This is a genomic window from Heterorhizobium halophytocola (assembly GCF_017873095.1).
In the GTDB taxonomy this organism is placed as follows: domain Bacteria; phylum Pseudomonadota; class Alphaproteobacteria; order Rhizobiales; family Rhizobiaceae; genus Allorhizobium; species Allorhizobium halophytocola.
Map to the genome: position 1 here is coordinate 57,672 of NZ_JAGGJU010000003.1, position 111,900 is coordinate 169,571.

The window sequence follows — 111,900 nt, forward strand, 5'->3', positions numbered from 1 at the left end:
GCAGGGGCAGCACGTGTTGGGCGCCGGCTCCGAGATCAGGTTGACCTTCGATGCCAGGGACCTGCACCTCTTCGGCCAAGACGGTTCGCGCATCCGCAACACCTGAAACCATGGCCCGACAGCCCGTGACCGGCGCCGCCCTGGCGATCTTGCCGGCCTCTTGCCGGGCATGAACCTCCTGTCCGGATTTCCGCGTTACGATCCTCGTCGCGTGGTGCTAGAGACTTTCCAGGAAAAGTGTGGTCGCGGTTTTCCGTGCGGGCGTGTTCCAGTGATCCTTCCGGGACAAGGCTGCCTCGCGCCACCATACGGAGAGACACAAGTGGATACGCTGGCATTTCAAATCGGGCTGATCGGCGTCATGGGCATCGGTGCCCAATGGCTCGCCTGGAAGGTGCAGATCCCGGCGATCGTCGTGCTGGTGGTCGCCGGCCTGATCGCCGGGCCATGTACCGGACTGATCGCCCCGGACCAGATCTTCGGCGACCTGCTGCGCCCGATGATCGGGCTGGCGGTTGCCATCATCCTGTTCGAAGGCGGGCTGACGCTGGAATTCGCCCAGATTCGGGAGACTTCCGCCGCCGTGCGCCGGCTGGTCCTGTTCGGATCGCCGCTGACCTGGGGGCTGACTTTTCTGGCCGCCCATTATGTCGCCGGCCTGCAGGCGCCGACCGCGGCGGTGTTTTCCGGCATTCTGGTCGTCACCGGTCCGACCGTGATCATGCCGATGCTGCGCCAGGCGCGACTGCCGTCGCGTCCCGCGTCACTGCTGCGCTGGGAAGCGATCCTCGCCGATCCGCTGGGTGCGCTGTTTGCCGTCTTCGCCTTTGAGATCGTCCAGATCCTGCATGGCGACCATGGCAGTTCCGCTGCCTTCGCCCTGCGGGTTGGCCTGGCTGTCTGCCTGGCCTTCGCTCTCGGCATCGGCCTCGGCCGCCTGCTGATCTGGTCCTTCATCCGCGGTCACGTGCCGGAATATCTGAAGGCGGCGGTGCTGCTGATCACCGTGCTCGTCTCCTTCGAACTCACCAATCTGGTGCTGGAGGAAGCCGGGTTGCTGACGGTGACCCTCCTCGGCGTCGTCATCGCCAACAGCAATATCGCATCGTTCAACGAGATCCGCCGCTTCAAGGAAATCATGACGGTGCTGCTCGTCTCCGGCGTTTTCGTCATCCTGACGGCCACGATCACGATTGCCGACCTGCTGACCATCGGGTGGCGCGATATCGCCTTCGTCGCCCTGATGCTGTTCGTCATCCGGCCGATCATCGTCCTGCTGATGACGGTGGGCACGGCCATGCCGCTCAACGAGCGGCTGCTCTGCGCCTGGATCGCACCGCGCGGCGTGGTGGCGATCGCGGTCTCCGGCCTGTTTGCCGCAGCCTTGATGGATATCGGCTTTGCCGATGGCGGGCGCCTGGTGGCGCTGGCCTTCCTGGTGGTCGCCGTCACCGTGGTGCTGCACGGCTTTTCCATCCGGCCGGTGGCGCGACTGTTGAAGATCACCCGCAAGGAACCCGACGGCATCCTGATTGTCGGCTGCTCGCCCTTTGCCATTGCGCTGGCCAGGCGGGCCCGCGAGCTGGAGATCCCGAGCCTGATCGCCGACCGCAACTGGCATGCCCTGAAGCCCGCCCGCGATGCCGGGATCGGGGTCTATTTCGGCGAAATCCTCGGCGAAACCGCGGAACACAAGATCGATTTCAGCCGCTTTACCTATCTGATCGCTGCGACCGACAACGACGACTACAACAGCCTGCTGTGCACCGATTTCGGGCCGGAACTCGGCCGCTCCAACGTCTTCCAGATCGGTCGCCATACCAGCACCGCGCATGACCGCTATGCCATGCCCTCGACCATCGGTGGACGCGCGCTGTTTCGCGACAATGACAGCTTCGACGGCCTGCAGGCGCGCATCCAGTCCGGCTGGGCCTTCCACAAGACCCGCATCAGTGCGGAATATCCCTACGAGATGTTCGAGGCGGAGCGCAGCGAGCGGCTGGACATCCTGTTCGTACTGAAGAAATCCGGACGGCTGGCCTTCGCCTCTGGAAAGTCGCAACTGAGGCCGGAGGCCGGGGATGTGATCATCGCCTTCGGCCAGGCCGTGAGAAAGGCGCAGGAGACCGAGGCCGCCCCGACGCCCTGATCGCCGATTTCAGGTCGTCGCGAAGGTGGGTTTGATCCGCAGGACCCGCAGCGCATTGAGGATGACGGCAATATCGATCGCCTCCTGCAGCAGCGCCCCCTCGACCGGCGCCAGCAGACCGGCGGCTGCCGCCAGCATGCCGGCGATCGAAAGGCCGATGCCGGCGAACACGCATTGCAGGGCGATCCGCCGACAGCCGACAGCGATCTCGATCCCGGCCAGCACACGGTCCAGGCGCTCCACCAGAAGCACGGCATCGGCCGCCTCGATGGCAGCGGCGGAACCATGCGCCCCCATCGCAAGGCCGATATCGGCGGCGGCAAGCGCTGGTGCATCATTGATGCCGTCGCCGATCATCAGCACCGGCGCCTTAGCCTTCTCGGCCCTGACGATCTCGATCTTCTGTCCCGGCGACAGTTCTGATCGCACCGCGTCGAAGGGCAGGCCGCGGCTGATATGGTCGGCGACATCGCGCCGGTCGCCGGTGGCCAGGATGATCCTGTCGACGCCGAGCCGGCCGAAGCCCGCCAGGATGCGGTCGGTCCCGTCCCGCAAGCGGTCGGCGAACAACAGCATGCCGGCATAGACCCCGTCGATCGCGACAGCCGCGGCGATCGCGCCGGCGGGCAGAGGCGTTCCGGCGGGCATGCCGTATTTGGCGCGGATATAGTCGGTGCCGCCGATGGCGACATGTCTGCCCGCCACCTCGCCGGACACGCCTTCGCCCGGCATTTCCGAGACATGAGTCGGGGCAATGAGATCCAGATGTCTGGCGCGCGCAGCCGCAACCAGCGCCGTCGCGGCCACATGGCTGGACGCCTGGTCGAGCGACGCCACCAGCTGCAGCAAGGCGTCCTCGGGCATCGCCGATCGGACGGCCACCAGCGTCGGCCGGCCGTCGGTCAGGGTTCCCGTCTTGTCGATCACCAGGCAACGGACCCTGCTCAGGTCTTCCAGCGCTCTCGCCCCCTTGATCAGCAGGCCGAACTGGGCACATCGCGACACACCGGCCACCCAGGCGATGGGCACGGCAAGGATCAGCGGGCAGGGGGTGGCAACGACGAGCACGGCGACCGCGCGCACCGGATCACCCGACACCAGCCAGGCCGCCGCTGCCATCGCAAGCGTGATCGCCAGAAAGCCAAGGGCATAGCGGTCGGCAAGCCGCGCCATCGGCGCCTTGCTGCGCTGCGCTTCGTCCACCAGTTTCAAAATGCCGGCATAGGTGCTTTCGGCGGCCGGCTTGATTGCCAGCATCCTGAACAGATCACCGGCATTGCCGGCCCCGCTCATCACGGGCTGGCCGCGGGTCCTGCGCACCGGGAGCGGTTCGCCGGTCAACGCCGCCTCGTCGAGCACCGCCGTGTCGTCGTCGAGGATCCCATCGACCGGGACCAGTTCGCCCCGCCGCACCGCAAGCCTGTCGCCGATGCCGACCATCGCGACCGGGATCTCTTCCAGCCGTCCGTCGTCGGTGAGCCGCGTGGCGATGCGTGGCGCGCGGGACAGAAGCGCGCTCATTTCGCGCCGCGCCCGGCCCTCGGCGACGGTCTCCAGATATTGGCCCCCGGCATACATCAGGGCGACCACGGCCGCGGCCAGATATTCGCCGAAGGCGAGGGCAGCGCCCATGGAAAGAAGCGCAATCACGTCGAGACCGATTTCGCCCTTGCCGAGCCGTGCCAGAATTTGCCCGGCAAGAGCCAGCATCACCAGGGCCGTGGAGAGAACCAGCGCAGGAGCGTAGGCTGCCGGAAATCCGATCTGGACGCCGGCAATCGCGCTAATCAGCCCCAGGATCGGTGCCGCAACGAGTAGCGGGCGCAATCTGGACAGCCATGGATCAAGGATCACCGATGCATTCCTTCCGTGTGAAGCCGGGCCTCAAGAATGCAGCCGTCGGCCCCTCACGCCTTGATCTTTGTCATGCGCCGGCCGCTATTCCTCTGAAAGGCATGCGATCGCCAACGCTCGGCCCCGGATGCCGCGTTTTTTGATCTTTAGGAAATATAAAATTAGCCATGCAATTATTCGCGGCGGAGACGTTCGTGGTGGACGGCCCGGCTGCTGGAGGCTTCAGGCGATCCTTGCGAAAAATCTTGGGAATCGCGATGTGGCTCGCTCTTACGCTCTGGCTTGCGTCCTGCATGCAGAACCTTAATGGCCGCTACGGCAATTCGCTCGATCATGTCGTCTTTGGCCAGTGGTACTGAAGTGATGACGCCCGCAGGCGGGAGCCTGCACTGCCGATCCCGCCTGTCCTGGCCCTGTGATCCTAAGCTCTAAGCTCTAAGCCTCTTCCGCGTCTGCCCTGACCGCTTGCTGGATCGCGTCCAGCACATCCGGCAGGGCGCTGTTGACCCGGCTCCAGCTCGGCATGAACGGCGTGGCGTTCGGGCTTTCCAGATAGACATTGCCGGCATCGATCAGATTGGCGGCAAACAGTTCGACGGCCTGCTCCTCGCGATGGCGATCGGTGGAGAGCCCGTTCATCAGCGCATCGTTGTAATAGGTCTCGACCAGATCGAGGGCGGTGCGGAAATAGGTGGCCTTCAGCGTGCGGAACGTATCCTGGCTGAACACCACGCCATCGGTCGCAAGCTTGCGGAACAGCGCCTTGGTGATGTCGACCGACATCCGGGACAGCCCCTTTGCCGCATCTTCGGGCGACAGTGGCTGATGCTTGTGGTCATAGGTGTCGGCAATGTCGACCTGGCAGATCGCATTGCTGGAATAATGGCGATAGACCTCCGACAGCACGCCGATTTCCAGCCCCCAGTCGGAGGGAATGCGCAGGTCCGACAGCACATGGGCGCGCATGGCGAACTCGCCGGCCAGCGGATAGCGGAAGGCCTTCAGGTAGTCGATATAGGGATGGTGGCCGACGACCTTTTCCAAGCTGAGCAGCAGCGGTGTGACCAGAAGCCGGGTGACGCGGCCATTCAGCGAATTGTCGGCGACGCGCGGATAATAGCCCTTGGAAAACACGTAAGGGAAACGTGCATTGGCGACCGGATAGACAAGCCGGGCCAGCATTTCGCGTTTGTAGGTGACGATGTCGCAGTCGTGCAGGGCGACGACCCCGGCCGTGCGGGCGCCGAGCACATATCCCATGCAGAACCAGACATTGCGGCCCTTGCCGGGCTGATCGGGCGCCAGCGATTCGTCTTCCAGCTGCCGGTCGATCTCGCGCAGCCGCGGACCATCGTTCCACAGGATCACGTGTTTTTGCGGCAGGCGGGAGAAATATTCCTTGGCGTGCAGAAACTGGTCGCGGTCGGCCTGGTCGAGACCGATGACGATCTCCGAGATATAGGGGACCTCGGAGAGTTCCGAGACGATATGCTCCAGCGCCGGCTGCTCGAGTTCGGAATAGAGCGACGGCAGGATCAGGGTGATCGGCCGGCTCTGGGAAAACGAAGCCAGTTCGCGCTCCATGCGCTCCAGCGAGCGTTCGCGCAGATTGTGCAGCGTGGCGACGACGCCGTTCTGATGGAAGTCAGCCAAGTCTTTCCCCTTGTGATTGATGCAGGCGCTTGCGCTTCAGGAATTGTTGCGTGTCAGGTGGTCGAGGATCGTCCGGTTCCAGCCTTCGGGCCCTTCGGCCTTCGAACGCAGGATATGGCCATCCCGTTCCCGCTGTGTGACGGGAAGCGGAGAATGGGCGTTGTTGGCTATGATAAACCCGTGATCGGCAGCCTCAAGCATGGCGAGATCGTTTTCGGCGTCTCCGAGCGCGATGGTGGTGACGGGGGCGTTGGAGAGCGCGCGGAAATGCGCGGCGACGGTCGCCATCGCGTCCGCCTTGGAGGTCTTCGGCATCAGGGTGAAGAAGCGTCCGCCCTGGGCTGCGCGAAAGCCGGCCGCATCGAGCCGCTCCAGAAGCGCCTGCCTTTGCGCATCGCTGCCGGAAAACAGGCCCGGTTCGGAAAACTGTCTTTGCCGCGCAAGCCTTGCCGCTTCGAGCGGCAGGCCGGTGCGCTGGGCGACTTCCGTATCGCTCCAATCGCCGAAGCCTGAAAAACACGCCCGCAGCGGCTGCGGAAGATCGGCGAGAAAGCGCCGCAGGTCGCCGTAGCACTGACGGATCTCGGTGTCGCCCGAAAGACCGACCACACCGGCACCGTTCTCCACGATCATCGGCCATGCGATACCGATCGCCTGGGCGATCGGCCGCATCTCGGCTTCCGTCTTGCTGCTGGCAAGGACCAACGGAATGCCGTCACGCTTCAGGCGGTCGAGGGCAGGGCGGGCGGCGTCGAAACTGTAGGTCTCGTGGTCGAGAAGGGTTCCGTCGAGATCGGAAAAGACGACATTCATGCCTTGGATTTATGCAGATAGTGGCGCGTGGCGTAAAGCGCGATGGCTGCGGCATTGGAGACATTCAGCGATTTGATCGCGCCCGGCATGTCGAGACGGGCAAGGGCGCCAACGGTTTCGCGGGTCTTCTGGCGCAGTCCCTTGCCTTCCGATCCGAGCACCAGCGCCACCCGATCACCGGCAAACGCACCCTCGATTGCCTCAGGTCCTTCCGAATCGAGGCCGACCGACTGGAAACCGAGCTTGTGCAGCTCGCCGAGCGCGTCGGCCAGATTGGTGACCTGGATATAGGGGATCATCTCCAGCGCGCCGGAGGCCGACTTGGCCAGCACGCCCGATTCGGTCGGCGAATGGCGCTGCGTGGTGATCACCGCGCCGGCCCCGAAGGCGACGGCGGTGCGCATGATCGCGCCGACATTGTGCGGGTCGGTCACCTGGTCGAGCACCAGCAGCATGGGGCTGTCCTTCAGCGCCTCCAGCCGGCGCACGGGCAGCGGCCGCGTTTCCAGCATCACGCCCTGGTGGATCGCGTCGGGCCCGAGCGCCTTGTCGATGTCCTGCGGCGAGACGATCTCGACCGGAAAGGCCGGCGCCTTTTCCGATCCGAGCTCCAGCCGGTCGAGCGCGTTCTTCGTCACCGACAGCTTGATGATCTTGCGGGCGGGGTTGTCGAGGGCCGCGCGCACCGTATGCAGGCCGTAGAGAAACACCTGGTCGGGCGCGATCTTCGGCGGCGTCCACTTGTCGGCGCCGTCGCGGCGCTTCCTGTTCTGGGGCGGTGTCGGGATCTCGCCGCGCTCGCGCTTCTTGTCGCGCACGGCGCGTCTCAGGGTGGCGTAGTGGCTGTCCTTGCCGGACGGGTCGTTGTCTTTGCTCATGGCGCCTTATAGCTTTTGCCGGGGAAGCCGCCTAGTCCCGCAGCGTCAATGGACTTCCTCCACAGCCCGAATTTTTTTGCAGTTTTTTTGTCCGCCCTCGTGTTGACATCTCACAGATGGCCCGGCATATACCCGCCGCAGATCGAAGGGCCAAACGCCTCGACGATCTGACGACTGATTAGCTTGGTCGCACGATCCAGACGAATACTGGAGGGATGCCCGAGTGGTTAAAGGGGACGGACTGTAAATCCGTTGGCTACGCCTACGTTGGTTCAAATCCAACTCCCTCCACCATTCGTCCTTGGATCGAACACCGCGGGTATAGCTCAATGGTAGAGCAGCAGCCTTCCAAGCTGAATACGCGGGTTCGATTCCCGCTACCCGCTCCAGTTCCTTACCGCCTGACATCTCTCGCCGACCATCCAGTCTTCTTGCCTGCCGCGACAGGGGAGGTGCGGACATAGTTTGGCCTGTTGCCTGCGGGGGTGGCGGGTCTCGGCAAGGAAGCAAGCCCATGATCCTGTCTGTCCCCGCCATTGCGGCCATCTCGCTCGGCCTGTCGGGCCTCAATGCCTTTTTCGGCAAGAATCGGCTGAAGCTGATCACCCGCAAGCTGCTTTATCTGGTGGTCGGTTTCTTTCTTCTCTTCGTTGTGCTGATGGCGGTCGATCTTGCCGGTTACGAGTTCATCCGCTGAACTGTCGGCCGAGGGGGCAGGGCGCGGTGCTGCGACGTGCACGGCCTTCGCCTGTATCGTCGGGCACGGCGTCAGGGCAGGAGAGGGGCAAAAACCGCGGCAAGGCCGGTCTTTCTGGCCCAATTGTCGCTCCGCCACGACACGCTTGATCGCCGCAGGGTTCCGGCATCCGGCGCCGCCGGCGCATGACTGCGTCCGCCACGGCGAAACCTGTTGATCTGGAAGGGCGATCGTCGCGGCGCGGTCTGTCGAGCGCCGATCAATTAAGTCTTGCGCATTCCAGACAGAAGCCTTAAACGGCGACACCAAACCGGTTCGCCGGGGCCAACCTAATTTCGATTAGTAGGAAACATACAGATGGCAAAGAGCAAATTCGAGCGTAACAAGCCGCACGTAAACATCGGTACGATCGGCCACGTTGACCACGGCAAGACGTCGCTGACGGCAGCGATCACGAAGTATTTCGGCGACTACCGCGCCTACGACCAGATCGATGCGGCGCCGGAAGAAAAGGCCCGCGGGATCACCATCTCGACGGCGCACGTGGAATACGAGACGGAAGCGCGTCACTACGCCCACGTCGACTGCCCCGGCCACGCCGACTACGTCAAGAACATGATCACCGGTGCTGCCCAGATGGACGGCGCGATCCTGGTCTGCTCGGCTGCCGACGGCCCGATGCCGCAGACCCGCGAGCACATCCTGCTTGCCCGTCAGGTTGGCGTTCCGGCGATCGTCGTGTTCCTGAACAAGGTCGACCAGGTCGACGACGAAGAGCTGCTGGAGCTCGTCGAGCTGGAAGTGCGCGAACTTCTGTCGTCCTACGACTTCCCGGGCGACGACATTCCGGTGGTCAAGGGTTCGGCGCTTGCCGCTCTTGAAGATTCCAACAAGAAGATCGGCGAAGATGCCGTTCGCGAACTGATGGCGGCTGTCGACGCCTACATCCCGACGCCTGAGCGTCCGATCGACCAGCCGTTCCTGATGCCGATCGAAGACGTGTTCTCGATCTCGGGTCGTGGTACGGTCGTGACCGGTCGCGTCGAGCGCGGCATCGTCAAGGTTGGTGAAGAAGTCGAGATCGTCGGCATCAAGGACACCTCCAAGACGACGGTTACCGGCGTTGAAATGTTCCGCAAGCTGCTCGATCAGGGCCAGGCCGGCGACAACATCGGCGCGCTGGTTCGCGGTGTGGACCGTAACGGCGTCGAGCGTGGCCAGATCCTGTGCAAGCCGGGTTCGGTCAAGCCGCACAAGAAGTTCATGGCAGAAGCCTACATCCTGACGAAGGAAGAGGGTGGCCGTCACACGCCGTTCTTCACCAACTATCGTCCGCAGTTCTACTTCCGCACGACGGACGTGACCGGTATCGTGTCGCTTCCGGAAGGCACGGAAATGGTGATGCCGGGCGACAACGTCACGGTTCAGGTCGAGCTGATCGTTCCGATCGCGATGGAAGAAAAGCTGCGCTTCGCGATCCGCGAAGGCGGCCGCACCGTCGGCGCCGGCATCGTCGCCTCGATCATCGAGTAATCCTTCTCCCTTCGGGGATGATGAGGAGCCCCGCCGGAAACGGCGGGGCTCTTTTCATTTGCGGCCGGGCGCGGTGTGCGGCAAGGGGTATCCGCTGCCAGCAGGTCGTTCAGTTGTTGTCGCCCCTGAAGCCCCCGCATGGGCTTCGCGGTCGCTTGGTCCCGGCCTCTCGCCCGCCCAGCAGTTCGTTCGGTTATGGCCAGTTGCTTTCCCGTCGGCCTCCACCGCCAGCGCAAGGCCGGATCACCCGACGCAAATATCGTTACGAGACGAAAATCTATAACGATACCGCGGTCTCATGAATGTCGTGTGATGGCCTGAGGACCTGGTTGCCGCCTGTCCGTGTCGCGTCTCCCCGTGCCGGACCTGTTGTCCTCCGGCACCAGGTCGCGCACGAATTGTCATCCGGCACGATTTTTGCTTGGTCTCTTTCGCGTTGCAGCGTATATCTGTGCCTCGAGATTGGTGGTTCCGGGCGTCCTCCGGTTCCGTCGAGGCGGACTGAAAAAACGACGGTTCTTATGATGAAGTCAAAGGCCTGTGCGGCGGTAGCGGCGCTTGTGACTCTTTCTGTAGGCATTGCCAGCTATGGCGTGCACGCGGCATTCGCGGACGATGTGCCCCTGGTGTGGAGCGCGTCTAAGGTCGGCGATACGGCGGCGGGCTTTACCGCCGGCCTGCGGCTGGGCGTCCTGCCCGTGCCGACAACGGTGACCGCAAGCACCACGGTCACCGGCACCGGCGCCGGGCGTGTCCGGCTTGCCGACACGCCGCTGATCCTCACCGGCACCATGCATCTGACGCCGGACCGGGCGGTCGACTGGGGGCGTTCGGCAACGGTTGCCGCCACCTATGATGCCCAGGCCGAGCAGGGCGTGCTCAGCCTCAGCGAGACCCGCGAATGGCTGTCGAACGATGATCTGTCCCTGCGCTCCAGCCGCACGGTCCGCGCGGTCGCAAGCGCCGGAGACGGCATGGGGGTCTCGGCTAGCCAAAGTCTTTCGATCGATCTGCAGCGCTTCTCCACCCAGATCTCGACCTCGGCAGTCTATGATTCCTTTTCGCGCGAAATGACCGGCAATGTCGGTATCCGCCGCCAGGTCGGCAGCGAATTCTCGGTCAACCTGTCGATCGCCAATCCCTGGTCGGCGGCCACACCCTCTGTGGCTGCGCGCTTCGACCGCAAATGGTGACGGCATTCGCTGTGCGGATTGCGAAAACTTGCAAAAATGGTCTTGCCAATCTTTCCGTCGCACCGTAAAGGGAGCGCCGTGATGACGGATCCAGCGGCTTCGGTTTGCAGGTGTCCATTTTCGCTAGGGGTATAGCTCAGTTGGTAGAGCGGCGGTCTCCAAAACCGCAGGTCGTAGGTTCGAGCCCTGCTGCCCCTGCCAGTCTTCACGTCGTTGGCGCTGCAACTGGCTGCCGCGGAGTGGGGAAGGGCTGAGCCGACTGATTTGGGTCTGCCACTTGCGCAATCTTGAATCGGTCGTTATGTAGGCACAAAACGGACACGCGGTGCGTGGAGCTGAATAGTTCGGCTTTACGCGCCGTAGTCGTATGAGCAGAAGTCAATGGCATCGAAGACGAATCCCTTCACGTTTCTGCAGCAGGTGCGTGCTGAAACGGCGAAAGTAACGTGGCCCTCCCGTCGCGAGACGATGATCTCGACGGCGATGGTGCTTGTCATGGTCATCTTTGCGGCGCTGTTTTTCTTTGCGGCTGACCAGCTTATCGGCTGGGCAATCAGCTTCGTGCTGAACGTCAGCAATTAAATCAGGCGGAGGCTTCCATGGCGGTGCGTTGGTACATTGTTCACGCATATTCGAATTTCGAGAAGAAGGTTGCCGAGTCTATCGAGGAAAAGGCGCGCCAGAAGGGCCTGTCCCATCTCTTCGACAAGATCCTCGTGCCGACCGAAAAGGTGGTGGAAGTGCGCCGTGGCCGCAAGGTCGATAGCGAGCGCAAGTTCTTCCCCGGCTATGTGATGGTCCGCGCCGAGCTGACCGACGAAGCCTATCATCTGATCAAGAATACCCCGAAGGTCACGGGCTTTCTCGGTTCCGACAGCAAGCCGGTTCCGATCCCGGACTTCGAGGCCGAGCGCATCCTGGGCCAGGTCCAGGAAGGTGTCGAGCGTCCGAAGTCTTCCGTCTCCTTCGAGATCGGCGAACAGGTTCGCGTCTCCGACGGTCCCTTCGCCTCGTTCAACGGCGTCGTTCAGGATGTCGACGAGGAGCGTTCGCGCCTCAAGGTCGAAGTGTCGATCTTCGGTCGTGCGACCCCGGTCGAACTGGAATACGCTCAGGTCGAAAAGGTCTGAGCGACTTGGGAGTGGAAACACTCCGACCCCGCGTGGAAGCTCGGGCGATCTTTTAAGCCGGATCGTCGAACAGCGCACCACGCAACCGCAGCCGCCGGCATGTCCGGCATGAAGGGGCCGGGCAACCGGTCCGATGAGAAAGGCAGAGAGATATGGCTAAGAAAGTTGCAGGCCAGCTCAAGCTTCAGGTCAAGGCAGGATCGGCAAACCCGTCCCCGCCGATCGGCCCGGCGCTTGGTCAGCGCGGCATCAACATTATGGAATTCTGCAAGGCGTTCAATGCCGCCACGCAGGAAATGGAAAAGGGCATGCCGATCCCGGTCGTCATCACCTATTACCAGGACAAGTCCTTCAACTTCATCATGAAGCAGCCGCCGGTCAGCTACTTCCTGAAGAAGGAAGCAAAGCTGACGTCCGGCTCGAAGACTCCGGGCAAGGGCGCCGCTGCCGGCAAGATCACCAAGGATCAGGTCCGCACGATCGCCGAAGCCAAGATGAAGGATCTCAACGCCGCTGATATCGACGGCGCAATGGCCATGATCGAGGGCTCCGCCCGCGCCATGGGCCTGGAAGTGGTAGGTTGATGATGGTTAAGGTCGCAAAGCGCATCCAGAAGATCCGTGAAGGCATCGATCCGACCAAGCTGGTCGCCCTCACCGATGCCATCGCTCTCGTCAAGGAACGGGCTATCGCCAAGTTCGACGAAACCATCGAAGTCTCGATGAACCTCGGCGTCGATCCGCGTCATGCAGACCAGATGGTCCGCGGCGTGGTCAACCTGCCGAACGGGACCGGCCGTGACGTTCGCGTTGCCGTTTTCGCCCGTGGCGCCAAGGCTGATGAAGCCACGGCCGCCGGTGCGGACGTCGTCGGCGCCGAAGACCTGGTCGAAATCGTCCAGTCCGGCAAGATCGACTTCGATCGTTGCATCGCAACGCCCGACATGATGCCGCTCGTCGGCCGTCTCGGCAAGGTACTCGGCCCGCGTGGCATGATGCCGAACCCGAAGGTCGGCACCGTGACCATGGACGTCACCGGTGCGGTCAAGGCTTCCAAGGGCGGCGCCGTCGAGTTCCGCGTCGAGAAGGCCGGCATCGTGCATGCCGGTATCGGCAAGGCTTCCTTCGACGCCAAGGCGATCGAAGAGAACATCCGTGCTTTCGCCGACGCCGTGATCAAGGCGAAGCCGACCGGTGCGAAGGGCAACTACGTCAAGCGCGTAGCGATCTCCTCGACCATGGGTCCGGGCGTCAAGGTTGATCCGTCGTCGGTTTCGGCCTAACCAGTTTTCAGGCGCCGCCGGTCACTCCGGCGGCGTCGATCAGAATTCCCGACCCTTCGGGGCCGGGAATGTCCGGTGTCAAAGCCGGACACTCCTGTCCGAGATTGCAGGCGGCCTTCGGGCCTTAATCGTAAAGTCTGCATGAGACGGGTAAGACCCGAGATTTTTAAAACGTCTGATGACGTGTTGATGTCCGGTTCGAGCCTTGTGTGCCTTGTGCACTGGAGTTTTCTCCGGTGTGAAGGGGACAGGATCCTCACGCGTCGCGCGGGATCCTCTTTTAGAAGAGTTCCCTCGGGGCGAAAGGCAACCCGGCAGGTCCAGTCATTGGTCCTGCCTACTGGAGACAGACAGTGGAAAGAGCGGAAAAACGCGAATTCGTCACGGAGCTGACCGAGGTCTTCAAGACTTCCGGCTCGGTTGTTGTGGCCCACTATGCTGGTGTTACGGTTGCGCAGATGAACGATTTTCGTTCGAGAATGCGCGCAGCTGGCGGCACCGTCAAAGTCGCGAAGAACCGTCTGGCCAAGATCGCTCTTCAGGGCACGGAGTCGGAAGGGATCGTTGATCTCTTCCAGGGTCAGACGCTGATTGCATACAGCGAAGACCCGATCACGGCTCCGAAAGTCGTCATGGATTTCGCCAAGACCAACGAGAAGATCGTTGTCCTGGGCGGCGCCATGGGTTCAACCATGCTCGATGCGGATGCTGTGAAGTCGCTTGCGACCTTGCCGTCTCTCGACGAGCTGCGTGCGAAGCTGCTGGGCATGATCCAGACACCGGCTACCCGCATCGCAGGGGTTGTTCAGGCACCCGCAAGCCAGCTTGCGCGCGTGTTTTCGGCCTACGCCAAGAAGGACGAAGCCGCTTGAGGCGGTTTTTCGCTGTAATTTCAAACCCAGTTCGAACCGAACACCAAAGGAACTATCAAAATGGCTGATCTCGCTAAGATCGTAGAAGACCTCTCCGCCCTGACCGTCATGGAAGCTGCTGAGCTTTCCAAGATGCTCGAAGAAAAGTGGGGCGTTTCGGCTGCTGCTCCCGTAGCTGCCGCTGCTGCTGCCGGCGGTGCTGCTGCTGCAGTTGAAGAAGAAAAGACCGAGTTCGACGTTATCCTGACCGAAGCAGGCGCTAACAAGATCAACGTCATCAAGGAAGTCCGCGCTATCACGGGTCTCGGCCTCAAGGAAGCCAAGGACCTCGTCGAAGGCGCTCCGAAGGCTGTCAAGGAAGCTGTTTCCAAGGCTGAAGCTGCCGACCTCAAGAAGAAGCTTGAAGACGCCGGCGCCAAGGTCGACGTTAAGTAATTCGAGATTTCGGTCGGGAGAGGGCGGTTTCGCCCTCTCCCGACCGGCATTTCCTCTGATGCCATTACCCAAAAGCCGATAAAACGGCTTTTGGGTAATGGGGTCTTCATAAGGATGGTCTTGGCCCGCGCTCCCGGCAATCCGGCCGGCGGTTCGGCAGCCAAGACGAGATTGATGATCCCAAGTAGACGGAGCCGCCTGGCCAGTGTGTTCCGTCCGTTGCAGGCCCGGGTGCAAGATTGACAAGGAGCGACGATGGCTCAGACCCTTACCTTTAATGGTCGCAGGCGCGTACGCAAGTTTTTCGGAAAAATTCCTGAAGTCGCGGAGATGCCGAACCTGATCGAGGTTCAAAAGGCATCCTATGATCAGTTCCTCATGGTCGACGAGCCGGAAGGCGGTCGCCCCGACGAGGGACTTAATGCTGTTTTCAAGTCGGTTTTCCCGATCACCGACTTCTCCGGCGCGTCGATGCTGGAATTCGTCTCGTACGAATTCGAGCATCCGAAGTTCGACGTCGACGAATGCCGTCAGCGCGACCTCACCTATGCAGCGCCGCTCAAGGTGACGCTGCGCCTGATCGTGTTCGATATTGATGAGGATACGGGCGCCCGCTCGATCAAGGACATCAAGGAACAGTCGGTCTACATGGGCGACATGCCGCTCATGACCAACAACGGCACCTTTGTCGTCAACGGCACCGAGCGCGTCATCGTTTCGCAGATGCACCGTTCGCCGGGCGTGTTCTTCGACCACGACAAGGGCAAGAGCCATTCGTCGGGCAAGCTGCTGTTTGCGGCCCGCGTGATCCCCTATCGCGGTTCCTGGCTCGACATCGAGTTCGACGCCAAGGACATCGTCTTTGCCCGTATCGACCGCCGCCGCAAGATTCCGGCGACATCGCTGCTGATGGCACTCGGCATGGATGCCGAGGAGATCCTGTCGACCTTCTACACGCAGGCCGCCTATGTGCGTGACGGCGACGGCTGGCGCATTCCCTTCAACCCTGATTCGCTGAAGGGTTCCAAGGCAATCTCCAACATGATCGACGCCGACACCGGCGAAGTCGTGGTGGAGAGCGGCAAGAAGCTGACCCCGCGTCTTCTGCGCCAGTTGACCGAGAAGGGCCTGAAGGCTCTGAAGGCGACCGAAGAAGACCTCTATGGCTGCTATGTCGCCGAAGACGTCGTCAACATGGAAACCGGCGAGATCTTCCTCGAGGCGGGCGACGAGCTCGACGAGAAGAACATTCCGGGCCTGCTCGACGCCGGCATCGACGAACTGCCGATCCTGGGCATCGACCACATCAATGTCGGCGCCTATATCCGCAACACGCTGGCAGCCGACAAGAACGAAAGCCGTCAGGACGCGCTGTTCGACATCTACCGTGTCATGCGTCCGGGTGAGCCGCCGACCATGGATTCGGCCGAAGCGATGTTCAATTCGCTGTTCTTCGACGCCGAGCGCTACGACCTGTCGGCCGTCGGTCGCGTCAAGATGAACATGCGTCTCGACCTCGATGCCGAAGACACCGTCCGCGTCCTGCGCAAGGACGACATCCTGGCCGTGGTCCGGATGCTGGTCGACCTGCGCGACGGCAAGGGCGAGATCGACGACATCGACAACCTCGGCAACCGCCGTGTGCGTTCGGTCGGCGAACTGATGGAGAACCAGTACCGTCTGGGCCTCCTGCGCATGGAACGTGCGATCAAGGAACGCATGTCCTCGATCGAGATCGACACCGTGATGCCGCAGGACCTGATCAACGCGAAGCCGGCAGCCGCCGCGGTTCGCGAGTTCTTCGGTTCCTCGCAGCTGTCGCAGTTCATGGACCAGGTGAACCCGCTTTCGGAGATCACCCACAAGCGTCGTCTCTCGGCGCTTGGCCCGGGTGGTCTGACCCGCGAGCGCGCCGGCTTCGAAGTCCGCGACGTTCACCCGACCCATTACGGCCGTATCTGCCCGATCGAAACGCCTGAAGGCCCGAACATCGGTCTGATCAACTCGCTTGCCACCTTTGCCCGCGTCAACAAGTACGGCTTCATCGAAAGCCCGTACCGCAAGATCGACGACGGCAAGGTCAGCAAGGAAGTGCTGTATCTCTCCGCCATGGAAGAGGCCAAGTACTACATCGCGCAGGCCAATGCCCAGCTCGATGAGGAAGGTCGTTTCGTCGAGGAATTCGTGGTCTCGCGTCATGCCGGCGAAGTGATGCTGGCCCCGCGTGACACCGTCAACCTGATGGACGTTTCGCCCAAGCAGGTGGTCTCGGTTGCGGCCGCGCTCATTCCGTTCCTGGAAAACGACGACGCCAACCGCGCCCTCATGGGCTCGAACATGCAGCGTCAGGCCGTGCCGCTGGTGCGTGCCGAAGCGCCGTTCGTCGGAACCGGCATGGAACCGGTGGTGGCCCGCGACTCCGGTGCTGCGATCGCGGCCCGTCGTGGCGGTGTCGTCGACCAGGTCGATGCGACGCGTATCGTTATCCGTGCGACCGAAGACCTCGATCCGTCGAAGTCGGGTGTCGACATCTACCGTCTGATGAAGTTCCAGCGTTCGAACCAGAACACCTGCATCAACCAGCGCCCGCTGGTCGCCGTCGGTGACATTCTGAACAAGGGTGACATCATCGCCGACGGTCCGTCGACCGATCTCGGTGACCTGGCGCTCGGCCGCAACGCGCTCGTCGCGTTCATGCCGTGGAACGGGTACAACTACGAAGACTCGATCCTGCTGTCCGAGCGTATCGTCTCCGACGACGTCTTCACTTCGATCCATATCGAGGAATTCGAAGTGATGGCCCGCGACACCAAGCTGGGTCCGGAAGAAATCACGCGCGATATTCCGAACGTCTCGGAAGAAGCGCTGAAGAACCTGGACGAAGCCGGTATCGTCTATATCGGTGCCGAAGTGGCACCGGGCGACATCCTGGTCGGCAAGATCACCCCGAAGGGCGAAAGCCCGATGACGCCGGAAGAAAAGCTTCTGCGCGCCATCTTCGGTGAAAAGGCCTCCGACGTGCGCGACACGTCCATGCGCATGCCGCCGGGTACCTTCGGCACGATCGTCGAAGTTCGCGTTTTCAATCGCCACGGCGTTGAAAAGGACGAACGTGCGATGGCGATCGAGCGCGAGGAAATCGAACGTCTCGCCAAGGACCGCGACGACGAACAGGCGATCCTCGACCGTAACGTCTACGGCCGTCTGCTCGACATGTTGCGTGGTCACGTGTCCGTTGCAGGCCCCAAGGGCTTCAAGAAGGGCGCAGAACTGTCCAACAGCGTGATCTCGGAATACCCGCGGTCGCAGTGGTGGATGTTCGCCGTCGAGGACGAGAAGGTCCAGGGCGAAGTCGAAGCGCTTCGCACCCAGTACGACGAATCCAAGTCGCGCCTTGAACAGCGCTTCATGGACAAGGTCGAAAAGGTCCAGCGCGGTGACGAAATGCCTCCGGGCGTGATGAAGATGGTCAAGGTCTTCGTCGCCGTTAAGCGCAAGATCCAGCCGGGCGACAAGATGGCCGGCCGTCACGGCAACAAGGGTGTCGTCTCCCGCATCGTGCCGGTCGAGGACATGCCGTTCCTCGAGGACGGTACGCATGTCGACGTCGTCTTGAACCCGCTCGGCGTGCCGTCGCGCATGAACGTCGGTCAGATCCTCGAAACGCACCTGGCCTGGGCTTGCGCTGGCATGGGCAAGCGGATCGGCGAGATGCTAGAGGAGTACAAGCAGTCGAACGACATCTCGACACTGCGCGGCGAGATCGAGGAGATCTATTCGACGGGGACCAACCCGGAGAATGTCGAGCAGTTCGACGACGAGTCGATCGTCCGCCTGGCCGACGAGGCAAAGCGTGGCGTCTCGATCGCCACGCCGGTCTTCGACGGTGCGCATGAAGCGGACGTGTCCGCCATGCTGCAGCGTGCCGGTCTCAACTCGTCGGGTCAGTCCGTCCTTTACGACGGCCGTACCGGTGAGCCCTTCGACCGCCAGGTGACCGTGGGTTACATGTACATGATCAAGCTCAACCACTTGGTCGATGACAAGATCCACGCCCGTTCGATCGGTCCGTACTCGCTCGTCACCCAGCAGCCGCTCGGTGGTAAGGCGCAGTTCGGTGGCCAGCGCTTCGGCGAAATGGAGGTCTGGGCTCTGGAAGCCTATGGTGCCGCCTACACGCTGCAGGAAATGCTGACCGTGAAGTCGGACGACGTTGCCGGCCGTACCAAGGTCTACGAGGCGATCGTCCGTGGCGACGACACCTTCGAGGCGGGCATTCCCGAGAGCTTCAACGTTCTCGTCAAGGAAATGCGCTCGCTGGGCCTCAGTGTCGAACTCGAGAACTCCAAGCTCGAGAACCAGGGCGACGTGGACCTGCCAGACGCGGCGGAGTGACCATTTGACAAGGCGTGCGCGGCGGCAAGCGGCGCACGCACCCCTCCCGGCCAAAGGCATTGCCTGAGGCTCGGAGAGGAGTTTTGCCGCAATTTGCGGTTAGCTGTCATTCAAGGCTTGGACGAGGCATCCCGGGAATTTGCCCCTGACCAAGCCAAGCGAGGGCGTTTCGCCCCACAAGGAGATAGGCATGAACCAAGAGGTCATGAACCTTTTCAATCCGCAGGTGCCGGCTCAGCACTTCGATTCCATTCGGATCGCGATCGCGAGCCCGGAGAAGATCCTGTCGTGGTCCTACGGCGAGATCAAGAAGCCGGAAACCATCAATTATCGTACCTTCAAGCCGGAGCGCGACGGCCTGTTCTGCGCCCGCATCTTTGGTCCGATCAAGGACTATGAGTGCCTGTGCGGCAAGTACAAGCGCATGAAGTACAAGGGCATCATCTGCGAAAAGTGCGGCGTGGAAGTCACCCTGTCGCGCGTTCGCCGTGAGCGCATGGGCCATATCGAACTCGCGGCGCCCGTTGCCCATATCTGGTTCCTGAAGTCGCTGCCTTCGCGCATCTCGACGCTGCTCGACATGACGCTGAAGGATGTCGAGCGCGTTCTCTACTTCGAGAACTACATCGTGACCGAAGCCGGCCTGACGGCCCTCAAGCAGAACCAGCTTCTGTCTGAGGAAGAGTACATGATGGCCGTCGACGAATACGGCGAGGACCAGTTCACCGCGATGATCGGTGCCGAAGCCATCTACGAGATGCTGGCATCGATGAATCTCGAGAAGATCGCCGGCGAACTGCGCGAGGATCTGGCGACGACCACGTCCGATCTGAAGCAGAAGAAGCTGATGAAGCGTCTGAAGATCGTCGAGAACTTCATGGAATCCGGCAACCGTCCGGAATGGATGATCATGAAGGTCGTGCCGGTGATCCCGCCGGATCTGCGTCCGCTGGTGCCGCTCGACGGCGGCCGTTTCGCGACGTCCGACCTCAACGACCTCTATCGTCGCGTGATCAACCGTAACAACCGTCTGAAGCGCCTGATCGAACTGCGCGCTCCCGGCATCATCATCCGCAACGAAAAGCGCATGCTGCAGGAATCTGTCGATGCGCTGTTCGACAACGGCCGCCGTGGCCGCGTCATCACCGGCGCAAACAAGCGTCCGCTGAAGTCGCTGTCCGACATGCTCAAGGGCAAGCAGGGCCGCTTCCGTCAGAACCTGCTCGGCAAGCGCGTCGACTATTCCGGTCGTTCGGTTATCGTGACGGGTCCGGAACTGAAGCTGCACCAGTGCGGCCTGCCGAAGAAGATGGCGCTCGAACTGTTCAAGCCGTTCATCTACGCCCGTCTCGACGCCAAGGGATATTCCTCGACCGTCAAGCAGGCCAAGAAGCTGGTTGAAAAGGAAAAGCCGGAAGTCTGGGATATCCTCGACGAGGTCATCCGCGAGCATCCGGTGCTGCTGAACCGCGCGCCGACACTGCACCGCCTGGGCATCCAGGCCTTCGAACCGATCCTGGTCGAAGGCAAGGCGATCCAGTTGCATCCGCTCGTCTGCACGGCCTTCAACGCCGACTTTGACGGCGACCAGATGGCCGTTCACGTGCCGCTGTCGCTCGAAGCCCAGCTCGAAGCCCGCGTGCTGATGATGTCGACCAACAACATCCTGCATCCGGCCAATGGTCAGCCGATCATCGTGCCGTCGCAGGATATGGTCCTCGGCCTCTATTACCTGTCGATCATGAACCAGAAGGAACCCGGCGAAGGCATGGTCTTCTCCGACATCGGCGAGCTGCACCACGCGCTCGAGAACAAGGTCGTGACCTTGCACTCGAAGATCCGTGGCCGCTTCAAGACGGTGGACGAAGACGGCAAGCCGGTCTCCGAGATCCATGAGACGACTCCGGGTCGCATGCTCATCGGCGAACTTCTGCCGAAGAACTTCAAGGTGCCTTACGACACCTGCAACCAGGAAATGACCAAGAAGAACATCTCCAAGATGATCGACACGGTCTATCGTCACTGCGGTCAGAAGGACACGGTGATCTTCTGCGACCGGATCATGCAGCTCGGCTTCGGCCATGCCTGCCGCGCCGGCATCTCGTTCGGCAAGGACGACATGGTCATTCCGGACGCCAAGGCGAAGATCGTCGGCGAGACGGAATCGCTGGTCAAGGAATACGAGCAGCAGTACAACGACGGCCTGATCACCCAGGGCGAGAAGTACAACAAGGTTGTCGACGCCTGGGGCAAGGCGACCGAAAAGGTCACGGAAGAAATGATGGCCCGCATTAAGGCCGTCGAATTCGACCCGGAGACCGGTCGCCAGAAGCAGATGAACTCGATCTACATGATGAGCCATTCCGGCGCGCGTGGTTCGGTGAACCAGATGCGTCAGCTGGGCGGCATGCGCGGCCTTATGGCCAAGCCGTCGGGTGAAATCATCGAGACGCCGATCATCTCGAACTTCAAGGAAGGCCTGACCGTCAACGAGTACTTCAACTCGACCCACGGTGCCCGTAAGGGTCTGGCAGACACCGCCCTGAAGACCGCGAACTCGGGTTACCTGACCCGTCGTCTGGTGGACGTTGCGCAGGATTGCATCGTCAACATGGTCGATTGCGGCACCGAGACAGGCCTCACCATGACCGCCATCGTCGATGCCGGTCAGGTGGTTGCCTCCATCGGCGTGCGCGTCCTCGGCCGTACGGCCCTGGATGACATCGATCATCCGGTCACCGGCGAGCGTATCGTCGATGCCGGCAAGATGATCCTCGAGCCCGATGTCATCGAGATCGAAAAGGCCGGTATCCAGTCGATCCGCATCCGCTCGGCGCTGACCTGCGAAGTCCAGACGGGCGTCTGCTCGGTCTGCTACGGTCGTGACCTTGCCCGCGGTACCCCTGTCAACCAGGGCGAAGCGGTCGGCGTCATCGCCGCACAGTCGATCGGCGAGCCGGGCACGCAGCTTACCATGCGTACCTTCCACCTTGGCGGTACGGCAAACGTGGTCGACAGCTCGTTCCTGGAAGCGTCCTATGAGGGCACGATCCAGATCAAGAACCGCAACATGCTGCGCAACTCCGACGGCGTTCTCGTCGCCATGGGCCGTACGCTGTCGGTGACGATCCTGGACGAACGTGGCGTGGAACGGTCCTCGCAGCGCGTCGCCTACGGCTCCAAGCTGTTTGTCGACGACGGCGACAAGGTCAAGCGCGGCCAGCGTCTCGCCGAGTGGGACCCCTATACCCGCCCTGTGATGACGGATGTGGCCGGTACGGTCGAGTTCGAAGACGTTGTCGACGGCCTCTCCGTTCTGGAAGCGACCGACGAGTCGACCGGTATCACCAAGCGTCAGGTCATCGACTGGCGTTCGACGCCGCGCGGCTCCGATCTGAAGCCGGCGATCGTCATCAAGGACGCCAATGGTGAAGTGATGAAGATGGCACGCGGTGGCGATGCCCGCTTCCTGCTCTCGGTCGACGCCATTCTGTCGGTCGAGCCTGGTCAGAAGGTTTCCCAGGCTGACGTGCTTGCACGTTCGCCGCTGGAAAGCGCCAAGACCAAGGACATCACCGGTGGTCTGCCGCGCGTGGCCGAACTGTTCGAAGCGCGTCGTCCGAAGGATCACGCCGTCATCGCTGAGATCGACGGTACGATCCGCATGGGCCGCGACTACAAGAACAAGCGTCGCGTCATCATCGAGCCGGCGGAAGACGGTGTCGAACAGGTCGAATACCTGATCCCGAAGGGCAAGCCCTTCCACCTTCAGGAAGGCGACTATATCGAAAAGGGTGACTACATCCTCGACGGTAACCCGGCACCGCACGACATCCTGGCGATCAAGGGCGTGGAAGCCCTGGCGTCCTACCTCGTCAACGAGATCCAGGAAGTCTACCGTCTGCAGGGCGTTGTGATCAACGACAAGCACATCGAGGTGATCGTTCGCCAGATGCTGCAGAAGGTCGAGATCACCGATGCGGGTGACAGCACCTACATCGTCGGCGACAATGTCGACCGGATCGAACTGGATGACCTGAACGTGGCACTGGTGGAACAGGGCAAGAAGCCGGCCGAAGGCCTGCCGGTCCTGCTCGGCATCACCAAGGCCTCGCTGCAGACGCCGTCCTTCATCTCGGCTGCTTCCTTCCAGGAAACGACCAAGGTGCTGACCGAAGCTGCGATTGCCGGCAAGACCGACACGCTGCAGGGTCTGAAGGAAAACGTCATCGTCGGCCGTCTGATCCCGGCCGGTACCGGCGGGACCATGACGCAGATCCGCCGCATCGCCACCTCGCGCGACGACCTCATCCTCGAGGAGCGCAAGAGCGGTTCGGGCTCGGAGGTTGCGACCCCGATGCTGCAGGATCTGGCCGCCAGCGAACAGTCGGTCGCAGGCGAATAATATCGGAGTGCCTGCGGGCTATCGCAGGCAGCGCCTCTGACATGCAAAAGGCGTCCGGTCACCCGGGCGCCTTTTTGCCGTTTGGTGCGCTGATGAGTGCGCGGATGCCGAGGCGCAGCCGGGACGCCGTGCTGGACGCGTCCCGGACATGCCCCGCTGCCATCCTGACGCGGTGAAGGCTACCGCGGGCAGGGGCGCGTCTGGCGCGCCGTTAAACGACAATGGCCGCCGGGGTTACCGACGGCCATGGCGCGCATGTTCGGATGGCGTGGGGCTGCCGGTGCGTCAGCCGAAGCGGATGATCGCCACTTCGCCCTCGAGTGCGCCCTGATAGGCGGAGGCGTGCGGCTCTTCATCGGGCATTTCGGTGACCATGCCGATCTGGTCCAGATCGGCCTCCAGGAAGCCTTCCTCCGACAGCGCATTCAGGGTCGCGCGCACGGCCGAGTCGTCGTCGGGTGCTGCGACCATCACATGCAGGTCGATGCCTTCGCCGCCCTCGACCTCATAGGCCTTGGCAATGACGATGAAGACCATGGGCGAATCGGTGGCGTTGTCATTGTCAGGGTTATTGATCATGGTGCCGGGAAGCCTTATTGAGGGAGAGATATCGGCCGGCGCGTTCGAAATCAGCGCCGGCAAGTGGTGTCGGGCAGGGCGTCTGCGCGATTCTAGCGCAATATAGGGACAATCCCAACCGTTGACAGGGGAGGGGTGTTCCCAGGCGGCAAAAGTCCCGGACTTTCGGGCCGCAAGGCCTCTGTCGGGGGCAATAATTTGTCATTCACCCTTGACGGCTGGTGGTGAAAACAGTAGTACGCCCGCCATCAGAGCCAATGTGAGGCACGCTATTCGGGACGCCACGTCCTGGAGTTTTCCTCAAACAAGGTTCTTTACGTCCGTTGACGACACGAAAGCTGCACGCATGACGCGCCCCGGCGCGTCCTCTGTCTTTTGTGGTCCATCCGCAACGAAAAAGCGGATCGGGCCACATTTTGCGCATGATAGTGCGGTGTTGCGTTTGTCGAAGGCGGGCATTAGGGGCCCGAAAGGGCTGAGAGCAAGACATCAAAGGGATGGTTATATGCCCACAGTAAACCAGCTTATCCGCAAGCCGCGTCAGGCACAGGTAAAGCGCAACAAGGTTCCTGCGCTGCAGGAAAATCCGCAGAAGCGTGGTGTTTGCACCCGCGTCTACACAACGACCCCGAAGAAGCCGAACTCGGCTCTGCGTAAGGTTGCCAAGATCCGTCTGACCAATGGCTTCGAAGTCATCGGCTACATTCCGGGTGAAGGCCACAACCTGCAGGAACACTCCGTGGTGATGATCCGCGGCGGCCGCGTCAAGGACTTGCCGGGCGTTCGCTACCACATCATCCGCGGTGTCCTCGATACCCAGGGTGTCAAGAACCGTAAGCAGCGCCGTTCGAAGTATGGTGCAAAGCGTCCGAAGTAAGCTTCGGTCGATCCCGACACAATCCGGGCGCTGCGCGAGGTTCTCCGCGTGATAAAGCGCCATCAACATCATTGAAGAGACGAAAAATATGTCCCGTCGCCATAAAGCAGAAAAGCGTGAGATCAACCCGGATCCGAAGTTCGGTGACCTGGTCGTGACCAAGTTCATGAATGCCATCATGTTGCATGGCAAGAAGTCGGTTGCCGAAACCATCGTTTACGGTGCGTTCGATACCGTCCAGGATAAGACCAAGCAGGAGCCGGTAACGATCTTTCACCAGGCACTGGACAATGTTGCACCGCACGTCGAGGTCCGCTCTCGCCGCGTCGGTGGTGCAACGTATCAGGTGCCGGTCGACGTCCGTCCGGAGCGCCGTCAGGCCCTCGCCATCCGCTGGCTGATCGCCGCTGCGCGCAAGCGCAACGAAACCACCATGGTCGATCGCCTGTCGGGCGAACTGATGGATGCTGCCAACAACCGTGGCTCCGCCGTCAAGAAGCGTGAAGACACGCACAAGATGGCAGACGCGAACCGCGCCTTCTCGCATTACCGCTGGTAATCCAACGATCGTCTACTGAAAGGCAGTCCGTTATGGCTCGCGAATATAAAATCGAAGACTACCGTAACTTCGGTATCATGGCGCACATCGACGCCGGCAAGACAACGACGACCGAGCGTATTCTCTATTACACCGGCAAGTCGCACAAGATCGGCGAAGTTCATGACGGCGCAGCCACCATGGACTGGATGGAGCAGGAGCAGGAGCGTGGCATCACGATCACGTCCGCTGCCACCACGACCTTCTGGAAGGGTCGCGACGGCAAGATGCGCCGCTTCAACATCATCGACACCCCCGGCCACGTCGACTTCACCATTGAAGTCGAGCGTTCGCTGCGCGTGCTCGACGGTGCGATCGCGCTTCTCGACGCAAACGCCGGTGTAGAGCCGCAGACGGAAACCGTCTGGCGTCAGGCCGAGAAGTACAACGTCCCGCGGATGATCTTCTGCAACAAGATGGACAAGACCGGTGCGGACTTCTACCGCTCGGTCGAGATGATCAAGACCCGCCTGGGTGCCACGGCTGTTGTCATGCAGCTGCCGATCGGCGCCGAGACCGAGTTCAAGGGCGTCATCGACCTGATCGAAATGAACGCCCTGATCTGGCAGGACGAGTCGCTGGGCGCTGCCTGGGACGTCGTCGAGATCCCGGCCGACATGAAGGAAAAGGCGGAAGAGTACCGCGAAAAGCTGATCGAGACGGTTGTCGAGATCGACGAAGCGGCCATGGAAGCCTATCTCGAAGGCGAAATGCCTGATAACGACAAGATCCGCGAACTCGTTCGTCGCGGCACGATCGACGTGAAGTTCCATCCGATGTTCTGCGGCACCGCCTTCAAGAACAAGGGTGTTCAGCCGCTGCTCGACGCGGTTGTCGACTTCCTGCCTTCGCCGATCGACATCGACGGCATCAAGGGCATCGACGTGAAGACCGAGGAGGACATTGTTCGTCACGCCGACGACAACGAGCCGCTCGCGATGCTTGCGTTCAAGATCATGAACGACCCCTTCGTCGGTTCGCTCACCTTCGCCCGCGTCTATTCCGGCAAGCTCGAAAAGGGTCAGTCGGTCATGAACACGGTCAAGGAAAAGCGCGAGCGCGTCGGCCGCATGCTGCAGATGCATTCCAACAGCCGTGAAGACATCGAAGAAGCCTTTGCCGGCGACATCGTTGCGCTCGCCGGCCTGAAGGAAACCACGACGGGCGACACGCTCTGCGATCCGCTGAAGCCGGTTATCCTGGAACGCATGGAATTCCCCGAGCCGGTCATCCAGATCGCCATCGAGCCGAAGACCAAGGGCGACCAGGAAAAGATGGGCCTCGCGCTCAACCGCCTGGCGGCTGAAGATCCGTCCTTCCGCGTGAAGACTGACCACGAATCCGGTCAGACGATCATCGCCGGCATGGGCGAGCTTCACCTCGACATTCTCGTCGACCGCATGAAGCGTGAGTTCAAGGTTGAAGCGACCGTCGGCGCGCCGCAGGTTGCCTACCGTGAAACCATCACGAAGCAGCACGAAGAAGACTACACGCACAAGAAGCAGTCCGGTGGTACCGGCCAGTTCGCGCGCGTCAAGATCGTCTTCGAACCGAACCCGGATGGCGAAGATTTCGTCTTCGAATCCAAGATCGTCGGCGGCTCTGTTCCGAAGGAATATATCCCGGGCGTTCAGAAGGGTATCGAAAGCGTTCTGTCTTCCGGCCCGCTGGCAGGCTTCCCGATGCTGGGCGTCAAGGCGACGCTCATCGACGGTGCCTTCCACGACGTCGACTCCTCGGTCCTGGCGTTCGAAATCGCCTCGCGTGCCTGCTTCCGTGAAGCAGCCCGTCAGGCCGGTGCCCAGCTGCTCGAGCCGATGATGAAGGTCGAAGTGGTAACGCCGGAAGATTACGTCGGTGACGTGATCGGCGACCTGAACTCGCGTCGTGGCCAGATCCAGGGCCAGGAAAGCCGCGGTGTGGCCGTTGTCATCAACGCCCATGTGCCGCTGGCCAACATGTTCAAGTACGTCGACAACCTGCGCTCCATGAGCCAGGGCCGCGCACAGTACTCGATGGTCTTCGACCATTATGCACCGGTGCCGTCGAACGTCGCACAGGAAATCCAGGCAAAGTATTCCGGTCAGAAGTGACCGGAATACCCTCGCAATCCAAATGATAAGAATTCTCCCCCAGGGAGTGAGAGAACGGAGAGCCAAGTTATGGCAAAGAGCAAATTCGAGCGTAACAAGCCGCACGTAAACATCGGTACGATCGGCCACGTTGACCACGGCAAGACGTCGCTGACGGCAGCGATCACGAAGTATTTCGGCGACTACCGCGCCTACGACCAGATCGATGCGGCGCCGGAAGAAAAGGCCCGCGGGATCACCATCTCGACGGCGCACGTGGAATACGAGACGGAAGCGCGTCACTACGCCCACGTCGACTGCCCCGGCCACGCCGACTACGTCAAGAACATGATCACCGGTGCTGCCCAGATGGACGGCGCGATCCTGGTCTGCTCGGCTGCCGACGGCCCGATGCCGCAGACCCGCGAGCACATCCTGCTCGCCCGTCAGGTTGGCGTTCCGGCGATCGTCGTGTTCCTGAACAAGGTCGACCAGGTCGACGACGAAGAGCTGCTGGAGCTCGTCGAGCTGGAAGTGCGCGAACTTCTGTCGTCCTACGACTTCCCGGGCGACGACATTCCGGTGGTCAAGGGTTCGGCGCTTGCCGCTCTTGAAGATTCCAACAAGAAGATCGGCGAAGACGCCGTTCGCGAACTGATGGCGGCTGTCGACGCCTACATCCCGACGCCTGAGCGTCCGATCGACCAGCCGTTCCTGATGCCGATCGAAGACGTGTTCTCGATCTCGGGTCGTGGTACGGTCGTGACCGGTCGCGTCGAGCGCGGCATCGTCAAGGTTGGTGAAGAAGTCGAGATCGTCGGCATCAAGGACACCTCCAAGACGACGGTTACCGGCGTTGAAATGTTCCGCAAGCTGCTCGATCAGGGCCAGGCCGGCGACAACATCGGCGCCCTGGTCCGCGGTGTGGACCGTAACGGCGTCGAGCGTGGCCAGATCCTGTGCAAGCCGGGTTCGGTCAAGCCGCACAAGAAGTTCATGGCAGAAGCCTACATCCTGACGAAGGAAGAGGGTGGCCGTCACACGCCGTTCTTCACCAACTATCGTCCGCAGTTCTACTTCCGCACGACGGACGTGACCGGTATCGTGTCGCTTCCGGAAGGCACGGAAATGGTGATGCCGGGCGACAACGTCACGGTTCAGGTCGAGCTGATCGTTCCGATCGCGATGGAAGAAAAGCTGCGCTTCGCGATCCGCGAAGGCGGCCGCACCGTCGGCGCCGGCATCGTCGCCTCGATCATCGAGTAAGGATTACGGGCGTCGGCGGCCTTTGCTGCCGACGCCTTTTCGCTGATCGGAGGGTGCCGTGGCGCCAATCGATCGCGACACGGTCTGCCTCTTGCTCCATCTGCGAGTAATCGGGTTGACGAATGGCCGGGGACAGGCTATGTCGCCGCCCATGGAAAGAGTCGGGCGGTGATTTGCCGCCCTCTCTTGTTCTGCAAATTTATCGGCCCGCGCGCCGGACAATGGCAGGCATCCTTACCTATTAAGTGACAGGGACATCTTTTCGGGTGTCCCTGTGATTTTTGAAAATTAGGGGCCGGCCGTAATTGGTAATTCACTGTCTCTGCGCATGCGGGACGCAAGAAGAACGAATAGGACAAGTCGAATGAACGGCCAGAATATCCGCATCCGCCTCAAAGCGTTTGATCACCGGGTTCTCGATGCCTCTACTCGGGAGATCGTCTCGACCGCCAAGCGCACCGGCGCTAGCGTTCGTGGACCTGTTCCGCTCCCCACCCGCATTGAAAAATTTACCGTTAACCGTTCGCCGCACGTCGACAAGAAGAGCCGCGAACAGTTCGAGATGCGCACCCATAAGCGCCTGCTCGACATTGTTGATCCGACCCCCCAGACCGTGGACGCGCTAATGAAGCTCGACCTGGCGGCTGGCGTCGACGTCGAGATCAAGCTCTAAGGAATTCCGGCGAGAGCCGAAATAACAAGGAAGGTACGTGGCAAGACCTGCCAACGGCTTCTTAAAACGGGAAACCGGATGGTTCGGAAGGGCCTGATCGGAATCCTTAAACAAAGAGGTAAAGGACGGACATATTCAGTCCTGTCCCCGACTCTCAAGAGGAATGAACCATGCGTTCAGGTGTGATTGCACAGAAAGTAGGGATGACCCGCGTCTACAACGACGCCGGTGAGCATGTCCCGGTAACGGTTCTGCGGGTCGACGGCTGCCAGGTCGTGTCGCAGCGGACTGTCGAGAAGAACGGCTACACGGCCGTACAGCTCGGCGCTGGCCAGGCCAAGGTGAAGAACACGACGAAGGGCCTTCGCGGTCACTTCGCCGCCGCAAGCGTTGAGCCCAAGGCCAAGCTCGTCGAGTTTCGTGTCACCGAAGACAACATGATCGACGTCGGCGCCCAGGTCGTGCCGAGCCATTTCGAAGCCGGCCAGCTGGTCGACGTCACTGGCACCACGGTCGGTAAGGGTTTTGCCGGTGCGATGAAGCGCCATAACTTCGGCGGCCTCCGCGCCACGCACGGCGTGTCCGTATCGCACCGTTCGCACGGTTCGACCGGTTCCAACCAGGATCCGGGCAAGGTTTGGAAGGGCAAGCGCATGGCTGGTCACATGGGCCAGACGCGCGTCACCACCCAGAACCTCGAAGTCGTATCCACCGATGATGATCGCGGTTTGATCCTGGTCAAGGGCGCAGTTCCCGGTTCCAAGGGAACCTGGATCGTCGTTCGCGATGCCATCAAGTCGGCATCGAAGTAAGGGAGCCAAACCAATGGAATTGAACGTCAAGACCCTCGAGGGCAAAGACGCCGGCAAGGTTTCCCTGTCGGATGCGATTTTCGGCCTCGATCCGCGCGAAGACATCATTGCTCGCGTCGTTCGCTGGCAGCTCGCCAAGAAGCGCGCTGGCGGCCACAAGACCAAGACCCGTTCGGAAGTTTCCCGCACCGGTGCGAAGATGTACAAGCAGAAGGGTACGGGCCGCGCTCGTCACCATTCGGCACGTGCACCGCAGTTCCGTGGCGGTGGCCGAGCCCACGGTCCCGTTGTTCGCAGCCACGAGCATGACCTTCCCAAGAAGGTTCGCGCGCTGGCTCTGCGTCACGCTTTGTCTGCCAAGCTGAAGTCGGAAGACCTGATCATCGTCGATCAGCTCGTTTCGGCCGATGCCAAGACCAAGGCGCTGGTTGGCACCTTCGCTACGCTCGGTCTCACCAATGTGCTCGTCATCGACGGCGCGGAGATCGACAGCAACTTCAAGCTCGCAGCCGCAAACATCCCGAATGTCGATGTTCTGCCGGTTCAGGGCATCAATGTTTATGACATCCTGCGCCGCGGCAAGCTCGTCCTCTCCAAGGCGGCAGTTGAAGCTCTGGAGGAGCGGTTCAAATGACTGATCTTCGCCACTACGATGTGATTGTCTCGCCGGCAATCACCGAAAAGTCGACGCTGGTCTCCGAATACAACCAGGTCGTCTTCAACGTCGCCAAAGACGCTTCCAAGCCGGAAATCAAGGCTGCCGTCGAAGCTCTCTTCGGCGTCAAGGTCAAGGCCGTGAACACGCTCGTCCGCAAGGGCAAGACCAAGCGTTTCCGCGGCTTCAGCGGCAAGCAGAAGGACGTCAAGAAGGCGGTCATCACGCTTGTTGACGGCCAGTCGATCGACGTATCGACGGGCATCTGAGCGAGGGAAGAAGAACAATGGCATTGAAAAGCTTTAACCCGATCACGCCGAGCCAGCGTCAGCTGGTCATCGTCGATCGCTCGAGCCTCTACAAGGGCAAGCCGGTCAAGACCCTGACCGAGGGCCTGAGCAAGAAGGGTGGTCGCAACAACCTGGGCCGCATCACCGTGCGTTTCGTCGGTGGTGGCCACAAGCGCACCTATCGTCTGGTGGACTTCAAGCGTCGCAAGTTCGACGTCGAAGGCACGGTCGAGCGTCTGGAATACGACCCCAACCGCACCGCCTTCATCGCCCTCATCAAGTATGATGACGGTGAGCTTGCCTACATCCTGGCGCCGCAGCGCCTGGCTGTCGGCGACAAGGTCATCGCCTCCGACAAGGCCGTCGACGTCAAGCCTGGCAACGCCATGCCGCTGCAGTCGATCCCGGTCGGTTCGATCGTCCACAACGTCGAAATGAAGCCGGGCAAGGGCGGCCAGATGGCCCGTTCCGCCGGGACTTACGTTCAGCTGGTCGGCCGCGATGCCGGCATGGCAATCCTTCGCCTGACGTCGGGCGAGCAGCGCCTCGTTCCGGGTTCCTGCCTGGCCACCATTGGCGCCGTGTCCAACTCGGACCACGGCAACACCAATGACGGCAAGGCCGGTCGTACCCGCTGGCGCGGCAAGCGTCCGCATGTTCGCGGCGTCGTCATGAACCCGGTCGACCACCCGCATGGTGGTGGTGAAGGCCGCACCTCCGGTGGTCGCCACCCGGTGACCCCATGGGGCAAGCCCACCAAGGGCAAGCGCACTCGTACGAACAAGTCGACCGACAAGTTCATCATGCGCTCGCGCCACCAGAAGAAGAAGTAAGAGAGGTAGTCAGAAATGGCTCGTTCAGTATGGAAAGGCCCCTTCGTCGACGGCTATCTTCTCAAGAAGGCTGAGAAGGTCCGCGCCGGTGGCCGCAATGAAGTCATCAAGATGTGGAGCCGCCGCTCCACCATCCTGCCGCAGTTCGTAGGTCTCACCTTTGGTGTCTACAACGGCAGCAAGCATGTTCCGGTCAATGTCAACGAAGACATGGTCGGTCACAAGTTCGGTGAATTCGCTCCGTCGCGGACCTATTACGGTCATGGCGCGGACAAGAAAGCGAAGAGGAAGTAACGATGGGTAAGGCAAAAGCCGAACGCCGGCTGAAGGATAACGAGGCGCAGGCCATTGCGCGCACGATCCGCGTCAGCCCTCAGAAGCTGAACCTGGTTGCCGCGCTGATCCGCGGCAAGAAGGTCGAGCGTGCACTGGCCGACCTGGAATTCTCGCGCAAGCGGATTGCAGGCACGGTCCGCAAGACCCTCGAATCGGCTATCGCGAACGCCGAGAACAACCATGATCTCGACGTCGACCAGCTGGTCGTCGCCGAGGCCTATGTTGGCAAGTCGATCACGATGAAGCGCTTTCATGCCCGTGGTCGCGGTCGCGCCTCGCGTGTCGAAAAGCCGTTCTCGCATCTGACGATCGTCGTGCGCGAAGTCGAGGAAAAAGGGGAGGCCGCATAATGGGTCAGAAAATCAATCCGATCGGTTTTCGCCTCGGCATCAACCGTACCTGGGACAGCCGCTGGTTCGCCGACAACGCCGAATACGGCCAGCTGCTTCATGAAGACCTGAAGATCCGCAAGTATCTTCACAAGGAACTGAAGCAGGCCGGTATCGCCAAGGTCGTCATCGAGCGCCCGCACAAGAAGTGCCGCGTCACGATCCACTCGGCTCGCCCGGGTCTGATCATCGGCAAGAAGGGTGCGGACATCGAGAAGCTGCGTCGCAAGCTTTCCGAGATGACCAATTCCGAAACGCACCTCAACATCGTTGAAGTGCGCAAGCCGGAAGTCGACGCAACGCTGGTCGCGCAGTCGATCGCCCAGCAGCTCGAGCGTCGTATTGCCTTCCGTCGTGCCATGAAGCGTTCCGTTCAGTCGGCAATGCGTCTGGGTGCAGAAGGCATTCGTATCACCTGTGCGGGTCGTCTCGGCGGTGCCGAAATTGCCCGTACCGAATGGTACCGTGAAGGCCGCGTGCCGTTGCACACGCTGCGCGCCGACATCGACTACGGTACAGCCGAAGCCGAAACCGCTTACGGCATCTGCGGCATCAAGGTCTGGATCTTCAAGGGCGAAATCCTCGAACACGATCCGATGGCCTCCGAGCGCCGTGCACTCGAAGGCGATTCGCAGGGACCGTCGAGCCGTGACCGTGGTGGCGATCGTCGCCGCGACAACGCTTGATTTACGCTGGCGAAAGATAATCGGAGAACTAGAAAATGTTGCAGCCAAAGCGTACAAAATACCGCAAGCAATTCAAGGGCCGCATCAAGGGTGTTGCCAAGGGCGGTTTTGATCTGGCGTTCGGTGAATTCGGACTGAAGTCCCAGGAGCCGAACCGCGTCAACGCACGCGAGATCGAAGCAGCCCGTCGTGCCATCACGCGTCACATGAAGCGTGCAGGCCGTGTGTGGATCCGCATCTTCCCCGACACTCCGGTCACGGCAAAGCCGACCGAAGTGCGTATGGGTAAGGGCAAGGGTTCGGTTGAATACTGGGCAGCTCGTGTGAAGCCCGGTCGTATGATGTTCGAGATCGACGGCGTTTCTGAGGAAATCGCTCGCGAGGCTCTGCGCCTCGGTGCTGCCAAGCTCTCGGTCAAGACGCGCTTCGTACAGCGCATCGCAGAGTAAGGATCAAGCCCATGAAAGCCGCAGACGTCCGCGCCATGAGCGCCGATCAGTTGAAAGAAAAGCTTGGCGACCTGAAGAAGGAGCAGTTTAACCTGCGCTTTCAGAAGGCCACCGGGCAGCTCGAAAAGTCATCGCGCATCGACGAGGTCCGCAAGGATATCGCCCGCGTGAAAACCATTGCCCGCCAGAAGGCGGCAGAAGCCAAGGCCTAAAGGAAGAATAATATGCCGAAACGCATTCTGCAGGGCGTCGTCGTCAGCGACCAGAACGAAAAGACTGTCGTGGTCCGGGTTGAGCGTCGATTCGCGCACCCGCTGCTTCAGAAGACCGTTCGCCGGTCCAAGAAGTACAAGGCTCACGACGAGACCAACCAGTACAAGGTCGGTGATGTGGTTTCCATTGAGGAATGCGCACCGATCTCCAAGGACAAGCGCTGGACGGTTGTAGCCGCCCACGCCTGATTTCAGCCTTTTTCGGCCTGGGCACTTGCATCAGGCCGAAAAAGCTGTATGAAGCGCCTCACTGGCGCATGAACGCTCCGACGAGAGCGTTCTTTTGCTTTAAGCGCAGGGAAGGTCCCTTTTCCGGGAAACCACCTTGGCAAGATCCTACCCGCGCGACGAAAATCTGAATATTGCAATGCCGGTATAGGGGGCGTTTGCCCAACCGTGCCGGTACAACAAGAAGGCGACCTGACATGATTCAGATGCAGACAAACCTCGACGTTGCCGATAATTCCGGCGCGCGTCGTGTCATGTGCATCAAGGTGCTGGGCGGCTCCAAGCGTAAATACGCTTCGATCGGCGACGTGATCGTCGTTTCGGTCAAGGAAGCTATCCCGCGCGGCCGCGTGAAGAAGGGTGACGTGATGAAGGCGGTTGTCGTGCGCACCGCCAAGGACATCCGTCGTCCCGATGGCAGCGTCATCCGCTTCGATAATAACGCAGCCGTTCTTATCGATAACAAGAAAGAGCCGATCGGCACCCGTATCTTCGGACCGGTTCCGCGCGAACTTCGCGCCAAGAACCACATGAAGATCATCTCCCTGGCTCCGGAAGTACTGTAAAGGGACGGATTAGCGATGCAAAAGATTCGTAAAGGCGACAAGGTCGTCATTCTCGCCGGCAAGGACAAGGGTCGTTCCGGTGAAGTTCTCCGGGTCATGCCGAAGGACGATCGTGCGGTAGTTGAGGGCATCAACGTGGTCAAGCGTCACCAGCGCCAGACCCAGTCCAGCGAAGCCGGTATCATCAACAAGGAAGCCCCCGTGCACCTGTCGAACCTGGCAGTTGTCGACAAGGACGGCAAGCCGACCCGCGTCGGCTTCAAGGTCGTTGACGGCAAGAAGGTGCGTGTGGCCAAGCGTTCGGGAGAAGTGATCGATGGCTGAGGCAAAGTACGAACCGCGTCTCAAGGCGGAATACGTCTCCCGCATCCGCAAGGCGATGCAGGAGAAGTTCTCCTACACCAACGAGATGCAGATCCCGCGTCTGGAAAAGATCGTGATCAACATGGGCGTCGGCGAAGCGACAGCTGACTCGAAGAAGCCCACGGTTGCTGCAAACGATCTTGCGGCGATTTCCGGTCAGAAGCCGGTCATCACCCATGCGCGCAATTCGATCGCTGGCTTCAAGGTCCGCGAAGGCATGCCGATCGGCGCGAAGGTCACCCTGCGTGGCGCCCGCATGTATGAATTCATGGACCGCCTGGTCAACATCGCGCTGCCGCGCGTTCGCGACTTCCGGGGCCTCAACCCGAAGAGCTTTGACGGCCGTGGCAACTTCGCCATGGGCATCAAGGAACACATCGTGTTCCCGGAGATCAACTACGACAAGGTTGATCAGATGTGGGGCATGGACATCATCGTTTGCACGACGGCCACCAAGGACGACGAAGCTCGGGCTCTGCTTACAGAGTTCAACTTCCCGTTCCGTCAGTAACCGTAACGACGAGCGTAGAAGAGGAACTTCGATATGGCGAAAGTAAGCGCAGTCGAAAAGAATAACCGTCGCCGCAAGATCGTCGCCAACCACGCTTCCAAGCGTGCGGCACTCAAGGCGATCATCATGAACCAGTCCCTTCCGATCGAAGAGCGGTTCAAGGCAACCCTGAAGCTGGCAGAACTGCCGCGTGATGGCTCCAAGACCCGGGTTCGCAACCGTTGCCTGGTCACCGGTCGCCCGCGTGCATTTTATCGCAAGCTCGGCATGTCGCGTATCGCGCTGCGCGAGCTTGGCAACACGGGCAAGGTTCCCGGCGTTGTTAAGTCGAGCTGGTAAGGAGACGGGCACATGACGATGACAGATCCGTTGGGCGATATGCTCACCCGTATCCGCAATGGCGTAAGCCGCCGCAAGTCGAGCGTTTCGACGCCGGCGTCCAAGCTGCGGGCGCACGTTCTCGACGTGCTCACCTCCGAGGGCTACATCCGTGGCTATTCGGAAGTGACCTTCGATAACGGCAGGTCCGAGTTGCAGATCGAACTGAAATACTACGAAGGTGATTCGGTGATCCGCAAGATCGGCCGCGTCTCCAAGCCGGGCCGCCGAGTCTATGTCTCGGTCAAGTCCATTCCGCAGGTCGCGAACGGCCTCGGCATCACCATCCTTTCGACTCCGAAGGGTGTGATGGCCGATCACCAGGCTCGCGAACAGAACGTTGGTGGTGAGGTTCTCTGCTCGGTCTTCTAAGACCCAAAGCAGACAATCTCCGAACACGAAACAGACAGGATTGAACTATGTCTCGTATCGGTAAGAAGCCCGTTCAGGTTCCAGCAGGTGTCACGGCCACGATCGATGGTCAGAAGATCACTGCCAAGGGCCCGAAGGGCGAACTGTTCTTCGTCGCGAACGACGAAGTTTCGGTCAAGCTGGAAGACAACGCTGTTGTCGTCCAGCCGGTCACCCCGTCCAAGGACGCTCGTTCTAAGTGGGGCATGTCCCGCACGATGATCGAGAACATCTTCACGGGTGTTAAGGACGGCTTCGAGCGCAAGCTCGAAATCAACGGCGTTGGTTACCGCGCATCGTTGCAGGGCAAGAACCTGCAGCTGGCGCTCGGCTTCAGCCACGACGTTGTCTATGAGCCGCCGCAGGGCATCACCATTGCCGTGCCGAAGCCGACGGAAATCGTCGTCACCGGCATCGACAAGCAGGTTGTCGGCCAGGTCGCCTCCGAGATCCGCAAATATCGCGGTCCCGAGCCTTACAAGGGCAAGGGCGTCAAGTATGCCGAAGAGCGGATCGTCCGCAAAGAAGGCAAGAAGAAGTAAGGAACGCGCGAAATGGCAAGCAGAAAAGAAGCCCTTGTTCGTCGTGCGAACCGCGTACGACGTCAGATCAAAGCGGTGGCCAATGGCCGTCCGCGTCTGTCGGTACATCGCTCGTCGAAGAACATCTACGCCCAAGTCATCGACGATGTTGCCGGCAAGACCCTTGCCGCGGCATCGACCCTCGATGGCGGCCTGAAGTCCTCGCTGAAGACCGGCGCCGACACAGCTGCAGCTGCAGCCGTCGGCAAGCTGGTCGCAGAACGGGCGACCAAGGCAGGCGTCAAGGAAGTCGTCTTCGACCGTGGCGCCTTCATCTTCCACGGCCGCATCAAGGCCCTGGCAGATGCAGCCCGCGAAGGCGGTCTGTCGTTCTGATCTGAGAATTCCCGTCCGGGGCCTTGCGTCCCGGACGGTTTTCCGGCATGAGCCGGACCCGTAAGACAGGCGTCGCCTCCTCGAACTTCTGATGGAAGGGGCAGGGGGCTTGCCTTTTTTGTAATCTGCCGATTGCACCCGGAAAAGAAAAAGGAAGAGGACAATGGCACAAGATAGACGTGGTTCGCGGGACGACCGCCAGAACCGTGACGAGCGCGACAGCGAATTCGTCGACAAGCTGGTTGCGATCAATCGCGTCGCCAAGGTGGTGAAGGGCGGCCGTCGTTTCGGCTTTGCAGCTCTCGTCGTCGTTGGTGACCAGAAGGGCAAGGTCGGTTTCGGCCATGGCAAGGCACGCGAAGTGCCGGAAGCGATCCGCAAGGCAACCGAAGCTGCCAAGCGCGACATGATCTTCGTACCGCTGCGTGACGGCCGTACGCTGCACCATGACGTCAACGGCCGCCACGGCGCCGGCAAGGTTCTGCTGCGTGCCGCCAAGGCCGGTACCGGTATCATCGCCGGTGGTCCGATGCGCGCCGTGTTCGAAACGCTCGGCGTCAACGACGTCGTTGCCAAGTCGACCGGTTCGTCCAACCCGTACAACATGGTTCGCGCCACTTTCGACGCCCTGAAGCATCAGGTGCATCCGAAGGATGTCGCCGCTCAGCGCGGTCTGAAATACGCTACGCTGCAGTCGCGTCGGGCGTCGGCCGGCGTTGCCTCTGAAGAATAAGGAGAGCATCGATGGCTAAGAAGTCCGAATCCAAGACGATCACGGTCGAGCAGACCGGTTCGCCCATTCGCCGCCCGGCAAAGCAGCGCGCGACGCTGATCGGCCTGGGCCTCAACAAGATGCACCGGAAAAGCACTCTGGAAGATACGCCTTCCGTTCGTGGCATGATCCGGGCTGTCCAGCATCTCGTTCGCGTCGTCGACGAGAAGTGAGACGGAGGAAGTGACCATGAAACTGAACGAAATCAAGGACAACGAAGGTTCGTCCAAGGATCGTATCCGCGTCGGTCGCGGTATCGGTTCCGGCAAGGGCAAGACCGGCGGTCGCGGCGTCAAGGGCCAGAAGGCGCGCTCCGGCGTTGCCGTCAACGGCTTCGAGGGCGGCCAGATGCCGATCTATCGTCGCCTGCCGAAGCGCGGCTTCAACAACATCTTCTCGTCGGAATACGTCACCGTATCGCTCGGTCGTCTTCAGGCTGCAGTCGATGCCGGCAAGCTCGATCCGAAGGCAACCGTTGACGCTGCAGCGCTTAAGGCTGCCGGTGTGATCCGTCGCCCGAAGGACGGCGTTCGCATCCTGTCGGGTGGTGAGCTGAAGGCCAAGCTTTCGCTGGAAGTTGCCGGTGCGTCGAAGACCGCCGTCGAGAAGATCGAAAAGGCTGGTGCCTCGATCAAGCTTCTCGAAGCAGCTGCAGAAAAGTCCGAGAAGGCTGAATAGTCTTTTTGCCGCATTGTCGCCCGGGGTGCTTCACACCGGGCGATTTTTCTCCCATATGTGAGCCTCACATTTCCAGTGGACGGGATGACGCCGTTTCGTCTTCCGGGGGATAGTGGAAAACTCGGGTGAGGCACGGCACAGTATTCCCGCGCCCTGTTTTCCGACATCGATTGAACACCCTTGCGGCATGCCCTGATCAGCGGCGCTGCCGGCTTCGGTTACGCGGAGAATTTTATGGCTTCTGCAGCGGAACAACTGGCCTCCAACCTCAATTTTTCAACCTTCGCCAAGGCCGAGGATCTGAAAAAGCGGTTGTGGTTCACCCTGGCTGCCCTTCTCGTCTACCGCCTCGGCACGCATATCCCGCTTCCCGGTCTGAACCCGGAAGCCTATGCGCAGGCCTTCAAGGGCCAGGCCGGCGGCATTCTCGGCCTCTTCAACATGTTTGCGGGCGGCGCCGTGCAGCGCATGGCGATCTTCGCGCTCGGCATCATGCCCTATATTTCCGCTTCGATTATCGTGCAGCTGATGACCAATGTCGTCCCGGCGCTCGAGAACCTGAAGAAGGAAGGCGAACAGGGCCGCAAGATCATCAACCAGTACACCCGCTACGGCACGGTGCTGCTGGCGACCCTTCAGGCTTACGGCATCGCTGCAAGCCTCGAGAGCGGCGCCGGCATCGTCAACGATCCGGGCTGGTTCTTCCGCATCTCCACCGTCATCACCCTGGTTGGCGGCACCATGTTCCTGATGTGGCTGGGTGAGCAGATCACCTCGCGCGGCATCGGCAACGGCATTTCGCTGATCATCTTCTCCGGCATCGCCGCCGGCCTGCCCACGGCGATCGCCGGCACGCTGGAACTCGGCCGCACCGGTGCACTGTCGACGCCGCTGATTCTCGGTGTCCTGGTGGTCGCCATCGCGGTCATCGCGCTGATCGTCTTCGTCGAGCGGGCGCAGCGCAGGCTGTTGATCCAGTACCCGAAACGACAGGTCGGCAACCGGATGTTCCAGGGCGACACCTCGCATCTGCCGCTGAAGCTGAATACCTCGGGCGTGATCCCGGCGATCTTCGCCTCCTCGCTGCTGTTGCTGCCGGCGACGGCTGCGGGCTTCACCGGCGCCTCCGGACTGCCGTCCTGGGCCCAGGGCATCGTTGCCCAGCTCAGCCACGGCCAGCCGGTCTACATGATCCTCTATGCGGCGCTGATCGGCTTCTTCGCCTTCTTCTACACGGCCATCGTCTTCAATCCGAAGGACACGGCCGACAATCTGAAGAAGCATGGCGGCTTCATTCCGGGCATCCGTCCGGGTGAGCGGACCGCGGAATATATCGACTATGTGCTGACGCGCATCACGGTCGTCGGCGCGATCTATCTGATGTTTGTTTGCGTGCTCCCCGAGATCCTGATCTCCCGCACCGGCATCCCGTTGGCCCTTGGCGGTACATCCCTTTTGATCATTGTCAGCGTCACCCTCGATACGGTAGCACAGATCCAGGGTCACCTGATCGCTCAGCAATATGAGGGGCTGATCAAGAAATCGAAATTGCGTGGAGGAAAGAGGGGACGATGAGACTGATACTTCTAGGCCCACCGGGCGCGGGGAAGGGAACCCAGGCCCAGCGGATCGTTGAAAGGCACGGTATCCCGCAGCTGTCGACGGGCGACATGCTCCGGGCAGCGGTCAGCGCCGGTACCGATGTCGGCAAGCGCGCCAAGGCCGTCATGGACGCCGGCAAGCTTGTCTCCGACGATATCGTCATCGCGATCGTCTCCGAGCGCATCGACCAGCCTGACTGTGCAAATGGTTTCATCCTCGACGGTTTTCCCCGCACGCTGGTGCAGGCGGATGCAACGGAGAAGATGCTGTCGACCAAGGATCTCGACCTGTCGGTCGTGATCGAGCTTCGGGTCGACGACAAGGAACTGATTCGCCGCGTCTCCGGCCGCTATTCCTGCGCCGCCTGCGGTTCGGTCTATCACGACACGGATCACAAGCCTTCCAAGGACGGTGTCTGCGACAAGTGCGGCGCGACCGAGTTCAAGCGTCGGCCGGACGACAATGCCGAGACCATGGCAAGCCGGCTCGAGGTATACTACAAGGAAACCTCGCCGCTGATCGGCTACTACTATGCCAAGGGCAAGCTGAAGACGGTCGACGGCATGGCCGAAATGGACGCCGTGACGGCCTCCATCGAAAGCATTCTCGCCGGTCTCTGATCCGGCGGGATTCCAAGAATCTTTGCGGTACCGGTTGCATTCAGCAGCTGATTCCGCTAAAGAGCGCGCCAACTCGCGACATCTGTGAGGTGAACGGCGCGCTCTCCCGTGAGGGGATCGGGTTCGGTCGCTTTGACCTGTCGAGAACCTCAGTCTTTGAACAAGCGACCTCGAAAAGGCCGCGTAACAAGAAGCCACTTGCCGCGAGGCAACTGGAACGCAAGGAGAAAAGGCGTGGCACGTATCGCTGGCGTCAACATCCCGACCGCGAAGCGCGTAGTCATCGCGCTGACCTACATTCACGGGATCGGCTCGAAATTCGCACAGGAAATCATGGACAAGACCGGCCTTCCGGCCGACAAGCGCGTCCATCAGCTCACCGATGCTGAAGTCCTGGCAATCCGCGAAACCATCGACCGCGATTATCGCGTCGAAGGTGACCTGCGTCGCGAAACCGCGATGAACATCAAGCGTCTCATGGACCTCGGTTGCTACCGTGGCCTGCGTCACCGTCGTGGCCTCCCGGTCCGCGGTCAGCGCACGCACACGAACGCACGTACCCGCAAGGGTCCGGCCAAGGCCATCGCAGGCAAGAAGAAGTAATTTCCGGAGAATTCCGGGATTGGGGCTGGCACGTCCGTGCCGGCCTTCTTTGGGTTTTGTCGGGGGTCTAGGTCCCGGACAGGTGTAGCCGCTGGAACTACGGCGGTGCTAAGATCAACGAAAGGGATACCATGGCCAAGGAAGCCACACGCGTCCGCCGTCGCGAACGCAAGAATATTTCGGCGGGCGTTGCCCACGTCAATTCGACATTCAACAACACGATGATCACCATCACGGACGCACAGGGCAATGCCATTGCCTGGTCGTCTGCCGGTGCCAAGGGTTTCAAGGGTTCGCGCAAGTCGACCCCGTTCGCCGCCCAGATCGCCGCTGAAGACTGCGCCAAGAAGGCCCAGGAACACGGCATGAAGTCTCTCGAAGTGGAAGTTTGCGGTCCGGGTTCGGGTCGTGAGTCCGCTCTGCGCGCCCTCCAGGCTGCCGGCTTCATGATCACCTCGATCCGCGATGTGACCCCGATCCCGCACAACGGCTGCCGCCCGCGCAAGAAGCGCCGCGTCTGATCATTATCCGTCTTGCCGGGGAGCGGATTTTCGCTCCTCTCGGTGCTTCTCATGCTCGGTCGCCACGATTGAATGGTGGTGACGAACGGAAGGTAAAAACATGATTCAGAAGAATTGGCAGGAACTGATCAAGCCGAACAAGGTGGAGTTCACCTCCTCCGGTCGCACCAAGGCTACGCTCGTTGCGGAACCTCTGGAGCGCGGTTTCGGCCTGACGCTCGGCAACTCGCTGCGCCGCGTCCTCTTGTCGTCGCTTCGTGGTGCAGCCGTCACGGCTGTCCAGATCGACGGCGTTCTGCACGAGTTCTCGTCGATCCCGGGTGTCCGCGAAGACGTGACCGACATCGTGCTGAACATCAAGGAAATCGCCATCAAGATGGATGGCGACGATGCCAAGCGCATGGTTGTCCGCAAGCAGGGCCCGGGTATCGTGACGGCTGGTGACATCCAGACGGTCGGCGATATCGAGATCCTGAACCCCGACCACGTGATCTGCACGCTCGATGAGGGCGCCGAGATCCGCATGGAGTTCACGGTCAACAACGGCAAGGGCTATGTGCCGGCCGAGCGCAACCGCGCGGAAGATGCGCCGATCGGTCTTATCCCGGTCGACAGCCTCTATTCGCCGGTGAAGAAGGTGTCCTACAAGGTGGAAAACACCCGCGAAGGACAGGTTCTCGACTACGACAAGCTGCTGATGACCATCGAAACCGATGGCTCGATCACGGGTGAGGACGCAGTTGCGTTTGCCGCCCGCATCCTTCAGGACCAGCTCGGCGTCTTCGTCAACTTCGACGAGCCGCAGAAGGAAGTCGAAGAAGAGTCCGTCACTGAACTCGCGTTCAACCCGGCACTCCTCAAGAAGGTCGACGAGCTCGAACTTTCGGTCCGCTCGGCCAACTGCCTCAAGAACGATAACATCGTCTATATCGGCGATCTTATCCAGAAGACCGAGGCAGAAATGCTGCGCACGCCGAACTTCGGCCGCAAGTCGCTGAACGAAATCAAGGAAGTTCTCGCTTCCATGGGCCTGCATCTCGGCATGGAAGTGCCGGCCTGGCCGCCAGAGAACATCGAAGATCTCGCCAAGCGTTACGAAGACCAATATTAAGAAACAAAAAAGGCAGGTCGTCTCTGCCTTTTCCAGTCAAACTGCAGGCGGATGCCTGTATGTGTCAGGAAACGGCAGCCTCTGAGAGAGAGCCTGCACTTGAAGGAGAATAGCAATGCGCCACCAGAAAGCCGGCCGCAAGCTGAACCGTACCGCAAGCCACCGCAAGGCGATGTTCGCCAACATGGCGGCTTCGCTCATCACCCATGAGCAGATCGTCACCACGGTTCCCAAGGCGAAGGAAATTCGCCCGATCGTGGAAAAGCTTGTCACCCTCGGCAAGCGCGGCGACCTGCACGCCCGTCGTCAGGCCCTGTCCCAGATCCAGGATCAGGACGCCGTCAAGAAGCTGTTCGATGCGATCGCCACCCGCTACGCCACGCGTAACGGCGGCTATCTCCGCATCATGAAGGCCGGCTACCGCCAGGGCGACAACGCACCGCTCGCCGTCATCGAATTCGTCGAGCGCGACGTCGATGCCAAGGGCAAGGCCGACAAGGCCCGCGTTGCTGCCGAAGCCGACGCTGAAGCAGAAGCCGCATAATCGAACCCTGCCGTCAGGCAGGGAACGGATCAAAAGGCCGGGTGAGCGATCACCCGGCCTTTTCACGTTTTCGCACGGTTGCAGCATGTATTGAGAAGCGCGGCGAGCGCGATGCCGGCCATGTAGGCTGCGATGTTGAAGACCGAGAAGATTCGCCCCAGCAGCAGCTGACCGGCAAGCGTCAGCCGGAACTGGTCGAGCCAGGGCGCATGATAGAGGCGCACGAACTCGACCGCGACGGCGATCGCGGTCGCCAGCGCGAGCTGAAGCCTCGGCCGGCCGGGCAGCACGGCTGCCACCAGCAGCAAGACCATGGCGCCCCAGAGCGTAGAGCCCGCGTATTTCACCAGCAGATAGGGCAGACCTGCCTGATATCCGGCAAGCCGCAATGTCACCCCGGCCGCGATGACGGCGAGGGCGGCGGCAAGATAGATGCCGCGCATGCGCCAGCGAGTGTTTGATATCCTCATCATGTCTCTGTATCGGGGAAGGCGTAAAACGCAACCGCCTGGATGGAAGAGGCCCGACCGCATGAACATGTCCCGGACAAGGGCCCGGTCCGGCCTTGCTGGCATCGATCGGCTGCTGACGGATCTGCCGCCCATGCCGGACCTGGCTGGCTTGCGCCGCTTCTGCGTCGAGTTCCTGCTGTTCGGCATCAAGGAGGCGCGGGCCTGCCTGTTTGCCGGGCTGTTCTTCGTCTCGATCTTCGCCATGCCGCGCGCCGGTCTCTACGGCATTCCGCGTTATGATCTTCTGCTGGTGGTCGCCCTTGCCATTCAGATCTGGATGGTCTGGGCCAGGCTCGAAACCCTGGACGAAATGAAGGCCATCTGCCTGTTTCACCTGATCGGCTTTGCGCTGGAAGTGTTCAAGACCTCCGGCGCCATCCAGTCCTGGGCCTATCCGGATTTTGCCTATACCAAGCTGCTCGGCGTGCCGCTGTTCTCCGGCTTCATGTATGCGGCGGTTGGAAGCTACATCATCCAGGCCTGGCGCTTGCTGGATGTGCGCATCCGCCATCACCCGCCCTATTGGATGGCGGTGCTGGTGGCCCTGGCCATTTACGGCAATTTTTTCACCCATCATTTCATTGGCGATTATCGCTGGTACATCGCGGCGCTTGCGATCGGGCTCTATGCGCGTGCCACCGTGATCTACAGGCCCTTCGACCGCGACCGCAGGATGCCGCTGATCCTGGCCTTCATCCTGATCGGCTTCTTCATCTGGCTTGCCGAGAACATCTCCACCTTCTTCGCCGTCTGGCACTATCCCAACCAGCTGGGCGCCTGGTCAACGGTGCATCTGGGCAAGTGGAGTTCGTGGACGCTGCTGGTGATCATGACCTTCACCATCGTCGCCTCCCTGAAACATGTCCGCGAGAGGATCTATATTCCGACCTGACGCTGCGGCAAACGTCAGCCGGCGCGACATTGCGCGGCACGCTGCCGCAGGAAATCGCCTTCGCTGGCATTGGTCGAGAGGCTGGCAGCCTGTCCATAGGCGAGGGCCGCCTGCGGCAGCTGGCCGGCCCTGCGCAGGCAGTCCGCCCTGGCGGCATGCAGCGGCCCATATCCCTGCAACTGCGGCACGCCTTCCAGTTCGGCCAGCAACGCCAGCCCCGCCTCGGGCCCGAACGCCATGGAATGGGCGATCGCGCGGTTGAGGGCGATCACCGGGGAGGGCGCGATCGCCAGCAGCCGGTCGTAAAGGCCGGCAATCTGCCTCCAGTCGGTATCTTCAAAGCGCGCCGCCCGGGCGTGACAGCCGGCAATCGCCGCCTGCAATGTATAGAAGCCGTCCGCCCCTGTGATCGCGCCGGCGCGCGCCAGCCCCTGCAATCCTCGCGCGATCAACAGCCGGTCCCAGCGGCTGCGATCCTGGTCCGGCAGTGTCACGGTGCGGCCCTCGGCATCGACGCGGGCGGCAAAGCGCGAGGCCTGCAACTCCATCAGCGCCAGCAGCCCATGCACCTCCGCAGCGTCCGGCATCAACGCGGCCAGGATGCGTCCGAGCCGCATCGCCTCCTGCGCAAGATCCTGACGGATCGCAGCCTTGCCGCTGCTCGCGGCATAGCCCTCGTTGTAGATCAGGTAGATTACCTCCAGCACCGAGGCGAGGCGGCCCTCGAGTGCCGTGCCGCGCGGCACCTCGTATGCGATGCCCGCCTCGGCGATCGCCTTCTTGGCGCGGGTGATCCGCTGCAGGATCGCCGCTTCGCCGGCGAGGAAGGCGCGGGCGATCTGCGCCGTCGTCAGCCCGCCGATCAGCCGCAACGTCAGCGCCGCCCGCGCATCGAGCGAGAGCAGCGGATGACAGGCGGTGAAGATCAGCGAGAGCCGCTCGTCGCCGATCGCGTCGTCCATGGCGGCTTCGATCTCCTCGATGGCCTGGCCGTGGTGGAGCGCGATCTCGTGAGCGACCGCCTCCTGCTTCCGCGCCTGCATCGCTTGCTGGCGCAGGCGATCAATCGCCCGCCGCTTGGCGGTCATCATCAGCCAGGCGCCGGGATTGCCCGGAATGCCGTCATGGGGCCAGCGATCAAGCGCGGCAACCAGTGCATCCTGCGCCAGTTCCTCGGCCAGGGTGATATCCCGTGTCACCTTGGTCAGCCCGGCGACAAGTCGGGCCCGTTCCAGGCGAAACACCGTCTCCACCGCTTTTCGTGCGCTCTGCTGGTCCATGGGCCGGACTATCGAGGTCCGGCCCTGGAGGGTCAAGTATGAGCGTCAAGTCTGGCCGCCCGGCGGCCGTCAGCCGTCAGCCGTCCACCTTGGCCTGATCCATCCAGAACAGCTCCCAGACATTGCCGTCGGGATCCTCCAGCGAGCGGCCATACATGAAGCCATGGTCCTGCACCGGATTGGGATCGGCGGTGCCGCCGGCCGCAACCGCCCTGGCGACCGTCTCGTCGACCAGGTCCCGGCTTTCGGCACTGAGGGCGATCAGCGCATGGCTGTTGGCCTTCGCATCGCCGATCGGCCGGCTGGTGAAATCGCGGTAGCGCGCATGCGTCAGGATCATCACGTAGATCGTCTCGGACAGCACCATGCATTTGGACGTCTCGTTGGAGAACTGCGGATTCACCGTGCCTCCGAGAGCGGTATAGAAGGCTTCCGCTGCGGCGAGGTCGCGCACCGGCAGATTGACGAAGATCATCTTGCTCATCGACATTGGGTTCCTTTCGAGCTCAGGCGTTCGTGCCGTCATCGGCTGCGATCGTTTCGGCATTCTTTTCGTGTATGGCGCGGGTCTGCGGCGTCATCGCGTCCTCGAAATCGGCGAGCGTATAGAAGGGCCGGATCTCGATCTCGCTCGGACCGGGCATCGGATTGGGGCAACGCTTGACCCATTCGACAGCCTCGTCCATGTCGCGCACCTCCCAGATCCAGTAGCCGGCCACCAGTTCGCGGGTTTCGGCGAAGGGCCCGTCGAGCACCCGCCGCTCGGCCCCGTCAAAGGCGATGCGCTTGCCCTGCGCCGAGGGTTTCAGCCCGTCGCCCGACAGCATGATGCCCGCCTCGATCAGGTCCGTGTTGAACCGGCCCATGGCCGCGCCAAGCTCGTCGGTCGGCATCACGCCGGCCTCGCTGTCTTCCGTTGCCTTGACCATCACCATCACACGCATTGCAATCTCTCCTCTTGGATGAACCTGCGCTCACGCGGCGCATGACCTGACGACGAATGACGGACACCGGATTCGACAGGTGTCGCCAGAAAAACGACAGGCACGGACATTTTTCTCCTCCACGACCGCAGACGGCTGTTGCCTTGTCCGGGGTCATGATCATGCTAATCGATGATTAAACGAAGGCAACAGGGAACGCGCATGGACAGCACGGATGGCAAGGATCGCGCGACGGAGGGGTTTTCGGTTGCGGCCCGCATGCTGGTCGAGGCGAGTGCTTGCGGCAGGCTGCTGGTCACCGACACGGCGCTGAGCTTCTGGGGCGGCGTCGATCCCGAGACCGGCGTGGTCATCGACCGGAGCCACCCGCTGCACGGCCAGCCGATTGCCGGGCGCATCCTTGCCATGCCGGCCGGCCGCGGATCGTGCACCGGCAGCGCCGTCCTGCTGCAGCTGATCCTGAACGGCAAGGCGCCTGCGGGGCTGGTCTTTGCCGCGGCGGAAGAAATCCTGACGCTCGGCGTCATCGTCGCCGAGGAGGTCTATGGACACGTCCTGCCGGTGGCGGTCGTTTCGCGCGAGGATTTCGCCCGCTTGCCGGATGGCCTGGAGGTCACCGTAGCGGCCGGACGGCTCGTCGCTGGCGGTGCGGCACCTGCGGACCGGTCCGTCCTGCCCGGCACGGTGAAAGCCGCCGTGACCCTGACAGAGGAAGACCGCCGGCTGCTGTCCGGCGACGTCGCGCCGGCGGTGCGCATGGCGATGCGCATCGTCGTGCGCATGGCAGAGCTTCTGGCGGCCGAGCGGCTGATCGACGTGGCGGGTGTCCATGTCGATGGCTGCATCTATACCGGCCCTGCCGGCCTCGATTTCGCCGAGAGGCTGGCCGAAGGCGGGGGGCGCGTCGTGGTGCCGACGACGCTCAATGCCATCTCGGTCGACCGCGACGGCTGGCAGGCGATGGGCGCCGATGCCGAGCGCTCGGCGGCGGCCAGCCGCCAGGCGGACGCCTATCTGCGCATGGGCGCCCAGCCGACCTTCACCTGCGCGCCCTATCTGCTGGAGGCCGTGCCGGGAAGGGGGCAGGATATCGCCTGGGCCGAGTCGAATGCGGTGGTCTATGCCAACAGCGTGCTCGGCGCCCGGACGATGAAATATCCCGATTTCCTCGACATCTGCATCGCGCTCACCGGTCGCGCGCCGCTTGCCGGCTGCCATATCGCCGAGAACCGGCTGGCGCGGCGGATCATCGCGGTCCGTGTTCCCGATGGCATCGACGAGGCCTTCTGGCCGCTCCTGGGGTACTGCGTCGGCCAGCTGTCGCCGGACGCGATCCCACTGGTCACGGGGCTCGAAGGGCTCGAACCCGGCCGCGACGATTTGAAGGCCTTTGGCGCCGCCTTTGCCACGACGTCTGCGGCGCCGCTCTTTCATCTGCTCGGCATCACGCCGGAGGCCGGCAGCGTTCCGGAGGCGACCGGCGGGATGTCCTGTCCGGCACGATCGGTCGGACGGGCGGATCTGGCGGCCATCTGGCAGGGCTTCAATTCCGGCCCCGCCGACCACGTGGACCTGGTGGCACTCGGCAACCCGCATTTCTCCGTCGACGAATGCCGTGCCCTGGCGCAGCGGCTGGAGGGGCAGACGAGGCATCGGCAGGTCGCATTGACGATCACGCTCGGGCGCGAAAGCCACCGCGTCCTTGCCGCGGAGGGCGTGGCCGCACGGCTCGAATCCTTCGGCGCGACCTTCGTGCGCGACGCCTGCTGGTGCACGGTCGATCGGCCGGTGGTGCCGGTCGCGGCGCGTGTCATTTTGACCAATTCGGGAAAATACGCCCATTACGGGCCGGGGCTGACCGGAAAGCCGGTGCGCTTCGGCTCGCTTGCCGATTGCGTCGAGACCCTGGTCAGCGGCCGCGCCCCGCTTGACGGGCCGGCCTGGCTTGCGGCGCCGCAAGGCGGCGCCTGAGACGGGGCCTCAGGAAACGAACGACATTTCCGAGAACACCCGGTTGCGGCCGGAATTCTTCGCCATGTAGAGCAACTGGTCGGCCGCATTCAGCTGGTTGTCCAGCGGCTCGTGCGGCTGCACGTCGGCAACGCCGATCGAGGCGGTGATCTTCAGCGTGGTCTCGCGCGTCTTGATGGTCATCTCGGCGATTTCGGCGCGCATGGTGTCGCACCAGTCATGCGCCTCCTGCTTGGACAGGCCATGCATGTAGATGGCGAATTCCTCGCCGCCAAGCCTGCCGATCAGATGCGGCGTGCGGGCGATCAGGTTTTCCATGCAGCGGGCCAGCGTGCGCAGCGTCTCGTCGCCAGCTTCGTGGCCATGGGTATCGTTGATCTTCTTGAAATGGTCGATGTCGAGCAGCGCGAAGGCGCTCTCGATGCCCTTTTCGGTATCCTCGTTCATCAGCTTGGTCGCCGCTTCGAAGAAATAGCGACGGTTCGGCAGGTCGGTCAGCTGGTCGCGTTCGGCGAAATAGCGCAGCCGCTTGATCTGCTTCAGCGTCTCCACATTGTTGTCGATCCGGCACTGGAACTCTTCCGGCAGGATCGGGCGGTGGACGAAGTCCGAGGCACCGGCCTTCAGGAACAGCGAGCTCAGCAGCCGGTCCGTGGACGAGGTGACGCCGATGATCCGCAACTGGTCGGAGGGCAGGCTCTGGCGCACCTTGCGCACCAGCTGATAGCCGTCCATGTCGGGCATGTGGTAGTCGGTGATCAAGAGCTCGATATCGGTATGCTCTTCGAGAAGCTCCAGTGCCTCGCCGCCGGACTTGGCCTCCAGCACGGTGAAATTCTGTCGGCGCAGGGCATCGACGATCGGCGTGCGGGCCGAGCGGGTGTCGTCGACCACCAGCACCTTGATCAGGATATTGTCGAGGATCCGCGCGGCGGCCATGCTCACCCTGTCCACCGAAGACAGGTCTTCCTTGACCACATAGTCGAGCAGGCGCAGTTCGACATAGTGCGACTGGGCGTGCGAATCCTGCTTGGCGGTGAACACCATGGCCGGAAGACCGGCATTTTCCAGATGCTGCAGAATGTCGTCGCCCTTGGCATCGGGCAGGCTGAGGCCGGTGATCGCGAAGACGAATTGCTGCGAGGCGATCAGTTCGTCGGCTTCCTTCAACGTCTGGCAATGGGTCACATTGGCGCCGCCGACGGTCGTCAGGCGCGCCTTCATCAGCGACGCGAGCGCGAGCGAATCCTCGATCAGCAGAATGTTGCGCGGGATGCTGCTGTCGATCTCGGCCGGCGAGCGGGAGCTGCGGCGCGCAGAGCGCGCGGGTATCCGCCGGCCCTCTGTCTTGACGGCATCTCCGTGCAATCTACTCTCCATGATCTTCCCCAGGCGCAATCAAAATGCGTTTTTATATTGTCTAATTAAGAAGTATAGATATTAATAAGCAGTCAATTTGGAGGGGGATATTTTCCCGAAATGCGAAAAAGGTTAGTCTTCTCATAGGCAACCACAGTTTGCATGGTTCATTTCAGAACACGGCGGCGAGTATTCCCGATCGACGCGAAATAAATCCTATGGTTGCATTTTAATTCGTTTGAAATCAAACGTATTTTACTGCCGGCGGTCTAAAAATATGCTGCATCCCGGCGTTTCCCCTCGATTCTCAGAGGAGGGCGGGTGTCATCGGCTGTCGTCGACGACACCGCGCGGCATCCGGGTTTTGCTTGCGATTGATCTTTATCAAGGCGGTCACCTAACGAAGGGTGAAAACTCCAGGTCATCAACCCAGAGGAATTTCACGATGTCCAATCTTGATAAATATTTCCTTTTCACAGTCCGGGTCCTGATCGGCTGGACTTTTCTCTATGCAGCGTCGCACCAGGTGTTCAACCCGGGTTTCAGCGTCACCGGCTTTCTCGGCACGGCCAAGACCTTTCACGGCTTCTTCTCGATCTTCACCGGCCCGGTCATGGCGCCGCTGACGACCTTCCTGGTCTCCTACGGCCATCTGGCGATCGGTCTGTCGCTGATCTTCGGCTGCCTGGTCCGGGTCAGCGCACCCTGCGGCGCGGCGGTGCTGTTCATGTACTGGATGGCCCATATGGACTTCCCCTATATCAGCGACCACAACAACTTCATCATCGACTATCACATCATCTACGGCGTGGTGCTGGTCTATCTGAGCGCCAAGAGTGCCGGCCGCTATTGGGGACTGGACGGCTTCATCGCCGAGACCCCCTATTTCCACAGCCATCCGGGAACCCGCAAGATCTTCGCCGCCTGATCGGTGAGCCATCCGGAGGCCGCGCTCGAATCCCCCTTGTCGAGCGCGGCCTTTCTCGTTTCAGCGTGTTGCGGCCCCGTCGACCCCTCCGGTCGAACAGCGGCGCTGCTTGCGATATTTCAGGCGGACAGATCCGATGACAGACATTCACCACCACCATGGCGGCGGGGCGACCCGTGCTCGCGCTGCGGCGCCCCGTGGCATTCCGGCCTATCTCGAACGCGTCTATCACTGGGCCTATCTCTCGCCCCGCTGGGCGCGCATCCTCGACCATCACCTCGTCGTCCAGGCGATCCTCTGGGGCAATGCCGACCGGCTGATGGCCGATGCCGTTGCGGAGTTTTCCCCGGGGGATGTGGTCCTGCAGCCGGCCAGCGTCTACGGCAATTTCTCCGAGCGGCTGCTGGCACGGCTCGGCTTGAAGGGCAGGCTCGACCTGCGCGACGTGGCACCGCTGCAGATCGCCCGGTCACGGGCGAAGCTCAAGGGGCGGGGCAATGTCGACATCCGCCTCGCCGACGCTGCCGTGCCGCCGAGGGACGATTATGACGGCATCTGCTGCTTCTTCCTGCTGCATGAGGTGCCCGGCTTCTATAAGCGCCGGATCGTCAACAGCCTGCTGGGGGCGGTGCGCCCGGGCGGCAAGGTGGTCATCGTCGACTACCACCGCATGGCAAAACTGCATCCGTTGCGGCCGGTGATGGCCGCCGTGTTCGGCCTCCTCGAGCCGTTCGCCAGCGAGTTGACCGGTCTGGAGATCGCCGACCTCGCCGACACCGTGGAGGGGTTCGAGATCAGCAAGAGGACCTATTTCGGCGGTCTCTACCAGAAGGTCGTCTTCCGCCGCAAACTGCGAGGCGGTGAGGACGCCGGGCCGGTGGCCGGGACGAATATGACCGCCGGACACCGGGCGGTCGAACTGGTCGCCTGAGGCATGTCTGCCGGACAGGCCCCGGCTTCGGGAAAAAGACATGCGCAAACGGCAGGCGGGCGCGACACTGGGGTGCCAAGGCGCGCAGGCAAACCCGGCCGAATCGCGCCCGGTTCTAGTCGCGGGCCGCCGCCGCCCGCATCCGGGCCGGCGGCGTCTTTGTCAGCCGCCGCCTCAACTCCATGACCTTGGGCCGCACCAGTCGGTAGGTGAGCAGGATCGCGACGATCGCGATATAGGTGGCCGGCTCCAGGGTGATCGACTTGACCGACAGCGCGTAGTGCAGGGCGGCACCCGCGATGACCGGGTAGATCAGCTTGTGCAGCGTCGTCCAGCGCGTGCCGAGCCTGCGGATCGACCAGCGGTTGGAGGTGACCGCCAGCGGGATCAGCAGGATCAGGCAGATCATCCCGATGATCGTGTACCAGCGCTTGGTCATGTCGCCGATGATCGCCGTCAGGATCAGCCCGCGGTCCAGCGTCAGGTAGACGGTGAAATGGGCGAGCACATAGTAGAAGGCGAGCAGGCCGAGCGCCCGGCGATAGGGCAGCAGGTTGATCTTGAACAGGTCGCGCACCGGGGTGACCAGCAGCGTCAGACAGAGAAAGCGCAGCGCCCAAAGGCCCAGCGAATGCTCGAAGGTCACCACCGGATCGGCGCCGAGCTGCGCCGTCACGCCGAGATAGAAGGTCCACAGCCCCGGCACGAGGCCGATGGCGTAGAGCGCCCAGATCGAGGCCGAGCGCTGCCCGGCGGTCAGTTTGAAGGCCATGGCTTTTTAAAAGTTCTTTCTCAGGTCCATGCCGGCATAGAGGCTTGCGACCTCGTCGCCATAGCCGTTGAACGGCAGTGTCTTCATCCGCGCGCCGCCGAACAGACCTGCGGCCTCGCCGATCCGCCGTTCGCTTGCCTGGCTCCAGCGGGGATGGTCGACCTCGGGGTTCACATTGGCATAGAAGCCGTATTCGTTGGGCGCGTAGAGGTTCCACGAATTCGGCGGCTGCTTGTCGGTGAGGGTGATCTTGACGATCGACTTGATGCCCTTGAAGCCGTATTTCCACGGCGTCACCAGCCGGATCGGCGCGCCGTTCTGGTTGGGCAGGGTCTCGTCGTAGAGGCCGGTCGCCAGCAGCGTCAGCGGATGGCGGGCCTCGTCGAGGCGCAGGCCCTCGACATAGGGCCAGGGCAGGGGCTGGAACAGGCCGGTCTGGCCCGGCATCTCACCGGGGCGCACGACGGTCTCGAAGGCCACGTATTTGGCGCTGCCGAGCGGCTCCACCTTGTCGAGCAGGGCGGACAGCGGGAAGCCGATCCACGGGATGACCATCGACCAGGCCTCGACGCAGCGCATGCGGTAGACGCGCTCTTCCATGGTGAACTGCTTCATGATGTCGTCGATGCCGAAGATCGTCGGCTTGGACACCATGCCGCCGACCTCGATCTGCCAGGGCTTCGGCTTGAAGTCGCCGGAATTGTTGGCCGGATCGGATTTTGACGTGCCGAATTCGTAGAAGTTGTTGTAGGTCGTCACGTCCTCCTTGGATGTGACCTTCTCGTCGACCTTGTATTCCGTCTTCTGGCCCGTAAGCGCGGCGGCGAAGGCCTGTGGCGCTGCCGCCATCACCAGGCTGCCGGCCGCAGCGCCGATCAGCGCGCGACGGTTCAGGTAGAGCGATTTCGAGGTGATTTCCGAAGAGGCGATCTTCGGCGGGCGATAGCTGGGCATGGTATTTCCTCCGGTGGCCGCGGCGCGGGGCCTTGGCCTGAATGACGTAACGCAACTAACCAGAGTTTCAGCCCGGTTGAAAGAAACCCCGCAGCCACATTTTCGTGTTCGCGCTGTGACGGGCGATCCGCCGCCCGTGGCTGTGCTGGCGCGTCAGTCGCACCAGCTGCGTCTGCTTCCCGTCCAGGGTCTCGCCAGTCCCTTGTCGACCAGGTCGTTGCCGATCGATCTGCCGTTCTGCACGACCTTGCGCAACAGCCGGCCGTAACGGTCGGTGTCGGAGGCGCCGGCGGAGGCCAGATCGATCGGCCCTGCATTCAGCGCTTCCAGGAGTTCGTTCCGTGCGGCTTCCCCAAGCGATTTTTCGCGCACGCAACGGGGCGGCGAAAGCTCCGGCGTGTCGATATCGGCGATCCTGACCTTGCGGCCACCATACCAGAACGTATCGCCGTCGACGACGCAGTTTTCCCGCGGGCCGCTGTCGCAGAGAGCAAAGCGCACCGCCGGGGCCTTGAGCGCCGGCACCGGCATGACGGCGGAAAACAGGTCGTGGTCGCGAAGCCCGGAGACGGCACCCACCACGACGAGCGCCCCGAGCATCGAGGGCAGGGCGCCGGACTTCAAGGTGCCGTCGAGACGGCGCGGGGTGCGTTTGCGAACACGATAGGACATGGCGAGCCTCTGCTTTTTTACCCATTCTGGGCGTCGAGGCTTTCGCAGGGCTTGCCGGGCGTGGTGGCGGGCGGGCGCCTGTGCTAGGGTTCAACCGTACCGAATTGCCGGCTGTCGATAGTGACAGCGGCCGCGGCATCCTTTACCAAAGAGGCAAATGCGGAGCCGTTTCCGGCCGTGTGCGGGAAGGACCGATCAGGACCTTTCCAACGCTCGAAATTCCGGCAGCACAGGCGCAGCCTGTCCGCGACAACGAAAATTCCGAGGTGACACCCATGCCAGTCTATCGTTCGAGAACCACCACCCATGGCCGCAACATGGCGGGCGCGCGCGGTCTTTGGCGCGCCACCGGCATGAAGGACGGCGATTTCGGCAAGCCGATCATCGCGGTGGTCAATTCCTTCACCCAGTTCGTGCCGGGTCACGTGCATCTGAAGGATCTCGGCCAGCTGGTCGCGCGCGAGATCGAGGCTGCCGGCGGCGTCGCCAAGGAGTTCAACACGATCGCCGTCGATGACGGCATCGCCATGGGCCATGACGGCATGCTCTATTCGCTGCCGAGCCGCGAGATCATCGCCGACTCGGTCGAATACATGGTCAACGCCCATTGTGCCGACGCCATGGTCTGCATCTCCAACTGCGACAAGATCACGCCCGGCATGCTGAATGCCGCCATGCGCCTCAACATCCCCGCCGTCTTCGTCTCCGGCGGCCCGATGGAGGCCGGCAAGGCAACGCTGCAGGGCCGCACCGTCGCGCTCGACCTGGTCGACGCCATGGTCGCTGCCGCCGACGACAAGATCTCCGACGAGGATGTCCAGACGATCGAGCGCTCGGCCTGCCCGACCTGCGGTTCGTGCTCGGGCATGTTCACCGCCAATTCGATGAACTGTCTGACGGAAGCCCTCGGCCTGTCGCTGCCCGGCAACGGCTCGACGCTTGCCACCCATTCCGACCGCAAGCGCCTGTTCGTCGAGGCCGGACATCTGATCGTCGACATCGCCCGCCGCTACTACGAGCAGGAGGACGACAGCGTCCTGCCGCGCAACGTCGCGACGAAGCAGGCGTTCGAGAACGCCATGTCGCTGGACATCGCCATGGGCGGCTCGACCAATACGGTGCTGCACATCCTGGCAGCCGCCCACGAGGGTGACATCGATTTCACCATGGAAGACATCGACAAGCTGTCGCGCAAGGTGCCCTGCCTGTCCAAGGTGGCGCCGGCCAAGAGCGACGTCCATATGGAAGACGTCCACCGCGCCGGCGGCATCATGCGCATCCTGGGTGAACTCGACCGCGGTGGTCTGATCAATCGCGACTGCTTTACCGTGCATGAAGCGACGCTTGGCGATGCCATCGACCGCTGGGACATTTCCCGCACCAATTCCGAGACCGTCCGCGACTTCTTCAAGGCCGCGCCCGGCGGCGTGCCGACCCAGGTCGCCTTCTCCCAGTCCTCGCGCTGGGACGATCTCGACATCGACGGCGAAAAGGGCGTCATCCGCTCGGTCGAGCATCCCTTCTCCAAGGATGGCGGCCTGGCCGTGCTCTACGGCAATATCGCGCTCGACGGCTGCATCGTGAAAACGGCCGGCGTCGACGAATCCATCCTAAAATTCACCGGCACCGCCGTGGTCTTCGAAAGCCAGGACGCCGCCGTCAAGGGCATCCTCTCCAACGATGTCCAGGCCGGCGATGTCGTCGTCATCCGCTATGAAGGGCCGAAGGGCGGTCCGGGCATGCAGGAAATGCTCTATCCGACGAGCTATCTGAAGTCGAAGGGGCTCGGCAAGGCCTGCGCGCTGATCACGGACGGCCGGTTCTCCGGCGGCACTTCCGGTCTGTCGATTGGCCATGCCTCGCCGGAAGCCGCCCAGGGCGGCGCCATCGGCCTCGTCCAGAACGGCGACAGCATCGAGATCGACATCCCCAACCGCACCATCCATCTGGCGATCACCGATGCCGAAATGGCCGCCCGCCGCGCCGAGCAGGACACGCTCGGCTGGAAGCCAGCGGCACCGCGTCCGCGCAAGGTGACGACCGCGCTGAAGGCCTATGCCGCCTTCGCCTCCTCCGCCGACAAGGGCGCCGTGCGCATCCTGCCGGAATAAGGGGCAGAGCCTCTGCCAGAGACGAGACAAGGCCGAGCGCATAATCGCCCGGCTTTTCGCGTTTCGGATCCTTCAGTACCAGCGATTGGCGAAGACCGTGTACGGCTGTTAACATCCCGCAGCCGTGTCGTCGCAAGGAAGGGCCTTGGATGTCCTATGCGCTGAAGGCCGTCATCGGGGACGCGGGAGCCGAAAGGGTATCCTTTCCGGCGATCAGGACGATGTATGGCGGCAAGGCCGTTGCTGCGGGCGATACCGTCTACCTGTTCGACAGCCGCCCGGGCGGGCTTCGCGGCCTGATCGGCAGGGCGATTGTGATCGGGGCGCGGCCGGTGCCGCGGCTTGCGGGTGTCGCGCCAGACGCCGCGTGTCGATCTCCACCTTGGTCCGGTCACAGCGTCCCGGCTGGCCTGCGGCCGCCAGCAGGTGAAGGATTTCCGCGACTGGCAGGACGGACGGCCGCAGACGGAACTCAATTTCAAGCTCTACCGCCAGGCAACCGACAAGCTGGTCGGATTATCGGATGCTACCGCCGATTTCCTGGAGCAGCATTTCTAAGAGGGGGAGCCGGACGGGCGCTGCGGCGAGCACCATTGGTGGGCTTGGCCCCGGTCATCTCACCTCGTCGCGGTCCCAATAGGGCGGGGCGCCGATCGCCTCGATCAGATAGTCGCGGAACGACCGCACCTTCAACGAGCGCAGCCGGCTTTCCGGATAGATCAGGTGTATGCCGTAGGTCGCCGTGTCGATCGACGCCTCGCGGTCGGGCATCAGGGCGACCAGCCGGCCCGCGCGCAGCTCCTCGTGCAGCAGCCAGGTCGGAAACAGCACCAGCCCCTGTCCGGCAAGGGCGGCCTCCACCAGGCTTTCGGCATTGTTGCTCGTCAGGTTGCCCCGCACGACCGTGCTGCGGAATGCCTCGCCGGCCTGACGGAAATACCATTTCTGGGCCCCATTGGTGCCCTTGTAGATCAGGCAGTTGTGCTGCGGCAGCGCCTCTGGCGTGGGCGCGTCGCCGTGCCGTTCAAGATAGTCCGGGGAGGCCGCCAGCACATAGCGTTGCGGGGTGAGCTGGCGCCCCGTCAGGCTGGAATCCGGCATCCGGCCGATCCGGATGACGATATCGGTGCTTTCGGCCACCGGGTCGATGAAGCCGTCCGTCAGCGCCAGGTCGATCTCCACCTGTCTGTGCCTTGCCTGATAGGCTGCGAGCAGCGGGGCGATATGGCGCCGGCCGAAGGCGACGGGGGCATTGATGCGCAACAGGCCGCTCGGCGCGTCCGCTGCCCCGCGCGCCCGCTCGCTGGCAAGGTCCAGCGCCGCCAGCACGTCGCGCACCTCCCCGCAATAGATCGCGCCGATCTCGGTCAGCGTCACCGCCCGCGTGTGACGGAAGAGAAGGTTCTGGCCGAGCTGCTGTTCGAGCGCCTGGATATGGCGCGAGACGGAGGAGGGCGGCAAGCCGTTGCGCCGGGCGGCCTCGCTGAAACTGCCGCTGGCGGCCACGTCGAGAAACAGGCGCAGGGAGAGAAGATTGATGTCATTGCGCATGCGGCAATTATCTTTTGCGTTTTGTTGGAATTGTTGTCCAGTATGCAAGGCTCTATCTCGGCTCTCAAGTCCTGAACTGGAGACTGCCGAATGGGCCAAATCCTTATTCTTCTGCTGGTGATCGCATCGGGCATGGGCCTGTCGATGGAGGCCGGCCTGCTCGGGCCGCTCGGCGGCGAGGTCGGGCACCTGGCCGCGACCCTGTCGATCTTTCTCGTCGGCGGACTGCTGCTGACGGTCGCCCTTGTGTTTGCCCCGCAGCGCAGCCTGCCGACGCTTCTGGCGCAGCCGCGCTGGCTGCTGACCGGCGGCGTGCTGGGGCCCGTCTATGTCGTGGTGCTAACGATCGCGACCCCGGTGATCGGCGTCGGCACGACCATGGTCGGCATCCTCTGCGGCCAGGTCGGCGCCAGCCTGGCGATCGACCATTTCGCGCTGTTCGGCAGCCAGCGTCGTCCGATCGATCGATACCGGCTCGGCGCGCTTACCCTGATCCTCGCCGCGCTCTGGCTCCTCAACTAGAGCGCCTTAGGCGAAAAAGCGTGTTCCACTCTTCGCCATCTCTCTGTTTTCCGCGGCAATTCCGCCTGTGAAGCCGGCTGCCGCTTTCGTCGGGATTGCCCGAATAGGTCCATATCATGCTGTTTGTACTGGTGACGATTCTCGTGCTTGGCGGGGGCATTGCGCTTGCCGTTCAATCTTCCATCAATGGCCGCCTCGGCGCCCGGGCCGGCATCCTGGAGACCGCCTGGCTGACCTTCGTCGTCGGCGCGGCCATCAGCTTCCTGCTCTATTTCTTCTTCGAGCCGCCACACGACATGACGCTGTTCAGCGCGCCGAAATGGCAGCTGATCGGCGCGCTGTTCGGCGTCGTCTATATTCTGGTCAGTGTGTTTGCCGTGCCGAAGATCGGCATCGCCGCAGCCACCGTCGCGGTCATCACCGGCCAGTTGCTGATGAGCCTGCTGATCGACAATTTCGGCTGGCTCGACAACGCCCGGATCCCGCTCGATCCGGGTCGCTGTATCGCGATTGTGCTGCTGGCTGGGGCCGTGGGGCTGATCTATCTCGGCAATCGCAAGGCCTCGTGAGACGGGCGGCTTGCAATGAGATCCCTGTCGCTCAGAGCGGCCGGGGCAGGCTTTCATAGGCATCGTTCAGCTGCTTCAGCCTCACATCATAGGCCTTGGCGATGCAGGCATTGTCGTCGCCACAGGCCTGACGGGTCTTCAGCCAGGCCGACTGGTCGTCCTGCAGGTGGCCGCGATTGCCCATGGCGAACAGGCCGGACAACAGGTCGAAGGTCGTCACCATCTTGACGTCGGCATCGTTGAGTTCGCGGTTGTCGCAGATCACCTTTTCGTCGGGCGCCAGACCGTCGGCATCGCAGTCGAAGCTGGCGGCCGCTGCCGGTTGCGCAAAAGCCACCGCCATCAGGGCCATGGCGGGAAGGGGGATGGAGAGAAGACGAGTCACGGGCAAACCTCCATTGTCTGACGTCGAACCTTACGCACTTGTAACGCGCCATGCCTTGGAATTGTTCGGGTTCGGGTTAAATTGGGCAGCGCTGCACCCCTTTGAGCTCCGGTTTTCCCAAGGGGGCGCCGCCGGTGGTGCCGCGCCCTGCCAGTTTCCCGCGGTTACCGCTGTAAAACCTGAAAACAGCGCCTGATCCGTGCGGCCGAACAATTCCGGTCCGGCGGGTTATGCGCTAGAACGCCATGTGCGCATCGCTACGGGAGTCCCTTCATGCAAAGCCTGCTTCGTCTGGTCACAGCCTCGGTGGTCGCCGTCGGCCTCATCACTCCGGGCATGGCCCTCGCTCAGGATCGCACCGTCCCCGACAGCCGCCAGGAGATGCAGCTCTCCTTCTCGCCGCTGGTCAAGCAGACCCATGGTTCGGTGGTCAATGTCTATGCGGAGCGTAAGGTGCAGCGCAGCGCCTCGCCTTTTGGCGGTGATCCCTTCTTCGAGCAGTTTTTCGGCCAGCAGTTTCCGACCCGCACGCAAAAGCAGGAATCGCTCGGCTCCGGCGTGATCGTCGAGGCCAATGGCACGATCGTTACCAACAACCATGTCGTCGAAGGTGCCGACGACATCAAGGTGGCGCTGTCCGACGGCCGGGAATTTCCCTGCAAGGTCCTGCTGAAGGACAAGAGTGTCGATCTGGCCGTGCTGAAGATCGAGACCGACGAGCGTTTCCAGCCGATCAAGCTCGGCAATTCCGACAGCGCCGAGGTCGGCGATCTGGTGCTGGCGATCGGCAACCCCTTCGGTGTCGGCCAGACGGTGACCAGCGGCATCGTCTCGGGCCTTGCCCGCAACCAGATCACCGATGGCGATTTCGGCTTCTTCATCCAGACCGATGCCTCGATCAACCCCGGCAATTCCGGTGGCGCGCTGATGAACATGAAGGGCGAACTGATCGGCCTCAACACCGCGATCTTCTCGCGCGGCGGCGGGTCCAACGGTGTCGGCTTTGCCATCCCGGCCAATCTGGTGAAGGTCTTCCTGGCTGCTGCCGAAAACGGCGACAAGAGCTTCGAGCGTCCCTATGTCGGGGCTTCCTTCGATCCGGTCACCTCGGATGTCGCCGAAGCGCTGGGCCTCGAACACGTGCTCGGCGCCCTCGTCGTCAAGGTGGTGCCCGGCGGGCCTGCCGACAAGGCGGGCCTGAAGTCCGGCGAAGTGATCACCGCTGTCGACGGTGTCACCGTCGAGCATCCCGATGCGCTCGCCTATCGCCTGACCACCACCGGCATCGGCAAGTCCGTCGACCTGACCGTGATGGACAACGGCCGGAAGACCAGCGTCGAGCTGCCGCTTGCCGGCGCTCCGGAAACCGTGCCGGCCGACGCCCGCACGCTGTCCGGCCGCAGTCCGTTTGCCGGTGCCAAAGTCGCCAATCTCTCGCCGAAGCTTGCCATCGCCATGCGGCTGCCGGTCGATTCGACCGGCGTGGTGATCGAGGATTTCGATGACAATTCGACCGCTGCCCAGCTCGGCTTTGCCAAAGGCGACATTATCCTCTCGGTGAACGGACAGGATGTCGGTTCTACAAAGGATATGGCAGCGATTGCCGCCAGCAGCCCGCGCTACTGGCGTGTTGCGGTCAGCCGTGGCGGTCAGGTCATCCAGCAGATCTTCCGATGAGCGATCTGTTCTCCACCCAGGTCCCGGAGGAGGTGGCGGCCCGACGGCCGCTCGCCGACCGGCTGAGACCCAAGACACTTTCCGACGTCACCGGCCAGGAACACCTGACCGGTGACGATGGCGTTCTGCAGCGGATGATCGCTTCGGGCTCGCTGGGGTCGATGATCTTCTGGGGCCCGCCCGGCACCGGCAAGACCACGGTCGCGCGTCTTCTGTCGGGCGAGGCGGGGCTGGCCTTTGAGCAGATCTCGGCGATCTTTTCCGGCGTTGCCGATCTGAAACGCGTGTTCGAAGGGGCCCGCGCCCGCCGCATGTCCGGGCGCCAGACGCTGCTCTTCGTCGACGAGATCCACCGCTTCAACCGGGCCCAGCAGGACAGCTTCCTGCCGGTGATGGAAGACGGCACGGTGATCCTGGTCGGCGCGACCACCGAAAATCCGTCCTTCGAACTGAATGCAGCGCTGCTGTCGCGTGCCCGCGTCCTGACCTTCAAGTCTCATGACGAGACGAGCCTCAGAACATTGCTGTCGCGCGCCGAAGAGACCGAGGGCAAGCCGCTGCCGCTCGACGAGGCTGCGCGCGAGGCGCTGGTGCGCATGGCCGACGGCGACGGGCGGGCGGCGCTGACGCTGGCCGAGGAAGTCTGGCGGGCAGCCCGCAACGGTGAGGTGTTCGACACGCAAGGATTGGCGCGGATTGTCCAGCGACGGGCGCCGGTCTACGACAAGGGCCAGGACGGCCATTACAATCTGATCTCGGCGCTGCACAAGTCGGTGCGCGGTTCCGATCCGGATGCCGCCCTTTACTACCTCTGCCGGATGTTCGATGCCGGTGAGGACCCGCTCTATCTCGGGCGGCGGCTGGTGCGCATGGCGGTCGAGGATATCGGCCTTGCCGACCCGCAGGCGCTGGTGATCTGCAACGCCGCCAAAGACGCCTACGACTATCTGGGCTCGCCGGAAGGCGAACTGGCGCTGGCGCAGGCCTGCGTCTATCTGGCGACCGCGCCGAAATCGAACGGCGTCTACCTCGCCTACAAGGCGGCGACACGCGCGGCCAAGGAGAACGGCTCGCTGCTGCCGCCCAAGCATATCCTGAACGCCCCGACCAAGCTGATGAAGGGCGAGGGCTATGGCGATGGCTATCGCTACGACCATGACGAGCCGGATGCCTTTTCCGGGCAGAACTATTTCCCCGAGGCGATGGGCCGCCAGACCTATTACGATCCGCCGGAGCGCGGTTTCGAGCGCGACATCCGCAAGCGGCTCGACTACTGGGCGAAGCTCAGGCGCGAGCGCGGCGAAAGCTGAGACCCGGCCGCACGCCGCTGTCGGAAAAGATCATGAAATGAGAGGGATTCGGGGGCTGTTGCCGGCGCTCAGGAGGCCGTCTGCATCTTCGCGGCAGGGGGCGCCACCATCTTCACGGTGGATTCGGCCAGGCCGTGATGGCCTTCCATGTCGACGACCAGATGCCAGTGGTCCAGCTGCGGCACGACCATCTTGACCGGCGACTTGCGGGCGATACCGCCCAGATACTTGAAATCCAGGCCTTCCTTGAACCGCTGAAAGTTGACCGCGTTCATCAGCCGCACATTGTTGACCGCACTCAACGTCACCTCGAGAATCGTGCCCGGCCTCTGTTGCTTTAGGTCGAAATGGGTGAAGCGGAAATTCGGTCGTGACATGGGTTCGGTCGGTCCTGCTCCGGCGCGTCGAGCGCTCTTAATATAGGATGGTCTGTATTAAGGAATGGTTGGAATCATCCGCCCCAAGAGCCTGTAACCCTTGGAGTATTGTCTCATTTCAGAGCATCACCTAGGGCACCCTGCGACTTTTTTTGGTACTAACCATTCCTGCGTGCACGGGGCCGCGGAATGCCCGCGCCGGGTCGTTCACGCGAGGCCTGGCCGGCGTTCGCCGGGGCATGTTAAAGGTCGTGTGCTGCCATGCCGCCCGGCTCTGTTTCGCCTTGTCGCCGATGCCGGCGCAAGCCGGTCTTCGGGGGACCTCTCAGTTCGACAGGGGATGCTTGAGGTCCTGGACATCGGGTGTGTCAACGATCCGGTAGCGGGCCTCGATCATGTTGTAGAGGCCGAAGGCGGCCAGGCCGAGCGCCACGATGAAATAGAGGATGGCGCCGAAGGGGAGCTGCCGCACCCAGGCCAGCGCATCGCCCATGGAGCCTGCCTGGTCCGGATCGACGGTGAAGGCGGCGTAGCAGAAGAAGACGCCGACAATGGCAAACACCGCGCCACGCGCCGACAGGCCGTAGACGCAGATCAGCGCCAGCGGCGAGGTCCGGTCGCCGCCAAGCTTGATATATTTGCGGAATTTCTGCGAGACGCCCTTCCAGATGGTGACGCCGCCGCCGATGACGAAGCCGAGGCCGACAAGCCCGGCAAGCCAGGGGCCGAAGGGCTGGCCCATGATCCAGGCGGCCATGCTGCGCTTGGACTCGTCGCTGTCGCCGGAACCGCCGATCATGCCGAGCGCATGGCCGCCGGCATAGATCGCCAGACCCACATAGGTCGCGGCACTGCCGAGCAGCGCGGCGCGGATGATATAGCCCTTCAGGTCGTCCTTGTGGGTATCGGCATTGCCGATCGACTGGGCGAGCCGCCAGGCGACGAAGCCCAATAGCCCGAGTGCGATGAGGCCGAGCCAGACGCGGCCGAGCGGCTGGGACAGCAGTGTCTGCATGGCCGATTTGGTGTCCGGCTTGCCGCTGCCGCCGAAGGTGGAAAACAGGGCGAGGCCTGCGACCAGCAGGAAGACCACACCGCGGGCTCCATATCCGGCACGGGCGAGCCATTCGAGGCGGGGTCTTGTCTGCATCGGGTGTGTCTTTCCTGTCGAGAGTCTCTGAGGGCACAAACGGGCGAGGGTGAGGGCGGTTCCCCTCGCGAATCAGGCATTTATCGATAGCCGCCGACCGGCGCGGCGGGGCGCTCGCAAAATGGTGATGGGGATTCTGCTGATTCCGCCGCACCACAGGGTCTGCGTTAAGGAAGCGTTTACGGAATGATGAAAATGAATGATGAACTGTCGGCAGTCACGGGATGCCAAGGGGGCAAGGTCGGTCATACCGGCCGTCGCTGTCGGACAGTTGCGTAACCTGAGTAACTGCTTGCCCTTGCTGATGACAGGGGCGCTGTATGGAGTACATCATGACCAAGAGCGTGAAGCCCCTTGCCCTGGCGCTAGTCACGGCACTGACTGCCACCCCGGTATTCGCGGCCGACCTCACCTATAACGAGCCGGCGCCGTCGTTTACCGACACCGCCGCGCCGAGCGACTGGACCGGCGCCTATGCCGGTGTCAACGCCGGCACCGCGTCGGACCGGGTCAACCCGTTTTCGGGCGACAAGGAATTCACCGGCGGCCTGCAGGCCGGCTACAACACCGAAGTCGGCGGCGTGATCGTCGGCGGCGAAGTCGAGCTGTCGCATATGGGCGACGCCTCGGTCGACGTGCCCGGCGGCGACCTGAAGGAACGCCACCGCGTGGCCGCCAAGGCCAAGGCCGGCATGCCGCTCGGCTCGACGCTGATCTACGGCACCGCCGGCGTGGCGATGACCAATCTGCGCGACGGCCGCAATGCCGAAGGCCCGGACGGCTGGAAGCCCGGTCTGCTGATCGGCGCCGGCATCGAGCAGAAGATCACCGGCCCGCTGTCGGCCAAGGTCGAATACGACTATGTCCGCACCGGCGACGTGCGCACGTTTTCGGGCGGCACCACTTCGGAAAGCGACATTTCCGACCACACGATCCGGGCAGGCCTGAACTACAAGTTCTAAGTCACCTGGTCGGAGATGTCGTTTCGGGCGGGTGCTTCGGCGCCCGCCCGCAAACCGTTCTGCCATCCGAGGATACCGGGACCGGGACCCCGTCTCGCCCCGTCCCATCCGCCGACCCGTTGAAGTGCGGGTCTGATGCCGGTCTTCGCGCCGAAACCGGTTTGCAGCTCTGGACACATGCTCTAGTCTCGTCTTCCGGTTGCTGTCGGCAAGGGAGATTGCGCGTGACGACATCGCGTCTTGAGGCATTCAGCGATGGGGTGATCGCCATCATCATCACGCTTCTGGTGCTGGAGATCCATCTGCCGGAGGCGGGCGAAGCGCTCGACTGGGGGCTGGTGATCGGCCTTCTGCCGCAGGTGGCGATCTTTGCGCTGTCCTTCGTCATCATCGGCACCTACTGGGCCGCGCACCACATCTTCTTTTCCTTTGCCACCCGCGCCGACCGCTGGCTGATCTGGCTCAATCTGGCGCTGCTGTTTGCCATCGCGCTGATCCCGCTGGCGACGGGACTGCTGGCCGGCCACCCGCGCGACCCGGTGGCCGTCGATCTCTATGCCATCGTGCTGTCGCTTGCCAATTGCGCGGGAACGGCGGTCTTTCTTTACGTTACCCGCCGGACGGGCCGGGAAGGCGGGGCCATGGCGGCAGGACATCGCGCCGGGATCGCCGCCGTCCACATGGCGCCGGTGCTGGTCTATGCGGTGGCCGCCGTGATCGCGCCGGTCTCACCGCCGGCAACGCTCGTTCTGTTTGCCGCGGTGCCCGCCTTCTTCATCTTCGGCCATCCCTTGCTGTCGCCGATGATCGAGCGGGCCCGCGGCTGAGGCTTAGCGACTGCCGAAGCGTTGCCGGGCGAATTCGGTCACCGGCGAAAACAGCGACACGATCGTGCCTTCCGGATCGCGAAACTGCACGGCCCGATTGCCCCAGGGCATGTCTTTGGGTGCGTGCACCAGTTCTGCCCTGTCCTTCAGTCTCTCATAGTCGGCGTCGACGTCCTCGACGATGAATTCGAGGATGGCGCTGCGATTGGCGGCGGGCTCGGCGCTGCCGGGCTGGAACAGCGCCACCGTCTCGGCGCTGCCGATCGCAAGGGTGCCGGCCGGGGTGACGATCTCGGCAAATTGCGGGGCGAGCCAGTCGGCGGTGGCGCCGGTGACCATTTCATAGAAGCCGACAACGGCCTTGATATCGGCGGCGACAAGCCGGGTGGAGGCAAATTTCATGGCGGTTATCCTCGTGCGAATGGGGCCTGCGCGGCCCGGGCAGCGCCTTGATAGGGCAGGGGTGCTGTCGAAAACTGTCAGCAGCCCACGACAAAACCCCGGCCGGGCCAGAGACCCTCCGGTGGATGCTGCCATTTCTGTTGTCTCCCTTGCGCGAGACGGACGGGGCGCCTTCGGCTGCCGCGTAAATTTAGTTTAAGATGACACCCGCAGGCGCCCCGTTCGGTGTTCTTGTGCCGGTGCTGTGCGATCCCTCTGCGCGGATCCGGTGCCTTTTCCAGGGACGGTGCTCATCGGGGCGCTACCCCCTTGGGACGTGTCAGGTCCGGCACCGCGAAAGCCGGGAAACCCCGACAGTCACCGGTCATGTCATGTGTGCCCCACAGGCACGCCCCGCCTGCAGTCAGGCGAGAGGGAGATCCGTCAACACGCGGCCCCTGGCATCGCGGTCCACGTCATCGACCACGCCCCCAGGGCACCGGCCCCGCCTCGCCGGCGACGTTCACCGGTGTATCCGAGGGCGGGACGGGTTGAGTGTGGCACGGGGTCGGAGGGTGGGGAAAATGGGGGCAAGTTTTTTGTGGAGGCTGGGTTGGTGGGGCGCGGTTGATGCGAGGCTTGGGGGACAGGTTTAGGCGGCGTGCGGGGAGGAGGAAAGTGTGGCGGGCGGTGAGACCGCCGGCAAATGCGCCAGAGACAGCCCACCGGCTAACGCTCGGTTTTTGCGGGATTACCAGCGTTAAACGCCATCGCTTGCGCTGACAGCGAACGAGCGCGGCATGGCTCTTTTCCAGGCTTGCCGTGAGACGATCCGGGCAGCGAGCGGAGGGCGAGGAAAAATCGCTGCCACCGAGATTTTTCGGTTTTGATTTTCCCCGTCGTCGGCGCCTGTGGCATGGCCCCGCGGCTGGCGCGACATAACCCTCCCCCTTGTGGGGAGCGACTGTCTTGGCAGTCAAGCGTTTTGCCATGGTTTTTGGTCCCGGATGATGGCGTTGAGGATAGTGAGCAGTTTGCGCATCGTGGCGACCACGGCGACGATCTTCGGTTTGCCGGCTGCGACGAGGCGGTCGCGAAAGGCTTTGAGCACGGGGTTGTGACGGGTGGCGACGAGGGCGGCCATGAATAGCGCCGCGCGCACCTTGCCCCGGCCGCCACCAATGAAGCTTTTGCCTTTCCACGTCCCCGATTGTCGGGTCCAGGGGGCGAGTCCCGCCAGCGAGGCGATCTGCCTCCGGTCGAGCCTGCCCAGTTCCGGCATTTCGGCCAGAAGGGTACGGGCGGTGGCAGGGCCCACCCCCGGCACCGATGTCAGCAGTTGCTCGCGCACCCGCCACAGCGGCGACTTGCGGATATGCTCGTCAAGATCGGTGTCGAGACTTTCTAACTCGCGCTTGAGGGCTTTCAGCAACCGCGCGATGCTTTTCTGGGCCTCTTTCGCCACAATCAGACGCGCCCGGTTTTCCTCGGCCACGATCATCTGGACGATCTGCCGACGACGGGCCACAAGTGCCGACAAAGCTTGGGTTTCTGCGTCCTTGAGCGGTCGGAGATCAGGCTTCGTCGTGAGTGCGAAGGCGGCGATCACCGCCGCATCGATCAGATCTGTCTTGGCGCGACGGCCGATCGCATTGGCATAGGAACGGACCTGAGCCGGATTGACCACAATGACGGCAAAGCCAGCCGCAGACAGCGCCGCCGCCGCCAGCATCTCGAACCCGCCGGTGGCTTCCAAAGCAACGGCAACCGCACCGATCGACTGCAATCGCGCGCTCAGATCTTCGATGCCCACATGCGTATTGGCAACCGCGAACGTCAAACCGGATGGCGCCACGGCGACATCCAGACGATCTTTGGACACATCGATCCCAACAACGATATCCATCTTATCCCATCCTTGCCTAAACGGACTTTGCCTGCGCAAGCGGCCCTGGCGACTGTTCGGGTTCGATGGAACGGCGCACGGAGACCCTTGCTCCCCAACGGGCTTGGTGTCCCAAAGGGCTGTCGGTCTCCCATCCGCCACCGCATTCGGAATTACATCCCCAAATGCGGCTCTTGGGAAGTTACAAGGGTCGGAGCGCAGCGATGGGGAGGGGTTTCGGGTTCGGCGGGCGCAGCGCGACGAGATGTCGGGAGGGTGTCGCAGCAAAGACCCCGCCCCAACCCTTCCCACAAGGGGGAGGGAGCGCGTTGGCGGATGGGGCTGGCCGTTGCGGGCGTCCGCGGAGGCACCGCGGGAGAGTGGAGTTGCGGCTGTGGTGTGGCGATGCTATCGCGGGTGCCGCAGGGGCTCGGAGGGCAGGATTGCACGGGGGCGGGCGGGGGCGATGTCCAGGCGATGCGTCACGACGGTGGGGGAAGGGCAGGTCACCCTCGCGCTCGACAGGGCCGGACCGCGTGCTATTTCTACCCGATGCATGACAGCCTGCAGATTTTCACCGACGGATCGTTCGACGCCGCCTCCGCAAGCGGGAGCTGGGCCTTCGTCGTCATGGAGGGCGAGCGGCAGGTTTTCAGCGACAGCGGTGTCGACAAGGGCGCGTCGAACAATGCCTTCGAGGTGCTGGCGGCCGCGAAGGCCATGGGCTGGATCGGGGGCGCGGCAAAGGACCGTCCGGTCACGCTCTGGACCGATTCCCGGCATGTGCTGGAAGGCTGCCATCACTGGCGGGCGATCTGGCGCAACAATGGCTGGAAGCGGATCACCGCGAACCCGCGTCTGCGGCGTCGCGCCATCCCGGATGCGGCGCTCTGGCAGCAGCTCGACAGCCTGCTGGAAAGCAACCGCCACGTCGTGGTCAAACTCTGCAAGGGGCATGCAGGTCTTGCCGGCAATGAGCAGGCCGATGCCCTGGCGCGCGATGCTTACCGCGCGGCCGCCCGGTTGCCGCGCTCTTGAGGTACAGCAAACGGGCGGGCTGCGGCGGGGTGCGGAAGGCGCCGAGAGGCGGAGCGACAGGGTCCCAATGAAAAAAATCCAGGCACCGGGATGCCTGGATTTTTTTTGTCGGTGGTCGACCGGATCGCCCCGGTCGACACTCTGTTTCAATGCGCAGGATCAGCTGCAGCCGCTCGTGGCGCCGCAGGTGTTGCACTTCTCGCAGGTGCCGTTGCGCACCATGGTGAAGTTCTGGCATTCCGAGCACATGTTGCCGGTATAGCCCTGGGCGATCGACTGCTGGCGGCGGGCGGCTTCGACCTTCTTGGCGTCGGTCTTGGCGCTTTCGGCGTCAGCGGCGGCGGCATCGCTGAACAGGCCGTTGACCTGTTCTGCCACTTCGTCGGCGATCTCGTGGGCGAATTCGGCGGCGCGTTCCTCATAATCCCGCTTGAACGAGACGATTTCGGACGGGGCGGCGGCGACGGCCGGCTCCAGCTTGCGCACGGCCGAGCCGGAGCCGATCGGGGTGACGGTCGCCAGACCCTTGGGGCCGGCGGGGGCCGCACCGCGCGGTTCGCCGGAGGCCGAGCCGCCGGAGACCAGCGTCGGACGATAGCCGCGCGTCAGACCCTTGGAGAAGGCGTCCGCCTTGCCTTCCTTGATCCCCTTGCCGAGCGCCGTCGATCCGAAATCGGAGGTGTCGACATGGGCCAGGTCGTGGCGCGACAGGTAGGACACGGCCAGTTCGCGGAACACGTAGTCGAGGATCGACGTGGCGTTCTTGATCGCGTCATTGCCCTGGACCATGCCGGCCGGCTCGAACTTGGTGAAGGTGAAGGCGTCGACATATTCCTCGAGCGGCACGCCATACTGCAGGCCGAGCGAGACGGAGATGGCGAAGTTGTTGATGAAGGCGCGAAGGGCGGACCCCTCCTTGTTCATGTCGAGGAAGATCTCCCCGAGACGGCCGTCATCATATTCACCGGTGCGCAGGAAGATGGTGTGGCCACCGATCTTCGCCTTCTGGGTATAGCCCTTGCGGCGGTTCGGCAGCTTTTCCTGGCTGCGCACGACGCGCTCGATGATCCGCTCGACGATCTTTTCGGTGACGGTGACGGCCTGGGCGGCGGCCGGCTGGGCGACCAGTTCCTCCAGCGCATCCTCGTTGTCGTCATCCTCGACCAGCGAGGCATTGAGCGGCTGGCTGAGCTTGGAGCCGTCGCGGTAGAGCGCATTGGCCTTCAGTGCGAGCTTCCAGGAGAGCATATAGGCGGCGCCGCAATCCTCGACGGTCGCGTCGTTGGCCATGTTGATCGTCTTGGAGATCGCGCCGGAGATGAACGGCTGGGCAGCCGCCATCATGCGGATATGGCTTTCGACCGAGAGATAGCGCTTGCCGATCTTGCCGCAGGGATTGGCGCAATCGAAGACGGCCAGGTGCTCGTCCTTGAGGAAGGGCGCGCCTTCGAGCGTCATCGCACCGCAGACATGGATGTTGGCGGCCTCGATCTCCTTCCTGGAGAAGCCGAGATGGTCGAGCAGGCTGAAGGAGATGTCGGCCAGCTGCTCGTCGGAGACCTTCAGCTCGTTCTTCAGGAAGTCGGCGCCGAGCGTCCACTGGTTGAAGATGAACTTGATGTCGAAGGCCGCCTTGGTGGCGCCGTTCAGCGCCGCGATCTTCTCGTCGGTGAAGCCCTTGGCCTTCAGCGAGCCGGGGTTGATGCCGGGCGCCTGGTTCAGGTTGCCGTGGCCGACGGCATAGGCCTCGATCTCGGCGATCTGGCTTTCCGAATAGCCGAGCGTGCGAAGCGCCTCCGGCACCGCGCCGTTGATGATCTTGAAATAGCCGCCGCCGGCGAGCTTCTTGAACTTGACCAGCGCGAAGTCGGGCTCGATGCCGGTGGTGTCGCAGTCCATGACGAGACCGATCGTGCCGGTCGGCGCGATGACCGAGACCTGGGCATTGCGGTAGCCGTGCTTCTCGCCGAGTTCCAGCGCCTTGTCCCAGGCCGCCGTCGCATGGGCGATCAGGTCGGCGTCCGAGCACTCGGAGTGGACCAGCGCCACCGGATCGACCGACAGGCCTTCATAGCCGGCGCTCTCGCCATGGGCGGCGCGGCGATGGTTGCGGATCACCCGCAGCATGTTGTCGCGGTTCGGCGCATAGCCCGGGAAGGGGCCGAGCTCACCGGCCATTTCGGCCGAGGTCGCATAGGCCACACCGGTCATGATCGCGGTCAGCGCGCCGCAGATCGCACGGCCCTCGGCCGAATCGTAGGGGATGCCCGAGGACATCAGCAGGCCGCCGATATTGGCATAGCCGAGGCCGAGCGTGCGGTACTGGTAGGAGAGTTCGGCAATCTGGCGCGACGGGAACTGGGCCATCGTCACCGACACTTCGAGAACCACGGTCCACAGGCGAACGGCATGCTCGTAATCGGCAATGTCGATCTTCTTGGTGTCGGCATCCTTGAACTGCAGCAGGTTCAGCGAGGCGAGGTTGCAGGCCGTGTCGTCGAGGAACATGTATTCCGAGCACGGGTTCGAGGCGCGGATCGGGCCAGCGGCCGGGCAGGTGTGCCAGTCGTTCATCGTCGTGTTGAAGTGGATGCCCGGATCGGCCGATGCCCATGCGGCATAGGAGATCTGTTCCCACAGCTCGCGCGCCTTCAGCGTCTTCATCACCTTGCCGTCCTTGCGGGCGGTCAGGTCCCAGGTGCCGTCGGATTCGACGGCGCGCAGGAAGTTATCTTTCAGCGAGACGGAGTTGTTGGAGTTCTGGCCCGACACGGTGAGATAGGCTTCCGAATCCCAGTCCGTGTCATAGGTCTTGAATTCCATGTCCTTGTAGCCCTGCTGGGCGAACTGGATCACGCGCTTGATGTAGTTTTCCGGAACCTGGCTGTTCTTGGCGGCCTTGATCTCGCGCTTCAGCGCCGGGTTCTGGTTGGGGTCGAAGCAGGCGTCGTTGTCGGCCTCGCAGTTGACGCAGGCCTTCATGATCGCCTTCAGGTGACGGGCAACCAGCTTGGAGCCGGTAACCAGCGCTGCGACCTTCTGCTCTTCCTTGACCTTCCAGTTGATGTATTCCTCGATATCCGGATGGTCGATGTCGACGACGACCATCTTGGCCGCACGGCGGGTGGTGCCGCCCGACTTGATGGCGCCGGCTGCGCGGTCGCCGATCTTCAGGAAGGACATCAGGCCCGACGAACGGCCGCCGCCCGACAGGCGTTCGCCTTCGCCGCGCAGGTAGGAGAAGTTGGAGCCGGTGCCGGAGCCGTATTTGAACAGGCGCGCTTCCCGCACCCAGAGATCCATGATGCCGCCCTCGTTGACGAGGTCGTCCTCGACCGACTGGATGAAGCAGGCATGCGGCTGCGGATGCTCGTAGGACGACTTCGACTTGGTGAGCTTGCCGGTGAAGGGGTCGACGTAGAAATGGCCCTGGCCGGGACCGTCGATGCCATAGGCCCAGTGCAGGCCGGTGTTGAACCACTGCGGGCTATTGGGCGCGACGCGCTGGGTGGCGAGCATGTAGGCAAGCTCGTCCTTGAAGGCGGCCGCGTCTTCTTCCGTTGTGAAATACTTGGCCTTCCAGCCCCAGTAGGCCCAGGTGCCGGCGAGCCGGTCGAAGACCTGGCGGGCATCGGTTTCCGAACCGTAGCGCTCATCCTCGGGGAGAGCCGCCAGCGCCTTCTCGTCGGCGACCGAGCGCCAGAGGAAGGAAGGAACGTCGTTTTCCTCGACCTTCTTCAGGATCTTCGGCACGCCGGCCTTGCGGAAATACTTCTGCGCCAGAACGTCGGTCGCCACCTGGGAGAACTGCGAGGGCACATCGATATCGGCCAGGCGGAACACGATCGAGCCGTCGGGGTTCTTGATCTCGCTGACCGCCTTGCGGAAATCGATCTCCGCATAGGCCGACTGGGCAGGCTTGGTGAAACGACGTTCTATGCGCATCCGCTCGGTGTCCCTTGAATTCTGTCGCGCCCCGCAAAATGAGCGCAAGATTGTCCCGCCCGGCTGCCCGGTAAGGTGCAGCCGACTAAATGTCCCATCCGCATGTGGTGCCGGATGACTCGGTGGAGTTGTCGGCACCTGTATCTTGTGGTGATGGTCGCTGCAAACACTAAATATAGTATTAACAGCTTATTACCGCCAGTGTTTTCATTGGCATTGACGGTCAAAAATCGCACACAGGAAACCGGTCGAAAAATCTGCCGTCATGACAGGGATTTCCGTGGATAAACAAGCGATTTGTCGAGAGCGAACCGGCCTCGTTACTGTCCGGTCCAGTCGCCGCCGCAACCTGACCCCCATTAAGTTGGAACCGACTGATTCCGTCAAGGGGTGGTTTATGACCAAATTATTAATACCATATCTTGTGGCTGTCGCGTTGTGGAAAACGGGGAAAGGCAAGACTGCGGCAAATATGTATCAGGATGGGGCGCCGACGCCCGGGCGCAGTGCGGCAAACCGAGGATCGGCACGGCATCCAGGCCGGCGGAGGATCGCGCACGGCTGCCGCGCGCTGTCCGGCCCTGCCGTCCCGGCGTCCGATTTCGGCCCCTTTGCGGACAATTGAGGCGCCGCCGGCGCGAATGGGCGAAATTATCAGGGGTGAAATCTTGTCCGTGCGCAAGACGGCCGGGCTGGCGGGTGTTGACACGCCGATGATTGCGGTCCTTGGCCCGGCGACGGCCGCGGCACTTGCCGGCGGGCAGCGGCGCGGGACGGTGACCGTATATAAGCCGTACACGTTCTATGTCGGAACCCCGGGGTGTTCACCGCCTTTCACCTGATGCAGGCCTTGTGTTGCACTGCGCAACAAAACGGGTCGGACGGGACTGTCCGGTCTCGTTAAAGACCTCAGCTTTTGCCGCTAAATATTGGTAAACCATGGGTGTGCGACGCAGCATGCGGCTTAATCACTCGTCAATCTATGAGACATAATGTTTGGGTCTATTCGGTGCCGGAATGATACCGGTCCGCCTCGTTATTTTCTGGGCAGCGCCATCAGGGCGGCTGTGCCTGCGGAACATTTCCCAATGAGCTTCAGCAATTTTTCCATTCTCAAGAAGGTGAGTTCGCTTGTCGTGCTGATGGGCATCGCTTCTGCCGTGATCGCGGTGGTGGGCGCCCATGGGCTTTACTCCCTCGGCAGCTCTTTGAAGAACACCGGCGCCCGCGAGGAAGTCGCGCGGGAAGCCATGGATCTTCGCATCGACATCATCGCCATCAGCCGGATGACCTATCAGCTGGCCTTCGCGCCGGAGAACGCCGCGGATTTCGCCAAGGAAACCGAGCGCCGTTCGGCCGAAATGCTCGGTCGCCTGCCGAAGATCGCCTCGACCGCCGATGCGACGGAGCAGAAGCAGCTGGAAAACATCCGCGCCTCGCTGGGTGACTATTTCAACACGATCCGCGCCATGGTGAAGACCGCGGCAACCGATGCCGGCAAGGACCAGGCCGTGATGAAGGCCGAGCTTGCCAAGGCGCTGGACGGCCAGAAGGCCGTGACCATCGCGGTCAAGGAATACTCGACCTATTCCGGCGACGAACTGGCCGGCGCCCGCGCCGAAGCCCTGCAACGCTCCAACACCACGCAGATGCTGCTGGTCGTCACGGCGATCTTCTGCATCCTGGCCGGTGTTGTCCTGAGCTATGTCATGGCCCGCCGCGGCATCGTCAATCCGATCCACAGCCTGACCGACCTGATGCGCAAGATGGCCGGCGGCGACATGCATATCGACATCGCCGGCACCGAACGCAAGGACGAGATCGGCGAGATGGCCCGCGCGCTGGAAGTCTTCCGCGCCAATGCCGCCCAGATGCAGGAAATGGAAGCCCAGGAAGCGGCCCTCCATGCCCAGAGCCGCGATCTGCAGAGCTCGATCAGCGGTATCGTCGCGGCGGCTGCCGCCGGCGACTTCTCGCAGCGCATCGGCAAGGCCTATGACGACGAAGACCTGCAGCGCTTTGCCGCCAGCGTCAACGAACTGGTGTCCGGTGTCGATCACGGTGTGACGGAAATCCGCCGCGTCATCGGCGCGCTGGCCAAGGCCGACCTCAGCCAGGACATGCGCGGCGAGTTCCAGGGTGCCTTCGCCGAACTCCAGGTCAACGTCAACAATGCCATGGTGACCCTGCGTCGCACGATGCAGAGCATCCGCCAGGCATCGACGACGATCACCGACAATTCGGGCGAACTGAGCTCGGCTGCAGGCCAGCTCGCACGCCGCACCGAACAGCAGGCAGCCTCCCTCGAGGAAACCGCCGCAGCGCTGGAAGAGATCACCACCACGGTGCGCACCTCCACCGACCGGGCCCGCGAAGCCAGCGACATGGTGCGCGAGACCAAGGACAGCGCCGGCAAGTCGGGCGAGATCGTCCGCAACGCGATCGACGCCATGGGCCGGATCGAGCAGTCATCGCAGAAGATCAGCCAGATCATCTCGGTGATCGACGAGATCGCCTTCCAGACCAACCTGCTGGCGCTCAACGCCGGCGTGGAAGCCGCCCGTGCCGGTGAAGCCGGTCGTGGCTTCGCGGTCGTCGCCCAGGAAGTGCGCGAACTGGCCCAGCGCTCGGCCAATGCGGCCAAGGAGATCAAGTCGCTGATCAACACCTCGGCCGGTGAGGTCAAGGGCGGTGTGTCGCTGGTGCTCTCGACCGGTCAGGCCCTGACCGAGATCGAGGATCTGGTCAACCGCGTCAACGACCACGTCTCCTCGATCGCCAAGGCCGCGCATGAGCAGTCGGCAGCGCTCGGCGAGATCAATGCCTCGGTCAACCACATGGACCAGATGACCCAGCAGAACGCCGCCATGGTGGAAGAGACGACGGCCGCAAGCCAGGTGCTCGCCAACGAGAGCCGCCAGCTGCAGGCGCAGATCGATCACTTCCGGCTGGAGGGCACGGCAACCGCCGCCCCGCATCGCCGGGCCGCCTGAGCCCCCCGGATCGCAGGACAAACAAGAAAAGCGCCGGAGCGATCCGGCGCTTTTTTCATGGATACGCAGACGGCTGTTGACGGTGTTTTCCGGACCGGCAGGCGCTGGTCTCAGCCGCGGGTGCCCTTGGCGATCGGCTCCTGATAGCTGAAACCCATGTCCCAGGGGAAATAGATCCAGGTATCCTGGCTGACCTCGGTGACGAAGGTATCGATCAGCGGCACGCCCTTGGGCTTGGCATAGACGCAGGCGAAATGCGCCTTGGGCAGCATGTCGCGGACTTCCTTGGCGGTCTTGCCGGTGTCGGTCAGGTCGTCGATCACAAGCACGCCTTCGCCGCCGTTTTCCTTCAGGTTTTCAGCCACGCCCTTCAACAGGTTCATGTCGCCCTGGCTGACATAGTCATGATAGGAGGCGATGCAGACCGTCTCGATCAGGCGGATATTCAGCTCGCGCGAGATGATTGCCGCCGGCACCAGACCGCCGCGGGTGATGCAGACGATCGCCTTGAACTCCTGATTGAGGCCGGCGAGCCGCCAGGACAGCGCGCGCGCGTCGCGGTGAAACTGATCCCAGGAGACGGGGAAGGCTTTTTCGGGCAGGCTCATGGTCGGGCTCCGCTGCTGCATCCCTGGGGATGGCCGATAGGGGGTCGAAACGGGCGCGGCGCCCGTTCTTGAAGATCGGCTATTAGCGGCAAATGCCGGGATTTTTCAAGTCCCGGCATGTCTTGGCGGATTGCGGACCGATCAGGTCCGGCCAGAGGCGATCAGCGCCGGGCCGGCCGGGCGGGTTTAGCGCGACAGCAGGGTCAGGGCCGTCATCGAATCGAGCAGTGTGTGGGTGACGCCGCCAAACAGCGTCTCCCACCAGCGCTTGTGGCCGAAGGCGCCCATCACCAGAAGATCGATGGAACTGTCGGAAAGCCGGTTCTCGATCACGGTTGCGGCCGGAACGCCGTCGGCCTCCTGGGTGACGACGGTGATGTGGACGCCGTGGCGGGCAAGCGTGGCCGCGATCTCGGCGCCGGCCGTCTCTGCCGACTGGGTCTGGTTGTCGGGCGGATTGACGCTGAAGATCTCGACCGCGTCGGCCTTCTTGAGCAGCGGCAGGGCGTCGAAGGTGGCGCGTGCCGCCTCGCGCGAACCGTTCCAGGCGACCATGGCCCGCTTGATCGGCTTCGGCTCGGTCAGGATATAGGGCACCAGCAGGACGGGACGGCCGCTTTCGAACAGAAAGCCGTCGAGGTCGGCGCGGCTGTCGGCCAGCGACGAATCGGTCTGGGCGGCGATGATCAGGTCGGCGCAGCGCGCACTGTCCTGCAAGGCGCCGGAACCGTAGCCGGCAGAGGTCAGGAAGCTGCGCCAGTCATGCGAGGTGCCGTTGGCGACGCAGCGATTGCGGAAGATCTGCTCGATCTTGCGCGTCTCGTCATGCGCCATGTCCTGCATCGCCTGGACGGTGGTGGGGTCGGGCATTTCCATCGGCGCCGACAGCGGGATCATCGCCATGGCTTCCGAATGCACGCCGATCAGATGGGCGTCGAAAGTGGCGGCGAAGCTGATCGCGATCTCGGTGATCTGCGCGGCACTCTTCGGGTCGTCGAGAACCGCGAGTATGGTCTTGTAGGACATGGGGCTACTCCCTGGGTAAGTTCGTTGCGTCTGCCTGCCATTGCTAACGCCGGGCCGGACCGCCGCCTTGATATCGATCAAGTTCGGCGCCGGACGGATGCCGTCTCAGACCCGTTCGCCGACGCCTTCGCTGCTGCGCGACAGCGTCTCGATCATCGCCTTGATATCGGCTTCCGCTGCGTCGATGGCCGCGACATCGCGGCCGCGCACGACGATCTCGGTGAAGAAGCGATCGCCCTTGAACTGCGGATAGGAGCCGATCGAGGTGTTGTCGTGCGCCTTCTGGATCGCGCCGAGCGGGGTGCCGATATCGCCTTCGCCGAAGGGGCAGGGGATGGAACGGGCAATCACCTGCGCACCGGCCGGCAGCGTGGCGACGACATTGTCGAGCATGGCGACGAACACCTGCGGCACGCCGGCCATGACGAAGACGTTTTCGACGACGAAGCCGGGCGCGGTGGAGACCGGGTTGTCGATATGACGCGCGCCTTGCGGCATGCGGGCCATGCGCTTGCGCGCCTCGGTGAATTCCATGCCCCGGCGGGCATACATCTCGGAGAGAAGCGTCATCGCGGCCGGGTCGTGGATGCAGTCGACACCGAAGGCCTTCGACATCGAATCGGCGGTGATGTCGTCATGTGTCGGGCCGATGCCGCCGGAGGTGAAGACATAGTCATAGCGGTTGCGCAGCGTGTTCACCGCCTCGATGATGGCGACCTCGTCATCGGCCACGATCCGGACTTCGCGCAGGTCGATGCCGGCGATCTGCAGCACGTCGGCCAGATGGCCGATATTCTTGTCCTTGGTCCGGCCGGAAAGCAATTCGTCGCCGATGGCCAGCATGGCGGCGGTCCTGATCGTGTCATCGTTCATCATCGATATCCTTGAAAGTCATCGCCTCAATATAGGGCAAAGCCGCGGACGAAAAAGTGGAGATCGCGGTCGCCGGTGATCGACGGGGATCGGCCGTCCTGGCCGAGGCCGCAACCGGCGCAAGACGATGTTCGGGACGGGTACGGGCACCCGTCAAGCGCCGACCGGCGAGCTGGCCGGCCACGGTTGCGAACAGTCCGTCTTCGGTCGGGGGGCTTCCCCTTTCGCCAGCAGCTTCTAATTTCATCGCAACACAACCGTCCCGAAATTCGACAACAGAACGGAGCATTCCATGAGCAAGGTACTGGTTCTCTACTATTCGGCCTATGGCCATATCGAAGCGATGGCCAATGCCGTGGCCGAAGGCGCCCGCTCGGCCGGCGCCGAGGTGACCGTCAAGCGCGTGCCCGAACTGGTCTCGGACGAGGTCGCCAAGGCATCGCATTACAAGATGGACCAGGCAGCCCCGATCGCCAGCCCGGCGGAACTCGACCAGTATGACGCGATCATCGTCGGCGCCGGCACCCGCTATGGCACGGTCGCCTCGCAGATGCGCAATTTCTGGGACCAGACCGGTGCCCTCTGGGCGACCGGCAAGCTGGTCGGCAAGGTAGGCTCGATGTTTACCTCGACCGCGACCCAGCACGGCGGCCAGGAAACCACGATCATGGGCTTCATCCCGACCTTCCTGCATCACGGCATGGCGGTTGTCGGTCTGCCTTACGCCTTCCAGGGCCAGATGGGTGTCGAGGAAGTCAAGGGCGGCTCGCCCTATGGTGCCTCGACGATCACCGACGGTGACGGCTCGCGCATGCCCTCCGAGATCGAACTCGAAGCGGCGAAATACCAGGGCGCCCATGTGGCCAAGCTCTCCGCCAAGCTGGCCGGCTGACAGTCTCCGACGCCAAAGTTTTGACGGGGTCCCTTGCGGGGCCCCGTTTTGCGTTGGGCCGCGTTGGCTAAAATGCCCGCTATAATCGCAGGAATGCAGTCATCTCTTTGCATTAGTGTCTTAGCCATTGCGTTCGGGCGAGGACATGGATCGATGAAGAAGACTGCGGAATCTCGCATTCACCCGCGTGAGCCCGTGATGAAGGGAGTGCGGGTCACACCGCGCGACGGCGCGCTCAACGTGACCGGCCTGACGCGCAACCTGTCCGTCGGCGGTGCCCGCATCACCATGGAAACCACGCTCGGCGTGCCGGACCACTTCACCATCAGACTGGACGACGGCAAGACCATCGAATGCGACGTGCGCTGGCGCAGCCTGACCGAGGTCGGCGTCGAATTTCGCCCGGTCGAGGACGCCTGAACGGGCCGAGGTCGACGGAGGCCTGCCGGCTGGCGGGAAATATGTCTACCCCATGATGATGAGTGCCATGCGGCACCAATCCGCTTTTCGGGAACGATTGATCGGGCTAAGTGTTAGAAGCCCGTCAATTAACCAATTCGAAAGAGCGATATCATGAGCATATTCAGCAAGATCAAGAATGCCATCTTCGGCCAGGCGGAAGCCGCTCCGGCTTCGACGCCTGCCGCGGAGCCTGCGGCCGCGCCGGTCGAGACGGCATCGGCGCCGTCGCCCGCCGATGCGCCGGCCAGCACCTCCGCACCGTCCAGCCCCGCAGCGTCCGGCGGCAAGCCTGTCGACATCGCGCCGATCCTCGACGAGGCCGTGCGCAAGAACGGGCAGAAGCTCGACTGGCGCCATTCGATCGTCGACATGATGAAGGCGCTGGGCATGGATGCCAGCCTTTCGGAGCGCAAGGAACTGGCCGCCGAACTCGGCTATACCGGCGATACCGGCGACAGCGCCACGATGAACATGTGGCTGCACAAGGCGCTGATGAAGAAGCTGTCGGAAAACGGCGGCAAGGTGCCGGCCGAACTGCTCGACTGAAACCAGCAGTCGGCGCAAGCCATCCGTTGCAGACAAGACCATGCGGGGCCGATCGGCCCCGTTTTCGTCTCGAGACGGGCAGGGCCGGACGGCGGGCCCGCGCGCCGGACGCGACCGCCGCGTCCCCGTCTTTTGCCACCGGCGCCCCGTTGCGGCCCTTGACGTTGCCGGCCAACTATCGGAAACAGGCAGCGATGCGGACGTGGCGAAACTGGTAGACGCAAGAGACTTAAAATCTCTCGGCCTATGGCTGTGCGGGTTCGATCCCCGCCGTCCGCACCAAGGCGGCTTTGCCGCTGTTGCGGAAGACTTTCGCTTCAGGGCGCCTTCAGCGTGAACGGCTGCTGCACGACGGCCGTGCTGCCGGTCGTGGTGTCCTTCAGCGTGTAGCGCAGCGTGTATTCGCCCGGGCTGGCGCCGCTGAGGTCGAGGGTCAGGTGGGTGTAGAGTTCCTGGTTGCGCACCCGGCCGGTAAAGGTGAAATTGCCGAAACCTTCCTGCAGGGCCAGGCGGTCGCCGCGCGCGTCGAGCACTTCGAGATCGACGGTGAAATGCGACTGGAAACGGCCGTCGTCGAGCGTCTTCCAGGCAAGGCCGATCAGTTCGACATAGGTAATCAGCGGCTCGCCGGCGGTGAACACGGAATTTTCCCGCGGCGTATAGGCGCCGTAGGCCGTCGGCTTTTCCGAGACGAAGGACGCTTCGCCGACGGTAAACGGCAGGGTGGCGGAAAAGTCGCCGAAGGCCTTGCGGATCGTCTCGAAGGCTTCTTTGGCCTTGCCGTCCTGCGCCAGTCTTTCCGCCTCGGTTGCCGCATCGGCCAGCCGCCCGGCAAGGGCCGGCTGGAGGGCGAATGTGGACAGCAGCAGGGCGGTGGCGAGGACGCGGCCGAGCGCCTTCCCGATGATATGCGTGGATGTGTTCAAGACGGTCTCCCCCGGTCTTTTCTTCTTATTGCGGGTCTGGCTGCGGCCACTCCCATGGCCGCCCCCCGCCTCTTTCGGGGTGCAGCATTCCGCGTGAGGATTTGCGCATAAAGCGAAGGCCGAATCCAGTCCGGCGGGATGCTTTTTAGCGGGGACCGCGCACGCCCTGGCGGGGCCTGCGAGGCTTGGCCGGGGCGCGGTCTCAGGAGCGCCAGAAGGTCGGCAGCAAGACGACCAGCACGGAGAGCACCTCCAGACGGCCGAGCAGCATCATCAGCGACAGCAGATAGAGTTCCGGCGCCTGCATGGTGGCGAAATTGCCGGACGGACCGATCAGGTCGCCGACGCCCGGGCCGACATTCGACAATGCGGTGATCACCGAGGAGGTGGCGGTGGCGAAATCATAGCCGAGGGCTGCCATGATCATCGAGCCCAGCGCCCAGAGCAGCATATAGGTCGAGAAGAACAGGAAGACCGTGCGCTGCATCTCGATATCGACCGTCTGGCGGCCATAGCGCACCGAATAGATGGCGTTCGGATAGATCAGCTTCTTCAGCCCGGTATTGATGACGCCGGCCATGATGACCAGGCGGTAGGCCTTGATGCCGCCGGCGGTCGAGCCGGAACAGCCGCCGATAAAGGTCGCGACGAAGGCGGCGACCACCACGAAGGGCCCCCAGCTGGTATAGTCCTGGCTGGCATAGCCGGTGGTCGACAGGATCGAGGCGAAATTGAACATGCCGTGGGTCAAGGCCGGGCCGAAGCCGATGTCGAAGGCGAAGTGGTTGTAGATCGCCGACGTCACGGCAAAGAACAGCAGATAGAGCAGGAAGACGCCGATCTGCGGATCGCGCAACGCATCGAGGCGGCCACGCACGACGAAGACGATGAGGATCGAGAACGGCAGGCTGCAGACCGTCATGAAGAAGGTCGAGATCCACAGCAGCGGCGTGTTGTGGAAATAGCCGAACGAGGCGTCATGGGTGGAAAACCCGCCGGTGGCGACCGTCGTCAGCGCATGATTGATCGCGTCGAAATGGCTCATGCCGGCGACGTCGTAGGAGATCGTGCACAGCACGGTAAAGCCGACATAGATGCCGACAAAGGCGCGGGTGAAGGTGGCGAGCCTTGCGAACGGCTTGTCGTTGGTGTCCGACGATTCCATCTTGAAGAAGGAGACGCCGCCGACCCGCAGGAAGGGCAGGACGAAGAGGCCGAGGGCGACGATGCCGATACCGCCGAGCCATTGCAGCATCGAGCGCCAGACCAGCAGGCCGGGCGGCATGTGGTCGAGGCCGGACAGCACCGTCGAGCCGGTGGTGGTGATCGCCGAGATCGATTCGAACAGCGCCTGGGCAAAGGTCATGTCCTGGCCGCTGAAATAGAGCGGCACGCTGCCGACCAGCGAAAACGTCGCCCACAGCACGTTGACGAGGATGAAGCCCATGCGCTTGTTGAAGGTCGGCGGCGCCGAGCGCGTCGCCATCGCCGTGGTCATCGACAGGCCGCCCACCATGAAGGCGCAGACGGCGAAGACCTTCCAGTCCTTGTGCCCGTAATAGACGTCGACCAGCACCGGGACGAGCATGGCGGTCGATAGATAGAGTCCGCACAGGGCGGCAATGTAGATCGCGGAGCGAAGCTGGCTGGCGTTCAAAAGAAGGACGTCCCCGATTACAGTCGCGCGGAAAATTCCTTGGTCTCCGCCTTGCCCCTATGCCATAGCGAGGACCGAACGGAAATTCAATGGATTGGATGAGATCATGCGCCCTGACACGATGCGCCCGCAAATCCGTGGCGATGCGGTCGATGCCGCCGCCGAGGCGATGCGCAGCATCTTCGCCGAGACGCCGCTGCAGCTGAACGAGCATCTGAGTGCGCGCTACGGCGCCGAGATCTGGCTGAAGCGCGAGGATCTGACGCCGGTGCGCTCCTACAAGCTGCGCGGCGCCTTCAACTTCTTCCGCAAGGCCATCGCGGCCGGTGCGTCGGACCGGATCTTCGTCTGTGCCTCGGCCGGCAACCATGCCCAGGGCTTTGCCTTTGTCTGCCGCCATTTCGCCGTGCGCGGCGTGATCTTCATGCCGGTCACCACGCCGCAGCAGAAGATCGAAAAGACCCGGATCTTCGGTGGCGAATTCATCGAGATCCGGCTGACCGGCGACATTTTCGACCAGTGCTACAAGGCTGCCCGCGACCATGTGCAGGCAACCGGGGGCATGATGGTGCCGCCGTTCGACGATGCCGACGTGATCGAGGGGCAGGCGACCGTGGCTGCCGAGATCGTCGCCGGCCTGCCGGACGGCCGCCTGCCGGACCTGATCGTCCTGCCGGTCGGCGGCGGCGGGCTGTCTGCCGGGATCACCGGCTATCTCGACGGCCGGATGCCGAACGAAAATTTCCTTTTCGTCGAGCCGGCAGGCGCGCCGAGCCTCAAACGCAGCCTGGAGGCGGGCGCCATCGTCACCTTGCCGAAGGTCGACAATTTCGTCGACGGTGCCGCCGTTGCCCGGATCGGCGACCGGAATTTCGCGGCGCTGCAGGATTTCTCCGCCGATCAGGTCATGCTGGTGGCGGAAAACGCGATTTGCGTGACGATCACCGAGATGCTGAATGTCGAGGGCGTGGTGCTGGAACCGGCCGGCGCCCTGTCGCTTGCCGCGCTCGAGATGCTCGGGCGCGCGCGGCTGGAAGGCAAGCGCGTGGTCGCGGTCGTCTCGGGCGGCAATTTCGACTTCGAGCGGCTGCCCGACGTCAAGGAAAGGGCGATGCGCTATGCCGGGCTGAAGAAATATTTCATCCTGCGCCTGCCGCAGCGCCCCGGCGCGCTGCGTGATTTCCTCAATCTGCTCGGGCCCGACGACGATATCGCCCGGTTTGAATATCTGAAGAAGTCGGCGCGCAATTTCGGCTCGATCCTGATCGGCATCGAAACCCGGGACCGGACCAGTTTCACCGGCCTGATCGAGCGTTTCGAGGCCGCCGGCATGGGCTTCGAGGACATCACCGAAAACGAGATCCTCGCCAATCTGATCATCTGACGCCGCTTGCGCTCAGCGGCAGATCCTCGTCTTGGCCTCAGGGCCGCAGGCGCCCGATTGCTTCGCCAGGCGGCGGGCGTCCTCGATCCGGTTGGTCCAGACATAGCCCGGAAAATGGGCTGGCAATTGCGTCCAGTCCGCGAGCGTGTCGATGCCCGAGGATCCGAAGTCGCCCTTCTGGTAGGCGCCGATGACGATGACATCCGACCCGGCGGCCTGCATGCGGGCGTAGAAGCGCTGCGGCCAGCCCCAGAGCAGATGGGCATAGTTGATCGGCACCGGCACCAGGGTGTTGCGGCAATCCTGCGGCACGTAACCGCTCCAGCCGACCTTCAGATAGGTGAGCAGGCAGGCGCGGACCGAGGCTGCCGTGTAGCCGCGCAGTTTCGGCCGGGCGGCAAGCGTCGCGGTGGTCGGCTCGCCGCCGCCATAGACGCCGAAGACCTGTCTTTCCCGGTCCGGCTCTGCACTCAGCCGTGCGGCCAACACCGTGCCTTCCTCGATGCGGCGGCTCTTGAAATTGACCAGGAAATGGCCGTCGGGAAAGGTGGCAAACACCTGGTCGAGCGACGGCAGCATGCCGATCCCCTTGCCGCGAAAGGGAAAGGTCTGTCCGCCGTCGGCGGTGTAGCCATAGCCGACATCGGCGGTCTTGAGCGCGGCAAAGGGCGTGTCTTCCGTCACGCCCGTCAGGTTGGTGCGGCAATCGAGCGTCCAGTCATGCAGCACGGCGAACACCTTGTCGGGCGTCAGATGGACGTCGAGCTCGACGACATCGGCGCCGGCTTCGAAAGCCGCGCGCATCGAGGGCAACGTGTTTTCGAGAAAGCCGTGGGTGGGCGGCAGGATGCGGGTGGCGGTGCAGGTGTCATGGGTCAGTCCCGCCCGGTTGAACAGCTGGTGCTCGCCCCGGTGGGCGATGACGCGCGGACCGTCTATGTCGGGAAAGCTCATGAAGGCCGAGGTGTTGGCGAGCCACAGGGCGGCGGTAATGGCGAGCATACTTGCTAATGCCGCAGTGACAATTCGTCTGAGCACAGCACGCTCCATGAAAATTGAATGTCGAATGCAATGGGCTGAACCTTGCGAGGCATTGAGTCCTTTTCGCGACCTTTGGACTTCTTCTGGACGCGGCTCTGTGCTAGTCGAACGTCATGGCTTCTATCTTTACACGACTGTTCTCCGCCTTCGGCGGTTCGCCCTCTGACAAGCCGGCACCCGGTCCGACGGCCGATGCGCAGGAGTATGAGGGTTTGAAGATCTATGCGACCCCGATCAAGGAAGGCAGCCAGTTGCGGCTGGCCGGCCGGATCGAAAAAACGGTCGACGGCGAGGTGCTGGAGCGCCAGTTCATCCGCGCCGACATGTTCACCTCCGCCGACGATGCGATCGATTTCAGCTTTCGCAAGGCACGCCAGATCATCGATCAGAATGGCGCAAGCCTGTTTTCCGACGGCGTCAAGTCGCGCACCGTCTGAGCTGTTGTGTGACCGGCGGCCGCGCGGGCGCAGTTTACTGAATTCTACTTAAGGTAAATTAAATATAAACTGTGATCACTCAATTTTAAGTGGTCGGCCATAGCATTCCGGGAAAGCATTCGCCGGATTGTTACAGTGAAAATCAATTATTACATAGTTTTCAAAATCTTGTGCCGGTACATGGTGGCGCCGTGCGTAATCTTGGCCGAGCTGACAAGACCGGTTCTTGCGGGGGCCGGCGCGCCCGCCAGCGGCACAGCCCGTGCTGCCGATCTCGACCTCAGCTGGCTGATGGTGGCCGCAGCGCTTGTCATGTTGATGCAGGTCGGCTTCCTGCTGCTTGAGGCGGGCATGGTCCGCTCGAAGAACTCGATCAATGTCGCACAGAAAAACCTGCTGGATTTCGTCTTCGGCGTTGTCGCCTTCGCAGCCGTCGGTTTCATGCTGGCCTTCGGCCGCTCCGGCAGGCTGCCGATCGGCATCGACAGCCATTATTTCTTTCTCGACCATCTGAGCACCTGGGAGGCCGGGTTCTTCATCTTTCAGGTGATGTTCTGCGGCACGGCGGCGACCATCGTCTCCGGTGCCGTGGCCGAACGGATGAAGCTCTCGTCCTATGTGCTCGGGTCGGTGGTTCTCTCCGGGCTGATCTATCCGGTCTTCGTTCACTGGGCCTGGGGCACGGCACTCGGCCCGAACGAGGGCGCTTTTCTGGCCAATCTCGGATTTGTCGATTTTGCCGGTTCCACCGTGGTGCATGCGACGGGCGGATGGATCTCGCTTGCCGCCTGCATGGTGATCGGCCCGCGTCGTGGCCGCTTCGATGCCGAGGGCCGGCCGATTCGCATTGCCGGCCACAGCCCGGTGCTGTCGACCACCGGTGGCCTTCTGCTGTTCATCGGCTGGATCGGCTTCAACGGCGGTTCGACGACGGCGGCCGTTCCCGATATCGGGCCGATCATCCTCAACACCATCCTCGCCGGCGGCATGGGCTGCTGCGTCGGCTATGTCATCGGCTATTACCACGATGGCGTGGTGCTGCCGGAGAAATCGATTTCGGGCATGCTGGGCGGCCTCGTGGCGATCACCGCCGGCTGTCATCTGCTGACGCCGGGCGGCTCGCTGCTGATCGGGGCGCTCGGCAGTGCCGCTGCCGTCTATGGCATCCTGTTCATCGAGCGGGTGCTGCGGATCGACGATGCGGTCGGGGCGATCGGCGTGCATGCCTTTGCCGGCGTCGTCGGCACCGTCGGCCTTGCCTTCCTGGCGCCGCCGGAACTGCTGCCGGCCGGCGACCGGCTGCATCAGCTCTATATCCAGGTTTTCGGCGCGGCGCTCAATTTCTATTGGGCCTTCGGTGTCGGCTACGGCTTCTTCTGGCTGTTGAAGCGTTTTGCCGGCGTCCGCGTCTCGGCCGAGGACGAATATAACGGCCTCAATATCGCCGAGCATGGCACCCGTCTGGGCGTCGGGCATGTGTCGGCGGCCCTGTCCGATCTGGTCGACGGCAAGGCGGATCTTACCCATCGCCTGGCGGTCGACCCGGGCGACGAGGCGGAAGAGCTGACGACGCTGTTCAACCGGCTGATGGACGACATCGAGGAGAGCGAGCGCACCCGCCAGGCGCTGCAGTCGCAGCAGCGCGACACCGAGGAGGCCGAACGGGTCGCCACGCTTGCCAATGCCACCTTCGAGGCTATCGTCATGCACGAGGGCGGCACGATCGTCGACGGCAACCAGCAGCTGGCGGAACTCACCGGCCTGCCGCTATCCGACCTGATCGGCCGCTCCGTCCTCGAATTCGTCGCGCCGGAAGACCGCGAACGGGTCGAGAAGGCCTTCTTTTCCGGTGTCGACGAGAATGCGGAGATATCGCTGGTGACGGCCCTCGGCGAACGGATCCCGATCGAGGCACGCGGGCGCCATGTCGATTATCGCGGCAAGCGGATCCAGATCGGCTGCCTGGTCGATCTCAGGCCGCGGCGCGAGGCGGAGCGGCGCATCCGCCATGTGGCCCTGCACGATTCGCTGACGGGGCTTGCCAACCGTACGCTGTTTACCGAGCGGCTGAGTGCCAGCGTCGAGCATTGCCGGGCAGGCCGCGGCTGCGCCATCGTCCTGCTCGACCTCGACCGGTTCAAGGACGTCAACGACATGCATGGCCACCCGGCCGGCGACGAGGTGATCCGCAAGACCGGCGATCGCCTGCGCAAGGCGCTGGGGCGCGACGATCTGGCCGCGCGCATCGGCGGCGACGAATTCGCCGTCATTCTGACACGCGCCTCCTTCGGCAATCAGATCGAGGATTTCTGTCGCCGTCTGGTCACCGCCTTTCGCGAGCCGATCGATCTCGGCAACGGCCACCATGTGCGCTGCGGCGTCAGTCTCGGGGCGGCGCTGTGTCCGGATCATGCCGACAATGTCGAGGATCTGATCGGCCGTGCCGACATGGCGCTCTACCATGCGAAGAATGCGGGGCGGAACACCTGGCGCTGCTATCGGCCCGGCATGAGCGAGCTGATCGAGAAGCGGCGGGCGCTGGAAGCGGACCTGGAACAGGCGGTGGAGAACGGCGATTTCGAACTCTATCTGCAGCCGCGCGTGCGCTGCTCGGACACGGAGATAGAGGGCTACGAGGCCTTGCTGCGCTGGACCCATCCGACGCGGGGCCCGGTCAGTCCGGTCGACTTCATCCCGGTCGCCGAAGCCTCGGGCAAGATCATCCAGCTGGGCGAATGGGTGCTGGCCGAGGCCTGCCGGATTCTCAAGACATTGCCGGCGGACAAGCGGCTGTCGATCAATGTCAGCCCGATCCAGTTCCGTCAGATCGACTTTCTCGGCAATATCGAGGCGATCGTCGCCGCCGAGGGGGCGGACCCGAAGCGGATCGAGCTGGAGATCACCGAGAGCGTGCTGATCGACGACGACGAGGGCGCAAGACAGGTTCTGGATGCCCTGAAGCGCTCCGGCTTCAACATCGCGCTCGACGATTTCGGCACCGGCTATTCCTCCCTCAGCTATCTCAGCCGCTATCCCTTCGACGCGATCAAGATCGACCGCAGCTTCGTCGCCAATCTCGGCGTGGAGGCCAATGCCGAGGCGATCGTCCGCTCGATCATCGATCTGGGCAGCGGTCTGGGCATGAAGGTGGTGGCCGAGGGCGTGGAGACCATCGAGCAGGCAAGGCTTCTGGTGACCAATGGCTGCGACGAATTGCAGGGCTATCTGCTGGGCCGGCCGGTGCCCGTGGACCGCATCGCCATGGATGTGGCCGGCGACGTCAAGCGGCGGCTGAGGGCAGACGGCGACGAGGACCTTTCGGGAAGGCGGGAAGCCGACGTGGCCTGAGGGCAGGGGGGACAGCGCCCATCGCGCGGCTGGCCGCAGCGATTGGGCGAAGCGGCGGCCGTGACTGGAGGCGCGGCCGCCGCAAACTTCAGGAACGGTAAAGGCCTCAGGCGGCCTTGGCGAGTTCACTCGCCTGGGCAAGCGCGCCGGCGATCGCCTTTTCGGCAGCTTCCGGGCCCATGGCGATGCCTTCGACGCGGATCACCTGGACGTCCTTGATGCCGATGAAGCCGAGAACGGAGCGCAGATAGGGTTCGGCAAAATCGAGGGCTGCGGCCGGGCCGGACGAATAGACGCCGCCGGAGGCCAGAACGATATAGGCCTTCTTGCCCTGCACCAGGCCTTCGGGACCGTTTTCCGTGTAGCGGAAGGTGCGGCCGGCGCGGGCGATGTGGTCGATCCACGACTTCAGGATCGAGGTGATGCCGAAATTGACGAAGCCGCTCGAAATGACCAGCGTGTCGGCCGCCAGCAATTCGTCGACTTCCTTGTCGGAAATGGCGATCGCTTCGGCCTGGGCCGGTGTGCGATCTTCGGACGCCAGACGGATGGCGGAGGAGAAATCAGTGCCGATATGCGGCAGCGGGGTGGCGACGAGATCGCGTTCGACAATGGTGCCGCCGGCGGCCAGGCCTTCGGCCAGCGCCTTTGCGACCTTGCCGGAAACCGAATCATTGCCGCGCGTGCTGCCGCGAACGAGAAGAATGGAGGACATGGGAACACCTGTATTCTGTTGGCTTGGCCGGTCGGGGGTCGCCGGCGGAGACTGACAGATAGAACTGGCATCCAATCGATAAAACTGGGATAATGTCGATCAGTAAAATCGATAAACTGGATAGGTCTCATGCTGCCCAACCCGACGCTGGATCAATTGCAGGTGTTCATCGCAGTGGCCGAGGCCGGCAGCTTTTCCGCAGCCGCCCGGCAGTTGAACCGGGCGCAATCGGTGGTCAGCTATACGATCGGCAATCTGGAGGCGCAGTTGCAGCTGGTGCTGTTCGACCGGCAGGGACGCCAGCCGGTGCTGACCGAGGCCGGTCGGGCGATGCTTGACGACGCACGGCGGATCATTGCCGAACTCGACAATCTGCGGGCCCGCAGCAAGGCGCTGAACGAGGGGCTGGAGGGCGAGGTGCGCCTGGCCGTCAGCGTCATGGTGCCCGACCACGGGCTGACCGAAACGCTGAAGGCCTTCCAGCTGGAGTTTCCAACGGTCATGCTGCGGCTCTATTGCGGCACGCCGCGGCTTGTCTCGCGCATGCTGGACCGCTCGGCCGTCGACCTGGCGATCGGCGGCGGACCGGAGGTGGATCACCGCGTCGAAAGCCAGGATATCGGCCTGTCCTATCTGGCGCCGGTCGCGGCCCCGGAACACCGGCTGTCAAAGCTTTCCCGCAAGCTCAGCCTGCGCGATGTGCGCGAGGACGTGCAGATCATCGCCTCCGAGGCGCAGCAGCCGGAGGAGGAGGGGCCCGATTTCAACGTGTTTTCGCGCCGAACCTGGCGGGTCAGCGACATGGCGACCAAGCGGCATCTGTTGCTGGCGGGGCTCGGATGGGGCGGCGTGCCGCTGACGATCGTGCGGGAGGATCTGGCGGAAGGCCGGCTGGTGCGGCTCGATGTCGAGGGGTATGACGTGCGCGATTACCCGGTGCTGGCCCAGTGGCACAGTGCCTCACCGCCCGGACCTGCCGGTCGCTGGATCATCGACCAGATGGCGATGCGCCTTGCCGGCTGCCCCCGCGGCGCCGAAGTCGACCGCCTGCTGCGCGGCGAGGCGCGCGACCTGACGCGCGAGGCGGCCGAGTAGAGAGAACAAAGAAACGCCGCACCTTGCGATGCGGCGTCCCGTCTTTTCAATCCTGGCTCTATGATCCGGCGCTGCGGCTCAGAGAACCAGCCGGTACTTGGCAAAGCCGCCTTCGCCGTCCCCGTCGTCCTCGATCTTGGCGCCCTTGACGGCGCTGGCATAGTCGCGGCCCTTGGGGCCTGTCTCGAACACGGCGGTGGTGCCGGCGAGCGGCATGAATTTCCAGTTGGCATCCGCCGAGGGATTGATCGTGCCCTGGTCGACGATATAGCGGACGATGACGTCGCGATTGGTGTCGGGGGCGACGAAGATCACCTTGTCGGCCGCGATCTCTGGGAAATTGCCGCCGCCGCCGGCGCGGTAATTGTTCGTCGCGACGACGAATTTCTGCGCCGGGTCGATCGGCTTGCCGCCGAACTGCAGGTTGACGATACGGCTCGAGTCCGGATTGACGGCCTTGCCGTCCTTGTCGTAGCGCGCCGGCTTGGACAGGTCGATCTCGTAGGTCACCCCATCAATCACGTCGTAATTATAGGACGGGAAGTCGGGGTTGAGCAGTGGCGCGTCCTTGGCGCCTTCCTCGACCTGCAGGAACATGCCGGCCGACATTTCGAGCCAGTTCTTCACCTGTTCGCCGGTGATCAGCACGGCCTGCACGGTGTTCGGATAGAGATAGAGGTCGGCGACGTTCTTGATGGCGATGTCGCCGGCCGGCACGTCGGTATAATAGTCCGGGCCGCCACGGCCGCCGGCCTTGAACGGCGCTGCGGCCGACAGCACGGCGAAGTCCTTGTACTGGCCTTCCTTCAGCATGTCCTTGATGTACCAGCTCTGCGCGTTGGAGACGATCTGCACGGAGGGATCGTCGGCCACCAGCGCAAAATAGGAATAGAGCGGCGCCGAGGTCTTGCCGACGGGGGTGCGGACATATTCGAGCGTCGCATCATGCTCGGACTTCACCGCATCGACGACCTGCTGCTTGCTCTGGACGTCGGCCACGACCTTCTTGTTTTCGTCGCGGTGATAGATCGGGCGCGCCTCGGTGGTGAAGTCGGCCACCTTCCACTTCGAGCCGTCGCGCTCCAGAAGCAGGTCGATCAGGCCCATATGCGAGCCCCAGAAACCGGCCATGACGGCCGGCTTGCCGAGCAGCGTGCCGCGCGCGGCATCGGCGCCGGGCACGCCGACGAAATCCTTCGGGCCGGGAAAGACCAGATGCTGGTGACCGGTGAACACGGCATCGATGCCGTCGACGCCGGCGAGATAGAGCGAGGCGTTTTCCATCCGATCCGTCTGACCGGAGCCGTCGATGCCGGAATGGGAGAGCGCGATGACGATGTCGGCACCGTCTTCCTTCATCACCGGAACCCAGGCCTTGGCCGTCTCGACGATGTCGCGGGTCTGCGCCTTGCCTTCGAGGTTCTTGGCATCCCAGACCATGATCTGCGGCGGCACGAAGCCGATGATGCCGACCTTGATCTCGTGCATCTGGTCGGCGCCGTCGCGGATCGTCTTGTTGACGATCACATAGGGGCTGAAGAACAGCTCGTCCTTCTTCGGATCCTCGGCCAGCTTGCCCTTGGTCAGGTTGGCGCAGACGATCGGGAAATTCGCTCCCTTCAGGGTGTTGAACATGAAGTCGAGGCCGTAATTGAACTCGTGATTGCCGAGCGTGCCGCAATCATAGCCGAGCACGTTCATCGCCTTCATCACCGGATGCAGGTCGCCTTCCTTCATGCCCTTCTTGTAGGCCATGTAGTCGCCCATCGGATTGCCCTGCAAAAGGTCGCCGTTGTCGAGCAGCATGGAGTTCTTCGCCTCCGCGCGGATGCCGTCGATGATCGAGGCGGTGCGCGCCAGGCCCAGCGTGTCGTTCGGCTTGTCGGCGTAATAGTCGTAGGGCATCACGTTGACGTGGATGTCGGTGGTTTCCATCAACCTCAGATGCGCCTGGTTCGGTGCCGCCTTGGCCGAAAACGGATGGACCAGGACGATCGCCGAGGTGGCGGCAATTCCGCCAAGAAGCGATCGCCGCGTCATGGGGAGAATGAGAGAGGTCATGAAATGCTCCTTCGCAGAACCTAATTAGCCGCGGAGTTTAAAATCGATTTGGCAGCAGTGCATCCGGAAAATGACATGAAGATGTACAATGGCGCCCCCATGCGCGACAACGCACAAAAAAACCGGCCGCGGGACTTTCATCGTCTCGCTGCACCGGCAAAAATGTGGGCACCCGTCATGGTCACCCAAGGGTAGTTCGCAGTTTCGGAAGATATCGGCCGTTCAGGGGGGTGGTGCTCAGCGCACCAGAACGGGGCGGATCTCCGCATGAAAAAATCGAAAATATGAATTGACCTGCGCGCTGCTGTTCGAGCTTGTCTTGAACTTCACGCCGAGCCGGTGGCGGTGGCTCCACTGGACGGTGCCTTCCAGCACGCCCAGCTCAGGGTTTGTAATACGGATGCTGCTGCCTTTCGCCGCCGGCAGGGGCGCGGCGAGGTCCAGCGCCAGGCCGTGTTCGGACAGGTCCACAACACGGGCCGCAGCCTGTTGGTTGAAGTAGTGAACTTCGACATCAAGCCGGCATCTTTCCCGCTTCGCTGCGCGAGTTTTAATATCGAGTTGGTGTTGCATGACGATCCCTTGAATGTTGGATGCATGCTTACTATACGTATGTCAGACTATGTTCCGGTTACCGGAATGCATAAATTTTTCGATATTCTCATTTTTCTGAAAAAAGCCCCGAAATGACACAGTCCATGCCGGGCTTCGGGCGGCGATGCTCCACCCCCGAAGGCCCAGCCTAGGCCCGCCGTCAGTCGCGCTCGATCCGGCACTGGTAGCAATTGTTGCGGGCCGAACGGACATGCACATAGGCGACGTCGCCCTGGTCCAGCAGGTGGGCTGCACGCCCGGCGATCCGGGCAATCGGGATCACCCCGCCGGTTCCATAGACGATCCGCTCGTCGGCGCCATAGCCGCGCAGGATGAAATCGGGGCTATCCTGCAGGACCGGCGGCAACTCGGATCCGGGCACGTGACGTTCGCAGGCTTCGGCATGCAGGAAGATCGGCCCGGTCTCGGCATAGGGCTGCAGCGCGGAAAACGGACGGTGTGCCAAAACGAGATAGGGATCGCCGCCGGCGACCTGGCGCAGGCAGTGGCGGCAGGGCACGCCCTGGCCGTCGGAAATCTTCCGCTCCGGCGGGTTGCCATAGGCGTCGGGCGCGCCGTTCTGATAAGCGCGAGCGGTTTCGGTCGGCAGGGCTTCAAAGCGGATATTGGCCATGGACGGGCTCCAAAGGATGGCAGGAGCCCGATTATCGGCGGCAGCGCGGCACGCGGCCACCCGATTCTTGCCGGCTGATTCTGGCCGGCTGGTTCTCGCCGGCTGGTTCTCGCCGGAACCCCGTCTGGTCTAAAGACCCGGCGTGTCGCGGCGGATGATCTGCAGCAGCTCTTCCTCGGCCAGCGGTTCGACCAGCGCGTCATAGGTCTCGACCGGAGAGAAGCCGTAGCGCTGGTAGAGCTGCAACGCCCGGGGATGGTCGAGCGTATTGGTGCTGACCGTCACCTTTTTCGGATTGGACTGCCAGACGGCATAGAGCGCCTGCAGCAGGAACCATTTGCCGATGCCAAGGCCGAGCGCGTGTTCCATCAGGCCGAAATAGGACAGCTCGATCGTCTCGCCGTCCAGTTCGCGGAACTCGTAGAAGCCGGCGGGCGCGCCGTTGACATGCAGGACCGAGATCGTGACCTTCGGATCGTGGATGATCGCCTTCAGCGCCTCGTCGTTCATCCTGAGGCGCTCGAACCAGTGCCAGCGGGCGCCGACCTGGCGCTGCAGATAGCGATAGAAGGGCAGCGGGATCTCGGTCGCGCGCATGATCGCTGTATGGATATTGACCGGAACCGGCATGCTCGCCTTCGGTGCGGCGGTCATCTCCAGCAGTGTCACATGGGCGGTGAGATGGTTTTGCTGCGCCGGCGCGACGGCAGCCGCCGGGCCGGTGTCGATCGCAGTCTCTGCCTTGGAACCCCATTCCGACCAGGAGCCGTCATAGAGCGAATTGTCGGAATGGCCGAGCGAATCGAGGGCCAGGGTGATGACGGCGGCGGTGACGCCGGAACCGCAGCTGGTGACGACGGGCTTGCGCAGGTCGATGCCGGCCTCGGTCAGGACGGTGCGCAGCGTCGTCAGGTCCTTCAGGTGGCCGTTTTCCGACAGCGATAGCGCCGGCACGCTTCGGGCGCCCGGCATGTGACCGGAGCGCATGCCGGCACGCGGTTCGGGCTCCTCGCCGGTAAAGCGACCGGCCGGCCGCGCATCGGCAATCTGCTTTTCGCCGTTGCCGGCAATCGCGCTCATCTCGTGGAAGCTGGTGACGCGCCGGGCGTCGAAGCGGGGGGTGAAGACGGCCGGTTCGGGCCTTGTCGTGCCGGTCTCGACCGGTCGGCTCTCCGCCTTCCAGCCGTCGAGCCCGCCGTCGAGGATGTAGACGTTTTCGGCGCCCATGACGCGCAGCATCCACCAGACGCGCGGCGCCGAGAAGAAGCCGGGGCCGTCATAGACGACGATCAGGTCGGTGGCGCTGATGCCGAGCTTGCCGACTTCGGCGGCGAAGAAATCCGGGGCGGGGAGGGAATGGGGCAGGCCGGTCGTATGGTCGACGATCTCGTCCTGGTCGAAGAACACGGCGCCGGGCACGTGGCCGCCTTCATACTCCGCCTTGGCGTCGCGCTGGTGCGCGGGCAGGTACCAGGAGGCATCGATGAGCTTGAAGCCGTCGGCGCCCAATTGCTGCTGGACCCAGTCGGCGGACACGACGAAGCGGCTCTGTTCTCCAGCCATCCACAGAACTCCCTGTCTTTTGTTACGGGCTGCTTTAAGTCGGCGCATCTCCGAAACGGATCCGGAAGCGGCGGTTCTCCTTGCCCTTTTTTTCGATTTTTCCGATGTGAATCGGGCCGACCTCCTGGGTCTCAGACACATGTGTGCCACCGCAGGGCTGACTGTCAACGGAAGAGTCCTCGCCGATGCAGACGAGCGAGACTCGACCCATGCCGACCGGCGGACGAACATTTTTCGATTTGATGATGCCCGGATTGGCGGCCAGTTCCGCGTCGGTGATCCATTGCAGGTAGATCGGATGGTTGGCCGCGACGAGGGCCATCAGGTCGGCGGTGACCTGATCCTTGTCGATGGTCTCCGACATGTCGAAATCCACCCGGCTTTCGTCCTCGCCGACCGCCGCGCCGGTGATCGGATAGGGCACGACGACGGAGAGCAGATGGCAGGCGGTGTGCATCCGCATCAGCTTGTAGCGGCGGGGCCAGTCGATATGCAGCGTCAGTTCTTCACCGACCGCGGGGACGGCTTGCCCCTCGATCGGCTTGTGCAGGATGACGGCCTTGGTCTCGCCATTGCGGGTTTCCCCGAGCATGATCCGGGAGCCATCGGCCCGTTCGAAAAAGCCGGTGTCGCCGGGCTGGCCGCCGGACGCCGCATAGAACGGCGTCTGGTCGAGTTCCACCGAGCCGTCCTCATGCACGGCTGTGACCACGCCCTCCGCCGTCGCCAGATAGAAGTCGTCGCGGAAAAGGGCAGTGGTCGGTTCGCTCATCGGGTCTCTCAGACGGTTTCGTATGGGATCTTGAAATCCGGGCGCGTGGTCAGCCAGCCGGGCACCGGCAGGTTCTTCGACGTCAGGAAGTCGGGGTTGAACAGTTTCGACTGGTAGCGGTTGCCGTAGTCGCAAAGGATGGTGACGACGGTGTGGCCCGGCCCGAGATCCTTGGCGAGACGCACGGCGCCGGCAATGTTGATGCCGCTGGAGCCGCCAAGGCAGAGCCCCTCGTTCTCGATCAGGTCGAAGATCGCCGGCAGCGCCTCGGCATCCGGGATGTTATAGGCAAAGTCCGGGGTGAAGCCTTGGAGATTGGCGGTGATACGGCCCTGGCCGATGCCTTCCGTGATTGACGAGCCCGACGACTTCAGTTCGCCATGCGTGTAGAATTCATAGAGTGCTGCGCCATCCGGATCGGCAAGCCCGATCTTGACCCCCGGCTTCAGCGCGCGCAGGCCCTCGGCCGTGCCGGCCAGCGTGCCGCCCGATCCGACGGCGCAGATGAAGCCGTCGACCTTGCCGTCGGTCTGCGCGAAGATTTCCCTGGCCGTGGTTTCGACATGCGCCTGACGGTTGACGACATTGTCGAACTGGTTGGCCCAGATCGCACCGTTCGGCTCGCTCTTTGCCAGCTGCTCGGCAAGGCGGCCCGACAGCTTCACGTAATTGTTCGGGTTCTTGTAGGGAACGGCCGGCACCTCGACCAGTTCGGCGCCGAGCAGGCGAAGGGCATCCTTCTTTTCCTGGCTCTGGGTTTCCGGGATGACGATGACGGTGCGGTAGCCGAGCGCCTTGGCGACCAGTGTCAGGCCGATGCCGGTATTGCCGGCGGTGCCCTCGACGATGACGCCGCCGGGTTTCAGCAGGCCCTTCTTCTCGGCATCGCGGATGATGTAGAGCGCGGCGCGATCCTTGACCGACTGGCCGGGATTGAGAAACTCCGCCTTGCCGAGAATGGTGCAACCGGTCGCCTGCGAGGCGCCCTGAAGCTTGATGAGCGGCGTATTGCCGATCGCGTCGAGGACCGAAGAATGAAAAGCCATGGGGAACGTGCCTTGTCTTGCATCAGGAAATTAAGGAGCGAGTTGTCAGTTCACAAGCCGTGATTGGCAAGAAATGGTGTTTTGCCAGAATGCCGAGCGGCGGAAAATTAGACCTGCCGCCCCGCAGATAGCTCGACCGACAGCGCCGATCCGGCCGCCCCGGTCACCCGCTGAGCTTCTTGTAGGCGCCGAGGGCCGTGTCGCGGGCCTGCTTGTGATCGACGATCGGCTTCGGGTAATGCTTGCCGAGCTCGACACCGGCCTTCTTCAGAACATCGGCGGGTGCCTCGAAGGGCTTGTGAATATAGCGCTTTTCCAGATCCTTGAGCTCCGGCACGAATTCGCGGATATAGGCGCCGTCCGGATCGAATTTCTCGCCCTGCAGCACCGGGTTGAAGATGCGGAAGAAGGGGGAGGCGTCGGCGCCGCTGCCGGCCACCCATTGCCAGTTGGCGGCGTTGGAGGCGGGATCGGCGTCGACGAGCGTATCGCGGAACCATCTCTCGCCGCGGCGCCAGTCGATCATCAGGTCCTTGATCAGGAAGGAGGCCGCGATCATCCGCACGCGGTTGTGCATGATGCCGTGGCGCCAGAGCTGGCGCATGCCGGCATCGACGATCGGGTAGCCGGTCGCGCCCTTCGTCCAGGCCTTGAACGCCTTGCTGTTCGTCTCCCAGGGGAAGTCGTCGAACTTGTCGTTCCAGTTGTCCCGGTCGAGCTTGGGAAAATGATAGAGCAGGTGATAGCAGAAATCGCGCCAGGCCAGTTCCTTGCGGAACTTGACGACGGCGTCACGCAGGTCGTGGTCCAGATTGCGCGTGGCATGCCAGATGCTTGCCGGCGAGATCTCGCCCAGTGCCAGATGCGGCGACAGGCCGGACGTGACGTCGCGGGCGGGAAAATCCCGGCCGGTCTCGTAGCGGTCGAGCCCCTCATCCAGGAAGCGCTCGAGACGTTTGTGCGCGCCGCCCTCGCCGGGCGTCCAGAGATCGGAGAACTCCGCCGCCCAGTCGGGTTTGGTCGGCAGCAGCGCCCAGTCGGTGCGCGTCTCGCTGTCCGGCCATTTGTGCGGGTGCTTGATCTTGTCCGGTGCCGAAACCGGCTCGGGTGGATCATAGTCTGCGTCGAGCGCCCGCCAGAAGGGCGTGTAGACCTTGTAGGGCGTGCCGGACTTGGTCTTCAGCTTCGACGGCTCGTGCATCAGGTGCCCGGCAAAGCTCTCAACGGTCAGACCGTTCTTCTTCAGGTCGGTCTTCAACGCGCTGTCGTGCTGCATGCCGGCCGGATCATAGCGCCGGTTCCAGTGGATGGTATCGGCGCCGGTCTCCTCGATCAGGGCAAACAGCGCATCGCCCGCCTTGCCGCTTCTGCAGATCAGCCGGCTGCCGGCATGTTTCAGCGCCTTGTCGAGCGCGGCCAGCGAATGGTGCAGGAACCACGCCTGCGCGCCACCGAGCGGACCGCTGCCGTCATGTCCGGGTTCGCGGATATAGACCGGGATGACCGGGCGGCCGGTTTCAACGGCAGCGGCCAGCGCATGGTTGTCGGCAAGGCGCAGGTCCTTGCGGAACCATAAGAGAAGGGGGGCGGTCGACATGAGGGACGGCGGCTCCGTTGGCGTTGCGGTACTTCGTTCCCGACATCTAGGCCGGCAGGTCTTCGAAACCACCATGTGGCCGTCAATTCAATTCAGAATTGTCGCATAGACGGGTTTGTCGCAAAAGCGGTAGGAATTATTGTGGAGATCGCTCAAATGCCGCTGAATTTCTTAAGCCGGGAGACAGACTTTCCGGACAATAAGGTTAGTGTACTTCAAGGGCGCGGTCATGACGACCGGTTGACGGCTTGCTCGTTTGCCCTGGGGATGATCGACCGCGTTGCGGAGTGTGCCGCTCTTCCGTTCGTCCATCATCGCCCATGGCCGGCCTTCCCGAGGGCCGCGCCGACAAGCCAGGGCCGCCGGCCGACATGACGTCGTCCAGCGGCATTTTTTCATCCCCATGGATTGTCTTAACCCTCGACCGCGATGCCGGAGCCTTCCGCGACGGAGCGGATGATGGCGCGCGCCTCGTCGACCGAGAGGCGTCCCTCGAGTGCTGCGGCGCAGGCGGCAAGCGCGGTGCGCAGTCCGGCGCAGCCGGGATCGGGCCAGGCGTCGGCGAGAAGCCAGGCGGCCTCGCGCAGCGAGCCGATGATGTGGCGGCTGCCGTTGATGACAAGGGCAAGTGGTGAGGGCAGGGGTCTGTCGAGGGGCATGGTTCTGTGTACTCCGGCCGCAACAACGCCTGTGACGGAGACGGGTTCCCTAAAAAGTACACTATCTTTTTTGCAGCTTTTTGACAGAGTGTGCATTGCAGCAAATGAGCTGTGGTGCTCGCCACAGTTGCCGCCGTGGCTCCACAAAACGGACATCATTCGCGGCCAAGTAGTTGGTTCATTCTGGTGATTGCCGGGCGATATGGCCCATCTCATGCGTAAAGTTGAGGCGATCATTCCATAGGATTGTTGTGTTTTATCAGGGCTTTAGGAGAGCTGGCAGTCAGGTTCGATACCAGCGGTCCAAGCGTGACACGCGCATGCGTATGGTCCTTGTCGAAAAGGCGGACCTTGCGCATCCCACAGACGAAAGCGGTTGCGCGCGGCGGAGTTGCGCGGGTCCGATCTGGTCAACCACCGGCCCTTGCGACAGGGGCGGGAACTTGCACGGAAAAGGGTAGCTACCGAATGACGCCGTTCAAATCTGCTCGCCATTCCATGGATGGGGCTGCTCATGAGCATCGCTGACAGGCTGGTCAAGGGCAGCCTCTGGGTCAGCTTTTCCAGAATCATCGTCAACGGCCTCTCGACCGTCAGCACGATCATCCTGGCCTGGTATCTGATGCCGTCGGATTTCGGCGTGGTGGCGCTTGCGACCACCATGCTGACCATCGTGATGACGGTGACGGAGCTGTCGCTGAACGAGGCGCTGATCCGGCATGAGGATCCGCAGGAAAGCCATTTCAGCGCCGCCTGGACGCTGGCGGTGACACGCGGCCTGATTCTCAGCCTGCTGTTTGCCGCCATCGCCTATCCTGCCGCAGCGCTTTACGGCGAGCCGCGGCTGTTCGGCGTGCTTCTGGCCCTCAGCCTGACATTCTTCATCAACGGACTGGCCAATCCGCGCCGCATCATGCTGCAGCGGGACCTGATCTTCTGGCAGGAATTCGTGCTGAACGTCGCGCAGAAGGTGGCGGGCTTCATCGCCACCGTCACCATCGCGATGATCTGGCAAAGCTACTGGGCGCTGGTGATCGGCACGCTGGTGATGCAGCTGACCAATGTTGTCACCTCCTATTTCGTCATGCCGTTCCGGCCGCGCGTCACCTATGCCCACATGCGCGAGTTCTTCTCGTTTTCGGTGTGGATCACCGCCGGCCAGATCGTCAACCAGCTCAACTGGCGTTTCGACTACCTGCTGCTCGGCAAGCTGCTCGACGGTGCGGCGCTCGGCTATTATTCGCTCGGCGGCCAGCTGGCGCAGACGCCGACCCGCGAGGCGACGGCGCCGCTGACGGCAACCATCTATCCGGCCTTTTCCAATGTCCGCCATGACCCGCCGCGCCTGGCAGCCGCCTATCAGCGGACCCAGGCGCTGCTGACGGCGGTCGCCCTGCCGGCCGGTATCGGCATGGCGGTGGTCGCCGATCCGCTGGTCCGGCTGGTGCTGGGGGAAAAATGGCTGCCGGTGATCTTCATCATCCAGGCGCTCGCCTCGGTCTATGCCCTGCAGACGCTGGGCTCGCTCAACCAGCCGCTCGGCATGGCGCTCGGGCGCACCCGCACGCTGTTCGTGCGCGACACGCAGATGCTGTTCGTCCGTGTGCCGATCATCACCATAGGGCTGGTGTTCTGGGGATTGCCCGGACTGATCGTCAGCCGCGTGGCGACGGGGCTCTTCGGTGCGCTGGTCAACATGTACATGGTCCAGCGGTTCATCAATGTGTCGGTCGCAGCCCAGCTGTTTGCCAATTTCCGGGCGCTTGCCAGCTCCGCCGTGATGGCGGCCGGGGTGACCGCCGTCCAGCGCTACATGGGCCCGGAGACCGGGCAGATGGCCCTGGTGCTCCAGCTTGGCGTGCTCGTGGCGCTCGGCGGGGTGCTTTATTGCGGCACCAGTCTTTTCCTGTGGCTCGTCATGAACCGGCCGAACGGCCCGGAAACCGACGTGCGCAAAATCGCATCCAAAGTTCTGTCGAAAGTCAGTCCCGCCTGAACCCAGGCTTCATTCTTCGAATTGCCGAAAGAGAGGTACAATGTCCGGTGTCCAGCAGGCCCAACTCATCACCAAGCTTCAGGACCAGACCCATGATTGCCTGAAGGCATTCGTCGATCCCGATGCGCCGATTTCGATTCTCGACTTTCCCGACATCAAGAATTGCGGGGATTCCGCCATCTGGCTGGGCGAGATGGCCTATCTGCAGACGCGCTTCAACAAGCGGCCCGCCTATGTCTGCACGACCGACGATTTTTCGCCGGACGAACTGGCAAATGCCGCGCCCACGGGTCCGATCTTCATCCATGGCGGGGGCAATTTCGGCGATATCTGGGTCTTCCACCAGGATTTCCGCGAGCGGATGATGGAGCTCTATCCCGACCGGCAGATCGTCCAGTTCCCGCAGTCGATCCACTACAAGTCCGAGGCGCGGCTGGAGCAGAGCCGGCGCGCCATCGGCAAGCACAAGAATTTCGTGCTTCTGGTGCGCGACGAGGAGTCCTTCCAGTTTTCCAAGGACAAGTTCGATTGCGAGGTACGCCTGTGCCCCGACATGGCCTTCTGCATCGGCAAGATCGAGCCGGAAAAGCCGCAAATGCCGGTTCTGGCCATGCTCCGGCAGGACCAGGAACAGGTGGGCGCGGTCGACTTTTCGGCCTATCCGGACATTCCTAAGGAAGACTGGATCACCGAGAACAAGATGGATGTGCGCCGGGCCAAGGCGATGGGCCTGTTTTCGGCCCTGCTGCATCTGACACCCTCGGAAATGCGCCTTCGCAAGCTGGACGCGGCCGCGCAGAACCGTTTTCAGCGCGGCATTCGCCAGATTTCCCGCGGCGAAGCGATCGTCACCGACCGGCTGCATGTGCATATCTGCTCGCTGCTGATCGGCCGCCCGCATGCGGTGCTCGACAACAATTACGGCAAGATCCGCCGTTTCATGAACGCGTTTTCTGGCGGTACCGACCTTTCCTACAAGGCGACGTCGCTCGACGACGGCATCCGCTGGGCGCGCGAGCGGGCCGGGGTGCCGGCTTGAGCCTGTTTGCCATCAACGACCGGAGGCCAGCATGACCCTCGTCACCTTCATCATCCCGGTGCGCCATCAGGACAATGCCCGCGACTGGTCGGTCCTCAAGCAGAACCTGACGCAGACCATGGCGTCGATCGCCAACCAGACCAATCCCGACTGGCGCGGCATCGTCGTGGCCAATGAGGGCGCCGACATTCCAGACCTGCCGGACAAGTTCTCCGTGACCCGGGTCACGTTCCCGCCGAACACCATCCACGAGCGGGGGGATGCGACGCAGGAGGATTTTCTCGACTCGTTCCGCGCCGACAAGGGGCGGCGCGTGCTTGCCGGCATGCTCGACGCCCGCGACAGCCGCTTCTTCATGCTGGTCGATGACGACGATTTCGTCAGTGCGAAGATCGTCGACTATGTGTCGAAGCACCAGGACGGAAACGGCTGGACCATCGACAAGGGCTATATCTGGGACGATGGCGGCACGCTGCTGCTCTGCCACAACCAGTTCAGCCACCATTGCGGGACGTCGCTGATCGTGCGCTCCGATCTCTATGGCCTGCCGGAAACGGCCGAGGCGGCGTCGATCGACTGGATCAAGGACATGCTGGGCAGCCATGTGCGGATCGGGCCGATCCTGGCCGAACGCGGGGCGCCGCTCGGCTCTCTGCCGTTCCGGGGCGCGGTCTACCGCGTCGCCCACAAGGGCTCGCACAGCAGGGCACCGAGCCTGATCGAGATGTATTTCCTGAACAAGGGCATGCTGAAACGGCCGGTGCAGGCGCTGAAGAACCTGGCCAAGCTCAGAATGGTCTCTGCCGAACACAGACGGGAATTTTTCGGCGCAGCCTGACGCAGGCCGTCTCGTACTCTGAAGGTCGGTACGCCCCGGGCGTGCCGGCCTTTGCCGTGTTGCGGCGCCAGGGGGGCAGCAGGGGCGAAGGGGGATCCTGCCGCGCCGGACGCGAACGGCGCATGTGCCATGCATGCCGTGAACGGCGACGTAATCTCGCCGCAGCGGGGGAGACGTCAATCGCCCGCCCGAACCCGTACTAGAATTACGGCGCTCGCGTTCGCGCGTTCTTTGGCACAGTTTGCCCGGTCCTGCCAGCCGGCAGAGCGCAATCTTCATCTTATCCCGCCATGCGCCGCAGCCGCCTCCAGGCCTGCCAGGCGATCGAAACGGCGAGAATGGCAAGCAGCATGCCGCTGATTGGAGGGCGATTGGGTCGATCCGGCTGGGCAAAGAAAAAGGCCCGCGCGACAATCGCAGCGGACCTTTTTCAAATCTGGCTCCCCGGGTCGGATTCGAACCGACGACCTATCGATTAACAGTCGAGTGCTCTACCGCTGAGCTACCAGGGAACACCGCTCGTCGCGGCGTGAGCGGGGTAATACAAACGCTGGGTCGATTTGCCAAGCCGTTTTTCAAAAAAAATTCATTGCGCTTGTCCGACCGGGCCCTCCGCCCCATGTCCTCAGTCTGTTATCCACAGGGCAGGGTCATGGCCAAGGCTAGTCGTTTCCGCGTTGATACCGAAAATGGTCGCCTGGTTGTGGGCCGCTTTCATCTTCCCATTCCCCGCTCGCGCACGGGCCGCATCCTTATCGGCCTGCTGCTCGTCCTTGGCGGCTGCCTGGGCTTTCTGCCGATCCTCGGCTTCTGGATGATCCCGCTCGGCCTGCTGCTGCTCAGCCAGGATCTGGCGCCTGTGCGGCGTCTGCGCCGGCGGATGGCCTTGTGGTGGGGCCGTCGCCGGGGATCCAACCGGCCGGCTGCCGGAAACTGATATCCAGATCCTCCAGAAAAAGCGGCACTGGGCGCGCATCGCGACCCAAGTTGATGAGCGATTGCTGAATTAGCTTGGCTTTTGCCTCGGCTGCAGGCCGCGTTCAGGTGGCTGTCAGGTCGGTGCGCCATGCCGATCGCGTGGCGAACGGGAGAGAACCGATTTGCGGTCTCCCGAGGGCAGGGGCTCATGCGCGCCTCGCCGGAACCTGCATGTTTCCGCGAGCAGCAGACGCAGGCCCGGCCGTTCCTTCGCCCGACGACGAATGGAAAGGATCTTCCTTTGAGTATTCAGGACTTTTATGCGGCGCGATGGACGGTTGGCCGGCCGCGGATCGGCAGCGTCACCCTCAGCGCGATCACCGCGCTCTATGTGCTGCTCGTCTTGAACTCCGTGTTCTGGAAGAAGGGATATGACTATCTGGTCGGCGGCCATGCAGCGCTGCCGCTCCTGGCCGTCGGTCTTGCCGCCGCCCTGACCAGCCTGTTCATCGCCTTCTCGGTCAAGTATGTGACCAAGCCGTTTCTGATCGTGATGGTGATCGGCAGCGCGGTCGCCGCCTATTTCATGAACACCTTCGGCGTGATCATCGACAAGGAGATGATCCGCAACGCCTTCGATACGACCACGGCCGAGGCCAACAATCTGGTGACGCCCCAATTCCTGGGCTATGTGGCGCTGTTCGGCCTGCTGCCATCGGCGCTGATCGCCTTTGTGCGGGTGGAACACCGGACCTTCGGCCGCAAGGTGCTCTATAATGCTGCGGTCGCACTGCCGCTGCTCGGCGTCTTCACCGCCGTCGCCTTCCTCAACTTCAATGCCTATGCGGCCGGCATCCGTGGCCACAAGGACTGGTTTGCGACGCTGAACCCGGTCTTTCCGATCGCCGCCATCGTCGGCTATGTGATCGACACCGGCGAGGAGGCCGATATCGTTGCCGCGCCGCTCGGCCGGGACGCGCATGTGACCGACGCGCCGGGCGCCGGCAACACGGCAGCGGCCGGCGCGCCCGCGCGCAAGCCGCGCCTGACGGTGCTGGTGGTCGGCGAGACCGGCCGTGCCCAGAACTTCTCGCTCGGCGGCTACGAGCGCGAGACCAATCCGGAACTGTCGAAGCGCGACATCCTCTATTTCCCCGAGGTGACAAGCTGCGGCACCGCGACCGCCGTCTCCGTGCCCTGCATGTTCTCGGTCTATCCGAGGCAGCAATATTCGCACAGCAAGTCGCTTGCGACGGAAAACCTCGTCGATGTGCTGGGCCATGCCGGCGTCGATGTCGTGTGGTGGGACAATGACAGCGGCAGCAAGCAGCAGGCCGACCGGATCGGCGAGCGCGATTTCTTCAAGATGGACGATCCGCGCTACTGCGTCGAAGGCGAGTGCCGCGACACCATCATGCTCGACGAGCTCGACGGCTTCCTGAAGGACGTGAAGAAGGACACCGTGCTGGTGATCCACCAGATCGGCAGCCACGGCCCGTCCTATTACAAGCGCTACGACGAGAGCCAGCGGCGTTTCACGCCGGACTGCCGCACGCCCGAGCTTGCCAAATGCAGCCAGCAGGAGCTGATCAACGCCTATGACAACACGATCATCGCCACCGATCAGTTCGTCGCCGGGGTGATCGACAGGCTGTCCGCCCATCAGGGCACGCTCGATCCGGCGTTGCTCTATCTGTCGGATCATGGCGAGTCGCTCGGCGAATACGGGGTCTACCTGCATGGCGCGCCCTACATGATCGCGCCGCCGCAGCAGACCCATGTGCCGTTCCTGTTCTGGTTCGGATCGACGGCCAAGGCCAAGCTCGACCCCGATTGCCTGAAGGCCGAGGCGGCAAAGCCGCAGTCCCAGGACAATGTCTTCCACAGCATGCTCGGCCTGATGCATGTCGAAACCTCGGTAAGGGATCCGAAACTGGATCTGGTGACCGCCTGCCGGACGTCGAAGACGTCGTAAGCGCCGGCGCATGCGGGGCGCGGGATCCGAAGATCAATAACATAGCCGGATTACCCTTCTCCGGCCGGATCCCGCCCTCAATTGCTTTCGTTATCGACCATGCCAGGGGACATGTCGGACGGGTGGGGGACGTCATGGCAGACGATTTAACCGGAATAACCACCGTTCGGGGGCTGGCAGCGCCCGACGACCGCGATATGCTTGCCGGAATGTCCGGGATCGGGCTTGCGCTGGATCCAGAGACAGACGGCGGAGGTAATGTGCGCGTATTATTGGTGGAAGACGACAGCGTTCTGGGCGAGGCGGTGCGCGATCACGTGGCAAGCTCGGGCCATGCGGTCGATTGGGTCGGGACCCTCGGCGAGGCCGGTGCGGCGGCAGGTGCCGTCGTCTACGGGCTGATCCTGCTCGATCTGCGGCTGCCGGACGGGAGCGGTGTCGATTTCCTGCGCACGCTGCGTCGACGCTCCGTCGACACCCCTGTCATCATCCTCACTGCCCATGACCAGATTTCCGACCGCATCGAGGGGCTGAAAAGCGGCGCCGACGATTATCTGGTCAAGCCTTTCGATCTCGACGAACTCAGCGCCCGCATCCTGGCCGTCAGCCGCCGTTATGGCGGTCGCATCTCGCCGGCCCTGCATTGGGGACCGCTGACGGTGCAGCTCAACGATCGCATCGCCAGGCTGGACGGCAAGGACGTGGCACTCTCCAGCCGCGAATGGGCGGTGCTGGAGGCGCTGATCGACCGGCCGGGCGCGATCGTCTCCAAGCAGCAGATCGACGAGGCGCTCTATGCCTTCGGCTCCGAGGTCGAGAGCAATACGGTGGAGGTCTATGTCAGCCGGCTGCGCAAGAAGCTCGGCAGGCAGGTGGTCGAGACCGTGCGCGGTCTCGGATACCGGCTTGGGGGGCGCTGATGCGCCATCCCAGCATGACGGTCCGCCTGATCATGGCGATCACCGTCGCGGTCTGCCTGTTCTGGGCGATGGCGGTGGCGCTCAGCATCGTCATCATGCACGAGGAATATGGCGAGATCTTCGACAGCGCCCTGCAGGAGACGGCGCTGCGCCTGGCACCGCTGGTGGTCGACGACCTGCAGCGCCAGCCCGACATGCACGAGGCGATCAACCTGCATCCGCTGACCGGCTTTACCGGCGACGGCTATCTGACCTACCAGGTGCGCGACGCGACCGGCAAGGTCGTCATGCATTCGCACGACGTGACCACGACGCCGTTCGATGCACCGCTGCGCGACGGTTTTGCGACCAGCGAGCGCTACCGGTTCTACACGGTCTCGGCCAATTCCGGCGCGCTGTACGTTCATATCGCCGACCTGCTGGCCCACCGCCGCCAGGCGCTGATCGAGGGCGGGCAGGCGCTGTTGCTGCCGGCGGTGCTGCTCGTGCCGGTGTCGATCCTGCTCGTCTGGCTGGTGGTGCGCCGCAGCCTGCTGCCGATCGACCGGCTGCGCGGCGCCATCGCCGACAAGGACAGCGGCAATCTGGAGGCAATCGAGATCGCCGAACTGCCCCGCGAATTGCGCCCGATCGCCCGCTCGGTCAACAATCTGCTCGCCCGGCTACGCTCCGCCTTCGATTCGGAGCGGGAATTTGCCGCCAACAGTGCGCATGAATTGCGCACGCCGCTGGCAGGCGCCCTGGCACAGACCCAGCTGCTGATCCGCTCGCTGGAGGAGGGGCCACAGCGCAGCCGCGCCGTGCAGGTGAACCGGGCGCTGACGCGGCTGACGGCGCTGACGGAAAAGCTGCTGCAGCTGTCGCGCGCCGAGGCCGGGATCGGCGCGTCGGCCGACGCTGTCAATCTGGTCGAAGTGCTCGATTCGGTTGTCGAAGACTTCAAGGCAAGGGATTCAAACGGCAGGCCAATTCGCTATCACAGTCCGGCGAATGCCGCCCTGGTCCGCCCCGTCGATCCCGACGCCTTCGCCATCGTCATCCGCAACCTTGTCGAAAACGCCATCACCCATGGCGAGCCGGACGTCCCGGTCACGATTTCCTTCGACGGCGAGACGATTTCCGTGACGAATGGCGCGCGGGCCATGACCATGGGCGAAATCGCCGCGATGCGCAGCCGCTTCACCCGCGGCAAGAGGGCAGGGCCCGGCTCGGGCCTCGGGCTTTCGATCGTCGAGCGGCTGCTGACCAGCATGGGTGCGCAGCTGACGCTGACCTGCGACCCTTCTGCCACCGACGCGACACCGGTCGAACAGCGCGATGCGGCGCTGTTTTGCGCTCAGCTGCGGTTTGACGGCGGCGAGGCCGCAGCCGTTTAACGAGCGCCGTGGCGGCAGCCCGCAACGACGGCGTCCGGCGGTTTTCAGGCACGGATGATCAGGGATTGAGCGGTGCGTAGGCGCTGAGGGCGGCCGCGACCGTCACGGCGGTCTCCTCGTCGAGGCAATTGCAGATCACGTTGCCTTGCGCATCCTGCACCTCGTAGCGCACCGCCATGGCGTCCTCCTGCCGGCACGGGCGCCCTTCGATATCGACGAGCAGGCGAACGAAGGAAAACGGGCCGGTCGCCCGCAGCTTTTCCGAAATCATCTGCATGGCGTGCCGATCGGGGTCGGAGCCGTCACGGCCGCTGGGCGGGATCGGTGGCGAAGTGGCATTTCGGGCAGTCTCCCTGGCAGGCCGCTCTGTTGGTTTTCGATCATGTTTCGGCGGCCTTACCCGTATCCGGTCCTGCGAATATACGCGGGATCTGAAGCCGATGGAATGCCGGGCGGGCGGCTTTCTGAGGCGGCGGAGAGCGGGGGCTGTCCGGCGGTGGCCGTGATCTGCCGGACCTTGCGGGCAACGATGCGCGGCGAGGATCGACGGTGGCCTTGCAAAATCACCGGATTTTCGGAAAATCCCTCTTGCGGTTTGTCTGGAACCCGTCTAAATCCGCGCCACCACACGCACTTTTGATTTGGATCGGCCTCGTGGCGGAGTGGTTACGCAGAGGACTGCAAATCCTTGCACCCCGGTTCGATTCCGGGCGAGGCCTCCAATACCTCCCTTGATAGCCGTGAAGAGCATGGAACCCCGTCGGTGCGGCCGTTCCGGTCATAACCGAACGATCCGCACTTTTTGCAGCGGACGTGCTGGCAAGAATGCTCTGCGTGGATTGGTCGGAGGTCTTCGTTGCGTCTACCATACTGCATTCCATTCGTATTTTAGGGGTCGCTCATCGCAGCGCTGCTACCGTGAACGAATATGGAACAAGCGCATGCGGCAAGACAGGCGTCCGCAGGTGGAAACGGTTTACACGAATTCGAGATTGCTCAAGGAGAGACAGGCTGGCACGGTCAACGGATGGCACGAGACAGCCTGAAAATTCCGAGGTCGGCCCTGGCCTTCTAAGCCGGTGCTCAACGTGACGTTTTTCACGGGGGATGAATGGTCGAGCGTTTGTTGACCTTAGTCCATCGGAATGATGTAAATGCCGGCTCGGTTAGGGAGGGAGCAAAATGCAGCGGTAATTTCTGGCAGTCTTGATTGCTCTCTTCAGCAGCAGAGCGATATCTGCCGATATGCCTCACACGATGGTTTCCTACTTTATTTCAATGCTTAACATGCCGGTTAGCACAGCTGGTTAGCCGTGGGTCTGGAATATATCGCGAAAGTTGGTGGCGAACCGGTCGGTTAACCGGCTGTTATCGCCGCTTTATATGTGGCCCTTCGGGACCACCAACAGTCGCGAGGGCAGGTGGGCGCCGCCACCTGCTCTGTAGCTGAAGTCAGCGGCGCTCAGGCACCCAGATCCGACGCCCGTCACGGATGATCCAGCGGCCGTTTTGGACGTTCTCGTGCCGCGAGCGACGAGCGCGATCACCATTCCAGCCTTCACGACCATCCTTGTCGCGCCATCCCTCGTGGCCGCGTCGGCCGTCGCTTCGGCGGTCATAGCGTTGATCATGGCGATCGCGATCGGGGCGGCCTCGGTCACGATCCCCTCGATCCACGTGGTAATATCGTGGACCGGAGTCCTGGACGACGTAAGATCCGCCTTCGCTGACGCAGCCGACCGTCGTAAGACAAACGAGGGCGAGGGTGGACGCAGTAATGATTTTCATTTTCATGGGCTTCTCCTTGATGCTCGAGCAAATGGGGCATCTTCACCAGATGGCAACCTAGAAGAGCCGGGTGAGGTAACCGGAGTGAGGAAGTTCGACGGCTTGATGCTTAGCGGATGCCAAATCTGAGGCGCTGGTCATATCGGAAAGGCGCCGTCTGTACGCAGACGTCATGCGTCCTATCAAGATCTTGACAATCGCAGCCACACCTACAAAGGGCAACCTGGCACGGCTATCTGCGCCCTTGCGTGTGAGCGGAGCTGGACGGCAACAGGAGATAATATAGTGTCGTCGAGCCGTGCGGTCGCAGCCGGT

109 protein-coding genes and 6 tRNA genes (1 of these 115 cut by a window edge) are annotated in these 111,900 nt (G+C 62.8%); 77 read left to right on the forward strand and 38 right to left on the reverse strand.

Features of this window, described 5'->3' with window-relative positions; all coding sequences use genetic code 11:
* Window positions 1–106, forward strand: the 3' end of a protein-coding gene (locus J2Z17_RS05735; RefSeq protein WP_209943085.1) for an ABC transporter ATP-binding protein. Its footprint begins 983 nt before the window's first position; the window shows 106 of its 1,089 coding nt (coding positions 984–1,089); its start codon lies beyond the left edge, outside the window; the stop codon is at window positions 104–106.
* 216 nt (window positions 107–322) lie between these two features.
* Window positions 323–2,149: a cation:proton antiporter gene (locus tag J2Z17_RS05740; RefSeq protein WP_209943087.1), complete on the forward strand. Its 1,827-nt coding sequence runs from the start codon at window positions 323–325 to the stop codon at window positions 2,147–2,149.
* A 9-nt stretch (window positions 2,150–2,158) separates the two neighbouring features.
* Here J2Z17_RS05740 and J2Z17_RS05745 read toward each other — a convergent pair whose 3' ends face one another.
* From J2Z17_RS05745 to rlmB, 4 genes are all read right to left on the reverse strand, one after another.
* A complete protein-coding gene (locus tag J2Z17_RS05745) occupies window positions 2,159–4,003 on the reverse strand; it encodes a heavy metal translocating P-type ATPase (protein WP_342454378.1) in 1,845 nt (614 codons plus the stop codon).
* Between the two features lie 435 nt (window positions 4,004–4,438).
* Entirely contained in the window at window positions 4,439–5,656 is a 1,218-nt protein-coding gene (locus J2Z17_RS05750; protein ID WP_209943089.1) for a glycosyltransferase family protein, read from the reverse strand.
* Window positions 5,657–5,692: 36 nt separating this feature from the next.
* On the reverse strand, window positions 5,693–6,469 hold the full coding sequence (locus tag J2Z17_RS05755) for an HAD-IIB family hydrolase (protein ID WP_209943091.1): 777 nt from the start codon (window positions 6,467–6,469) through the stop codon (window positions 5,693–5,695).
* Window positions 6,466–7,347 carry a 23S rRNA (guanosine(2251)-2'-O)-methyltransferase RlmB gene (gene rlmB / locus J2Z17_RS05760; RefSeq protein ID WP_209943092.1) on the reverse strand — a complete coding sequence of 294 codons (882 nt, stop codon included), beginning with the start codon at window positions 7,345–7,347 and terminating at the stop codon, window positions 6,466–6,468. Before rlmB ends, J2Z17_RS05755 begins: the two co-directional genes overlap by 4 nt.
* Before the next feature lie 209 nt (window positions 7,348–7,556).
* Here rlmB and J2Z17_RS05765 point away from each other — a divergent pair.
* The 14 genes from J2Z17_RS05765 to rpoC all read left to right on the forward strand — a co-directional run bounded on the left by J2Z17_RS05765 (window position 7,557) and on the right by rpoC (window position 23,289).
* Window positions 7,557–7,641: transfer RNA gene (locus J2Z17_RS05765), tRNA-Tyr, on the forward strand.
* Window positions 7,642–7,662: 21 nt separating this feature from the next.
* Window positions 7,663–7,736 (forward strand) — tRNA-Gly (locus tag J2Z17_RS05770).
* Between the two features lie 125 nt (window positions 7,737–7,861).
* A complete protein-coding gene (locus tag J2Z17_RS05775) occupies window positions 7,862–8,044 on the forward strand; it encodes a hypothetical protein (protein ID WP_209943093.1) in 183 nt (60 codons plus the stop codon).
* 357 nt (window positions 8,045–8,401) lie between these two features.
* Window positions 8,402–9,577 (forward strand): elongation factor Tu, encoded by a 1,176-nt coding sequence (tuf, locus tag J2Z17_RS05780; protein ID WP_209943094.1) that lies wholly within the window; start codon window positions 8,402–8,404, stop codon window positions 9,575–9,577.
* Window positions 9,578–10,137: 560 nt separating this feature from the next.
* On the forward strand, window positions 10,138–10,770 hold the full coding sequence (locus J2Z17_RS05785; RefSeq protein ID WP_209943095.1) for a hypothetical protein: 633 nt from the start codon (window positions 10,138–10,140) through the stop codon (window positions 10,768–10,770).
* Window positions 10,771–10,895: 125 nt separating this feature from the next.
* Window positions 10,896–10,971: transfer RNA gene (locus J2Z17_RS05790), tRNA-Trp, on the forward strand.
* Window positions 10,972–11,151: 180 nt separating this feature from the next.
* Window positions 11,152–11,352, forward strand: coding sequence for a preprotein translocase subunit SecE (gene secE / locus J2Z17_RS05795; protein ID WP_209943096.1), 201 nt, complete (start codon window positions 11,152–11,154; stop codon window positions 11,350–11,352).
* 17 nt (window positions 11,353–11,369) lie between these two features.
* A complete protein-coding gene (gene nusG / locus J2Z17_RS05800) occupies window positions 11,370–11,900 on the forward strand; it encodes a transcription termination/antitermination protein NusG (protein ID WP_209943097.1) in 531 nt (176 codons plus the stop codon).
* Between the two features lie 152 nt (window positions 11,901–12,052).
* Complete coding sequence (gene rplK, locus J2Z17_RS05805) at window positions 12,053–12,484, forward strand: 50S ribosomal protein L11 (protein ID WP_209943099.1); 432 nt, start codon at window positions 12,053–12,055, stop codon at window positions 12,482–12,484.
* A gap of 2 nt (window positions 12,485–12,486) precedes the next feature.
* The gene (rplA, locus tag J2Z17_RS05810; RefSeq protein WP_209943748.1) at window positions 12,487–13,182 is read left to right on the forward strand and encodes a 50S ribosomal protein L1; all 696 of its coding nucleotides are present in this window, start codon (window positions 12,487–12,489) and stop codon (window positions 13,180–13,182) included.
* 353 nt (window positions 13,183–13,535) lie between these two features.
* Window positions 13,536–14,054, forward strand: a complete 519-nt coding sequence (gene rplJ, locus J2Z17_RS05815) for a 50S ribosomal protein L10 (RefSeq protein WP_209943101.1) — start codon at window positions 13,536–13,538, stop codon at window positions 14,052–14,054.
* Between the two features lie 60 nt (window positions 14,055–14,114).
* Window positions 14,115–14,489, forward strand: a complete 375-nt coding sequence (gene rplL, locus J2Z17_RS05820) for a 50S ribosomal protein L7/L12 (RefSeq protein WP_209943103.1) — start codon at window positions 14,115–14,117, stop codon at window positions 14,487–14,489.
* A 255-nt stretch (window positions 14,490–14,744) separates the two neighbouring features.
* Window positions 14,745–18,884, forward strand: coding sequence for a DNA-directed RNA polymerase subunit beta (gene rpoB / locus J2Z17_RS05825; RefSeq protein ID WP_209943104.1), 4,140 nt, complete (start codon window positions 14,745–14,747; stop codon window positions 18,882–18,884).
* 190 nt (window positions 18,885–19,074) lie between these two features.
* Window positions 19,075–23,289, forward strand: a complete 4,215-nt coding sequence (gene rpoC, locus J2Z17_RS05830; protein ID WP_209943105.1) for a DNA-directed RNA polymerase subunit beta' — start codon at window positions 19,075–19,077, stop codon at window positions 23,287–23,289.
* 285 nt (window positions 23,290–23,574) lie between these two features.
* Here rpoC and J2Z17_RS05835 read toward each other — a convergent pair whose 3' ends face one another.
* The gene (locus tag J2Z17_RS05835; RefSeq protein WP_209943106.1) at window positions 23,575–23,868 is read right to left on the reverse strand and encodes a transcriptional regulator; all 294 of its coding nucleotides are present in this window, start codon (window positions 23,866–23,868) and stop codon (window positions 23,575–23,577) included.
* Between the two features lie 505 nt (window positions 23,869–24,373).
* On the opposite strand from J2Z17_RS05835, the gene rpsL reads away from it, so the two are divergent.
* The 31 genes from rpsL to rplQ all read left to right on the forward strand — a co-directional run bounded on the left by rpsL (window position 24,374) and on the right by rplQ (window position 43,901).
* A complete protein-coding gene (gene rpsL / locus J2Z17_RS05840) occupies window positions 24,374–24,745 on the forward strand; it encodes a 30S ribosomal protein S12 (protein WP_003507760.1) in 372 nt (123 codons plus the stop codon).
* Between the two features lie 88 nt (window positions 24,746–24,833).
* Window positions 24,834–25,304, forward strand: coding sequence for a 30S ribosomal protein S7 (gene rpsG / locus J2Z17_RS05845; RefSeq protein ID WP_209943107.1), 471 nt, complete (start codon window positions 24,834–24,836; stop codon window positions 25,302–25,304).
* 32 nt (window positions 25,305–25,336) lie between these two features.
* Window positions 25,337–27,436, forward strand: coding sequence for an elongation factor G (gene fusA, locus J2Z17_RS05850; protein WP_209943108.1), 2,100 nt, complete (start codon window positions 25,337–25,339; stop codon window positions 27,434–27,436).
* A gap of 69 nt (window positions 27,437–27,505) precedes the next feature.
* Entirely contained in the window at window positions 27,506–28,681 is a 1,176-nt protein-coding gene (gene tuf, locus J2Z17_RS05855) for an elongation factor Tu (RefSeq protein WP_209943094.1), read from the forward strand.
* Between the two features lie 364 nt (window positions 28,682–29,045).
* Entirely contained in the window at window positions 29,046–29,354 is a 309-nt protein-coding gene (rpsJ, locus tag J2Z17_RS05860; RefSeq protein WP_006728688.1) for a 30S ribosomal protein S10, read from the forward strand.
* A 170-nt stretch (window positions 29,355–29,524) separates the two neighbouring features.
* On the forward strand, window positions 29,525–30,166 hold the full coding sequence (rplC, locus tag J2Z17_RS05865) for a 50S ribosomal protein L3 (protein ID WP_209943109.1): 642 nt from the start codon (window positions 29,525–29,527) through the stop codon (window positions 30,164–30,166).
* Window positions 30,167–30,179: 13 nt separating this feature from the next.
* Window positions 30,180–30,800 carry a 50S ribosomal protein L4 gene (gene rplD / locus J2Z17_RS05870; RefSeq protein ID WP_209943110.1) on the forward strand — a complete coding sequence of 207 codons (621 nt, stop codon included), beginning with the start codon at window positions 30,180–30,182 and terminating at the stop codon, window positions 30,798–30,800.
* On the forward strand, window positions 30,797–31,090 hold the full coding sequence (locus J2Z17_RS05875; RefSeq protein ID WP_209943112.1) for a 50S ribosomal protein L23: 294 nt from the start codon (window positions 30,797–30,799) through the stop codon (window positions 31,088–31,090). Before rplD ends, J2Z17_RS05875 begins: the two co-directional genes overlap by 4 nt.
* A gap of 17 nt (window positions 31,091–31,107) precedes the next feature.
* Entirely contained in the window at window positions 31,108–31,944 is an 837-nt protein-coding gene (gene rplB, locus J2Z17_RS05880) for a 50S ribosomal protein L2 (RefSeq protein WP_209943114.1), read from the forward strand.
* A gap of 15 nt (window positions 31,945–31,959) precedes the next feature.
* Window positions 31,960–32,238 (forward strand): 30S ribosomal protein S19, encoded by a 279-nt coding sequence (rpsS, locus tag J2Z17_RS05885; protein WP_209943116.1) that lies wholly within the window; start codon window positions 31,960–31,962, stop codon window positions 32,236–32,238.
* Window positions 32,239–32,240: 2 nt separating this feature from the next.
* Complete coding sequence (gene rplV / locus J2Z17_RS05890; protein WP_209943119.1) at window positions 32,241–32,630, forward strand: 50S ribosomal protein L22; 390 nt, start codon at window positions 32,241–32,243, stop codon at window positions 32,628–32,630.
* Window positions 32,630–33,355 carry a 30S ribosomal protein S3 gene (rpsC, locus tag J2Z17_RS05895; RefSeq protein WP_209943121.1) on the forward strand — a complete coding sequence of 242 codons (726 nt, stop codon included), beginning with the start codon at window positions 32,630–32,632 and terminating at the stop codon, window positions 33,353–33,355. The genes rplV and rpsC overlap by 1 nt, the downstream gene beginning before the upstream one ends.
* Before the next feature lie 35 nt (window positions 33,356–33,390).
* Window positions 33,391–33,804, forward strand: coding sequence for a 50S ribosomal protein L16 (gene rplP, locus J2Z17_RS05900; protein ID WP_209943123.1), 414 nt, complete (start codon window positions 33,391–33,393; stop codon window positions 33,802–33,804).
* An 11-nt stretch (window positions 33,805–33,815) separates the two neighbouring features.
* On the forward strand, window positions 33,816–34,016 hold the full coding sequence (gene rpmC / locus J2Z17_RS05905) for a 50S ribosomal protein L29 (protein WP_209943125.1): 201 nt from the start codon (window positions 33,816–33,818) through the stop codon (window positions 34,014–34,016).
* 12 nt (window positions 34,017–34,028) lie between these two features.
* The gene (rpsQ, locus tag J2Z17_RS05910; protein ID WP_209943127.1) at window positions 34,029–34,265 is read left to right on the forward strand and encodes a 30S ribosomal protein S17; all 237 of its coding nucleotides are present in this window, start codon (window positions 34,029–34,031) and stop codon (window positions 34,263–34,265) included.
* 236 nt (window positions 34,266–34,501) lie between these two features.
* Window positions 34,502–34,870, forward strand: coding sequence for a 50S ribosomal protein L14 (rplN, locus tag J2Z17_RS05915; RefSeq protein ID WP_209943129.1), 369 nt, complete (start codon window positions 34,502–34,504; stop codon window positions 34,868–34,870).
* Between the two features lie 15 nt (window positions 34,871–34,885).
* Window positions 34,886–35,194 (forward strand): 50S ribosomal protein L24, encoded by a 309-nt coding sequence (gene rplX / locus J2Z17_RS05920; protein WP_209943131.1) that lies wholly within the window; start codon window positions 34,886–34,888, stop codon window positions 35,192–35,194.
* Window positions 35,187–35,744 (forward strand): 50S ribosomal protein L5, encoded by a 558-nt coding sequence (gene rplE / locus J2Z17_RS05925; RefSeq protein ID WP_209943133.1) that lies wholly within the window; start codon window positions 35,187–35,189, stop codon window positions 35,742–35,744. The genes rplX and rplE overlap by 8 nt, the downstream gene beginning before the upstream one ends.
* Window positions 35,745–35,777: 33 nt before the next feature.
* Window positions 35,778–36,083 (forward strand): 30S ribosomal protein S14, encoded by a 306-nt coding sequence (rpsN, locus tag J2Z17_RS05930; RefSeq protein WP_209943135.1) that lies wholly within the window; start codon window positions 35,778–35,780, stop codon window positions 36,081–36,083.
* A 12-nt stretch (window positions 36,084–36,095) separates the two neighbouring features.
* The gene (gene rpsH, locus J2Z17_RS05935; protein WP_209943137.1) at window positions 36,096–36,494 is read left to right on the forward strand and encodes a 30S ribosomal protein S8; all 399 of its coding nucleotides are present in this window, start codon (window positions 36,096–36,098) and stop codon (window positions 36,492–36,494) included.
* 47 nt (window positions 36,495–36,541) lie between these two features.
* Complete coding sequence (gene rplF, locus J2Z17_RS05940) at window positions 36,542–37,075, forward strand: 50S ribosomal protein L6 (RefSeq protein ID WP_209943139.1); 534 nt, start codon at window positions 36,542–36,544, stop codon at window positions 37,073–37,075.
* A 12-nt stretch (window positions 37,076–37,087) separates the two neighbouring features.
* Window positions 37,088–37,450: a 50S ribosomal protein L18 gene (gene rplR / locus J2Z17_RS05945; protein ID WP_209943141.1), complete on the forward strand. Its 363-nt coding sequence runs from the start codon at window positions 37,088–37,090 to the stop codon at window positions 37,448–37,450.
* A gap of 163 nt (window positions 37,451–37,613) precedes the next feature.
* On the forward strand, window positions 37,614–38,183 hold the full coding sequence (rpsE, locus tag J2Z17_RS05950) for a 30S ribosomal protein S5 (protein WP_209943143.1): 570 nt from the start codon (window positions 37,614–37,616) through the stop codon (window positions 38,181–38,183).
* Between the two features lie 11 nt (window positions 38,184–38,194).
* Window positions 38,195–38,395 carry a 50S ribosomal protein L30 gene (rpmD, locus tag J2Z17_RS05955; RefSeq protein ID WP_209943145.1) on the forward strand — a complete coding sequence of 67 codons (201 nt, stop codon included), beginning with the start codon at window positions 38,195–38,197 and terminating at the stop codon, window positions 38,393–38,395.
* Between the two features lie 16 nt (window positions 38,396–38,411).
* Window positions 38,412–38,900: a 50S ribosomal protein L15 gene (gene rplO / locus J2Z17_RS05960; protein ID WP_209943147.1), complete on the forward strand. Its 489-nt coding sequence runs from the start codon at window positions 38,412–38,414 to the stop codon at window positions 38,898–38,900.
* Between the two features lie 234 nt (window positions 38,901–39,134).
* The gene (gene secY, locus J2Z17_RS05965; RefSeq protein ID WP_209943148.1) at window positions 39,135–40,475 is read left to right on the forward strand and encodes a preprotein translocase subunit SecY; all 1,341 of its coding nucleotides are present in this window, start codon (window positions 39,135–39,137) and stop codon (window positions 40,473–40,475) included.
* Window positions 40,472–41,122 (forward strand): adenylate kinase, encoded by a 651-nt coding sequence (locus J2Z17_RS05970; RefSeq protein WP_209943149.1) that lies wholly within the window; start codon window positions 40,472–40,474, stop codon window positions 41,120–41,122. The genes secY and J2Z17_RS05970 overlap by 4 nt, the downstream gene beginning before the upstream one ends.
* 234 nt (window positions 41,123–41,356) lie before the next feature.
* Window positions 41,357–41,725 carry a 30S ribosomal protein S13 gene (gene rpsM, locus J2Z17_RS05975; protein ID WP_209943150.1) on the forward strand — a complete coding sequence of 123 codons (369 nt, stop codon included), beginning with the start codon at window positions 41,357–41,359 and terminating at the stop codon, window positions 41,723–41,725.
* Window positions 41,726–41,856: 131 nt separating this feature from the next.
* Window positions 41,857–42,246 carry a 30S ribosomal protein S11 gene (gene rpsK, locus J2Z17_RS05980; protein ID WP_209943151.1) on the forward strand — a complete coding sequence of 130 codons (390 nt, stop codon included), beginning with the start codon at window positions 41,857–41,859 and terminating at the stop codon, window positions 42,244–42,246.
* 100 nt (window positions 42,247–42,346) lie between these two features.
* A complete protein-coding gene (locus J2Z17_RS05985) occupies window positions 42,347–43,357 on the forward strand; it encodes a DNA-directed RNA polymerase subunit alpha (RefSeq protein ID WP_209943152.1) in 1,011 nt (336 codons plus the stop codon).
* A gap of 115 nt (window positions 43,358–43,472) precedes the next feature.
* Window positions 43,473–43,901 carry a 50S ribosomal protein L17 gene (gene rplQ / locus J2Z17_RS05990; protein ID WP_209943153.1) on the forward strand — a complete coding sequence of 143 codons (429 nt, stop codon included), beginning with the start codon at window positions 43,473–43,475 and terminating at the stop codon, window positions 43,899–43,901.
* A 62-nt stretch (window positions 43,902–43,963) separates the two neighbouring features.
* Here the strand turns inward: rplQ and J2Z17_RS05995 are convergent, their stop codons facing one another.
* Window positions 43,964–44,344, reverse strand: a complete 381-nt coding sequence (locus J2Z17_RS05995) for a ribosomal maturation YjgA family protein (protein ID WP_209943154.1) — start codon at window positions 44,342–44,344, stop codon at window positions 43,964–43,966.
* A 94-nt stretch (window positions 44,345–44,438) separates the two neighbouring features.
* On the opposite strand from J2Z17_RS05995, the gene J2Z17_RS06000 reads away from it, so the two are divergent.
* On the forward strand, window positions 44,439–45,305 hold the full coding sequence (locus J2Z17_RS06000; protein WP_377300291.1) for a DUF817 domain-containing protein: 867 nt from the start codon (window positions 44,439–44,441) through the stop codon (window positions 45,303–45,305).
* A gap of 14 nt (window positions 45,306–45,319) precedes the next feature.
* Here J2Z17_RS06000 and J2Z17_RS06005 read toward each other — a convergent pair whose 3' ends face one another.
* From J2Z17_RS06005 to J2Z17_RS06015, 3 genes are all read right to left on the reverse strand, one after another.
* On the reverse strand, window positions 45,320–46,585 hold the full coding sequence (locus tag J2Z17_RS06005; protein WP_209943156.1) for an RNA polymerase sigma factor: 1,266 nt from the start codon (window positions 46,583–46,585) through the stop codon (window positions 45,320–45,322).
* A gap of 76 nt (window positions 46,586–46,661) precedes the next feature.
* Window positions 46,662–47,069: a VOC family protein gene (locus J2Z17_RS06010; RefSeq protein ID WP_209943157.1), complete on the reverse strand. Its 408-nt coding sequence runs from the start codon at window positions 47,067–47,069 to the stop codon at window positions 46,662–46,664.
* A gap of 22 nt (window positions 47,070–47,091) precedes the next feature.
* Window positions 47,092–47,529, reverse strand: a complete 438-nt coding sequence (locus tag J2Z17_RS06015; RefSeq protein WP_209943158.1) for a YciI family protein — start codon at window positions 47,527–47,529, stop codon at window positions 47,092–47,094.
* Between the two features lie 201 nt (window positions 47,530–47,730).
* Between J2Z17_RS06015 and lhpI the strand changes: the two genes are divergently transcribed.
* Window positions 47,731–49,500, forward strand: coding sequence for a cis-3-hydroxy-L-proline dehydratase (gene lhpI / locus J2Z17_RS06020; protein WP_209943159.1), 1,770 nt, complete (start codon window positions 47,731–47,733; stop codon window positions 49,498–49,500).
* 9 nt (window positions 49,501–49,509) lie between these two features.
* On the opposite strand, the gene J2Z17_RS06025 is transcribed toward lhpI, so the two are convergent.
* Complete coding sequence (locus J2Z17_RS06025) at window positions 49,510–50,868, reverse strand: GGDEF domain-containing response regulator (protein WP_245223899.1); 1,359 nt, start codon at window positions 50,866–50,868, stop codon at window positions 49,510–49,512.
* Between the two features lie 436 nt (window positions 50,869–51,304).
* Here J2Z17_RS06025 and J2Z17_RS06030 point away from each other — a divergent pair, with 436 nt between their 5' ends.
* Together J2Z17_RS06030 and rquA are read left to right on the forward strand one after the other, a co-directional pair.
* Window positions 51,305–51,787, forward strand: coding sequence for a DoxX family protein (locus tag J2Z17_RS06030; RefSeq protein ID WP_209943160.1), 483 nt, complete (start codon window positions 51,305–51,307; stop codon window positions 51,785–51,787).
* 136 nt (window positions 51,788–51,923) lie between these two features.
* Complete coding sequence (gene rquA / locus J2Z17_RS06035; protein ID WP_209943161.1) at window positions 51,924–52,718, forward strand: rhodoquinone biosynthesis methyltransferase RquA; 795 nt, start codon at window positions 51,924–51,926, stop codon at window positions 52,716–52,718.
* A gap of 115 nt (window positions 52,719–52,833) precedes the next feature.
* Here rquA and msrQ read toward each other — a convergent pair whose 3' ends face one another.
* From msrQ to J2Z17_RS06050, 3 genes are all read right to left on the reverse strand, one after another.
* The gene (gene msrQ / locus J2Z17_RS06040; protein ID WP_209943163.1) at window positions 52,834–53,490 is read right to left on the reverse strand and encodes a protein-methionine-sulfoxide reductase heme-binding subunit MsrQ; all 657 of its coding nucleotides are present in this window, start codon (window positions 53,488–53,490) and stop codon (window positions 52,834–52,836) included.
* Between the two features lie 6 nt (window positions 53,491–53,496).
* Window positions 53,497–54,444, reverse strand: coding sequence for a protein-methionine-sulfoxide reductase catalytic subunit MsrP (gene msrP, locus J2Z17_RS06045; protein ID WP_209943165.1), 948 nt, complete (start codon window positions 54,442–54,444; stop codon window positions 53,497–53,499).
* 153 nt (window positions 54,445–54,597) lie between these two features.
* Window positions 54,598–55,116: a thermonuclease family protein gene (locus J2Z17_RS06050; RefSeq protein ID WP_245223900.1), complete on the reverse strand. Its 519-nt coding sequence runs from the start codon at window positions 55,114–55,116 to the stop codon at window positions 54,598–54,600.
* 275 nt (window positions 55,117–55,391) lie between these two features.
* On the opposite strand from J2Z17_RS06050, the gene ilvD reads away from it, so the two are divergent.
* Entirely contained in the window at window positions 55,392–57,227 is a 1,836-nt protein-coding gene (gene ilvD / locus J2Z17_RS06055) for a dihydroxy-acid dehydratase (RefSeq protein WP_209943167.1), read from the forward strand.
* A gap of 348 nt (window positions 57,228–57,575) precedes the next feature.
* On the forward strand, window positions 57,576–57,785 hold the full coding sequence (locus J2Z17_RS25150; protein WP_245223901.1) for a hypothetical protein: 210 nt from the start codon (window positions 57,576–57,578) through the stop codon (window positions 57,783–57,785).
* 54 nt (window positions 57,786–57,839) lie between these two features.
* Here the strand turns inward: J2Z17_RS25150 and J2Z17_RS06065 are convergent, their stop codons facing one another.
* Window positions 57,840–58,778, reverse strand: a complete 939-nt coding sequence (locus J2Z17_RS06065; RefSeq protein ID WP_209943169.1) for a LysR family transcriptional regulator — start codon at window positions 58,776–58,778, stop codon at window positions 57,840–57,842.
* Between the two features lie 90 nt (window positions 58,779–58,868).
* On the opposite strand from J2Z17_RS06065, the gene J2Z17_RS06070 reads away from it, so the two are divergent.
* Window positions 58,869–59,300 (forward strand): DMT family transporter, encoded by a 432-nt coding sequence (locus J2Z17_RS06070; RefSeq protein ID WP_209943171.1) that lies wholly within the window; start codon window positions 58,869–58,871, stop codon window positions 59,298–59,300.
* A 116-nt stretch (window positions 59,301–59,416) separates the two neighbouring features.
* On the forward strand, window positions 59,417–59,869 hold the full coding sequence (locus J2Z17_RS06075) for a DMT family transporter (protein WP_209943172.1): 453 nt from the start codon (window positions 59,417–59,419) through the stop codon (window positions 59,867–59,869).
* 31 nt (window positions 59,870–59,900) lie between these two features.
* Here J2Z17_RS06075 and J2Z17_RS06080 read toward each other — a convergent pair whose 3' ends face one another.
* The gene (locus J2Z17_RS06080; RefSeq protein ID WP_209943751.1) at window positions 59,901–60,221 is read right to left on the reverse strand and encodes a lysozyme inhibitor LprI family protein; all 321 of its coding nucleotides are present in this window, start codon (window positions 60,219–60,221) and stop codon (window positions 59,901–59,903) included.
* A gap of 306 nt (window positions 60,222–60,527) precedes the next feature.
* On the opposite strand from J2Z17_RS06080, the gene J2Z17_RS06085 reads away from it, so the two are divergent.
* Together J2Z17_RS06085 and J2Z17_RS06090 are read left to right on the forward strand one after the other, a co-directional pair.
* A complete protein-coding gene (locus J2Z17_RS06085) occupies window positions 60,528–61,931 on the forward strand; it encodes a DegQ family serine endoprotease (protein ID WP_209943173.1) in 1,404 nt (467 codons plus the stop codon).
* Window positions 61,928–63,241 carry a replication-associated recombination protein A gene (locus tag J2Z17_RS06090; RefSeq protein WP_209943174.1) on the forward strand — a complete coding sequence of 438 codons (1,314 nt, stop codon included), beginning with the start codon at window positions 61,928–61,930 and terminating at the stop codon, window positions 63,239–63,241. Before J2Z17_RS06085 ends, J2Z17_RS06090 begins: the two co-directional genes overlap by 4 nt.
* A gap of 68 nt (window positions 63,242–63,309) precedes the next feature.
* Here the strand turns inward: J2Z17_RS06090 and J2Z17_RS06095 are convergent, their stop codons facing one another.
* Window positions 63,310–63,618: a DUF1883 domain-containing protein gene (locus J2Z17_RS06095; RefSeq protein WP_209943175.1), complete on the reverse strand. Its 309-nt coding sequence runs from the start codon at window positions 63,616–63,618 to the stop codon at window positions 63,310–63,312.
* Window positions 63,619–63,943: 325 nt separating this feature from the next.
* A complete protein-coding gene (locus J2Z17_RS06100) occupies window positions 63,944–64,768 on the reverse strand; it encodes a DUF1206 domain-containing protein (protein WP_209943176.1) in 825 nt (274 codons plus the stop codon).
* A 332-nt stretch (window positions 64,769–65,100) separates the two neighbouring features.
* On the opposite strand from J2Z17_RS06100, the gene J2Z17_RS06105 reads away from it, so the two are divergent.
* Both J2Z17_RS06105 and J2Z17_RS06110 read left to right on the forward strand, forming a co-directional pair.
* Complete coding sequence (locus tag J2Z17_RS06105) at window positions 65,101–65,730, forward strand: outer membrane protein (protein ID WP_209943177.1); 630 nt, start codon at window positions 65,101–65,103, stop codon at window positions 65,728–65,730.
* A 224-nt stretch (window positions 65,731–65,954) separates the two neighbouring features.
* Entirely contained in the window at window positions 65,955–66,557 is a 603-nt protein-coding gene (locus J2Z17_RS06110) for a TMEM175 family protein (protein ID WP_209943179.1), read from the forward strand.
* A gap of 3 nt (window positions 66,558–66,560) precedes the next feature.
* Here the strand turns inward: J2Z17_RS06110 and J2Z17_RS06115 are convergent, their stop codons facing one another.
* A complete protein-coding gene (locus J2Z17_RS06115; protein ID WP_209943181.1) occupies window positions 66,561–66,959 on the reverse strand; it encodes a VOC family protein in 399 nt (132 codons plus the stop codon).
* Window positions 66,960–67,914: 955 nt separating this feature from the next.
* A complete protein-coding gene (locus tag J2Z17_RS06120) occupies window positions 67,915–68,844 on the reverse strand; it encodes an IS110 family RNA-guided transposase (RefSeq protein ID WP_209943183.1) in 930 nt (309 codons plus the stop codon).
* A 531-nt stretch (window positions 68,845–69,375) separates the two neighbouring features.
* Between J2Z17_RS06120 and J2Z17_RS06125 the strand changes: the two genes are divergently transcribed.
* On the forward strand, window positions 69,376–69,861 hold the full coding sequence (locus J2Z17_RS06125; RefSeq protein WP_209943185.1) for an RNase H family protein: 486 nt from the start codon (window positions 69,376–69,378) through the stop codon (window positions 69,859–69,861).
* A 159-nt stretch (window positions 69,862–70,020) separates the two neighbouring features.
* On the opposite strand, the gene J2Z17_RS06130 is transcribed toward J2Z17_RS06125, so the two are convergent.
* Entirely contained in the window at window positions 70,021–73,806 is a 3,786-nt protein-coding gene (locus J2Z17_RS06130) for a vitamin B12-dependent ribonucleotide reductase (protein ID WP_209943187.1), read from the reverse strand.
* A 1,088-nt stretch (window positions 73,807–74,894) separates the two neighbouring features.
* On the opposite strand from J2Z17_RS06130, the gene J2Z17_RS06135 reads away from it, so the two are divergent.
* The gene (locus J2Z17_RS06135) at window positions 74,895–76,799 is read left to right on the forward strand and encodes a methyl-accepting chemotaxis protein (protein ID WP_209943189.1); all 1,905 of its coding nucleotides are present in this window, start codon (window positions 74,895–74,897) and stop codon (window positions 76,797–76,799) included.
* 110 nt (window positions 76,800–76,909) lie between these two features.
* Here the strand turns inward: J2Z17_RS06135 and gpt are convergent, their stop codons facing one another.
* The 3 genes from gpt to J2Z17_RS06150 form a co-directional block, all read right to left on the reverse strand.
* The gene (gene gpt / locus J2Z17_RS06140; RefSeq protein ID WP_209943191.1) at window positions 76,910–77,407 is read right to left on the reverse strand and encodes a xanthine phosphoribosyltransferase; all 498 of its coding nucleotides are present in this window, start codon (window positions 77,405–77,407) and stop codon (window positions 76,910–76,912) included.
* 186 nt (window positions 77,408–77,593) lie between these two features.
* Window positions 77,594–78,433: a universal stress protein gene (locus J2Z17_RS06145; RefSeq protein ID WP_209943193.1), complete on the reverse strand. Its 840-nt coding sequence runs from the start codon at window positions 78,431–78,433 to the stop codon at window positions 77,594–77,596.
* A 105-nt stretch (window positions 78,434–78,538) separates the two neighbouring features.
* Window positions 78,539–79,306: a competence/damage-inducible protein A gene (locus J2Z17_RS06150; protein WP_209943196.1), complete on the reverse strand. Its 768-nt coding sequence runs from the start codon at window positions 79,304–79,306 to the stop codon at window positions 78,539–78,541.
* A 292-nt stretch (window positions 79,307–79,598) separates the two neighbouring features.
* Between J2Z17_RS06150 and wrbA the strand changes: the two genes are divergently transcribed.
* The 4 genes from wrbA (at window position 79,599) to J2Z17_RS06170 (ending at window position 81,488) form a co-directional block, all read left to right on the forward strand.
* Window positions 79,599–80,198, forward strand: coding sequence for an NAD(P)H:quinone oxidoreductase (gene wrbA / locus J2Z17_RS06155; protein ID WP_209943198.1), 600 nt, complete (start codon window positions 79,599–79,601; stop codon window positions 80,196–80,198).
* Between the two features lie 153 nt (window positions 80,199–80,351).
* Window positions 80,352–80,618: a PilZ domain-containing protein gene (locus tag J2Z17_RS06160; protein WP_209943200.1), complete on the forward strand. Its 267-nt coding sequence runs from the start codon at window positions 80,352–80,354 to the stop codon at window positions 80,616–80,618.
* Between the two features lie 153 nt (window positions 80,619–80,771).
* The gene (locus J2Z17_RS06165; protein ID WP_209943202.1) at window positions 80,772–81,206 is read left to right on the forward strand and encodes a DUF3597 domain-containing protein; all 435 of its coding nucleotides are present in this window, start codon (window positions 80,772–80,774) and stop codon (window positions 81,204–81,206) included.
* Window positions 81,207–81,402: 196 nt separating this feature from the next.
* Window positions 81,403–81,488: transfer RNA gene (locus J2Z17_RS06170), tRNA-Leu, on the forward strand.
* Window positions 81,489–81,523: 35 nt separating this feature from the next.
* On the opposite strand, the gene J2Z17_RS06175 is transcribed toward J2Z17_RS06170, so the two are convergent.
* Window positions 81,524–82,132 carry a hypothetical protein gene (locus tag J2Z17_RS06175; protein WP_209943204.1) on the reverse strand — a complete coding sequence of 203 codons (609 nt, stop codon included), beginning with the start codon at window positions 82,130–82,132 and terminating at the stop codon, window positions 81,524–81,526.
* A 202-nt stretch (window positions 82,133–82,334) separates the two neighbouring features.
* Window positions 82,335–83,789: a TrkH family potassium uptake protein gene (locus J2Z17_RS06180; RefSeq protein ID WP_209943207.1), complete on the reverse strand. Its 1,455-nt coding sequence runs from the start codon at window positions 83,787–83,789 to the stop codon at window positions 82,335–82,337.
* A 121-nt stretch (window positions 83,790–83,910) separates the two neighbouring features.
* Here J2Z17_RS06180 and ilvA point away from each other — a divergent pair, with 121 nt between their 5' ends.
* Window positions 83,911–85,173, forward strand: a complete 1,263-nt coding sequence (ilvA, locus tag J2Z17_RS06185; RefSeq protein WP_209943752.1) for a threonine ammonia-lyase — start codon at window positions 83,911–83,913, stop codon at window positions 85,171–85,173.
* Between the two features lie 12 nt (window positions 85,174–85,185).
* Here the strand turns inward: ilvA and J2Z17_RS06190 are convergent, their stop codons facing one another.
* Window positions 85,186–86,175: a glycerophosphodiester phosphodiesterase family protein gene (locus J2Z17_RS06190; RefSeq protein WP_245223904.1), complete on the reverse strand. Its 990-nt coding sequence runs from the start codon at window positions 86,173–86,175 to the stop codon at window positions 85,186–85,188.
* A gap of 152 nt (window positions 86,176–86,327) precedes the next feature.
* Between J2Z17_RS06190 and J2Z17_RS06195 the strand changes: the two genes are divergently transcribed.
* Together J2Z17_RS06195 and amt are read left to right on the forward strand one after the other, a co-directional pair.
* Entirely contained in the window at window positions 86,328–86,651 is a 324-nt protein-coding gene (locus J2Z17_RS06195; RefSeq protein WP_209943222.1) for an HlyU family transcriptional regulator, read from the forward strand.
* A gap of 201 nt (window positions 86,652–86,852) precedes the next feature.
* A complete protein-coding gene (amt, locus tag J2Z17_RS06200) occupies window positions 86,853–89,999 on the forward strand; it encodes an ammonium transporter (protein WP_245223905.1) in 3,147 nt (1,048 codons plus the stop codon).
* A 106-nt stretch (window positions 90,000–90,105) separates the two neighbouring features.
* Here amt and J2Z17_RS06205 read toward each other — a convergent pair whose 3' ends face one another.
* Complete coding sequence (locus J2Z17_RS06205; RefSeq protein ID WP_209943224.1) at window positions 90,106–90,714, reverse strand: FMN-dependent NADH-azoreductase; 609 nt, start codon at window positions 90,712–90,714, stop codon at window positions 90,106–90,108.
* 129 nt (window positions 90,715–90,843) lie between these two features.
* On the opposite strand from J2Z17_RS06205, the gene J2Z17_RS06210 reads away from it, so the two are divergent.
* Window positions 90,844–91,809 carry a LysR family transcriptional regulator gene (locus J2Z17_RS06210; RefSeq protein WP_209943225.1) on the forward strand — a complete coding sequence of 322 codons (966 nt, stop codon included), beginning with the start codon at window positions 90,844–90,846 and terminating at the stop codon, window positions 91,807–91,809.
* Between the two features lie 78 nt (window positions 91,810–91,887).
* Here J2Z17_RS06210 and J2Z17_RS06215 read toward each other — a convergent pair whose 3' ends face one another.
* The 8 genes from J2Z17_RS06215 to J2Z17_RS06250 all read right to left on the reverse strand — a co-directional run bounded on the left by J2Z17_RS06215 (window position 91,888) and on the right by J2Z17_RS06250 (window position 100,735).
* Window positions 91,888–93,870, reverse strand: a complete 1,983-nt coding sequence (locus tag J2Z17_RS06215) for a bifunctional 2',3'-cyclic-nucleotide 2'-phosphodiesterase/3'-nucleotidase (RefSeq protein WP_209943226.1) — start codon at window positions 93,868–93,870, stop codon at window positions 91,888–91,890.
* Window positions 93,871–94,107: 237 nt separating this feature from the next.
* Entirely contained in the window at window positions 94,108–94,443 is a 336-nt protein-coding gene (locus J2Z17_RS06220; RefSeq protein WP_209943228.1) for a PilZ domain-containing protein, read from the reverse strand.
* A 181-nt stretch (window positions 94,444–94,624) separates the two neighbouring features.
* The gene (locus J2Z17_RS06225; RefSeq protein WP_209943230.1) at window positions 94,625–95,098 is read right to left on the reverse strand and encodes a DUF1203 domain-containing protein; all 474 of its coding nucleotides are present in this window, start codon (window positions 95,096–95,098) and stop codon (window positions 94,625–94,627) included.
* Window positions 95,099–95,227: 129 nt separating this feature from the next.
* Entirely contained in the window at window positions 95,228–96,661 is a 1,434-nt protein-coding gene (gene sseA / locus J2Z17_RS06230) for a 3-mercaptopyruvate sulfurtransferase (RefSeq protein WP_209943232.1), read from the reverse strand.
* Between the two features lie 34 nt (window positions 96,662–96,695).
* On the reverse strand, window positions 96,696–97,433 hold the full coding sequence (locus J2Z17_RS06235; protein ID WP_209943234.1) for an alanyl-tRNA editing protein: 738 nt from the start codon (window positions 97,431–97,433) through the stop codon (window positions 96,696–96,698).
* 8 nt (window positions 97,434–97,441) lie between these two features.
* Entirely contained in the window at window positions 97,442–98,479 is a 1,038-nt protein-coding gene (locus J2Z17_RS06240) for a cysteine synthase A (protein WP_209943236.1), read from the reverse strand.
* Between the two features lie 163 nt (window positions 98,480–98,642).
* Window positions 98,643–100,076: a cryptochrome/photolyase family protein gene (locus tag J2Z17_RS06245; protein ID WP_209943238.1), complete on the reverse strand. Its 1,434-nt coding sequence runs from the start codon at window positions 100,074–100,076 to the stop codon at window positions 98,643–98,645.
* Window positions 100,077–100,489: 413 nt separating this feature from the next.
* Window positions 100,490–100,735, reverse strand: a complete 246-nt coding sequence (locus J2Z17_RS06250; RefSeq protein ID WP_209943240.1) for a DUF982 domain-containing protein — start codon at window positions 100,733–100,735, stop codon at window positions 100,490–100,492.
* Between the two features lie 514 nt (window positions 100,736–101,249).
* Here J2Z17_RS06250 and J2Z17_RS06255 point away from each other — a divergent pair.
* Genes J2Z17_RS06255 through J2Z17_RS06265 form a run of 3 tightly spaced genes read left to right on the forward strand, consistent with a single transcriptional unit; the run spans window position 101,250 to window position 104,608 of the window.
* Complete coding sequence (locus tag J2Z17_RS06255) at window positions 101,250–102,731, forward strand: lipopolysaccharide biosynthesis protein (protein WP_209943242.1); 1,482 nt, start codon at window positions 101,250–101,252, stop codon at window positions 102,729–102,731.
* Between the two features lie 40 nt (window positions 102,732–102,771).
* Window positions 102,772–103,770 carry a polysaccharide pyruvyl transferase family protein gene (locus J2Z17_RS06260; RefSeq protein ID WP_209943244.1) on the forward strand — a complete coding sequence of 333 codons (999 nt, stop codon included), beginning with the start codon at window positions 102,772–102,774 and terminating at the stop codon, window positions 103,768–103,770.
* Between the two features lie 31 nt (window positions 103,771–103,801).
* On the forward strand, window positions 103,802–104,608 hold the full coding sequence (locus J2Z17_RS06265; protein ID WP_209943246.1) for a galactosyl transferase: 807 nt from the start codon (window positions 103,802–103,804) through the stop codon (window positions 104,606–104,608).
* Between the two features lie 437 nt (window positions 104,609–105,045).
* Here J2Z17_RS06265 and J2Z17_RS06270 read toward each other — a convergent pair.
* Window positions 105,046–105,120 (reverse strand) — tRNA-Asn (locus J2Z17_RS06270).
* Between the two features lie 140 nt (window positions 105,121–105,260).
* Between J2Z17_RS06270 and J2Z17_RS06275 the strand changes: the two genes are divergently transcribed.
* From J2Z17_RS06275 to J2Z17_RS06290, 4 genes are all read left to right on the forward strand, one after another.
* A complete protein-coding gene (locus tag J2Z17_RS06275) occupies window positions 105,261–105,545 on the forward strand; it encodes a hypothetical protein (protein ID WP_245223906.1) in 285 nt (94 codons plus the stop codon).
* 282 nt (window positions 105,546–105,827) lie between these two features.
* Window positions 105,828–107,501 (forward strand): phosphoethanolamine transferase, encoded by a 1,674-nt coding sequence (locus J2Z17_RS06280; RefSeq protein WP_245223907.1) that lies wholly within the window; start codon window positions 105,828–105,830, stop codon window positions 107,499–107,501.
* 260 nt (window positions 107,502–107,761) lie between these two features.
* Window positions 107,762–108,421 carry a response regulator transcription factor gene (locus tag J2Z17_RS06285; protein ID WP_209943753.1) on the forward strand — a complete coding sequence of 220 codons (660 nt, stop codon included), beginning with the start codon at window positions 107,762–107,764 and terminating at the stop codon, window positions 108,419–108,421.
* The gene (locus J2Z17_RS06290) at window positions 108,421–109,797 is read left to right on the forward strand and encodes a sensor histidine kinase (RefSeq protein ID WP_209943252.1); all 1,377 of its coding nucleotides are present in this window, start codon (window positions 108,421–108,423) and stop codon (window positions 109,795–109,797) included. The genes J2Z17_RS06285 and J2Z17_RS06290 overlap by 1 nt, the downstream gene beginning before the upstream one ends.
* A gap of 58 nt (window positions 109,798–109,855) precedes the next feature.
* On the opposite strand, the gene J2Z17_RS06295 is transcribed toward J2Z17_RS06290, so the two are convergent.
* Window positions 109,856–110,074, reverse strand: a complete 219-nt coding sequence (locus tag J2Z17_RS06295; RefSeq protein ID WP_209943254.1) for a hypothetical protein — start codon at window positions 110,072–110,074, stop codon at window positions 109,856–109,858.
* A 371-nt stretch (window positions 110,075–110,445) separates the two neighbouring features.
* On the opposite strand from J2Z17_RS06295, the gene J2Z17_RS06300 reads away from it, so the two are divergent.
* A tRNA-Cys gene (locus tag J2Z17_RS06300) sits at window positions 110,446–110,519 on the forward strand.
* A 730-nt stretch (window positions 110,520–111,249) separates the two neighbouring features.
* On the opposite strand, the gene J2Z17_RS06305 is transcribed toward J2Z17_RS06300, so the two are convergent.
* On the reverse strand, window positions 111,250–111,591 hold the full coding sequence (locus J2Z17_RS06305; RefSeq protein WP_209943256.1) for a hypothetical protein: 342 nt from the start codon (window positions 111,589–111,591) through the stop codon (window positions 111,250–111,252).
* Between the last annotated feature and the right edge of the window lie 309 nt (window positions 111,592–111,900).

Bases quoted from the DNA above. Each gene is read 5' to 3' on its own strand.
- J2Z17_RS05755 (WP_209943091.1), bottom strand. From the start codon at position 6,469: ATGAATGTCGTCTTTTCCGATCTCGACGGAACCCTTCTCGACCACGAG.
- rlmB (WP_209943092.1), bottom strand. From the start codon at position 7,347: ATGAGCAAAGACAACGACCCGTCCGGCAAGGACAGCCACTACGCCACC.
- J2Z17_RS05775 (WP_209943093.1), top strand. From the start codon at position 7,862: ATGATCCTGTCTGTCCCCGCCATTGCGGCCATCTCGCTCGGCCTGTCG.
- tuf (WP_209943094.1), top strand. From the start codon at position 8,402: ATGGCAAAGAGCAAATTCGAGCGTAACAAGCCGCACGTAAACATCGGT.
- secE (WP_209943096.1), top strand. From the start codon at position 11,152: ATGGCATCGAAGACGAATCCCTTCACGTTTCTGCAGCAGGTGCGTGCT.
- nusG (WP_209943097.1), top strand. From the start codon at position 11,370: ATGGCGGTGCGTTGGTACATTGTTCACGCATATTCGAATTTCGAGAAG.
- rplK (WP_209943099.1), top strand. From the start codon at position 12,053: ATGGCTAAGAAAGTTGCAGGCCAGCTCAAGCTTCAGGTCAAGGCAGGA.
- rplA (WP_209943748.1), top strand. From the start codon at position 12,487: ATGGTTAAGGTCGCAAAGCGCATCCAGAAGATCCGTGAAGGCATCGAT.
- rplL (WP_209943103.1), top strand. From the start codon at position 14,115: ATGGCTGATCTCGCTAAGATCGTAGAAGACCTCTCCGCCCTGACCGTC.
- rpoB (WP_209943104.1), top strand. From the start codon at position 14,745: ATGGCTCAGACCCTTACCTTTAATGGTCGCAGGCGCGTACGCAAGTTT.
- rpoC (WP_209943105.1), top strand. From the start codon at position 19,075: ATGAACCAAGAGGTCATGAACCTTTTCAATCCGCAGGTGCCGGCTCAG.
- J2Z17_RS05835 (WP_209943106.1), bottom strand. From the start codon at position 23,868: ATGATCAATAACCCTGACAATGACAACGCCACCGATTCGCCCATGGTC.
- rpsL (WP_003507760.1), top strand. From the start codon at position 24,374: ATGCCCACAGTAAACCAGCTTATCCGCAAGCCGCGTCAGGCACAGGTA.
- rpsG (WP_209943107.1), top strand. From the start codon at position 24,834: ATGTCCCGTCGCCATAAAGCAGAAAAGCGTGAGATCAACCCGGATCCG.
- fusA (WP_209943108.1), top strand. From the start codon at position 25,337: ATGGCTCGCGAATATAAAATCGAAGACTACCGTAACTTCGGTATCATG.
- tuf (WP_209943094.1), top strand. From the start codon at position 27,506: ATGGCAAAGAGCAAATTCGAGCGTAACAAGCCGCACGTAAACATCGGT.
- rpsJ (WP_006728688.1), top strand. From the start codon at position 29,046: ATGAACGGCCAGAATATCCGCATCCGCCTCAAAGCGTTTGATCACCGG.
- rplC (WP_209943109.1), top strand. From the start codon at position 29,525: ATGCGTTCAGGTGTGATTGCACAGAAAGTAGGGATGACCCGCGTCTAC.
- rplD (WP_209943110.1), top strand. From the start codon at position 30,180: ATGGAATTGAACGTCAAGACCCTCGAGGGCAAAGACGCCGGCAAGGTT.
- J2Z17_RS05875 (WP_209943112.1), top strand. From the start codon at position 30,797: ATGACTGATCTTCGCCACTACGATGTGATTGTCTCGCCGGCAATCACC.
- rplB (WP_209943114.1), top strand. From the start codon at position 31,108: ATGGCATTGAAAAGCTTTAACCCGATCACGCCGAGCCAGCGTCAGCTG.
- rpsS (WP_209943116.1), top strand. From the start codon at position 31,960: ATGGCTCGTTCAGTATGGAAAGGCCCCTTCGTCGACGGCTATCTTCTC.
- rplV (WP_209943119.1), top strand. From the start codon at position 32,241: ATGGGTAAGGCAAAAGCCGAACGCCGGCTGAAGGATAACGAGGCGCAG.
- rpsC (WP_209943121.1), top strand. From the start codon at position 32,630: ATGGGTCAGAAAATCAATCCGATCGGTTTTCGCCTCGGCATCAACCGT.
- rplP (WP_209943123.1), top strand. From the start codon at position 33,391: ATGTTGCAGCCAAAGCGTACAAAATACCGCAAGCAATTCAAGGGCCGC.
- rpmC (WP_209943125.1), top strand. From the start codon at position 33,816: ATGAAAGCCGCAGACGTCCGCGCCATGAGCGCCGATCAGTTGAAAGAA.
- rpsQ (WP_209943127.1), top strand. From the start codon at position 34,029: ATGCCGAAACGCATTCTGCAGGGCGTCGTCGTCAGCGACCAGAACGAA.
- rplN (WP_209943129.1), top strand. From the start codon at position 34,502: ATGATTCAGATGCAGACAAACCTCGACGTTGCCGATAATTCCGGCGCG.
- rplX (WP_209943131.1), top strand. From the start codon at position 34,886: ATGCAAAAGATTCGTAAAGGCGACAAGGTCGTCATTCTCGCCGGCAAG.
- rplE (WP_209943133.1), top strand. From the start codon at position 35,187: ATGGCTGAGGCAAAGTACGAACCGCGTCTCAAGGCGGAATACGTCTCC.
- rpsN (WP_209943135.1), top strand. From the start codon at position 35,778: ATGGCGAAAGTAAGCGCAGTCGAAAAGAATAACCGTCGCCGCAAGATC.
- rpsH (WP_209943137.1), top strand. From the start codon at position 36,096: ATGACGATGACAGATCCGTTGGGCGATATGCTCACCCGTATCCGCAAT.
- rplF (WP_209943139.1), top strand. From the start codon at position 36,542: ATGTCTCGTATCGGTAAGAAGCCCGTTCAGGTTCCAGCAGGTGTCACG.
- rplR (WP_209943141.1), top strand. From the start codon at position 37,088: ATGGCAAGCAGAAAAGAAGCCCTTGTTCGTCGTGCGAACCGCGTACGA.
- rpsE (WP_209943143.1), top strand. From the start codon at position 37,614: ATGGCACAAGATAGACGTGGTTCGCGGGACGACCGCCAGAACCGTGAC.
- rpmD (WP_209943145.1), top strand. From the start codon at position 38,195: ATGGCTAAGAAGTCCGAATCCAAGACGATCACGGTCGAGCAGACCGGT.
- rplO (WP_209943147.1), top strand. From the start codon at position 38,412: ATGAAACTGAACGAAATCAAGGACAACGAAGGTTCGTCCAAGGATCGT.
- secY (WP_209943148.1), top strand. From the start codon at position 39,135: ATGGCTTCTGCAGCGGAACAACTGGCCTCCAACCTCAATTTTTCAACC.
- J2Z17_RS05970 (WP_209943149.1), top strand. From the start codon at position 40,472: ATGAGACTGATACTTCTAGGCCCACCGGGCGCGGGGAAGGGAACCCAG.
- rpsK (WP_209943151.1), top strand. From the start codon at position 41,857: ATGGCCAAGGAAGCCACACGCGTCCGCCGTCGCGAACGCAAGAATATT.
- J2Z17_RS05985 (WP_209943152.1), top strand. From the start codon at position 42,347: ATGATTCAGAAGAATTGGCAGGAACTGATCAAGCCGAACAAGGTGGAG.
- rplQ (WP_209943153.1), top strand. From the start codon at position 43,473: ATGCGCCACCAGAAAGCCGGCCGCAAGCTGAACCGTACCGCAAGCCAC.
- J2Z17_RS05995 (WP_209943154.1), bottom strand. From the start codon at position 44,344: ATGCGCGGCATCTATCTTGCCGCCGCCCTCGCCGTCATCGCGGCCGGG.
- J2Z17_RS06000 (WP_377300291.1), top strand. From the start codon at position 44,439: ATGTCCCGGACAAGGGCCCGGTCCGGCCTTGCTGGCATCGATCGGCTG.
- J2Z17_RS06005 (WP_209943156.1), bottom strand. From the start codon at position 46,585: ATGGACCAGCAGAGCGCACGAAAAGCGGTGGAGACGGTGTTTCGCCTG.
- J2Z17_RS06010 (WP_209943157.1), bottom strand. From the start codon at position 47,069: ATGAGCAAGATGATCTTCGTCAATCTGCCGGTGCGCGACCTCGCCGCA.
- J2Z17_RS06015 (WP_209943158.1), bottom strand. From the start codon at position 47,529: ATGCGTGTGATGGTGATGGTCAAGGCAACGGAAGACAGCGAGGCCGGC.
- lhpI (WP_209943159.1), top strand. From the start codon at position 47,731: ATGGACAGCACGGATGGCAAGGATCGCGCGACGGAGGGGTTTTCGGTT.
- J2Z17_RS06030 (WP_209943160.1), top strand. From the start codon at position 51,305: ATGTCCAATCTTGATAAATATTTCCTTTTCACAGTCCGGGTCCTGATC.
- rquA (WP_209943161.1), top strand. From the start codon at position 51,924: ATGACAGACATTCACCACCACCATGGCGGCGGGGCGACCCGTGCTCGC.
- msrQ (WP_209943163.1), bottom strand. From the start codon at position 53,490: ATGGCCTTCAAACTGACCGCCGGGCAGCGCTCGGCCTCGATCTGGGCG.
- msrP (WP_209943165.1), bottom strand. From the start codon at position 54,444: ATGCCCAGCTATCGCCCGCCGAAGATCGCCTCTTCGGAAATCACCTCG.
- J2Z17_RS06050 (WP_245223900.1), bottom strand. From the start codon at position 55,116: ATGTCCTATCGTGTTCGCAAACGCACCCCGCGCCGTCTCGACGGCACC.
- ilvD (WP_209943167.1), top strand. From the start codon at position 55,392: ATGCCAGTCTATCGTTCGAGAACCACCACCCATGGCCGCAACATGGCG.
- J2Z17_RS06065 (WP_209943169.1), bottom strand. From the start codon at position 58,778: ATGCGCAATGACATCAATCTTCTCTCCCTGCGCCTGTTTCTCGACGTG.
- J2Z17_RS06070 (WP_209943171.1), top strand. From the start codon at position 58,869: ATGGGCCAAATCCTTATTCTTCTGCTGGTGATCGCATCGGGCATGGGC.
- J2Z17_RS06075 (WP_209943172.1), top strand. From the start codon at position 59,417: ATGCTGTTTGTACTGGTGACGATTCTCGTGCTTGGCGGGGGCATTGCG.
- J2Z17_RS06080 (WP_209943751.1), bottom strand. From the start codon at position 60,221: ATGGCCCTGATGGCGGTGGCTTTTGCGCAACCGGCAGCGGCCGCCAGC.
- J2Z17_RS06085 (WP_209943173.1), top strand. From the start codon at position 60,528: ATGCAAAGCCTGCTTCGTCTGGTCACAGCCTCGGTGGTCGCCGTCGGC.
- J2Z17_RS06090 (WP_209943174.1), top strand. From the start codon at position 61,928: ATGAGCGATCTGTTCTCCACCCAGGTCCCGGAGGAGGTGGCGGCCCGA.
- J2Z17_RS06095 (WP_209943175.1), bottom strand. From the start codon at position 63,618: ATGTCACGACCGAATTTCCGCTTCACCCATTTCGACCTAAAGCAACAG.
- J2Z17_RS06100 (WP_209943176.1), bottom strand. From the start codon at position 64,768: ATGCAGACAAGACCCCGCCTCGAATGGCTCGCCCGTGCCGGATATGGA.
- J2Z17_RS06105 (WP_209943177.1), top strand. From the start codon at position 65,101: ATGACCAAGAGCGTGAAGCCCCTTGCCCTGGCGCTAGTCACGGCACTG.
- J2Z17_RS06115 (WP_209943181.1), bottom strand. From the start codon at position 66,959: ATGAAATTTGCCTCCACCCGGCTTGTCGCCGCCGATATCAAGGCCGTT.
- J2Z17_RS06120 (WP_209943183.1), bottom strand. From the start codon at position 68,844: ATGGATATCGTTGTTGGGATCGATGTGTCCAAAGATCGTCTGGATGTC.
- J2Z17_RS06125 (WP_209943185.1), top strand. From the start codon at position 69,376: ATGCATGACAGCCTGCAGATTTTCACCGACGGATCGTTCGACGCCGCC.
- J2Z17_RS06130 (WP_209943187.1), bottom strand. From the start codon at position 73,806: ATGCGCATAGAACGTCGTTTCACCAAGCCTGCCCAGTCGGCCTATGCG.
- J2Z17_RS06135 (WP_209943189.1), top strand. From the start codon at position 74,895: ATGAGCTTCAGCAATTTTTCCATTCTCAAGAAGGTGAGTTCGCTTGTC.
- gpt (WP_209943191.1), bottom strand. From the start codon at position 77,407: ATGAGCCTGCCCGAAAAAGCCTTCCCCGTCTCCTGGGATCAGTTTCAC.
- J2Z17_RS06145 (WP_209943193.1), bottom strand. From the start codon at position 78,433: ATGTCCTACAAGACCATACTCGCGGTTCTCGACGACCCGAAGAGTGCC.
- J2Z17_RS06150 (WP_209943196.1), bottom strand. From the start codon at position 79,306: ATGAACGATGACACGATCAGGACCGCCGCCATGCTGGCCATCGGCGAC.
- wrbA (WP_209943198.1), top strand. From the start codon at position 79,599: ATGAGCAAGGTACTGGTTCTCTACTATTCGGCCTATGGCCATATCGAA.
- J2Z17_RS06160 (WP_209943200.1), top strand. From the start codon at position 80,352: ATGAAGAAGACTGCGGAATCTCGCATTCACCCGCGTGAGCCCGTGATG.
- J2Z17_RS06165 (WP_209943202.1), top strand. From the start codon at position 80,772: ATGAGCATATTCAGCAAGATCAAGAATGCCATCTTCGGCCAGGCGGAA.
- ilvA (WP_209943752.1), top strand. From the start codon at position 83,911: ATGCGCCCGCAAATCCGTGGCGATGCGGTCGATGCCGCCGCCGAGGCG.
- J2Z17_RS06190 (WP_245223904.1), bottom strand. From the start codon at position 86,175: ATGCTCGCCATTACCGCCGCCCTGTGGCTCGCCAACACCTCGGCCTTC.
- J2Z17_RS06195 (WP_209943222.1), top strand. From the start codon at position 86,328: ATGGCTTCTATCTTTACACGACTGTTCTCCGCCTTCGGCGGTTCGCCC.
- J2Z17_RS06205 (WP_209943224.1), bottom strand. From the start codon at position 90,714: ATGTCCTCCATTCTTCTCGTTCGCGGCAGCACGCGCGGCAATGATTCG.
- J2Z17_RS06210 (WP_209943225.1), top strand. From the start codon at position 90,844: ATGCTGCCCAACCCGACGCTGGATCAATTGCAGGTGTTCATCGCAGTG.
- J2Z17_RS06215 (WP_209943226.1), bottom strand. From the start codon at position 93,870: ATGACCTCTCTCATTCTCCCCATGACGCGGCGATCGCTTCTTGGCGGA.
- J2Z17_RS06220 (WP_209943228.1), bottom strand. From the start codon at position 94,443: ATGCAACACCAACTCGATATTAAAACTCGCGCAGCGAAGCGGGAAAGA.
- J2Z17_RS06225 (WP_209943230.1), bottom strand. From the start codon at position 95,098: ATGGCCAATATCCGCTTTGAAGCCCTGCCGACCGAAACCGCTCGCGCT.
- sseA (WP_209943232.1), bottom strand. From the start codon at position 96,661: ATGGCTGGAGAACAGAGCCGCTTCGTCGTGTCCGCCGACTGGGTCCAG.
- J2Z17_RS06235 (WP_209943234.1), bottom strand. From the start codon at position 97,433: ATGAGCGAACCGACCACTGCCCTTTTCCGCGACGACTTCTATCTGGCG.
- J2Z17_RS06240 (WP_209943236.1), bottom strand. From the start codon at position 98,479: ATGGCTTTTCATTCTTCGGTCCTCGACGCGATCGGCAATACGCCGCTC.
- J2Z17_RS06245 (WP_209943238.1), bottom strand. From the start codon at position 100,076: ATGTCGACCGCCCCCCTTCTCTTATGGTTCCGCAAGGACCTGCGCCTT.
- J2Z17_RS06250 (WP_209943240.1), bottom strand. From the start codon at position 100,735: ATGCCCCTCGACAGACCCCTGCCCTCACCACTTGCCCTTGTCATCAAC.
- J2Z17_RS06255 (WP_209943242.1), top strand. From the start codon at position 101,250: ATGAGCATCGCTGACAGGCTGGTCAAGGGCAGCCTCTGGGTCAGCTTT.
- J2Z17_RS06260 (WP_209943244.1), top strand. From the start codon at position 102,772: ATGTCCGGTGTCCAGCAGGCCCAACTCATCACCAAGCTTCAGGACCAG.
- J2Z17_RS06265 (WP_209943246.1), top strand. From the start codon at position 103,802: ATGACCCTCGTCACCTTCATCATCCCGGTGCGCCATCAGGACAATGCC.
- J2Z17_RS06275 (WP_245223906.1), top strand. From the start codon at position 105,261: ATGGCCAAGGCTAGTCGTTTCCGCGTTGATACCGAAAATGGTCGCCTG.
- J2Z17_RS06290 (WP_209943252.1), top strand. From the start codon at position 108,421: ATGCGCCATCCCAGCATGACGGTCCGCCTGATCATGGCGATCACCGTC.
- J2Z17_RS06295 (WP_209943254.1), bottom strand. From the start codon at position 110,074: ATGCAGATGATTTCGGAAAAGCTGCGGGCGACCGGCCCGTTTTCCTTC.
- J2Z17_RS06305 (WP_209943256.1), bottom strand. From the start codon at position 111,591: ATGAAAATGAAAATCATTACTGCGTCCACCCTCGCCCTCGTTTGTCTT.